Genomic DNA, 115,343 nt, shown 5'->3' with positions numbered 1-115,343 from the left:
CGGTACGGCGGTGTGGTTTGCAGGGATCTCGCCTGTATCGCGTGTCTACATCACCCCTGATGCCGCTGAACGTCTTCGTATGCTTGAGGCCGGCCAGCGTGGCTGGGTGATCGGCCAGCACCTCGCTGCTGCCGGAACAGTCGCGGTGCCGGTGGGATACGCAGCCTTTGCCCGTCGTCTTCCGCGCGGACAGGCGAAGCGTTGGGCTGTTGCAGCCGCGGCAGCTTTACTGGCAGGTGCTCCGCTCTTTGTCTCCAGTTTGTCCCGCCGGGCCGCGGATCTGGAACGCTTTGCCTACGGCCGTGGATCGAATGCGCCCTTCCTTGCCTATTCCGGGCTCCACGTTCTTGCCCTGGCTGCGCTCGGCGGAAGCCTTCTTTCCTTGCCCACCAAACGGTGGATCGGAGTCACGGCCGCAGCCAGCGCGCCCATATACGGCGCCATCCTTGTGGCGAAGAAGGACATCCCGCCGTTCGTGTTCTACCTCGTCGAGGGCTTGGCGGGGGCTTACTTGATGACGTGGGACGGGACTGACTCCGCAGTAGCCTAAGGCCTGCGGACCCTCGTCAGGATGGGCGCCGTCAGGTTGGGGGCCGGGTCCTTACGTGCATCTGCGGCAGCACCACGAATCGTCGCCTTCACCGCATGCCCAACCACCGCCCCCAAGGCCTCCCTGCTCGGCGGACTCCCTGGCGGATTCCGGGCGTCATGCTGCCGGTTGTTGAAACGCTCTGCTGCTTCGCGTTGCTCCCGGGCCCCGTTCCCGCGCTCAAGAACGTCCGCGATTCCGGCCTTCACCAACTCCAGTTCACCTTGGTCATCCAGGACCGGGCTCAGGTAATCCACCAAAGCCCAGACCACGTCCGCTGCCGGCTGGGGACGGAAGTCGCCAAAGTCCAGGAGGTCTCCCCGAAGTCCGGAATTGCTCGCTTGCCAACTCGCCATCCGGAGCAGGGCAGTCGGAACCGAGGCGGGCTCAACGCCGTCGAGCATTTCCAGGGAAGCAGTCTCAACCAATGCCCTCACAAGCACCGCAATCAAGGCTGCGTCCTCCGAACGGAGGCAGACGTCAGCCACCCTGACTTCCACAGTGGGATGGTTGCGGGAGATGCGCGCGTCGAAGTAGATCATGCCCTCATCAAGGAGAACCCCCGTGTCCAGGAGGCGCTGGACCATGCGCCGGTAGGCAGTCAACGAACCAAAAACGGCAGAAGGCCCGGACGTTGGCCACCGGTTCCAGGCCTGGATCCGATAGCTCTCGAAACCCGTGGGCAACCCACGCCAGTAGGGGGAATTGGCGCTGATGGCCGTCAAGACAGCAAGTTTGTCGCGGATGTGGTCGAGGACCACCACGCCCTCTTCAGGGGACTCCACAGCGGTATGCACATGGAAACCGCAGGTCAGTTGCTCGTGGGCCGTCAACCCGAAGCGCTCAAGCATCACGGCGAAGCGGGGATCCGGGGTGGTATGGGTGTTCTTGGCCAGTGGCGAGGTGGCAATCGCGGCCACCCGGGCGTTGTGCTTCCTGGCGGCGTCATCGGCCATGGCACGTCCACGCCGGATCTGCTGGAGGAGCTCGGTGTAGGTATGGCACGGCCGGGTCTGGGTTTCGATCTGCTCCAGTTTCAGTTCGTGGCTGAGCCCCATCCCGCTTTCAAGCGCCGCTTCCGGCCCTGCGAGCAGAGCATCCGCGAGGGCCAGGGGCTCGCCCGTCACAGGATCGACGATGAGTAGCTCTTCCTCCACCCCGAAAGTCCGCATGGCACCATTGTGCTTCATGCGGCATCCGGGTTACAGCAACGCGGGGTCACTTACGGCCCATGTCAGGGCCCTAAATGGGCTCTAAGTGACCCCGCGTTGCAGGAGGGCCTAGTCCTGGAAGTACTCCACCTTGGCGCCAATGGTGTTCAGTCGCTCGGCCAGGTCCTCGTAGCCGCGTTCAATCACGTAAATGTTGCGAAGCTCGGACGTTCCACGGGCAGCCAACATGGCCAGGAGCAGGCACGCTGCCGGACGCAGGGCCGGCGGGCAGCCGATCTCCGCAGCGCGCCACTTGGTGGGTCCGTTGACGTAGATCCGGTGCGGGTCCAGGAGCTGCACTTGGGCGCCCAGCTTGTTGAGCTCCGTCAGATAGATGGCGCGGTTCTCGTAGACCCAGTCGTGGATCATCGTCTGGCCCTCGGCATTGCCTGCAATCACTGCGAAGAAGGGCAGGTTGTCGATGTTGAGCCCCGGGAACGGCATGGGGTGGATCTTGTCCTGTGGCGCGTGGAGCTCAGAAGGCTTGGTGGTGACATCCACCAAACGCGTCCGGCCGTTGCGGGCCGTGTATTCACCTGAGATTTCCAGCTTCTGGCCCATTTGTTCCAGGGTGGCGAGCTCGATTTCCATGAACTCGATGGGAACCCGGCGGATGGTGACCTCGGAGTTCGTGACGATGCCCGCGGTGATGAGGCTCATGGCTTCGATGGGATCCTCGGACGGGAAGTATTCGATCTCCACGTCTATGGCTGACCGGCCAGTGATCTTCAAAGTCGTGGTCCCGACGCCCTCGATGGTCACGCCCAAGCCCTGCAGGTAGAAGCAAAGATCCTGGACCATGTAATTAGGGCTCGCGTTGCGGATCACGGTGGTGCCCTCGCGGTGCGCGGCAGCCATGATCGCGTTCTCGGTGACGGTGTCGCCACGTTCGGAGAGGACGAAGGAACGGTCGTGCCCATCGGCAGGGGGTGCCACCACGGAGTAGAAGCCGGACTTTGCCCCCACCGTCAGCCCGAACTGGCGCAATGCCTGCATGTGGGGTTCAACGGTGCGCGTGCCGAGGTCGCATCCACCGGCATAGGGAAGCAGGTACTCGGCGGTCTCATCCAGGAGGGGGCCGAGCAGCATGATGACGCTGCGTGTGCGTCGGGCTGCGTCCACATCCATCGATTCAAGGTCAAGCACTTCGGGCCTGCGGATACGGAGGTCGCTGCCGTTGAGCCAGGTGCATTCGACGCCGATGGACGTCAGCACCTCAACGATCCGGTTGACTTCCTCAATGCGGGCCAAGCGACGCAGCGTGGTGGTGCCGCGGTTGATCAGGCTTGCACAAAGCAGCGCCACCCCGGCATTCTTGCTGCTGTTGACATCCACTTCGCCGGACAGCGTGTGGCCGCCCTCCACCCGGAGGTGAGTCATCTGCGGCTTGCCTACTTTGACGATGGAACGGCCGAAGATGGCTTCCAGCCGTTCGATCATTCTGAGGCTGAGATTCTGTTTGCCCTGCTCCATTCGGGCGATAGCGCTCTGGCTGGTTCCCAGCTCGGAAGCCAACTGCCCCTGCGTCCAGCCCTTTTCGCTTCGCGCGTCGCGGAGCAGGAGGCCTACATTTTCGGCGGTAGGTTGCGTCATACTCAAGAAATATCACAAGTGAGTTAGAACTGCTGAACAAATCGCCGATTCAGCGGCAAACATCACACGGTACCCGCATAGTGCGATAACTAAGCCTCAAAATCAGCTTCTTCATGAAAAGCCCCACGATTTGAGAACCGGTCCAAATCAACCTATCTTGAACTTAAGTAAGCCTAACCTAAGCTGGAAAGCGGTCTGAGAGAATGACGCCCCCGACGCAAAACCCCGCCCCGCCGAACGGCTCCGGGGTTTACCGCGATCACTGGGGAATCCCCCATCTGTGGGCCGGGTCGGCGGACGAACTCGCCTTCCTGCAGGGCATGAACGCAGCAACGGATCGATCATGGCAGATTGAGCTGGAGCGCTGGCGCTCGGAGGGCCGTATGGCTGAAGTTCTGGGCCCCGATGTGGTGGTATGGGATCGTTTTGCCCGGCAGTCCCGGCTGAACGAGACTGCCCGCCGTTGTTTCAACGGGCTGGATCCCGCAACCCAACGATGGGTTGGCCAGTATGTTGCAGGCGTCAACCACGCGCTGGCCACCAATCTGCGCGGCGGGCCCGAATTTGACGGTTCCGGCAGCGCACCGGAACCGTGGAACCCTTGGACGCCGCTAGGGGTGTTCCTGGTGCATCACATTCTGTTCTCCACCTTCCCCAACAAACTTTTCCGCGCCCACGTGGCCAGGACGCTGGGCCACGATGCCATCAGCTTGTTCAGCATCGAAGCCCCGGTCTGGTCCGGCAGCAACGCGTGGGCGGTCCACGGCTCAATGACCGCGAGCGGACTCCCCCTGATCGCCGGCGACCCACACCGCCTCATGGAACTGCCCGGGGTGTACCAGCAGGTTCGGCTTGCGTGCCCGGAGTTCGACGCAGTCGGCTTCGCGTTTCCCGGCGTTCCCGGGCTGCCGCATTTTGGCCACACCGGAAAGACCGCCTGGGCCGTCACCAACGCCATGGCCGACTACCAGGACCTCTTCGAAGAGCGGTTGCGCCGCGTCCCCGCCCCGGAGGCGGGCGGCGAGCGCATCGAGGCGCACGGCCCGCGAGGCTGGGAACCCGCCGTCGTAAGTAGCGAAACCATCCATATCCGTCATGGCGACTCTGTAGGCACAGAGACAGTGGAGATCATCGAGACCGCCCGCGGTCCAGTGATCTCGGAAACGCCCGACGGCGCCGCGTTGAGTTTGCGTTTCCCGGCGCAGGTTGAGGGGCGGCTCGGTTTCGAGGCCCTCCTGCCACTGCTGAGAAGCGGGAGTGTGGGCGACGTCGAAGCAGCTTTCGATTCGTGGGTGGAACCGGTCAACAGCGTCGTGACTGCTGATGCTGCCGGAGCGGTACGGCATTTCGTAGCTGGATTGGTTCCCCAACGAAATCCGGCCAACCGACGGTTGCCTGCTCCGGCGTTGTCGGCACGGCATGGCTGGGACGGCGATTACATTGCCCTGCCGCGCACGGAGGTCCAACGGCTTGCAGTCAGCGCCAATGATCGTGCTGCAGGCGGCGGCGATGCCGTAGCGATGGAGTTCGCCCCCGCCCATAGGGCTCTGCGGATTCGGGAGCTTCTGGAGGAGGTGCATGGTGAACTGACCGTGGACCACATGCAATCCATCCATATGGATTCCTTGCTCGGTCCATGGCCCATGTTCCGGGAGGTGCTGGGCAACCTCGACCCGGCAGATATGTCCAGGGAGGCCAAGTCACTGCGAACGCTGCTGCTCGAGTGGGACGGGACAATGGCGGCCGGCAGCCACACTGCGGCCGTTTTCGCGTCATGGCGGGGCGCCTTGGTTCAGCGCATAGCACGTCATCCCGCGCTGGCGGCTCTGGCTGAACCTACCGGGTATTCCCCTCTGTTCGGGCCCTGGCTGTCGGTCGCTTCACGCATAGGTTTCGCCCTGGAAACGCTGTTGGTCAGAGCCTCGCAGCTTGGTATCGATATGGCTGTGGAGGCCGCGGCCGCACTCGAGGATGCAGCCTTGGAAGACTCCTTGCTGGACGATGCCGTATGGGGCGATCGGCATAAGCTCCTGGCGGTCCACGTTCTCCCAGGCGACCTCGCCGCTTCGGCACCAACCCCAGAACTAAGCGGAGATACCGGATGCGTACTCTGCACCGAAAGCCTCCCTGGTGTGGACGACCGCAGTTTCCGCGGACCCGTGGCCCGCTATGTCTGGGACCTGTCCGATCGCAGCAACAGCCGTTGGATTGTGCCATTCGGCGCTGCTGGACGGCCTGAGCATCCACATTTTACGGACCAGATGCCGCTCTGGGCCTCAGGAAAGATGATCCCTGTGGTCACGGACTGGAGCGAGCTCAGTCATGACCACTCCTAAGACGCCCCCTAATTCGCACGAACCAAGCCCAGCCCAGCCCAAAGGAAATCATGACCACAAGCACCCGGGACTTCGCTGTCCGGACCACGATCTACACCGAAGAACTTCACGGATGGGGCGTACTGCGGATCGTCCCGTTGGTTCCCGCCGAAGACCTTGACCTCATTCATGGTTGGGTCAGCCAGCCTCGTGCCAGGTTCTGGGGCATGCTGGAGCATTCGCGCGAGGACGTCCTGGAGATCTACGCTTTCCTTGACTCCTTGGACACTCACCATGCCTTTTTGGTGGTGGTCGATGGCGAGCCGCTGGCGCTCTTCCAGACTTATGAACCGTTACACGATCCGTTAGGCGAGGCATACCCGGCGCGGGAGGAGGACATCGGAATGCATTTGCTGCTGGCGCCTGCGAGGCGTCCGATTCCCAACTTCACACCACGTCTCGTCACGTCCCTCATCCGATACATGTTTTCCCTGCCCGGCAAGGACCGGATCATTGTTGAGCCGGACGCCCGCAACGCAAAGGCAGTTCGCCGCCTCGAGACCACGTGTTTCGAGCTTGGCCCCGTCATCCAGCTGGCTGAAAAGGAAGCCCAGTTGGGGTTCCTCACCCGGGCAAGGTTCGAGAAGATCCAACGGAAGAGCTAACGCCAGACGAAACTCCACGTTCCAGCGCCGACGGCCGCCAGTACAGCAGCGGCAGCGATGACGAGGCCGCCCAGGAGGACCCAGACATCCAGGAGGGAGTATGTGGATTCCCGGGCCCACGTTCTCTGCCCGCCACCGAAACCACGCGCCTCCATGGTGACGGCCAACCGGGAAGCCCGACGCACTGCCTGGACCAGCAGCCCGAAGCTCTGTCCAAGCGTTGCCTTGAGCCGTTGCAGCGGACTGCCCTGCGAACCCACTCCGCGGGCCCGCCTGGCCATGCCGATGGTCTGCCATTCCTCAGCCATCAATCCCACCAGGCGCATCGCGGCCAGCGATCCAAGGACAAAGCGGTGTGGCAGCCTTGCTTTCTGTGCCAGCGCATCAGCCAGGTCGGTTGGATCTGTGCAGGTCATCAAGAGGATTGCCGGCAGGGCTATCGCCAGGCCGCGCAGCATGAATCCCAGCCCCAGCTGAAGGGAACCTTCGCTGATGGACCAGAGTCCGACGTCGAGCAGTACAGCCCCGCTGTCAGCCGCCACAATTGCGGTGCTCCAACCACCTATCGCTGCAGCAATGATGAGCGGCCAGGCCCGCTGCCACAGAAGCCCCAGCGTGAGGCCAGCCAACGGGAACAGGGCCAGCTCGGCGACGAGGGCAGTCGAAGCGGACACCCAGTCGATCGACAATGCCAGCACCAGCGAAATGAGGAACACGGACACGAACTTAACCAAGGGGTTGGCGCGCGTAAGGAGGGCGTGGTTGCCGCGCAGGTTCAGGGCGTCCCTCATGCAGCACCGGCTTCCTGGCGGGCTGCTTGGCTGTGCGGGTCCGGAACTTGCGGTGTAGCTGGATCCAGCCGCAGCTCGGTGCCGCCCAGGACCGCGCTGAATTCTTCGTCGTGCGTCACGGACACAACGGCTGTTCCAGCATCGAGCAGTTCAGAGAGGAAGGATGCCAGTTCGGCCCAGGTGTTGGCGTCCTGGCCGAACGTGGGCTCGTCCAGGACCAGCACCTTAGGGTGGGCCGCAAGGACCGTGGCCACGGACAACCTGCGTTTCTCGCCGCCGGACAACGTGTAAGGATTCGCGTCCACCAAATGCGTGAGCCGCAAACGCTCCAGCAATTCATCCACGCGTTCTTCACCGTGGCCCAGATGCTTTGGTCCGAACATCAGCTCGTCCAGAACCTTGCCCGTCACAAACTGGTGCTCCGGTTCCTGGAACACGGTGCCAATGCGGGAAATCAGCTGATCCGCCTTCCACTTGAACGGGTCGATTCCAGCTCCCTCGGAAAGCTCGACGGCGGCACTCACCTTGCCATCAACCGGCGCCAGAAGGCCGGCCAAGGTGAGCGCAAAAGTAGATTTGCCGGCACCGTTCGGACCCGTGATGGTGAGTGCCTGGCCAGCCCGTACTTGTGCACTGATACCCGATTGCACGGGGACGGGTGGGATGGTTTTGAAGCGGCGACGGCGCGACTTCTCACGGGAGACAGCCAGATCCTGTGCCACCAGGAGGAGTTGGGCGGTGGATTCATGGCCGCCCAACTCCTGACTTGTGCTCCTGCGGGCGCGAGTAGCCGGAACGTACCCGGGCACCCACACTCCCGCTGCCATCAACATGGTGCGGGCCTCTGTGAGCACCTGATCCGGGGGGCCGTCCAGGAGCACACCGCCCCCGGCCGAGGGTGGCTGGAGGACCACGATCCTGTCCACCAGGTCCTTCCACACGGACACGCGGTGTTCCACCACGACCAAAGTGGCACCGGTCTTGTCCAGGCAGCGCTGCACGGCGTCCCGAACCTCAAGCACGCCCACCGGATCCAGGTTGGCCGTAGGTTCGTCCAGGAGGATCAGCCCGGGCCGCATCGCGAGGATGCCAGCCAACGCAAGGCGCTGCTTCTGCCCGCCGGAGAGGGCCGCCGTCGGGTGATCCAGTGCCAAGCCGCCGCCTGCAGCGGTGCGCAACCCGACGTCGTCGAGCGCTTCATGGACGCGCGCCCAAATTTCTTCCCGGGGAACGGCCAGGTTTTCGGCGCCAAACGCGACATCGTCACCCACCCGGGACAGCACTACCTGGGTTTCCGGATCTTGCTGCATCAGACCTGCGCGGCCGCGCTGTTCGCGGGGAGCAACGCCGTCGATCAACAGCGAGCCGGTCTCGTCGGAATCGTCTTCCTCGTCACCCAGCACACCGGCGAGGGCGTGGAGCAGTGTCGACTTCCCTGCGCCGGATGGACCCAGCAAGAGCACACGCTCGCCGGGCCCGATCCGGAGATCGAGGTCCTGGATGGCGGGTGTGGAACGCCCGGCATGCCGCCATCCCCACCCTTGGGCGGTAATGGCGGCAGGCCGCACCTGGCCGCTGCTTTGCGTGGCAGGCATTAGTTGAAGACGGGCTCCGAAGCAGCCTTCCGCGACGCGAAGGAGCTCAGTACACCGGTTTTGGCCAACCCGCGGGTGGCAACCCAGGACAGCGCGCCAGCGATGATCGCACCGGAGAGCGTGGTGAAGGCGATGTAAGCCAGCTTGTCGATTGCTTCGTAGGCGATGTTCCAGCCCCAAGGCAGGAAGGAATCGTTGAGACCGCAGAAGAGGCCCGAGCCGGCACCTGCGAGGAGTGCAGCGGAGAGGTCGAACTTCTTGTACCGGAACGCAGCGAAGACGAGTTCCGCGCCCAGTCCCTGGAGGACGCCGGAGATGAGGACGGTGGTGCCGTACTGGGAACCCATGATGAGTTCGCCGGTGGCGGCGACGGCTTCGCAGAACAGGGCTGCGCCCGGCTTGCGGATGATGAGCATGCCCAGGACGGCCGGGATCATCCAGCCACCGGCGATCAAACCGGTGAGCGGCGGATACGTGGCGTTCATGGGGATGGATACGATTGCGGCGCCCTGGGACCAGGCCCAGAAGATCACGCCGCCGGCGATGGCAATCAAAGCTGCCACCACGATGTCTACAACACGCCAGTTATAACTGGTTTTCTTCACGCTTGCCGTGGTCATTTTTTCTGCCTCCTGAGGTACAGGAGGGGAAAGTGCTCCCCGGAAACCCCCGGCCGGCCTGCGCCGCCCGGATCCGGACACTCTGAGAAGCTCGACTCCCTTGCGCCGGTACTAACCGGATCAGGTTCGAGGGTCTGCGGCTGTCCGCACTCTCAGCGCCCTCGCGTCACCTGCATCTCTGCAAGGTCCGACGGCGGCGCTCCCCTGTCGTTATTAATCTGCCCTTATGGGCGTGGTTCAGTTTACACCTGTGGGTGTTCGTGGGCTCCTCGGGCTAGTCACAAAGCGGTTGGCTCCCCTTCTCCTGCGTTGCGGGGCCGGCTCTGCGCCCCATTCTCCGGTCTGAGCACGCACACCGGGCCCCACAACAGGACCTGAGACAATGATCCAGCAGGAATCGACGCGGCAAAGGGGTATTTCATGACGGACCTTCCCATTACGGACATGCCAGTTCCCCAACCCCGCCTTGCCGCGAGCGTCATCCTGCTCCGTGACGCACCGGGCGGGCTTGAGGCCTTCGTCCAGCACAGGGTTGCCACCATGGACTTCGCCGCCGGCATGGTGGTCTTTCCGGGCGGCCGGGTTGATGCCGCTGACCAGGATGGATGGGATTACCCTGTCCGGCTGCTGGAACAGCACGCTGCAGACTGGCACCTGAGTTCCATCGCCGTCGATCCTGTACAGGCCCCGGCAAAGTCAGGCATGGTGCTCACCGCTGCCCTGCGGGAAGTTTGGGAGGAGGCCGGACTTCGCCTTGACGCCTCAGACCTTCGCCCCTGGGCAAACTGGGTCACGCCCACGGACATGCCCAAGCGCTTCGACACGTACTTCTATGTAGCCAAGCCTGCTCCGGAAGCAGCACCCCAGCACCAAACCACTGAAGCGTGGCAATCACTCTGGATGCCGGTGGACGGGATCCTGGCGGCTGAGGCGGCCGGTAAATTGCAGCTGATGCCACCCACGTATTACCTGCTCAAGGAAATTTCCGGTCTCGGAACCGTGGATGCCGTCTGGGAAGCCGATCACGATGTTGTTCCTGTCCTGGCACCACGCGGTTCCATGGCAGCTTTCCTCAAGGAACGCGAAAACCGCCGCTAGTCCCAACCCGCCTGTATGTGAGGCTAGGCTGGGGGCATGAACCTCTTTTTCAAGCTGCTGGGTGCCGGAGTAAGCCTTGCAGCCGGATTCGTCGGCACCAAGTTGGTCAACAAGGGCTGGGAAAAGGCCACCGGCAACAAGCCGCCCACGGGCCACGACGATATGGAAACGAGCCTCCGCTCAGCTTTGTCCTTCGCGCTGATTTCGGCCTTCGTCAGTACGCTCATCCAGGTTTTCGCGAGCCGTGGCACCCAGCGTGCCATCGCCCGCTTCGCAAAGACGCACGACATCGTCTAGGCCGGGCACAGCCATCCCGTTGTCTTAGGTCCGGGGTGGAACCCTAAGGATCCGGGGTGGAACCGTCGCCGGCTGCCCTTTGGACAACCGCTTCAAGCTCATCCTTGGTGAGCAGTTCGCGGTGCCCATGTTTGGTTCGGTAAGCGGAGCGGCCCACCATGTGTGCGGAGACCGGTGCGGTCAGCAGCTGGAATATCCAGGCCACCACGAGAACCGGCCAAACCCACCACGTGCGCATTTGCAGACCCATGGCTGCGAGCATCAGGAAAAGACCCAGGACTTGCGGCTTCGTTGCCGCATGCATGCGGCTCATGAGGTCGGGGAACCGCAAGAGGCCAATTGCTGCGCCAAGCGACATCAGGGCACCCACCACAAGAAACACGGCCGTCACCGCGTCGATTACGGCATCCACGCCAGTAGGTTCAGGAGTCATTGCTCTGATCCCTCCGATCCGCGACAAACCGGGCAAACGTTACGGAGCCTACAAAGCCGATCACGGCGAGAGCCACGAGCAACACCAAGTTGTTCAGGTGCCGGTTCATCGCCATATCGATCGCCAGCGCGGCTCCAAGAATGGCCAGCAGGACATCCGATGCCAAAACGCGGTCCAGCAAGGAGGGGCCAATGGCGATACGGATGATCGCTCCCACCGCAGCCAGGCTCAGGATGACAGCAGTCACCAACAGAACGAGTTCTTTCACAGGGCTGCCCCTTCCATGCCCGGGGTTGCTTCATCCTGGAGAGCGTCGAGTTCCTCACGCGTTCCCATGATCCGGATCAATGTGGCCTCGATCTTCTGGACTTCCTGACGGATCCTGGCGATTCCGGCTTCCTCATAAATATTGAGTGCATGTAGGTACAGGGTGGACGTCGAGCGGTCCACTTCCACCACCAGCGAGCCCGGGATCAGCGAAATAACATGCCCGGTTGCCGTCACAATGAGGTCCGAATGGCTGCGCAACGGAACAGCGACGACGGCGCTACGCACCTTTGGCCCCTTCACTACGGCCAGGTAGAGGACCAGGAAGCTCGCTGCCGCCACTTTGCCCAGGAATACCAGGGCGAACGAAAGGGCGCGAAGAACATGGAACCTGCCACTGAGCTCCACCGGCGGAAGGTAGAAGAACTTGGCCACGAGCACGGCGATGAGCGCACCGAACAGCAGGTTGCCCGGGCTGAAATCCCGCCACAGGGCGCCCCAGACGATGACCAGCCATACCAGCAGCGGCAGTTCAGTGCGGAAGGAGATTGGTTTTCGGCTCATTTGGCAGCCCCTGGCTGACCCACGGCTGGCACCTGTGCGGAGTCCCCCAGGACTGAATGGATGTAGGCAGTGCGGTCCAACATTATTTCCGCCGAGCCGTCGGCGAGGTGGAAGAGTGGGCCCGCAAAGACTGTGAGGGCAACACCGAAGGCCACAAGGCCCGCAGTGGACCCCACCATTGTCCGGGGAAGTACCCCTACCTTGCCTGGGGTCTGAAGCACGGGGTCCGGGTACTCGGCGTCCTCGGGCTTTCGCCAAAATGCCCTGTTCCAAACACGGGCAATTGCCAACAAGGTGAGGAGGCTGGTGACGACGCCGCCTACTACCAAAACGATGGCCAGCGGCGTACCCAGTTGCACGCCCGCTTGGAGGAGCCCGAGCTTGCCCAGGAAACCCGAGAATGGCGGGATGCCCGCAAGGTTCATTGCCGGGACGAAAAACAACAGGGCAAGGAGTGGCGAGAGCTTGGCCAGGCCGCCCAAGCGGTCAATGGACGACGATCCGCCCCGCCGCTCAATCAAGCCAGTGACCAGGAACAGGCTGGTCTGCACGGTGATGTGGTGCGCCACGTAGAACACGGCCGCGCCAAGGCCCGTGACGGAGGACATCGCCAGGCCGAACACCATGTAGCCGATATGGCTGACCAACGTGAAGGACAGGAGACGTTTGATGTCGCTCTGCGCCAAGGCGCCCAGGATGCCCACCACCATTGTCAGCAGCGCCACCACCATTAGGGGCACGTTGAGGGTATCGCCGGGGAAGAGGAGTGTCTCGGTGCGGACCATGGCATAAACACCCACCTTGGTCAGCAAACCGGCAAACACGGCTGTCACAGGGGCCGGAGCGGTTGGATAGGAGTCGGGAAGCCAGAACGACAGCGGGAACACGGCCGCCTTGATCCCGAACGCCACCAGCAGCATCACGTGCAGCAGGTTCTGGGTTCCTTGATCCAGCTCCGCCAGCTTGATGGCAAGGTCCGCCATGGTGATGGTCCCGGTAGCTCCGTAAATCATGGCGATGGCGATGAGGAACAGGACCGAGGAAACCACGGACACCACCACGTATGTGACGCCGGCACGGATTCGCGGCCCCGTCCCGCCAAGCGTCATGAGCACGTAGCTTGCCGTTAGCAGGATTTCGAAACCCACGTAGAGGTTGAAAAGGTCACCTGTCAGGAAGGCATTGGACACGCCCGCCACCAGGATCAGGTAGGTGGGGTGGAAGATCGAGACGGGCGCTTCCTGGTCGCCGTCGGCCATGCCCTGGCCGGTGGCGTAGATCAGGACGGCGAGGCTTACCACGGTGGAAACCACCAGCATGAGCGAGGAGAACTGATCCACCACCAACACCACGCCCCACGGCGGCAGCCAACCACCCAGCGTGACGGATGTGGTGCCTCCCTCCCACACGGATGCCAGGAGCAGGCATTCGAGCAGGAGTGTCGCGCTGAGGATCACAATGCTGACTACCCGCTGCGCAGCCGTGTGCCGGATCAGCACGAACGCGAGGGCAGCGCCGAGGATCGGAAGGAGGACAGCCAGTGGCGACAGGTTTGCGAGATTCACGCGCTGCCTCCTTCCCGGGTGGATGCCGTTTTGGGTGTTTCCGTCGCCTCTGGATGCAGCCGTTCCTCGGCCGTGGACGCTGTCACTACGAACTCTGATGTTTCCAACGGGACAATGGCGTCGTCTTCCGCGTCGAAGCTCGGAGTCCGGGCCACGCGGCGGTCTTCGATGTCATCCTGGATTTCGTCTTGCCGTGCCAGGGCCCACGTGCGGTAGATGATGCCAAGCATGAAGGCAGTAACGGCAAATGATATGACGATTGATGTGAGGATCAACGCCTGCGGCAGGGGGTCGTTGTACTCATTGGAGGCTGTTTCCTTATCGAACAAAGGAGCCAGGCCGGCGTACCCACCTGTACTGAGGATCAGCAGGTTGGTGGCGTTCGCAAGCAGCATCAAGCCAAGCAGGACGCGCGTCAGGCTCCGCTCCAAAATGAGGTAAATACCGCAGGCATACAGCACACCCATGACGATCAGGAGGGTCAGGTTGATGCTCATGGGTTGCCCTTCCCGGAAGCGGCAGTTTCAGCAGGCGCAGGCTCGGCGACCCGGGTCTTTCCGGCCTTCGCCCCCTTCTCTTCAAAATGTTCGTCGATCTCGGCGCCCAGGCTGCGCAGAACGTCGAGCGCCAAGCCCACCACCACGATGTAGACGCCGATGTCGAAGATCGTGGACGTGACGAACTTGACGTCTCCGAAGACGGGCAGCCAAAACTCGATGATCGCGCTCTGGAACACCTGTCCGCCGAGGAGGAGAGGCACGAAACCGGACGCTGCCGCCGTCGCAAGTCCCGTTCCCAACAGCGTGCCGGCACTCACTGTCGCAGCCTCGCTCAACTCGAAGCGTCCCCCGGCAAGGTAGCGGATGGTGAGGGCGAGGCCTGCGGTTAAGCCGCCTGCGAAGCCACCCCCGGGCAGGTTGTGGCCCGCAAGGAGAAGATAGATGGAGAAGACGATCATCGAGTGGAAAATCAGCCGGGTGACCACTTCGAAGATGATGGACCTCCGCTCAGGGGCAAGCGTCCTGCCTGCAACGAGCCAGGCATCCCGCGTCACGTCCGTGAACTTCCTCGCCACGGCCAGCCGGGCGCCGTCGCGGGAGTCACGGTCGACGCCGGTTCGCCGCCCCACGCTGCCTTCCGGCACTGCCTCCGAGGTTTTGATGCGATCGCCGCGGCTGCGCACGAAGATCAGGCTTGCAACGCCCGTAGCGGCCACGGCCAGGACCGAAATTTCGCCGAAGGTATCCCATGCGCGGATGTCCACCAGGGTTACGTTGACCACGTTCAGGCCACCGCCGCCTTCGTAGGCCAGGCGCGGGAATTCAAGGGAGACAGGCGTGGCAACACGGGCACCCATGGCGTAGATGGCAACGAAGATCATGGTGATGCCGAAGGCGGCACCTACGATCACGCGGATCACCCGGAGGCGGCCACCCGTCCGGTCCCGCAGTTCGGCGGGCAGGCTGCGCATTGCCAAAACGAAGGCCACTAACACGATGGTCTCCACCAGCATCTGGGTCAGCGCAAGATCAGGCGCACCTTGCAGGGCAAACATGAGCGCGATGCCGTAACCAGTAACCGAGACCATGAGCACTGCCAGGAAGCGCTTGTTGGCGCGGACAGCAGCCAGGGCGCCCACCACGATGCCCACTCCCGCGATCAACTGCAGCGGAGAGTTCGGATCGATGAGATAGACGCCGTCGGGCAACGGTTTGTTGTTCAGGAGCAGAGCCGCGAGTGGCACTGCGAAGGCAACCGTAAGGATGACCGTCAGATAGAAATACAGTGAACCACGCTGGGTGCGGCCCGTGACCCACACTGCGATGTCGTCCAAGGCGCCAATGGTGTGTTGGTAGGCGCGGTCGCCATCCACCCAATCGGGAACCAGGCTTTGCACCCGTGAAACGATGTTACGGCCATAGAACATTGCGGCACCGGCCACAAAGGTGATCGCGGTGAGGCCCAAAGCGGGAGTGAGCCCATGCCACAAAGCCAGATGTCCGGCGTCGACGGCTTCCTCTCCGCCGGCGAACAGCGCTGCGTAAGGCTGGATCCAACTATCGACCGGTGCGGGCCACAGGCCATACACAATCGTGAGGAAACTCAGCAGCGCCGGCGCGGCCAGGAAGGCGGGCTTGATGGCTTTAAAGGGCGTGCGCTCTATGCCCGGCTTGGTGGCAAAGGCACCCCACATGAAGCGGGCGCTGTAGGCGAAAGTGAGGATCGAACCGATCACGAGCCCAACGAGGATCCAGATGCCCCAGGCGGGCGCGTCCTGGCCATTTCCATAGTGCACGAAGGCTTCAAAGACGGACTCCTTGGCCACGAAACCCGCCAGCGGCGGCACCCCCGCCATGGAGGCGGCCGCGATCGCGGCAACAACCCCGAGGGCACGCGAGGAGCGGAAGACACCGGAGAGTTTCCGGATATCGCGTGTCCCGGACTGGTGGTCGATGATGCCGACCACCAGGAACAGCGCGGCCTTGAACAGGCCATGCGCCAGCAGAAGCCCAAGCCCGGCAAGGGCGGCGTCAGGTCTGCCCAGGCCCACCACCATGGTGAGGAAGCCCAGTTGGCTCACCGTGCCGTAGGCCAGGATGAGCTTGATATCGGTCTGGCGCAGGGCCCTGTAGCCGCCAATCAACATAGTGGCCAGCCCGAGGCCCAGGACCATCGGGAGCCAGAACTGCGATTCCGCGAAACCCGGCGCCAGTCTCGCCACGATGTAAATACCGGCCTTCACCATGGCTGCGGCATGCAGGTAGGCGCTCACTGGCGTTGGAGCCGCCATGGCACCGGGAAGCCAGAAGTGGAAGGGCACCAGCGCCGATTTGGTCACGGCACCCACGAGGATGAGAACGACGGCGGCCCCCACCATGCCATTTGTGGTGCCGTTAACGAGCGTCCCGGCCTGGCCAAGGATGGTGGAGATCCGGTAGGTTCCTGCGGCCTGGCCCAGAATGATGAGCCCCACCAGCATCGCCAGCCCGCCCGCCGTAGTAACCATCAGGGCCTGCAGGGCAGAACGCCGTGCAGCCAGGCGGGTGCGGGCATAACCGATGAGCAGGTAGGACAAGACAGTGGTGAGCTCCCAGAAGATGAACATCATCAGGAGGTCGTCGGACGTCACCAAGCCGAACATGGCACCGGCAAAAGCCAGGAGCTGGGCGCCGAACCCACCGAGCCCAGGGTCCTTGTTCTTGAAGTACCGGGCGCAATAGACCAGCACCAGGGAGCCAACACCGAGGATGAGCAGTGACATGACCCAGGCGAGCGCATCCATCCTGAACGCGAACTCGAGCTTGAGGTTGGGAATCCAAGGGAATACTTCTTCTATGCCCGCGCCGGAATATACGGGAGCGTGCTGGAGGACCAGCCAGATGAAGGCCACCCCGGGAACCGCTGCCAGGACATAGAAGGCGTTCCGACCAAGTTTACTGAAGATCAAGGGCGCCACAGTTGCCGCTACAAAGGTGATGGCGAGAACTGTGATCACTGTTTTCTCCGCAAAGTCAGAAACGAATTGTCAAAAGTTGGAGCAGGCGGTCATACGTTGGGTTCGGTTGGACCAGTTTATCAAGGGGCCCGGATAGTTTTTGGCCGGAGCCGATGGGCCCTGCGGATGAATTTTTCTGCGATATCCACATAGCGGTATCCACATAGCGGTCTGTCATCTGCCCGTCGCTGTCAGAGTCCCGATAGCATTCAGGCTATGAACGCGGCCGCAGTTCCCGAAGCCTCCCACCCAGCATCCGAGCTTGCCTCCGGACCTGCTTCCTCCAAGAAGGGCCAAATCCTTGCCTGGGCTTCCTGGGACTGGGGCTCCGCTGCCTTTAACGCCATCATGACCACGTTCGTCTTCACGGTGTACCTGACCTCGTCTGCCTTCGGCGGCGAGGACTCTGCCTCTGCCGCACTTGGTGCTGCTTTGGCCGTCGCGGGCCTGGCCATCGCGTTGCTGGCACCCGTGACGGGCCAACGTTCGGATGCCGGTGGCCGGCGCAAGCTCTGGCTCGGAGTCAACACTGCGGCCACAGCCGTCCTCACGGCCCTGTGCTTCTTTGTATTCCCGCAGCCAGGATTCCTCCTGCTGGGTGTGTGCCTGATTGCGCTTGCCAACATTTTCTTTGAGTTCGCCGGTGTGAACTACAACGCCATGCTGGCCCAGATCTCCACCCCCAAAAACATCGGCAAGGTCAGCGGCTTTGGTTGGGGCATGGGATACCTCGGTGGGATCGTCGCGTTGTTGCTGGTCCTGCAACTCTTCGTCCAGCCGTCTTTCGAATGGTTCGGCGCATCCACTGAAGAATCCCTGAACATCCGGCTTGTGGCCATTTTCTCGGCCCTGTGGTTCTTCATTTTCGCCCTGCCCGTGCTGTTTGCCGTTCCTGAAGTTTCCGTGAAGAAGGACACTGCGTCGTTGGGCTTCGTAGCGTCCTACAGGCTGCTGCTCCGGCGCATCGTGGCCATCTACCGCACCAGTCCCCACACCATCTATTTCCTGCTGTCCAGCGCCATCTTCCGCGACGGCCTTGCTGCAGTCTTCACGTTCGGCGGGGTGATCGCGGCCGGGACCTTTGGTTTCGAGCTTAAGGAAGTTATCTTCTTCGCGATTTTCGGCAACGTCGTGGCAGCGGTAGGCGCCATCATCGGCGGCTTCCTTGACGACAAGATCGGACCCAAGGCAGTCATCGTGCTTTCCCTGGTGGGTCTGCTGATCGCGGGCACGTTCATCCTGGTGCTTGGCAACGGAAACTACGTGTTCTTTGGAAACAGCTGGCCTGCCGCCAATACGTTCTGGATCTTCGGCCTGCTGCTGTGCCTTTTTGTTGGGCCAGCCCAGTCTTCGTCAAGGGCGTTCCTGGCCAGGCTTGCCCCCGATGGCGAGTCAGGAGAACTGTTCGGGCTCTACGCCACCACGGGCCGGGCTGTCAGCTTCCTGGCTCCCACCCTCTTCACCCTGTGCATCACAATTGCCGCTCCGATTGTTGAAGAAGGTGGAGCCCAGCGATGGGGCATCCTCGGCATTATGGTTGTCCTGCTTGCCGGCCTCCTGGTGATCCTGCCAGTGAAGCCGCCCGGCAAGACGCAAATCGCCGTGGTACCGGATCACTGACTTCACTGCAACAGCTGAGCGCGAACGCCGTACCAGTGCAGATCCAACAGAGTTAGGGTGGAGATATGAACGTGGATGAGACTGAACTCCCGGGCCTTGGGGTCCGTAAGGATTTCGTCACGGCCTCGGGCCGTCGCATCGGTGTCGTGGAGCTTCGAGAAGGCGAGACCGAGCTCTTCGTGTCCACATGGGATGACCCGGATACGTGCCAGGCTTCCATTCCCCTCACGGCCGATGAAGCCGCAACCCTGGGCAATCTCCTCGGCGGGCAGCACATTGCCATGCGCCTGGCAGAGGCCCACCGTGAGATACCTGGCATCGTGACCCGCCAGTTCTCCATCACGCCTGACTCCCCGTTCGTGAACCAGCCCATGGGCAAAGCCCAGATCCGAACCCGCAGTGGTGTTTCGATCGTCGCGATCATGCGTGAAGGGGAGGTCGTCCCCTCGCCTGCACCCGACGTCGTACTTCACACGGGTGATTTGCTCGTTGCGGTTGGCACCCAGGAAGGCCTCGACTCGGCGGCCGATATCCTCCGCAACGGCTGACCCGCCATGGATCCGCTCGCACTAGCCCTCGTTGAACTGGGGGCCGTCGTCTTCTGCCTCGGTCTCCTTGCTCGGCTAGCGGGCCGGATTGGCATGTCTCCCATTCCGCTTTACCTGGTGGGTGGCTTGGCCTTCGGTGCGGGCGGCTTCGTCAGATTGGATGGCATGCATGAATTCGCCCATCTTTCAGGCGAAATCGGGGTCATCCTGCTGCTGCTGATGCTCGGATTGGAATACACCGCATCTGAACTCGTCACCGGACTCAGACGTTCGTGGCAGGCCGGTGTACTGGACTTTGTCCTGAATTTCCTCCCCGGCGCCGGGATTGCCCTTCTTCTGGGCTGGGGTCTCGTGGGCGCCATCGTGATGGGTGGCGTTACCTATATATCGTCCTCAGGAATCGCGGCGAAGGTCATCACGGACCTCGGCCGGATCGGTAACCGCGAAACTCCCGTAGTGCTTTCCATCCTCGTTTTCGAGGACCTCGCGATGGCCATCTACCTACCCATTCTTACTGCCATCCTGGCCGGTGTCGGGTTCCTGGGTGGGCTGCAGACGGTGGGAATCGCGCTGGCTGTCGTCACGGTGGTCCTGATGATCGCGCTCAAACACGGGCACCGCGTCTCCCAAGCCGTTCACAGCGAGAATTCGGAAGTGTTCCTCCTGAACGTGCTCGGCCTGGCGCTCCTGGTGGCCGGTGTCGCCTCCGCCCTCCAGGTCTCAGCTGCCGTGGGTGCCTTCATGCTCGGCATCGCCATCTCCGGCGCCACGGCCCACAATGCGACCCGCATCCTTGAACCACTCCGGGACTTGTTTGCGGCAATCTTCTTCGTTGCCTTCGGCCTCAACACGGACCCTACATCCATCCCACCGGTCCTGGGCTGGGCGTTGCTGCTCGCCCTGCTGACAACGGCCACCAAAATGTTCACCGGATTCTGGGCCGCCAAACGGGCGGGCATTGCAATGCCGGGCCGCTTCCGTGCGGGAGCGGCCCTGATTGCGCGTGGTGAATTCTCCATCGTCATTGCTGGCCTGGCCGTGGCCTCGGGAGCCGTGCCGGACGAGGTGGCAGCCCTGGCCACGGCTTATGTCCTCATCATGGCTATCACGGGTCCGCTGGCCGCTCGCTTCGTGGAGCCTGTCGTCAAGGCACTGCGCAGGAGCCCCCGGACACCGCCGCGGGCTGCCGAGCGCGCCGCTGCCTGACCGTCAGGGCTTGACGGTCAGCGCCTGACGGTCAGCGCCTGACGCCCGTCCGGTTCCGGCTAGATGGCAGTCCGGTGGAAATTCTGGTGGCTGCGGCTGGCGGTGGGTCCGCGCTGGCCTTGGTAGCGGTTACCGTACTCACCGGAACCGTAGGGGTGTTCCGCTGAGGACGTCAGGCGGAAGAAGCACAACTGGCCGATCTTCATGCCGGGCCACAGCTTGATTGGCAGCGTCGCCACATTGGAAAGTTCCAGCGTCACGTGCCCGGAGAAGCCCGGATCGATGAAGCCTGCGGTGGAGTGCGTCAACAAACCGAGCCGGCCGAGGGACGACTTGCCCTCAAGGCGCGCAGCGATGTCGTCGGGCAGGCTCACTGTCTCGTACGTTGAGCCCAGTACGAATTCACCCGGGTGCAGGATGAAAGGCTCATTGCCTTCCACTTCCACCAACCGGGTCAGCTCGGGCTGCTCCTCGGCGGGGTCGATGTGGGCATATTTGTGGTTGTCGAAGAGCCGGAAAAACCGGTCAATCCGTACGTCCACGGAAGACGGCTGAACCATCGCGGGATCGTACGGTTCAAGGACAATCCGTTGGGAGTCTATTTCGGCACGAATATCGCGGTCAGAGATCAGCACAGCATCAAAAATACCCCATGCATTGTCCGGGCCGCCCCATGGGACTATAGTTCCCGGACATGTAAAGCCGCGCCCGTACTTGGGGGCAACGAGCATTCGCGGGGTAATTGTGGGGAAATTGTCAGCGCCTGCGGCTATCGTGCTGGCTGGCGCGCTAGCCATATTGGTAGCCGCGTCCAGCCAAATCCTGCCAGCTACAGAGGCCCTCCCAAGCGGCGGCACTACTTCTTCGGGCAGCGTGCCGTCCGGTCTCACGGCCCCTGAAACGAGTACGACGCCGGACCCCGCACCTTTGGGGGCGACCCCCGACGCCAGCGAAGCAGCTGGCGACCCTACGCCGGGCCCCGGTTCGGGGACGGATTCCGGTTCCGAAAGTGCAGCGCCGACCAGGCCGGTCGCAGTAGATCCGATGGTTGAGACACCTCCTCCGGTGCCGAACATCGGTCCCTCATGGGGTCCGGACGATCCTTCCTCTGAAGGCACTCCCTCCGGGAGTCCAGAAGCCAACGAGCCAGCGGTCCCCGGTCCTCCCGCCGCGTCGGCTTCCCCCACCTCCGTTCCAACGCCAACAGCGCCTGCCGCAGGGCCTGGTCCGTCGGAGTCGCCGTCGCCAACACCCTCACCGACTCAAACAACGACGCCAACACCCTCACCAACCCAAACATCTACGCCGTCACAAACGGCTTCCGCGCCGTCACCAACGCCAGCCACGCCCACGCCATCTTCACCCGCGTCCCCGCCCACACCCACACCCACACCCGCGCCCACGCCCTCCCCCTCACCCACTCCTTTCCCCGGCAAGACCCCCAGCAGCGATGCCGACCCGGACAACGGTGCCCTCGCGCTACTCCCGGACGACAACACCGCGGCCATCTTGACCGTGTTCAACGCCATCAACAGCTATCGCGCTTCTTTGGGCCTTGCCCCGGTGAAGTATCACGCAACGGTGGCGAGCATGGCGCAGGAATGGTCGGACAGCATCGCCAGCCGCGAAGTGATCCAGCACAGGCCAAACTTCTGGATGGACCCGCGTGCGCTCAACCCGAACAACGGTGCTGGTGAGGTCATTGCCGTCCGGTGGGATCGTGACGCTGCCCAATTGGTGGAGTGGTGGAAGGGGTCTCCCGGCCACGACGCCCTGCTGCGCGATCCGCGCTTCAATGTGATGGGCATCGGGATCACCTACACGGACGGCAACTGGCAGACCACCCCCAACCGCTACACACTGTGGGGCGTGGTGAACTTCTTCGGTTACACCACGCTGCCCGCCGGAACCACTACGCGCCCGGGTGGGACGGTCACGCCGCCGACGGATCCCGTGGGTGTGTGTGAACCCGGCGGCAAGTACCAGCCGCCTACAGTGAATCTCAGCGCGGCGGCCATCCGCAGCGCTGCAGACCTTGTATCCATCAGCCCGGACGGAACGGTTTATTCCTACCCCTCCCTAGGTGACGCCAAGTACGGCGCGGCCCGCAAGATTGGAATCGGTTTCACCGGTTTGAAGGAGCTATTCGTATCGGATTGGGACCGCGACGGCGTTTTTGACCTCATCGCCCAACGCCTGGATGGAGCGCTCCTTGTGTACCCGGGCAGGCAGTCTGGCGGCTTCGGATCGCCCGGAGTCCTGGGCCAGGGTTGGGAGTCCCTCAACATAGCCGTGGGTACTTGGTGTGCAAACAACCGCCTCCCGCAAATTGTGGCCATGGATGCCTCCGGCGGGCTCTGGTTCTACAAGAATTCCGGAATGACGTACATACGAACCCAGGCGGCGATCGGAACAGGCAACAAGGCCGTCCGGCTCAGCATGGTGGACTACAACGCCGATGGTTTCCAGGATCTCCTCGCGGTTGAGCCCAATGGGTACCTGAGGCTGTATCGCGGCAGCGGACTGGCCATTCCGAAGCAGGAGGCCAGGCCAGTGGTGGGTGCGGCATGGACCGACTACACCGGTTTGCGGTCACTTCAAGGAGTTACCGGCGCAAACACCACGGGCATCGCGGGCCTGGGCACCAACGGTGTATTGGAGTATTGGGACCTCACCTCGGGAGGACTGACGACGCCGGTCAGCGTCGGTGGCGGCTGGAGTGGTTTCAAGCTCGCCCAGTAGGGAACCGCCCGGTAATCAAACCGCCTGCGCGGACTCAATAACGGTCTTGAGCTGCTCCAACTGGGCAACTTCACTTTCCATGGTTTTCTGGATCATGCTGTTCATGAGTTTCTGCAGGCCCTTGGGGTGGTACTCCAGGGCGAACCTGAGCCGCGTCGTCTTGCCTTCGGTGCTGAGGTAGTAGCCGCCCGTGGGCCGGGCGGGTCCGGCCACCACGGCGAAGCGCACTTCTGCGCCCGGCCGGGCCTCCGTGATCTCGAAGTCTGCAGCGATCGGCCGTCCTCCCGGGCCAGTGAGCGTCTGCTGATAGACCGCGCCCTTCTGGCCACGGACACCGGATCGGAGCGAGATGCTGCGCACTCCCGAGCGCCAGAGGGAGTTGTTCATACCATCCATCAGGAATCCATAGACGGTCATGGCATCCCTGCTGATCACCACTTCATAGTCTGCAAATGCCACGGAAACCTCTTTCGGCGTACGGTTCGAATGTCGTAGCCCGGTTCCCCATACACTGCAGCTAACACCTTCAGAATAGTCAGCCGCGCTTGCCTGCGACACACGACAAACGAGCCTTCACCGAATGGTTACCTGCCGGCGTATCTGAGACACAGCTGACACATAGTCCCGGGCCGGGTAGAGTTCGTGCCGCTGGCAAAACCAAATTGGGGGCGTAATGCGAGTACTGAAACATCCGTTTGTCCGTGGGAACTTTGTCCGTGGGAACGCACGACGGCGGCTGGCTGCTTGCGCTGCATTCCTCGCCATGGCGGTGGCTGGTGGAGTCATGGCCGCTGCGCCTGCGTCGGCGGCATCAGCAACATCCCCTACGACAGTGGCATCCACAGTTGCGAATAAAGTGGCCGCGCCTACCACGGTGAATCCCCTGCCCAGCGTGGATCCCATCGGGAACCCTGCAAGCTTTTCTGTACTGGTCAATAAATCCAGGCCACTGAATCCCGTCAGCTACGCCCCCAGCGACCTCATCAATGCCCGCGGCTCCGGCCAGTACATGCGGGCCGAAGCCGCTGCCTGGCTCAATGGCCTCTTCCAGGGCGCGGCGGACGCTGGGACCGGCGGCCTGTCGATCGTGAGCGGCTACCGGTCCTATGCCCAGCAGCAGCAGGTTTACTCCTACTACGTCAGCATCTACGGCCAGGCCTATGCGGACACCATCTCGGCACGTCCCGGGTACAGCGAACACCAGACCGGCCTTGCCATGGACATCGGCAATGCTGCCGGTTCCTGTGGCCTGAGCACCTGCTTCGGCGACACAGCGGCCGGCAAATGGGTGGCAGCGAACGCCCACAAGTACGGCTTCATCGTCCGGTACCCCAACGGCTACACGGGCACCACCGGGTACAGCTACGAGCCCTGGCACTTGCGCTATGTTGGCGTCGCGTTGGCCACTGATATGAACCGGCGCGGATTCCCGACGCTGGAGCATTACTTCGCCGGAAATCCGGCGGCCGCCGCGAGCATCAAGTCCGGCGCCGACCTCGTAGCTGCCGACTCTTCCGGCCGGATGCTGCGTTACCCCGCGACGGCGGCAGGCGGGTATGGGGCGCCCGTCCAGATCGGTTCGGGCTGGACCGGCTTGAAGCAGGGCTTCGTAGTGGACTGGGACATTGATGGCATTTACGACATCCTTGCGCAGTGGAACAACGGCGTCCTGGGCGTTTACCTCGGCCTCCCGGGCGGCGGCTTCGCCGGTCAGGTTGTCGTGGGGAACGGCGGCTGGGATCGCATGACCATCACCGTGGGCAAGTGGACGCACGCGCACCCGCGGCCCGGCGTCGTCGGGTATTTTCCGGATGGTGTGCTGCGCTACTACCCCAACACCTTCGGCGGCGCCCTGAGCGCTCCGCAGGTCATCGGCAAGGGCTGGAACGGCATGGAACTGACCATGGCGGACTGGGAGGGCGACGGCGCGAACGACATCCTGGCAAGGACAGCTTCCGGATCCCTGATCAATTACCGGGGAGACGGCTGGGCTGGTTTCTTTGGCCCGGCCACCACTGTGGGCACAGGTTGGCAGTACATGCGCATGCTGCTTCCGGGCTTCGGGCTCACCGGCGCAGGCACGCGCGGCATCACTGCACAAACTGCGGATGGCAACCTGTACAACTACGGCCTCGGCAGGGGTTCCTGGACTACCTACGCGCAGGTTGGATCCGGATGGAACGGCCTGAAGCTCTTCAAGTAGACATGGTTGCGCGCCTGTCATGAGGACCCCCGCAACTGCGCTAAGCTAGGACTCGCTCCGGCGAATAACCGGAGCGACGCGGGCGTAGCTCAATGGTAGAGCGCTAGCTTCCCAAGCTCGATACGCGGGTTCGATTCCCGTCGCCCGCTCCATCATGACCCCTTGCCTCCGGGCAGGGGGTCATCTTGTTGGGAACCCTGTATGGTCCTGGCCCTCTTTGCGCGTGAAACCCGGCACTCGCCAGATAAGGCCCCGCACCCGTCGACCCCGACGGCCACCAAGCCTAAACTCGTAGATACATCCACCTATCCGGGAGGTCCTCCAATGACTCTCACCGACGATGCTGAGGCGGGTCCACTCGCCGTCATCCACCGCCTGCTGGAAGCCACGAACAAGCATGATCTGGAAGCCTTGGCCGAATGCTTCGCGCCTGGCTACGTCAATGAGACGCCTGCCCACCCCACCAGGGGCTTCACGGGCAGGGACGCTATCCGCATCAACTGGGAGCAGCTCTTCACAGGAGTGCCGAACATCAGAGTTCGCATGGTCTCCCATAGCGTGTCCGGCAACCAAGCTTGGACCGAGCTGCACATGCAGGGCTCGTGGCGGGATGGCACGCCGCATGAGCTCACCGGCGTCATCATTTTCGGCGTGGAAGAGGGCGTCATCAACAGTGCCCGGTTCTACATGGAGCCTGTGGAGCACTTCGTTCGGGTTGACGACACCGCGGATCGCGTCAGCCACCGCGTAACGCATGGCCGGCCCGCCGTCGAGCCTGCACAGTGAGTCAGCCCGATACCAAGCTGCTCAGGCGCGGGGTGTATCGTCAGGAGTCAGGAGCCATTTCGGCTCCGCTCTAGGGAGCCATCATGGGCGACAAATCACCGCGCCAAGCTGCATCGAAGAAATCCAGTAAATCAATCAAGGAAAAGCGCGCTGACAAACGGGCCGCCGAGACGCCCGACACTGCGGCCGCGAAACCCGCAACCGGCCATAAAAAGTGATTGGGGCGCAAGGTCCGCTAAGCATTGGCGTCCTGGGTTCTTCGCTGAAGCCCAACGAGCAACGGCTACCGATCCACCCTCAACATCTTGAGCGCATTGCTCCGGAACTGCGCCAACGGCTCCACCTTGAATATGGTTACGGCGAACGCTTTGGTGTTCCGGACAGCACACTCGCCGGGCTTGTGGGTGGGCTGGGGACCCGGCAGGAGCTCATCGCCGGGAACGACGTCATTCTGCTGCCCAAACCGCAGGTCGAGGATCTTGCGGAACTTCGGGACGGGCAGACCCTTTGGGGTTGGCCGCACTGCGTCCAGGACGAGGCCATCACCCAACTCGCGATAGATAAAAAGCTAACTCTCATCGCTTTCGAAGCCATGAACCACTGGGCTGCCGACGGCGGCTTCGGACTTCACGTCTTCCACAAAAACAACGAGCTTGCCGGATACTGCTCCGTGCTGCATGCCCTGGCTTTGACCGGCTCGACGGGTGATTACGGTCGTCGCCTGACAGCAGTGGTCATCGGTTTTGGCGCCACTGCCCGCGGAGCCGTGACAGCGTTGAATGCGCACGGCGTCCATGATGTCCAGGTCCTGACGAACAGGGGTGTCGCCGCGGTGGGATCTCCGATCCACTCAGTGAGGATCGTGCAGTTCGACCACGACAACAATGCACCGTTTCTGAGCGAAGTCATCACAGACGGGGGTCGCAAACCACTGGCCCCGTTCCTCGCTGCCGCGGACATTGTGGTCAACTGCACCTTGCAGGATCCGAATTCCCCGCTGACGTATCTGCGGACAGAGGACCTGGCCGATTTCCGGCCGGACAGCCTGATCGTGGATGTGTCCTGCGATCCCGGGATGGGATTCAGCTGGGCAAGGTCCACAACGTTCGATGAACCCATGTTCCGGGTGGGCGGGCACGTGAACTACTACGCCGTTGATCACAGTCCTTCCTACCTGTGGAACTCGGCCAGCTGGGAGATCAGCGAGGCTTTGTTGCCATTCCTGGAGACTGTGGCCGCAGGTCCGGAGGCGTGGGACGCCAATGAGACGATCTCCCGTGCGATCGAGATTCGCGACGGCGTCATCCGCAACCCGGATGTGCTCGAGTTCCAGGGACGCTCCGCGGAGTACCCACACTTGCCGGCTGCGGCGAAAGCGCCCGTAGCCTAAAGGCTCCACAGCAAGAAGGCAGTGCCTGCGGCTCCCCGCAGGCACTGCCTTTCTGTTTGCGTTCGGTTATTGCGCTATGCAGTCTGTGTCCGGTCCACGATCCGGAGCACTCGACGCCGGTCACGCAGGTCCACTTTGATGTGCAGGGAAGCCTTCCGGGCCAGCACGACGGCGACAACAGCCGCCGCCGCTGCCGGCACACCGCCTGCGACGAGGATGGCCAAGTGCGGCCCCAGGTGCTCGGCGAGCCACCCCATGACGGGGCCGCCAATTGCCTGGCCGCCGATGAGCACCACTAAGTACAGGCTCATCACCCGGCCTCGAATGCTCATGTTGGAACTGGTCTGCACCATCTGGTTTGCCGCCGTGAGGAACATGAGGCACCAGAATCCAGCCAGGACCATGGAGACGCTGAACCAGACCATCGACGGCATCACGGACGATAGGCAGAGCATCAAGCCGTACAAGCCCGCCGAGAGCACCACCGACCGCAACCGGAGCTGACGGCGCCGCGTGGACGTGACCGCGCCTATCAGTGCACCGAGCGCGACCATCGCGTTCAGCAGGCCGTAGCCTCCGGCCCCGGCGTCGTACACGTGGTCCGCGAAGGCGGCCAGCAGGACCGGGAGGCTCATTGCGAAAACAGCCACGAACCCGGCCATCAACCATGGCCAGTAGATAGTGGGTTTGCTGAGCGCGTACTGGAGGCCTTCGCGCAGCATGCCCTTCTTGCGGGGCGTCGGCCGGCTAAGATGCAGCTGGTCTTTGCGGAGGATCAAGAGCATAGCGACGGTCGAGCAGCATGCGACTGCATTGGCCGCGAATGCCCAGCCAGCGCCCACGGCGGTGAGCAGCCATCCCGCGAGTGCCGGGCCGATCAGGCCACCGAGCTGGAAGGTTGTTGAGTTGACGCTGATGGCGTTGCGCAGGTACTTGGGACCGACGAGTTCGTTGACGAATACCTGCCGCGCCGGCTGGTCCAGGACGGTCACAAAGCCCAGGACCAGGGCGATCGCGTAGACGTGCCAGACTTCTACGCGCTGGCTGAGGGAAAGCGCCGCCAACGTCGCAGCCAGAACGGCTGCCGCGGACTGGCAGATGATGAGGATCTTTCGCTTGGCGAAGCGGTCTGCCATCATGCCGCCCCACGGGCCAAGGAACAACGACGGCATGAATTGCAGCGCCACGGTAATTCCGACCGCGGTGACGGAACCAGAGAGCTGGAGCACCATCCAGTCCTGGGCAATGCGCTGCATCCAGATCGCAATCACGGCGATGAAGTGGCCAATTGCGAAGATCCTGAAGTTAGGTACTTTCAAGGAGATGAAGGTGTGCCGCCAGGGCAGCTTTTCGCTTACGACGGCGAGTGGCTGGGTGACGGTGTCCGGCGTCTGCGGCGCGGACAGGGAATCGATGACGGGCTGGCTGACGTTTGCCGCTGAAGGCGGTGGGGGTGCCAAAGGTAGTCCTCGGATCGAGAGTTTCGGTGGGATGCCTTTAACGCTATGGTTGCCAGCAGCAATTATGGAAGCGTATTACGCCTATAACTAGCATTGCGGATTGCAATGACGCTCCCGCGCTTTCGCAGTTTTTCCACCCTCCCGAGGAGTTCCGTGTGTTTGAACCTGTCCAGCTCCGCTCCTTCCTGGCCGTCGCAGAGACGCTGAGTTTCACCAAGGCGGCCGAGCGGTTGGGGTTGGCCCAGCCAACGGTGAGCCAGCACGTCCGCAAGCTTGAAGCCGCCGCCAAGCGGGTCCTGGTGGCCCGTGACACCCGGGAAGTCCGGCTGACGGACAACGGTGACGCCATGGCGGGTTTTGCCCGCAGCATCCTTGCCGCCCACGACTCCGCAGCACGATACTTTTCCGGTTCCGCAATGCGGGGCCGCCTCCGGTTTGGCACGGCGGATGACCTCGCCATCACAGGGCTCCCGCGGATCCTGCGCGAATTCCGACAACTGTATCCGCAGATCAACCTGGAACTGACCGTCAGCCAAAGCGACCAACTCTACAAACGCCTCAACGCCGGCCAGCTGGACCTCGTGTTCGTGAAGTGGGTGGCTGGCGCCAAGGAAGGCACCGTGGTCCGGCATGACAACTTCGCGTGGGTTGGCGTTGAGCAAACCGTCCTGGAGCCGGGCGCGCCCGTGCCGCTGATCGCATACCCCGCGCCAAGCCTGAGCCGGAAGTTGGCCATCGACGCCTTGGAAGCCGCCGGGCGCACGTGGCGCATCACATGCAGCACCAAGCAGATCAGCGGCGTACTGGCCGCAGTCCGGGCGGGTATTGGCGTGGCCGTGATGCCGGCGTCCCTGGTTCCCGAAGACCTCAAAGTCATCACCCAACGCTTTGACTTGCCTCCCGTGGGAGATGTCGACTTCACGCTTATCCGCAATCCCCTTGCCAACGCCGAAGTCATTGATGCGCTAACCCAGGCGATCATGGGCCGGGCGCTGAGCAAGTCGAACTAACGACTGGGCCGGCCCGCCTGGTGACGGCGGTGCCCGGCCCACCATTGTGCGATTCGTAGATCACTCAGACCGAATCGACCGTCAGGCAGCGCCGCCTGGATCCGATCGACATCGAACCTCAGAACTGGGCGAATTTCCTCCGGCAGCTCCGGCGCGAACGGGGAGGGTTCACTGACACCCTCAGCGAGCATCTGTGCTTGTGCTTTTGCAACAAGCGGGACCACCATTGTCCACTCCGTGAGCTGCGCAAGTAGGCGGATGGCCCACACCGGGACGGGTAAGTAGACAGGGCGCCTGCCTGCGACTTGTGCAATCCGACGAACAGCGGCGCCAAGTTCCAGCTCTTCGGCTCCAACAACGGCGACCGTCGGGCTTGGAATCCGCCCCTCAAGGGCAGCAATCAATACGTTGACGGCTTCCTCGACGGGTATCGGGCGGACTGTCCGCTCACGATAGCCGACAGTGGCGAAAACCGGCCATGTGCGCACGGCCCGAGTCACGTGGTCCACCATGTGATCACCAGGGCCGTAGATCATGCCCGCCTTAAGGATGGTGTGGTCGATCCCGGACCGCCGGACGAGTTCCTCGGCGGCCCACTTCGTCTCGTGGTAGGGCGATCCACAGTCAGGCCGGGCCCTGAGGAAGCTCAGCATAACTATTCGCTTCACACCCGTTCGTCGGGCGGCCTCAATCACAGCCCGGGTACCGTCGACGTGTACGCGATCGAAGGTCTGGTCTCCGTTCTCTCGATTGATGCCGGCACAGTGCACCACGACCTCACACCCGGAGAATGCCGCCGTCAGGGCATCCGCATCGTCGATCTGCACTCCTGTCCGCCGAGAGATCACCACTGTGTTCTCGCTGCCTAGACGTGCTGCCAAGTGACGGCCAACAAACCCGGTACCACCGGTAATAGCTACACGCATGACGTTGCTCCTTCGCTTATTAGCAATGAAGCTAAACTGTATATAGCAATCGTGCTATATTGCAAACATGGCAGATACGGCATCCGACATCTTCGCCGCACTCGCGCATCCTACGAGGCGGCAGATTCTTCAGGACCTCAAGGACGGCGAGTTGGCTGCGGGCGAGATCGCTGCGAGATTCAGCGCCACAGGCCCAACTATTTCCCGCCACCTGAGCGTGCTCCGCCAGGCAGGCCTGATCGCGGAACGGCGGGACGCCAACCGCATCCTGTACTCACTCGTCGGCGAGCGGCTCGCCCTCTCAGTCGGCGACTTCCTCTCGACCGTCTGCCCGGAGCAGATCGTGTTGCGTGAGGTCCGGAAGCGCAACACCTCACGCTCGTCGTCGATTTCATCTGAGGCCTGAAGTGATGTGTTCGACAGGCGATACAACCTTACTGGGTAAGCGCATTCCAGTTATCCTGAACAAATGATCGATCTCACGACGTTGGCGGACCTTACGCCCGGCATTTGTTCCGTCACCCTGCGGGAGTTGGGGATTGACGACATCGTGCGCATTTCTGCCGACGCGGGCTTGGCAGGCATCGAGTGGGGCACTGATGTCCATGTCAGTGACGCCGCATCCGCTGCCCATGCCAAGGAGGCCACCGAGGCCGCAGGCCTCAGCGTCATGTCGCTCGGTTCCTATTACCGATCCGGAGCTTTCGGCGATTTCGAGCCCGTCCTCAGCCTCGCGGCCGCGCTAGGCGCGCGTCGGATCCGGGTCTGGGCCGGGGAGCTTGGTTCAGCCGACGCCAGCCAGGAGCACTGGGACGCGGTGGTTAAGGACACGCAACGCATCGCCGATCTGGCCGCGGCCCAAGGGACCGCAATCGCCTTCGAGTACCACGGCAACACACTCACGGACTCCCCCGAAACAACACTTGAGCTCCTGCGGCGTGTGAACCACGCCAACGTCGGCACTTACTGGCAGCCCGCCGTCGGGCTTTCCGACCAGCAGGCGCTGGAGTCGTTACACGAAGTCCTCCCCCATCTGGCGGGCGTCCACTGCTTTTCCTGGGGACCTGAGGCTGAACGCCATCCACTGAGGTCGCGCAAGCTCCTATGGCAGACCGTCTCCGATGTCCTTCGCGGCAACGGCAAGGATATGGACATCATGTTGGAGTTCGTTGAGGATGACCTTCCGGACAACGTGCTCAACGACGCCGCTTTCCTGCACACTATTACGCTCGGGGAAGACTAGCGCCACTTCGATTCAAATGCTGTTAGGGAGCGTAATCGCTGACCGGCTAATCCCGCCGTCCGGTCGACACCTAGTTCAGCGAGATTCGCAGACGTTCCACGCCCTCGGCACCTTCCGACACTTGCTCCATGAGCTCCGGTTCATTGGAAAGGCGACCAAGCATGTTTGCCAGATGGTCCCGTTCCGCAACAGCCTGCCACGCTTCCTGCTGTTCGGTGAGCATTGCGGGAAGTTCAATGGGCATGGACGCTCCTGAGGATTTCGCGTGCGGCTTGTTGCTCACGGACACCGGGCCGTTCGGCCAAGTCCGCCGCCACCACTAGTGGGGGAAGTTCGTCGGGGACTTGCTCGGCGGCGCGGAGGATTACATTCGGCCTCTTGCCAGGGATTGACTCAACCAGGAACCAATCCCTGACGACGTCCTTGAGTTCGTCGCGTCGCACGTAGGCTTCAACCTCTGAGTTGGCCAGCAGTCGAGAGCGCGGGTGAGAGACTCCGGAGAGGTGGATTCGTTTGTCCTCCCGAAGCTCGGCGATGTCATCCGGGCTGGAAGAGAACTCGAATTTTTCGGCACGATTGGCCAACCATGCCGCCAGAAGCTTGAGTAAGTCCGGGGACTCCTCCAGTCGGTTGATCCGCTGTTTCAGGCGATGTTTCTCGACCGGCGAGGGTTCGAAGTAAGCGAGGAGCGAGCGCCCCGGGCTGTCTTCCCAGAAGCAGGACATGAGTTGCCAAGCACTGCGTTCTGAGAGCGGCCGGCCAGCAAGCTTACCAGGCCGGTACTGGACGGCGTCAGCTTCGTCAACGATCCACCGTCCGCCAACCCGTTGGCCACGAATACGTCCGGACTGGACGAGCTGCCGCGCTCGGCTCTCGTTGACGTTAAGTCGCTTCGCCAGTTCGGGGATACTCAGTGCCATTACACAAACCTAGCGGTAACGCTACAAATGTGTAATCCCAGCGCGACCCCGAGAAAACCAGATCCACGCTTGCGCCCGGGCCTGGCCGGCCAAGGGGCCACCGACCGCGACGCTCACGAAAACTGCAAGCAACTAGGCTGTTTGGTTCTCCACCGGCAGCTCGGTGCTTCGGCGGAGTTTGACGGAGCCAACCACAGAGCCGCCATCAGGGTCGCCGGCCGCAAGCCTTCCAATGTCCTCAAGCGGCAGGTACACCGTGGACAGGGCGGGACGGAAGTCCCGCAGCGTTTCAATGTCGTCAAAACCGGCGATGTTTGCGTCACGGGGAATCCACACGCCCTCTGACCGCAATGCGGCGGTCACACCGATGGCCATGACGTCGTTCACCGCGAAGATGCAGAGGCGTTCGCCGGAGGCCTTGATTCGTTCGGCCAGCGCCAGCCCGGCGTCGTATCCTCCCGCGCGGTTGAAGCCTGTACGGATAACCTCGGCGGGGTGCCGGCCGGTGTCGGCGAGTCCGCGCTGGAAGCCGCGGATCCGGTCATCGGAGGTAAGGAGCCCTTCAGGGCCGCCAACAACGACGAAGGCGCCCTCATGCACGGCAGCCAACTGGTCAGCGAGCTCCGCGGCGAGGTCCTCGTTGGGCACCTCGACCACGTGGTAGCCCTCGTCGGTAGTGGAGCCCACGATCGGGTGACCTACGACGCCGACATGCCCGCCATTACGGCAATAGCGATCCAACTCGGCAGCGAGCTCCAGATTGCCTTGCTCATCCTCGGGCCGTGCCGAGCGTGAACCTGCGATGACGATTGAATCTGCGCGACGGGCAGCGAAGGCTGCCACAGCTTCCCGCTCATCCGAAGGAGCGCCGGAGGTGCTGGCCAACAGGACCATGCGGTTCTGTTGGCGGGCCGCCTCCTGGACGCCGCGGGCAATGGCCGAAAAGTAGGGGTCGGCGATGTCGTGGACAATCAGTCCGATGAGTCCCGAGCTGGACTTTGCGAGCGCCTGGGCCTGGGCATTGGGGACGTAGCCGAGCTTTTCCGCGGCCTCACGGACGCGCTCCGCGATATCCTCTGCGGGCTTACGGGTGGAACCGTTGAGGACACGGGACGCCGTGGCAAGGGAGACCCCTGCCAAACGGGCAACTTCACTCAATGTGCTGGCGGCCACGAGGCCCTCCTTTTCTGCAAGCCTTCGAGACTGGCGCTAAAGAAATTATGGCAGTCTTCACCCATTTTTGGGAAAGCGCTTGCCAATCCGGCTGGGCATAGTGCATGATCGATGCAACGGGAATGCGCTTTCCCAACTTCTCGAATTGCAAACACCGGCAACGCACAGCGGCCGGCACACAAGGACCTGGAGAAAACATGGGCTACGAAACAAAGACGATCCGCATCGCCATGAACGGCATCACCGGCCGTATGGGTTACCGCCAGCACTTGCTGCGATCCATCCTCCCCATCCGCGACGCCGGTGGCTTCACGCTCGAAGACGGCAGCAAGGTTCAGGTGGAGCCGATCCTGGTTGGCCGCAACGAAGCCAAGATCCGTGAGCTCGCCGAACTCCACAAGGTCTCCGAATGGTCCACGGACCTGGACGCCGTCATCGCCGACCCCACGGTGGACATCGTCTTTGACGCCTCAATGACCAGCCTTCGCGCCGCCACCTTGAAGAAGGCCATGCGCGCCGGCAAGCACATCTTTACCGAGAAGCCCACGGCTGAGACCCTCGAGGAAGCAATCGAGCTGGCCCAAATCGGCAAGGAGTCCCGCGTCACCGCTGGCGTCGTGCACGACAAGCTGTACCTCCCCGGCCTGGTCAAGCTCCGCCGCCTCGTGGACGAGGGATTCTTCGGCCGCATCCTCTCCATCCGCGGCGAATTCGGCTACTGGGTCTTCGAAGGTGACGTCCAGGCAGCCCAGCGCCCGTCCTGGAACTACCGCAAGGAAGACGGCGGCGGAATGACCACGGACATGTTCTGCCACTGGAACTACGTGCTCGAAGGCATCATCGGCAAGGTCAAGAGCGTCAACGCCAAGACCGCCACCCACATCCCCGCGCGTTGGGATGAGGCCGGCAAGGAATACAAGGCCACGGCTGACGATGCTTCCTACGGCATCTTCGAACTCGAAACCCCGGCCGGCGACGAGGTCATCGGCCAGATCAACTCCTCCTGGGCCGTCCGCGTCTACCGCGACGAACTGGTCGAGTTCCAGATCGACGGTACGCACGGTTCCGCCGTCGCCGGTTTGAACAAGTGCGTTGCGCAGCAGCGCGCCCACACGCCCAAGCCCGTCTGGAACCCTGACCTGCCCGTCACCGAATCCTTCCGCAGCCAGTGGCAGGAAGTTCCGGCCAACGCTGAACTGGACAACGGCTTCAAGCTGCAGTGGGAAGAATTCCTGCGCGACGTGGTGGCCGGCCGTGAGCACCGCTTCGGCCTGCTCTCCGCAGCACGCGGTGTACAGCTTGCCGAGCTCGGCCTCCAGTCCTCGGCGGAGCGCCGCACCATCGACATCCCGGAGATCACCCTCTAATGACGTCACTCATTCTTCCCACCAACGACGGCGGCACCCGCGAGTACCGCCTCCAGCCCGCCACTGCGTGGGTCAAGCCGAGCGCCCCGCTGACGGCCCGCCGCGCGTACGCCGCAGCCCACGTCATCCCTGAGGTCGCTGCTGACAACACCCCCGGCGCTCCGGCGCAGCTTGATTGGGATGCCACGCTGGCATACCGCCATGAGCTTTGGTCCTACGGACTTGGGGTGGCTGATGCCATGGATACCGCGCAGCGCGGCATGGGCCTGGACTGGGCAGCTACCCAGCAGCTCATCAAGCGCACCGGTGCCGAGGCAGCTTCCGTTGTGGCAGCGGGCAACTCAGCAACGGCCGGCAAGTCCGTCCGGGACCTTGTCTCCTGCGGCGCAGGTACGGACCAGTTGGATATCAGTGCACTCCCTGAAGGCGCGGCCGGCATCCAGGCCGTCATCGATGCCTACCGCGAGCAGATCGCCGTCGTCAGCGAAGCAGGCCCCAAGGTTATCCTCATGGCCTCCCGCGCATTGGCCAAGGTGGCCAGCGGCGCCGACGACTACCTGCACGTCTACTCGACGCTCCTGCAGGAAGTTGACCAACCGGTCATCCTGCACTGGCTGGGCACCATGTTCGATCCCGCGCTGGCCGGATACTGGGGCTCGGACGATGTTTCCGTGGCCACTGAAACGTTCCTCAGCCTGATCCGCGAGCACGCGGACAAGGTGGATGGCGTGAAAGTCTCGCTTCTGGACGCTTCCCATGAAGTCGCCCTCCGCGCCAACCTTCCGGAAGGAGTCCGGCTCTACACGGGTGACGACTTCAACTATCCGGAGCTGATCGACGGCGACCAGACGCACCACTCCGATGCCCTGCTGGGCATCTTCGCTGCCATCTACCCCGCTGCTTCGGTTGCCTTGCAGAGGTACGACGCCGGCCAAAGTGCAGAGGGTCGGGCCATCCTGGACTCTACGCGTGAGCTCGGAAAGCACATCTTCAGTGCACCGACGTTCTACTACAAGACGGGCATCGCGTTCATGTCCTGGCTCAACGGCAAGCAGCCCGGGTTCCAGATGGTTGGAGGACTGCACTCGGGACGATCTGTGCTGCACTTGGCCAAGACCTTCGAACTTGCCGATCAGGCTGGCTTGTTGAAGGACCCGTCACTGGCAGCATTCCGGATGTCCGATTACCTCAGGATCAACGGAGTGGGCGCATGAGCGATTTTTCCAGACTCTCGCTGAACAGCGCGACTACCAAAAAGTGGACTCTTGCCGAAGCCGTTGACGGTTGTGCACGCGCCGGCATTCCCGCGATCGGACCGTGGCGTGACCGTGTTGCCGAGGCTGGGCTGGATAAAGCAGCGAAGCTCATCAAGGACGCCGACCTCCGGGTTTCGTCCCTGTGCCGGGGAGGCTTCCTCACGGCGGCTGATGCTGAAGGTCAGGCTGCGGCGCTGGCGGACAATTTCGAAGCCGTCCGCGAAGCAGTCGCGCTGGACACCCAGGAGCTGTTCCTGGTGGTTGGCGGGCTTGCTCCAGGCGAGAAGGACGTGGTTGCTGCCCGCCAGCGCGTTGCCGACCGCCTCGAAGAATTGGTCCCGTTCGCTTCGGAGAACGGCGTACGGCTGGTGCTGGAGCCCCTGCATCCGATGTATGCCGCCGACCGCGCGCTCATCTCCACCCTTGGCCAGGCCCTGGATCTCGCCGCGCCGTACGACGCCAGGACTGTGGGCGTCGCCGTCGATACGTTCCACGTCTGGTGGGATCCGGAACTGAAGGCGCAGATCGAACGTGCCGGGCGCGAAAAGCGCATTGCCTCCTACCAGGTATGTGATTTCAACCTGCCGATCGCTTCAGACGCGCTGCTATCCCGCGGCATGATGGGCGACGGCGTCATTGACTTCGCGACGATCGGCACCTGGGTCCGCGACGCCGGATACACGGGCGACATCGAGGTTGAGATCTTCAACCAGGAGATCTGGGACGCCGATGGAGATACCGTCCTGGAAACCATGAAGCAGCGTTACGCGGAGCTTGTCCTCCCGTACGCCTAAGAACCCCAGCAACCCCAAGAACCCCAAGAAACGTGGTCCTCCCGCGGATGCCCTAAGCTCCGCGGGAGGACCGCCCCCAAAGCAAGCGAGCCCCTGCCCGGTCACGGCAGGGGCTCGCTTTTTCGTACCGTTTTGTTTCAGCGGGGAGGCGCGGAATGCCCATGTTAGATAAGTGGTACATAGCTGAAACATTGCGTCGATGAGAGGAAACAATGGCCGCCTACGCTGGTTTCACCTGGACAAAGAGGTCCAAGAAACCACTGAAAGGACACCACCATGATGCTCTTGAAGACTCTCAACTTTTTCCTGGACGCCAGCAGCAGCCACAGCGGCTCCTCAGGCGATTCCCCTGAAGAAAACTCGCCTACTGCCACCTTCGCCTCGGAGCGCCTGTCGTCAAGCGCCTGGGAGGGCTGGTGGGACGACGCCGACCAGGGCTTCCCTGCAGGGGCGTAATCCGCGCGGAGCCCCAGCCCGGCTAAAGATTGGCGGGCACGTGGACCTGCGCGCGCGGAACACCGATCAAGGTGAGAGTGCCGCCGTCGTTGGCTTGTAACTCCACCCGGATATTCCGGGTTCCCTCTTCGGGCTGGACGGAGCTGACACGGAAAACCTCACCATGGATCTCCACCCTGTCGCCGTCGCGAACGGCCTTGAGCTTCCTCCGGGTGGTCCCGGACCCGTTGACGCGCTGCGCTTCACTTCTTGTCTTTGGCATCTGCGTTTCGTTCCCGGGCTTCGTTGGCGCGTGTTTCGTCTTCGTAGTTCTCACGAAGTTCCTGCCCGCGGCGGATAACTTCGTCTTCCTGCTTCTGCTGCTTATCGCTGCGCTTGGTATCCTTCGGCGGGAGTTGGATGCTTTCTTCAGCTTCAATACCTCCCTGCAATTGCCGCCCGCGTTCCATCTCGGCGTCAAATTCCGCGCCGAAAAGCAGCGACATGTTCAGGATCCACAGCCAGAGCAGCATGATGATGACGCCTGCCAGCGTTCCGTAGGTCTTGTTGTAATTGCTGAAATTCGCAACGTAGAAGCCAAAACCGAGCGATGCCAGGGCAAAAATAACCAGGGCAATGAGGGATCCCGGGCTCATCCAACGGAACTTGGGCTGCTTGACGTTGGGGGTGTAGTAGTAGAGCACCGCAATGACGATGACCACCAGCACGATCAGGACAGGCCACTTGGCGATATTCCACACCGTGAGGATCGTGTCCGACATTCCGATTGCCTTACCTATAGCCTCCGCCACTGGTCCGCTCAGGACGAGCATCGCGGCGGCCAGTGCCGCGCCCACAAGCGCGACGACGGTCACAGCGAGCATCGTCCCGCGCAGTTTGATGAAGCCGCGGCCTTCATCCACTTCGTACACGCGGTTCATCGCCCTGCTGAAGGCCGTGGTGTACCCGGAGGCCGACCACAACGCCACCAGGATGCCTAGGGCAAGTGCAAAGCCCGCCGCGTTGGAGCGCGTCAGTTCCTCAATTGGCTGCCGCATGGCGTCAACACCGGGCCCTGGAGCGAACTGCTGCACGATGTCCAGCAACGCGTTGGTGGTTTTCCCGGCGTCGCCAAAGATCCCGATGAGGGAAACCAACGCCAAAAGCGCGGGGAAAAGGGAGAGCACTGCATAGTAGGTGAGGCCGGCAGCGGCATCGGGACACTGATCCTTGTTGAACTCCCGCAGCGTCCTCTTGGCTATATACATCCAAGTGGGCTTCACCAGGTCGTTGAGACTATCCGGCTTGCGCTCGTCTTCAGGGGCGGGAGCACTGCCCGCCTTCGCCGTGCTGGTGTGTGCTGAATTTTGAGTACTCATGGGACACCTGTTCGTGGGTTGAGCATGCGCGAACAAACTGACCACTTAATAGTAAGCATGCTGATGAATTGCATGGAAGAACCAGGCGCAGAGATCCTGCGGATCCCGGAAACCGCCCCATGGAAAGGTGCCCTACGCGGGTTTGCCCAGCAGGAATTCGGACGGCGATTCAATGACAGCGCGGATCACTTGACCTGCCGCGCCCAGCAGCGTCCCACTGTGCTCCAAACGCGAAACTGTGAGGCTTTCCGGCTTCAGCAGCCCCGGTGCGTATCTTTCCAAACTCGACAGCACTGCCGGTTTCAACCAATCGGCGAGGACGGCAAAGTGCCCCCCGAGCACCACGGCTTCGACGTCCATCAGACGCGCAGAAGAGGCGAGCGCGATGCCCAGGTACCGTCCAGCGTCCCGAACTGCACGCTTGGCATGCGGCTCATCGGCGGCCAAGGCGGCGAGCAGAAGTTCGGTTCGCCCGCCAAGAGACCCCTCCGGGATGCGGGCAGCTTCGAAAATGGCTTCCTGGCCGGCGAATGTTTCCAAGCAGCCAACCCCTCCACAGGAACATGAAGGCCCCTCGGGATGCACCACGATGTGGCCCAGTTCTCCGGCGGAACCGCCAGGTCCCGTGTAGAGCTCAGAACCGATGATTACCCCACCGCCAACGCCGACTTCGCCGGAAACGTAGAGGAAGTCCGCGGGGCCGTCGCCATACCAAAGCTCACCAAGCGCAGCGCTGTTTGCCTCATTGGACAGCCTGACACCGAGTGGCGCGTCCTCCAGCAACGCCCGCGGATTCAATTGCTCGTGCTCCCAATGGAGGTTTGGAGCGGACAGGACGATGTCGTGCTGCTCATCAACCAGGCCGGGAACCGCAAGACCGCCTCCGAGGATCGTGATGCCGGCAGAGGCGGCTGCCGCTTTCGCCTGACCGGCCAGCACGCCCAGTTCGTCCATGACGGCACCCGGCTTGAGCCCGCGGTTGCGGGACTCCACCGTGGAACTGAAACGCAGGTTCCCGCCGAGGTCCACCAAGCCCACGGCCAGATAGTCGACGTTGATTTCCATTCCGACAACGCCCCGGCGGGAGCTGAGCTCAAGGCCCTGGCCTGGCCGCCCCCGCTCCCCATCGCGATACAGGCCCACCTCGGAGACGAGACCTGACTCCACGAGATCGGCGACCAAACTCGACACCGCTGCCTTGGTCAGCCCCGTTCCAGCCGCCACCTGGGCGCGACTGGGCTTAGCGTCGCCGTTGCGGGCGATCGAATCCAGGACAAGCGAAAGATTACGACGGCGGACGTCACCTACGCGCCCCGGGGCAGCTTGCTCATTCACTCTGGCAGCCTCCTCAAGGGCTTGAAAGATTTTTGCTGGCTTCCATTGACCATGATCCATCATCCACCATATAGTTCAGATTGAAAACTAATTGGAGTGCTTTTTATCCATGGCCTCCCCACCGCCTTGCAAAGGAGCAACAATGACCCCGCAGCCAACTCCCCAGGACCGCTTCACGTTTGGCCTTTGGACCGTGGGATGGACGGGCGCCGATCCCTTCGGCGTTGCAACCCGGGCAGCCCTGGACCCCATTGAAGCCGTTCATAAGCTCAGTGAACTCGGCGCTTACGGCATCACTTTCCACGACAACGACCTCGTCCCCTTTGACGCCAGCGCCTCCGAGCGCGACCTCATCCTGAAGAACTTCAAGGGCGCATTGGCCGAAACGGGCCTCAAGGTTCCGATGGTTACCACCAACCTGTTCAGCCACCCCGTCTTCAAGGACGGCGGATTTACCTCAAACGACCGCTCCGTCCGACGCTTTGCCCTCAGCAAGATCCTGCGCAACATCGACCTCGCCGCTGAACTGGGCGCCGAGACGTTCGTGATGTGGGGCGGCCGCGAAGGCAGCGAATACGACGGCTCCAAGGATCTCTCCGCCGCGTTGGATCGCATGAAGGAAGGCGTGGACACCGCCGCCGGCTACATCAAGGAGAAGGGCTACGGTCTTCGGATTGCCCTGGAACCCAAGCCCAACGAGCCCCGCGGCGATATCTTCCTGCCGACTGTTGGCCACGGCCTAGCGTTCATCGCCCAGCTGGAACACGGCGACATTGTGGGCCTCAACCCCGAGACCGGCCACGAGCAAATGGCGGGCCTGAACTTCACCCACGGTATTGCCCAAGCCCTCTGGGCCGGCAAGCTCTTCCACATCGACCTCAACGGCCAGCGCGGGATCAAGTACGACCAAGACCTCGTCTTCGGCCATGGCGACCTCACCAGCGCCTTCTTTACGGTGGACCTCCTGGAGAATGGCTTCCCCAACGGCGGGCCCAAGTACGACGGTCCCCGCCATTTCGACTACAAGCCCTCCCGCACGGACGGCTACGACGGCGTATGGGAATCGGCCAAGTCCAACATGTCCATGTACCTGCTCCTGAAGGAACGCGCCCTCGCTTTCCGCGCAGATCCGGAGGTTCAGGAAGCGCTGGCCACCTCGGGCGTCTTCGAACTCGGCGAGCCCACCTTGAACGCCGGCGAAACCACCGCCGACCTCCTGGCTGACGCCGGCGCCTTCGAAACGTTCGACGCCGACAAGGCCGCCCAGCGCTCGTTCGCGTTCGTCCGCCTCAACCAGCTCGCCATCGAGCACCTTCTGGGCGCGCGCTAAAGACCAGCCATTCGCAATTCCGTCGCCGGGGCCACAAGGTTCCTTGTTTTTCCGGGCTGCCAGTCCCGGCGACGGTCCCCCAAAAGAACAGTCCGCAAAGGAACAAACGCATGCCTCTCGTAGCCGGGATCGACAGCTCCACCCAGTCCTGCAAGGTGGTCATCAGGGACTCTGACACAGGAGCCCTGGTGCGGCAGGGGCGCGCGTCACATCCTGAGGGCACCGAGGTCCATCCAGATCATTGGTGGAGTGCCCTCCAGGAAGCCATCAGCCAGGCCGGCGGCTTGGACGACGTCGATGCTGTCTCGGTCGGGGGCCAGCAGCACGGCATGGTCTGCCTGGATGAATCAGGAAACGTGGTTCGCCCGGCGCTGCTGTGGAATGACACCCGGTCCGCGCTGGACGCCGAAGAGTTGATCCTTGAAGCCGGCCAAGGCGATGCCGCGGCCGGAGCTTCGTATTGGGCAGCCAGCACGGGGACGGTGCCCGTGGCATCCCTGACGGCCAGCAAACTTCGGTGGTTGGCTCGAAACGAATCGGAAAATGCCCGGCGCACTTCTGCCGTTTGCCTTCCGCATGACTGGTTGTCGTGGCGTTTGGCCGGTCATGGGCCTGGCACAGGACCGTCCTCTTTGGAGCTGCTCCGCACAGATCGCTCCGATGCTTCCGGCACGGGGTACTTCTCGTCCAGAACGGGCGAATACTTCCCGGAAGTCCTCAAAGGCACCCTCGGCCATGTCCCGGTGCTGCCGGCCGTCGTCGGGCCTTTGGAAGCATCCGGCAAGACGCCGGGCGGTGCCCTGATCGGACCCGGTGCAGGCGATAACGCCGCAGCAGGGCTGGGCGTCAGCGCCGCAGTGGGAGATGTTGTTATTTCGATCGGCACATCAGGGACCGTGTTCGCTGTGTCGGCGGTCCCGTCCCAGGATGCGAGCGGGCTGGTGGCAGGGTTCGCCGATGCCACAGAGAACTTCCTGCCTCTTGCCTGTACGCTCAACGCCACCCGGATCTTCGATGCCACCGCTGCGTTGCTTGGCGTGGACTTACAGGAATTCGGCAAGCTGGCGCTATCCGCCGCTGAAGGTGCAGGCGGCCTAACGCTTGTGCCGTATTTTGAAGGCGAACGGACGCCCAACCTTCCGGATGCCACAGGTTCCCTCCATGGGCTCACGGTTTCCAACTACACCCCCGCGAATCTGGCCAGGGCCGCCGTCGAAGGCGTCCTGTGCTCCTTGGCCGATGGCCTCGCCGCCCTGCAGGCGCAGGGCGTGGCGGCCAGCCGCATCATCCTGGTGGGCGGCGGCGCCCAGTCCGAGGCTGTGCAGCAGGTTGCCGCTGAAGTCTTCAGATTGCCGGTGTTCGTGCCCGCTCCCGGGGAATACGTGGCAAACGGTGCTGCACGGCAAGCGGCCGGCGTCCTCACGGGAAAGCTGCCCGATTGGCCGCTTGAAGGAATCGAGGTTGCTGCGTCAAAGACTTCCGGGACGCCGGCGTTCCTGACGAGGTACCGCCGTTACGCCGCCAAGGCCGCCTTGGGCTGATCGCCGCGTATGTGCTCTATCGTGACAGGGTGAGCACTGAACAATCCGCAGCAAACAGGCCTCCTGTCATGGAGGACGTCGCCCGCGTTGCCGGCGTTTCCCACCAAACTGTGTCCCGTGTTCTGAACAACCACCCCAACGTGAGCTCAAAGACCCGGGAGCGCGTTGAGCAGGCAATCACTGAACTTGGGTACCGCCGCAACACCGCTGCACGCAGCCTGGTGACCCGGCGCTCCCAGACCATCGGTGTGCTGGGAAGCGAGTTGGCGCAGTACGGCCCGTCCCACACCCTTCTCGGAGTGCAGCAGGCAGCCAGGGACGCAGGCTATTTTGTCAGCGTCGCGGGCTTGCGGGAAGTCACGCCTGAAACCATCAAGGACGCCATGGCCCACTTCATGGACCAAGGCGTGGACGGCATCGTCGTGACAGTGCCGCACCCCGGAACCTTTGACGTCCTCAAGGACATCACCGCTCAAGTGCCGCTGGTGGCAGTGGGCTCTGTCGGCGACGAGCACCTCAGCGGCGCCACCGTGGACCAGCGCGAGGGAGCGCGCCTGGCCGTACAGCACCTCCTCGGGTTGGGTCACAAGCACATCGGGCATCTTTCCGGGCCTGCTGACTGGATTGACGCGGTTGCCCGCACCGAGGGTTGGCGGGATGCCCTGCGGGAGGCCGGCCTGGAACCAGCCGCCCTGATCGAAGGCGACTGGAGCGCTGAATGCGGCTACCTCGAGGGCCTGAAAATCGCCGCTGAGCGTTCCATGACGGCCCTGTTCGTCGCCAACGACCAAATGGCCCTCGGGGTGCTCCGGGCGTTCCATGAAGCGGGCGTCCGGGTCCCCGCGGATATCAGTGTTGTGGGCTTCGACGACCAACCCGAAGCCGCCTACTTCATCCCGCCGCTGACCACCGTGGCCCAGGACTTTGAGGAGCTTGGGCAACGCTGCATCGGCCTGCTGCTTGATCGCCTGGAGACCGGCACTACGGGTACTCCGGTGACCGTGAAGCCCCGGCTCGTTGTCCGGTCCACCACGGCGCCCCTCTCGAACTAACCGAAGCACGCAGTTCTCCGGCCCTCTCTTGACATCAAAGTTGTGAGCGCTAACAATTGCATCAGACCTTCTTCATTTCTTCCACCCCGACCCCCGGCAATGAGGCCTTGGCCAGCCGGATGGAGACCCCATGAATACCACTGAAAATCTCCCGCTCGACGAACAGTTCGTCATCGGCGTGGACTACGGCACCCTGTCTGGCCGCGCCGTCGTCGTGCGCGTCTCGGACGGTGCCGAACTCGGCAGCGGCGTGTTCGAATACCCGCACGCCGTTGTGTCCGACCGGCTGCCCACAACCGGCCAGCGGCTGCCCGCCGACTGGGCGCTCCAAGTGCCCAATGACTACCGCGACGTCCTGCGCAACGCGGTACCGGCCGCCGTCGCCGATGCCGGGATCAACCCGGCCAACGTGGTGGGTATCGCTACAGACTTCACCGCCTGCACCATGGTCCCGACGACGGCGGACGGCACTCCGCTGAACGAACTGGAACGCTTCGCGGACCGTCCCCACGCTTACGTCAAGCTGTGGCGTCACCACGCTGCGCAGCCGCAGGCCGACCGCATTAACAAGCTCGCCGAGGAACGCGGGGAGTCATGGCTTCCCCGGTATGGGGGCCTGATCTCCTCGGAATGGGAGTTTGCCAAGGGCTTGCAGCTGCTTGAGGAAGATCCCGAAGTTTACGGCGCCATGGATCACTGGGTTGAGGCGGCCGACTGGATCGTCTGGCAGCTGTGCGGCAGCTACGTACGCAACGCTTGCACTGCCGGCTACAAGGGCATCTACCAGGACGGCAAGTACCCGTCCGAGGACTTCCTGGCGGCGCTGAACCCTGCGTTCAAGGACTTCGTGGCAGAAAAACTGGAGCACACCATCGGCCGCTTGGGCGACGCCGCCGGGTACCTCACGGAAGAGGCTGCGGCCTGGACCGGCTTGCCCGCGGGAATTGCCGTAGCCGTGGGCAACGTGGACGCCCACGTTACCGCACCCGCTGCCAATGCTGTCGAGCCGGGGCAGCTCGTGGCCATCATGGGCACCAGCACCTGCCACGTCATGAACGGTGACGTCCTGCGTGAAGTGCCGGGCATGTGCGGCGTTGTGGACGGTGGCATCGTGGACGGATTGTGGGGCTATGAAGCCGGACAGTCCGGAGTTGGAGACATCTTCGGCTGGTTCACCAAGAACGGCGTCCCCCCTCACTACCACCAAGCCGCGGCGGCCAAAGGCCTGGGCATCCACGAATACCTCACCGAACTCGCAGAGAAGCAGGCAATCGGCGAGCACGGCCTCATTGCCCTGGACTGGCACTCAGGCAACCGCTCAGTGCTGGTGGACCACGAACTCTCCGGCGTCGTAGTCGGCCAGACACTTGCTACGAAGCCAGAGGACACTTACCGCGCGCTGCTGGAGGCCACGGCCTTCGGCACCCGGACCATTGTGGATGCATTCCGTGATTCCGGAGTACCGGTCAAGGAGTTCATCGTGGCTGGCGGACTCCTGAAGAACAAGTTCCTGATGCAGGTCTACGCAGATATCACCGGCCTCCAGCTCTCCACCATCGGCTCCGAGCAGGGACCCGCACTCGGCTCGGCAATCCACGCCGCTGTAGCCGCCGGGAAGTACAAGGACATCCGCGAAGCGGCAGCATCCATGGCAGCTGCCCCGGGCGCGGTCTACACGCCCATCCCTGAAAATGTCAGGGCCTACGAGGCACTTTTCCAGGAATACCGCACCCTGCACGACTACTTCGGCCGCGGCACCAACAGCGTCATGCACCGCCTGAAGGCAATTCAGCGCGCTGCCCACACCGCCATCACAGAAGGGGTGAACGCATGAGCACGCTCCTTGAAACCATTGCGAAAGTCCGGCGCGAAGTCTGCGACCTCCACGCCGAGCTCACCCGCTACAAGCTGGTTGTCTGGACGGCGGGCAACGTCTCCGGCCGGATCCCTGGCTACGACCTCATGGTCATCAAGCCCTCCGGTGTCTCCTATGACGAGCTGACGCCCGAGCAAATGGTGGTCACGGACCTCTATGGGACTCCCGTCCGGGGCATCAATATCGGAAGCGGCGGAACCGTTGACTGGGGCAACCCGGACCTCTCGCCGTCCTCTGACACTGCAGCGCATGCGTACGTCTACCGGCACATGCCCGAAGTCGGCGGCGTGGTGCACACCCACTCCACTTATGCCACGGCCTGGGCCGCCCGCGGCGAGGAGATCCCCTGCGTGCTGACGATGATGGGCGATGAATTCGGCGGCCCGATCCCGGTGGGCCCGTTCGCGCTGATCGGAGACGATTCGATCGGACAGGGAATCGTGGAGACCCTCAAGAACTCCCACTCCCCCGCCGTGCTCATGCAGAACCACGGACCTTTCACCATCGGCAAGGATGCCAGGTCCGCGGTGAAAGCAGCCGTGATGTGCGAGGAAGTGGCAAAGACGGTCCACGTCTCCCGGCAACTCGGCGAACCCCTCCCCATTGACCAGGCCAAGATCGACTCGCTCTACAACCGCTACCAAAACGTCTACGGCCGCTAAAGCGGACGTCCACCACACTTTCAGGAGCAATGAAAATGCCCAGCGCCAACAACACGTCCCTTGATCAGTACGAGGTCTGGTTCCTCACCGGAAGCCAGCACCTCTACGGCGAGGATGTCCTCAAGCAGGTCGCCTCGCAATCGCAGGAGATTGCCAACGCCCTCAACGATTCCTCGGACGTGCCGGTCAAACTCGTGTGGAAGCCCGTCCTCACTGATTCCGACGCCATCCGTCGCACTGCGCTGGAAGCAAACTCGAACGACTCCGTGATCGGCGTGACCGCCTGGATGCACACGTTCAGCCCTGCCAAGATGTGGATCCAGGGCCTGGACGCCCTGCGCAAACCGCTCCTGCACCTGCACACGCAGGCCAACCGGGACCTCCCCTGGGCGGACATTGACTTCGACTTCATGAACCTGAACCAGGCAGCCCACGGCGACCGCGAATTCGGGTACATCCAGTCCCGTCTCGGCGTGCCGCGGAAGACCGTCGTCGGGCATGTCAGCAATCCTGAGATCGCCCGCCAAGTGGGCGCGTGGCAGCGGGCTTCGGCCGGTTGGGCCGCCGTCCGCACACTGAAACTGACACGCTTTGGCGACAACATGCGCAACGTCGCAGTCACCGAAGGCGACAAGACCGAAGCCGAACTGCGCTTCGGCGTCTCGGTCAACACCTGGTCCGTCAACGAGCTCGCCGACGCCGTACACGGCGCCGCGGAGTCCGACGTCGATGCCCTGGTTGCGGAGTATGAGCGCCTTTACGAGGTGGTTCCGGAACTGCAGGCGGGCGGCGCCCGCCACGAGTCGCTGCGGTACAGCGCGAGGATCGAACTCGGTCTCCGCAGCTTCCTGGAGGCGAACGGCTCGGCCGCGTTTACGACGTCGTTCGAGGACCTGGGCGAACTCCGCCAGCTTCCCGGCATGGCAGTCCAGCGCCTCATGGCCGACGGCTACGGCTTTGGCGCCGAGGGCGACTGGAAGACCGCCATCCTGGTCCGCGCTGCCAAGGTCATGGGCGCGGGGCTGCCCGGCGGCGCCTCGCTCATGGAGGACTACACGTACCACCTTGAGCCCGGCTCGGAGAAGATCCTGGGCGCGCACATGCTTGAGGTTTGCCCGTCGTTGACCGCTAAGAAGCCGCGTGTGGAGATCCACCCGCTCGGCATCGGAGGCAAGGAAGATCCCGTCCGCATGGTCTTCGATACGGACGCCGGCCCCGGCATTGTGGTCGCACTGTCCGATATGCGCGATCGGTTCCGCTTGGTAGCCAACGTGGTGGACGTCGTCGATCTCGACCAGCCCCTGCCCAACCTCCCGGTGGCCCGCGCGCTCTGGGAGCCAAAGCCCAATTTCGCTACGTCGGCCGCAGCCTGGCTGACTGCCGGCGCCGCCCACCACACCGTGCTGTCCACGCAGGTGGGCCTGGACGTGTTCGAGGACTTCGCCGAAATCGCCAAGACTGAACTCCTGACCATCGACGAAGACACCACCATCAAGCAGTTCAAGAAGGAACTGAACTGGAACGCCGCCTACTACAAGCTGGCCGGCGGCCTGTGAGCACCGAATTCACGCTGCAGTCCGGCGGCTACCGGGCTGTCATCACAGCCCGGGCCGCGGCACTGCGTTCTTTGCAGTTCCAGGGCCGCGACCTCGTGGTTCCCTTTGCGGCCGGCGAACCCATCCCGGATTACCGGGGAATCATCGCGGCGCCGTGGCCCAACCGCATTGCGGATGGCACCTACCGTTTCGATGGCAAGGTGCATCACTTGCCCGTCAACGAACCGGACCGGCGCACATCCTTGCACGGCCTCGCCTTCCCGCTGGATTGGGTACTGAAAGAGTCCGACGCCGGTTCACTCACGTTGACCTGCACCGTTGGGCCCACGCCCGGATATCCGTTCGTGCTGGAGCTTGACGCCCGGTACGTGCTGGACGACGCCGGGCTGCACACGCAGCTAACTGCCCGTAACGCAGGTGACACTCCAGCGCCCTACGGAGTGTGCCCGCACCCTTATCTTGTGGCCGGTTCCTCGCCGTTGGATCAATGGGTCCTCGATTTTGTTGCGGATAGCTTCCTTGAGGTCACCCCTGACAGGCTGCTGCCCGTTGGTGTTGTGGGAGTTGAGGGCCACGCTTTCGATTTCCGGACCCCGCGCGCCATCGGCACCACTGAGATCGACCATGCGTTCACAGGAATAGCGTTCGACGGCGGCTTGGCGCGGCTTTCGCTGCGCGACCCGGCGGGCACCGGCGTCGGGATGTCCTGGGACGAAAGCTGCGCGTGGCTGCAGATCCATACGGCAGACAAGCCTATGCCGCTGCCCAACCGGCTCGGATTGGCGGTGGAGCCCATGACGTGCCCGCCTGATGCTTTTAACAGCGGCACTGACCTGATCCGGCTGGAACCCGGCGCGTCGCATAGCGCGTCCTGGACCATCTACGCCCTGTAATTACCCAACTGAGTCGCAGTAGTGCGCGTTATGAGCCCTCTAAACGCGCACTACTGCGACTTACTTGGGTGCGCCGCGCGCTAACTGTCGGCGCCGGCTGTGCTTTGGCGCACCACGAGCTCGGGCGTGAACACGACCGCCCGGTGCTTGGTGCCGCCGCTCTCCTGTTCCTCCGCAAGCAGCTCGATCGCCGTGCGGCCAAGCGCCTCAGTGGGCTGGCGGATGGAGGACAAAGGCACGACGGCGGAAATCGCGAAGTCGATGTCGTCGTACCCGATGAGTGCAATATCCTCGGGGATTTTCACAGTGCGCAACATGGTCAACGACTGCATGACGCCCAGGGCCAGAAGATCGTTGGAGCAGAAGACGGCTTCCGGTCTTTCGGCTGGCGCCCGCTCCACCAAACCATTGCCCACTTGGCGCCCGGCAAGGACGGTCTGCCCGGCGGAATCGAGGATCTCGATCGTTGCCCCGGCTACTTCTGCGACAGCACGCTGCGCACCGGTGAGACGGTTGGCTACCTGACGGATGGATGGGCTTCCGACAAAAGCCAGACGACGGCGGCCCGTGTCCAGCAGGTGCCGGGCCGCAAGATATCCGCCCTCTACGTCATCCACGGAGACTGAGCTGCAGCGGTCGGTGTCAGCAAGTTGGTCCACCAGGACAGTTGGCACGCCACGTTCGCGTAGCGTATCGATCCGGTCGCCAACATCCCCAACGGGCGAAATGAGCAGGCCTTGGACCCGCTGTTCCTGGAACAGGTCCATGTAATGCGCTTCGCGGGAAGCATCCTGGCCGCTGTCCCCTACCAACACCACGCTGCCCAGAGCTGTGGCTGCGTCCTCGGCCGCTCGGGCCACGGAGGAGAAGAACGGGTTGCCCACATCCAGCACGATCAGCCCGATGGTGCGGCTCTGTCCTGCCCGCAGTTGACGGGCGGCGTCGTTGCGGACGAAACCGAGTTCGGCGATGGATTTGAGGACGCGCTCCTTGGTCCTTTGCGATACGCGGTCCGGATAATTCAGCACGTTGGAAACAGTTCCCACGGCTACTTGGGCGTGGGTGGCAACGTCTTTGATGCTCGCTGTTTGGGACATGCTTTCCAATCTCCGCTGGTTGTCATCGATTTGCAGGAAACGCCTTGACACCCCCGTTCTTGCGAGGGTAATTTGAATCGTAACAAATGAAACGATTCAAAGACGAGTGACCTGGAGAACCGCACATGAGGGTCTGTTTCCGATCTTCCGTCCAGCCGGAGCTGATGGACGAATACAAGCGCCGGCATGCAGCCGTTTGGCCGGAAATGCTGCACGCCCTCAAGCACGCCGGATGGAACAACTACTCACTCTTCCTGGCTTCCGATGGCCAATTGATCGGATACCTGGAATGCGATGACTACCAAGCCGTCCAAGCCCGCATGGCCGTAACGGACGTCAACGCCCGCTGGCAGGCCGAGATGGCCTCCCTGTTCGCGAACAGCGAGCTGCCTCCGGACCAGGGATTCGAAATCGTCGAAGAAGTTTTCAATCTTGAGGATCAGCTGGCCAAGGCCAGCACCGTCGCAACCCAGCAGAAGGAACAAGCATGAACACCACAGAGTCGGCCGCCACAGAGTCGGCACTTGGCCGCTTGGGAGAACTGGCCATTGAAGTGCCATCCTGGGCCTACGGAAATTCGGGCACCCGGTTCAAGGTCTTCGGCACCCCGGGAACTCCGCGCACCGTCCAGGAAAAGATCGCCGACGCCGCCAAGGTCCACGAGCTCACCGGCCTGGCACCCACTGTGGCCCTGCACATTCCGTGGGACAAGGTAGATGACTACTCGGAGCTGCGCGAGTACGCCGCGGGCTTGGGTGTTGGACTGGGCACCATCAACTCCAACACTTTCCAGGATGACGAGTACAAATTCGGTTCCCTGACTTCGTCCAACGAGTCCGTGCGCCGCCGCGCGATCGACCACCACCTTGAGTGCATCCAGATCATGAACGCCACCGGATCCAAGGACCTGAAGATCTGGTTGGCCGATGGCACCAACTACCCCGGCCAGGACGATATGCGCGGCCGGCAGGACCGTCTCGCGGAAAGCCTCCAGGAGATCTACGCGGCCCTCGGCGACGAGCACCGGCTGGTCCTGGAATACAAGTTCTTTGAGCCCGCTTTCTACCACACCGATGTTCCGGACTGGGGCACCTCCTACGCCCAGACCCTGGCCCTCGGCGAGAAGGCGTTCGTCTGCCTGGACACCGGCCACCATGCCCCGGGAACCAACATCGAGTTCATCGTCATGCAGCTGCTGCGCCTGGGCAAGCTGGGTTCCTTCGACTTCAACTCCCGCTTCTACGCGGACGACGATCTCATTGTGGGCGCGGCTGATCCGTTCCAGCTGTTCCGCATCATGCACGAGGTCATCCGCGGTGGAGGCTTTGGGAAGGATTCCGGCGTCGCCCTGATGCTGGACCAGTGCCACAACCTGGAAGAGAAGATTCCGGGCCAGATCCGCTCGGTCCTGAACGTGCAGGAAATGACTGCCCGGGCCCTGCTCGTGGACACCGCAGCCTTGGCTGAAGCGCAGCGTGCCGGGGATGTCCTGGCCGCCAACGGCATTTTCAATGATGCCTTCTACACCGACGTCCGCCCGGTCCTGGCCGAGTGGCGTGATTCCCGCGGCCTGCCCGCCGACCCGATCGCTGCCTACAAGGCCAGCGGCTACCAAAAGAAGATCAACGAGGACCGCGCAGGCGGCCAGCAAGCCGGATGGGGCGCATAAAGCATGAACCTGCAAGACACCAACAAGACTGTTGAAGACCTGATTTCCCGTTCCAACCGCCTCGGCGCGGACAAGCGGAACACCAACTTCGCCGGCGGCAACACCTCCGCCAAGGGCACCGAGAAGGACCCTGTTACTGGCCAGGACGTCGAGCTCCTCTGGGTCAAGGGCTCCGGCGGCGACCTCGGCACGCTGAAGGCAGAGAACCTTGCTGTACTCCGCCTGGACCGGCTGCAGGCACTCAAGGATGTTTACCCCGGCGTCGAGCGTGAAGACGAAATGGTGGCCGCGTTCGATTACTGCCTGCATGGCAAGGGCGGCGCTGCGCCGTCGATCGATACCGCCATGCACGGCCTGGTGGATGCTGCGCATGTTGACCACCTCCACCCCGACTCGGGCATCGCAATCGCTACCGCCGTGGATGGCGAAGCACTGACCTCCAAGGTCTTCGGCGACAAGGTGGTGTGGGTTCCGTGGCGTCGTCCCGGATTCCAGCTTGGCTTGGACATCGCCGCGATCAAGGAAGCCAACCCGCAGGCCATCGGCACCATCCTTGGCGGCCACGGCATCACCGCTTGGGGCGCCACCAGCGAAGAGGCCGAGGCCAACTCTCTCTGGATCATTGACCAGGCAGAGAAGTTCATCGCGGAGAACGGCAAGGCCGAGCCCTTCGGTGCCAAACTCCCGGGCTACGGCGCCCTCCCGGAAGCTGAGCGCAAAGCCAAGGCAGCCGCCCTCGCACCCGTGATCCGCGGCTTGGCCTCCACGGACAAGCCGCAGCTGGGGCACTTCAGTGATGACGCCGTCGTTCTTGAATTCCTCGAGTCCGCGGAACACCCGCGCCTCGGCGCGCTGGGCACCTCCTGCCCGGACCACTTCCTGCGCACCAAGGTCAAGCCCCTGGTCCTGGACCTGCCTGCCGATGCCCCTCTGGAACAAGCAGTGGACCGCCTGAAGGAGTTGCACGCGGACTACCGCGAGGATTACCAGGCCTACTACGACCGGCACGCCGACGCCGATTCACCAGCTTTGCGCGGCGCCGATCCGGCGATCGTGCTGGTCCCGGGCGTCGGGATGTTCTCCTTTGGCAAGGACAAGCAAACCGCCCGCGTGGCCGGCGAGTTCTATATCAACGCCATCAATGTGATGCGTGGCGCTGAGGCAATCTCCACCTACGCCCCCATCGAGGAATCCGAGAAGTTCCGCATCGAGTACTGGGCCTTGGAAGAAGCCAAGCTCGCCCGCATGCCAAAGCCCAAGTCCCACGCCACCCGCATCGCGCTGGTGACCGGTGCGGCGTCGGGCATCGGCAAGGCGATCGCCACCCGCTTGGCGTCCGACGGCGCGTGCGTCGTGATTGCCGACCTGAACCTTGAGAACGCGCAGAAGGTCGCCGAGGAACTGGGCGGATCCGACGTCGCGATCGGCGTCCAGGCCGACGTGACCGACGAAGCCCAGATCGCCGCCGCAATCCAGGAAGCCGTGCTCGCATTCGGCGGCCTGGACCTGGTGGTCAACAACGCCGGCCTGTCCATCTCCAAGCCGCTGCTGGAAACCACGGAGAAGGACTGGGACCTGCAGCACAACGTCATGGCCAAGGGCTCGTTCCTGGTGTCCAAGGCCGCGGCCAAGGTCATGATCGAGCAGGGCATGGGCGGGGATGTCATCTACATCTCCTCCAAGAACTCCGTGTTCGCCGGCCCGAACAACATCGCCTATTCCGCCACGAAGGCAGACCAAGCACACCAGGTCCGCCTGCTCGCGGCTGAACTCGGCGAGTTCGGCGTGCGCGTCAACGGCATCAACCCCGACGGCGTGGTCCGCGGCTCCGGCATTTTCGCTGGCGGCTGGGGCGCCAAGCGTGCAGCTGTCTATGGCGTGGACGAGCAGGAACTGGGCAAGTACTACGCCCAGCGCACGCTCCTCAAGCGCGAAGTCCTGCCGGAACACGTTGCCAACGCAGTCTCCGTGCTCACCAGCAACGAACTGTCCCACACCACCGGCCTGCACATCCCCGTGGACGCGGGCGTTGCTGCTGCCTTCCTGCGATAAGGCCGTCATGAGCAACAGTTCAACCGCAGACACCGCCCCGGCACGCGCCGGGGCGGTGTCCTCTCACAGCGTGTTCGCAGCCATAGACATTGGCGCCTCTTCCGGTCGCGTCATGCTGGGCCGCGTCTCGCCCACTTCGGGTGTGGCCCTGGAGACCATCCACCGCTTCCCCAACGGAGTTGTAGAGCTCGACGGCGGCCTCCGCTGGGATTTCGACGCCCTGTTCGCTGAGGTGCTCAAGGGGCTTGCCGCGGCCGCTGCGGTGGCGCAGGAAAACGGCGAGCGCATCGCGAGCATCGGCATCGACACGTGGGCCGTCGATTACGGCCTGGTGAACGAGGCCGGGGAACTCGTCTCTGTGCCTTACAGCTATCGAGACGAACGCAGCCGCGGCACCGTGCAACGAGTGCATTCTGTCATTGACCCTGCCAGGCTCTACGCCACCACGGGCTTGCAGTACCTGCAGTTCAACACGCTGTACCAGCTGGCGGCGGAACCAAAGCTGGACGGGCTGCAGGCACTGCTCATTCCGGACTTGATCGCCTTCCTGCTCACGGGAGAGCGTCGCACCGAGGCCACCAATGCTTCCACCACAGGCCTCTTTGACGCTGTTGCGGGAGAGTGGGCCACAGAGTTCCTGGACGCACTGGGCCTGCCCGGAGACATCTTCCCTCCGCTCATCCAGCCCGGCCAAACGGTGGGTACGCTGCTGCCGGCGATCCTGGAACGGACCGGACTGCCCGCGGACACCACTGTGGTTGCCGTGGGTTCGCACGATACCGCTTCGGCCGTCGCGGCTGTCCCGGCCCAAGCCGAGAAGTTTGCTTACATCTCCTCCGGGACATGGTCCCTGGTGGGCGTTGAGTTGCACAGCCCGGTGTTGAGCGAGGCAAGCCGCAAGGCCAACTTCACCAACGAACGCGGCGTGGACGGCACTATCCGGTATCTGCGGAATGTCGGCGGGCTCTGGCTGCTCAGCGAGTGCCAACGCTCGTGGGCGGCCCAAGGTTTCAGCCAATCGCTGACTTCGTTGCTCGACGCCGCGGCAGCACTCCCCGTCGGCGGCCCGCAGATCAACGCCGACGATCCCGTCTTCACCGCACCGGACAACATGCCGGATCGTATCCGCTCAGCCGTGCGTAACACCGGTGCGCTGCTCCCGGACCGGCCCGCCGCCGTCGTGCGTTGCATCATGGACAGCCTCGCGGCGGGTTATGCCCGTACGCTCGCGGACGCTGAACGGCTCGCGGGCCGGGGCGTGGACGTGGTGCACATTGTGGGCGGTGGTTCGCAGAACCGTCTCTTGTGCCAGCTCACGGCAGACGCGACAGGCAAACCCGTAGTCGCCGGCCCCGTTGAGGCGACTGCACTGGGCAACGTACTGGTTCAGGCGCGGGCTGCGGGCGTCGTGACCGGGGGGCTGGCGGAAATACGGGCCCTCGTTGCTGCCGGCACCCAGTTGGAGCGGTACGAACCGGCAGGGGCGCTGGTGTAACGAACGGTCAAGCGATGACCGTCATGACGTTCCAGCCAACCCCCACCAGCACTCGGGCCATGTATCCGCCCGATGGCCTCCCGGGATACAGCCAGAGGTTTCCGGTGCCGTCGCGGGCCAGGAGGTCTGGCTGGTCGTCGCTGTCGAAGTCCCCTGGGGTCACCATGGCGGTCATCCCGTTCCACTCGATCCCCACCAGCATCCTGCTGCGCCATTCCCCGGCTGTGGTCCGTTGGTAAAGCCAAAGGGTGCCCGCGCGATCCCGGGCGAGGATGTCATTGCCGGCTTCATTGGTATTGCCCGGACCGAGGATCGCCGTCATCTCGTTCCACCCCGTGCCGATCCTGGTACGGGGCAGCCAGCCGCCGGTGCCGTCGCCGGGATAAAGCCACAGATCACCGGCACCGTCACGGGCGACTATGTCCGTCCTGCCATCGAAGTTGAAATCTCCGGGGGTGACGACGGCGGTCATCGAGTTCCAGCCCGTACCCACCTTGGACCGGGGCATCCAGTCCGAGGCCCCGTTTCCGGGGTACAGCCAGAGGTCGCCGACACCGTCGCGCGCCAGGATGTCCGGCCGGTGGTCGCCGTTGAAGTCCCCCGGGGTGGCAATGAGGTTCATGACGTTCCAGCCAGAGCCCACCTGCTTGCGTGGGAGCCAGCCTGCGTTGGCGTTGCCAGGGTAGAGCCACAACGCACCGTTCCCGTCCCTGGCCAGGACGTCCGTGGCGCCGTCCGAGTTGTAGTCCTTGCGGATATGTTCAATGACCGGGGCGCGGAGAACTAAGATCCTGTTTCCGTCGATGAACGTCCCGTAGCCTTTGCTTCCGCCCGGCTCGAGGGTGAAATTCTCGGGATTCTCACCCATGAACTCCGTTCCCAGGAATTTCTGCGAAGGCAAGGCCCTGACCACGGCAAAGGTTCCCACTATGTAGAGCCGGGTGCCATCCGTACTGACCCGCGCTACGGGCTTGTCCCGCCCTGCGTACCCGTTCTCGAGTGCCGTGGAGGTGTTGTTCACGAGGTCCAGCGTGACCACGAAATAGGCACCGGCTTCGAAGCGGCCGTTGACGTATCTGCCGGGTTCCTGGTCCACCGCGTAACCGGTTTTGCCGTCGGGAGTCAGTGCGGGAAGGGACGGCTCACTCGTCGTTCTAATGGTCCCGATCAACGCGTCGGTAGCAACGGACACCACGGAAAGACCGCTTTCCTGGGTACTGCTGAAGGTGAAGTAGACCCGGGATCCATCCACCGACAAGGCTCCGCCGTAAACCCCCACGGGGACAGGGACAGTTTTGCTGACCGTGTTCGTTGCAGCGTTGATGACGGTGACGGTGTCATCAAACAAGTTCGGGACATAGACTTTCGCGCCACCGGCTACGAAGACTGGCCTGCCGGGGCCCGACCCTACCGGCAACACCGTTTTGATTTTCCTGGCAGCGACGTCAATGACAACCACGGAGCCGGCCGCTATGGATTCGTCCGACACGTACACGGTGGCGCCGTCCGGCGAAACAGCCAGTTTCCCGGCCTTTTCCATGGATACCGCACCAGTGACCCGCATCGAAGCCACGTCAATGATCGTCACGTTCGGAATACCGATGCCGGCAGCTACGAAAGCGGTCGTTTCGTCCCGTGAGAGGACCATGTCACCTGCGCCGGGAACGTCCACACTCGCAACGACGGTGTCGCTGGCAACGTCGATCGCGTGGAACTTATCGCCGCCCGCCGCGAAGGCACGCGAACCGTCACGGTTGAACGCAATGGAACGGGCAGGCACGGCAATGCTGGACGGCGGCTCGAGGGTCGCCGTCGGAACGGCGTTGCCTGGGGCCAGGGCTTGCGGGAAGACCGTGGGCGCCGCGTTGGCTGCGGGTATGAGTCCTGTCACCATCACAAATGCCATGACCACGGCGGCTACGCCCACACGGACGTTCGGCGCGCGGAAAATCCCTTTACTTGAACCCATGAATCCCCCCGGCTTCCGGCGTCGCGGATCTGAGCATCCGACGCCGATCGTCAAACAGTATCGATGGGCGGCGCCAAAAACCAGAGGCGTCTGGTACGTCACAGCGCCGGATGAGGGTGCCACGCTAAACTGATCGCATTATGATCCGCACAATGTTCAAGTCCAAGATCCACCGCGCAACGGTGACCCATGCCGATCTTCACTACGTCGGTTCGGTCACTGTCGACCTTGACCTCCTGGACGCGGCTGACATCCTTCCGGGCGAACTCGTCTCGATCGTTGACGTGACCAATGGCGCCCGGCTGGAGACCTACACCATCGCCGGCGAGCGCGGTTCCGGCGTCATCGGGATCAACGGAGCGGCTGCCCACCAAGTCCATGTGGGCGACCTCGTCATCCTCATCACGTATGCCGAGATGACGACGGAAGAAGCCCGCGCTTACGAGCCCAGGGTTGTCCATGTCGGCAAGGACAACAAGATCCTGCAGCTCGGCAACGACCCCGCGGAGGGCCACACACCCGGGCTCATGCGCCCGCCCCACGCGCTGAGCAACGCGGCCCACCTCAGCAACTGAACCAGCCAAAGCTAAAGGCCCGACGTCGGCACTCAAGAAGTGAGTGCCGACGTCGGGCGCGTTTCGGGTCGGTTTAGCCGCTGACGGCGGCAGGGTCCTGACACTCGAGCGCGAGCGCCCCCGATACTTCCCGTGCGGCGTCGAGGCCGCTTTCGATGGCCCCATCGATGAAACCTCCCCAACCGTTGGCAAAGTCTGATCCCGCGAGACGGATTCTGCCCTCGGGCCGCTGAAGTTCCGCCAAGTACTGGGTGAGATAGCCCGTGTAGTGCATGGGCCAGGTGGACCTTGCGTGCTCATCGGCAACCCAGTCATGCCCGGCGACGTCGAGCACTTTCAGCCCCGGAACTATGCTGTCCAGGTGTCGTTGCGCGGCGGCGATGTCGTCCACATCCACGGCGCCGGCGTCGGGTCCGAAGCAGACAAGCGTGGTGCTGTCGTGGTCGATGTACTCCGCCTGGACGAAGTTCAGTGCACCTGCCTCAGGGCCAAGAGCGACGAACCGTTCCTGCCGGCCTTGGACCTTGACCCACAGTTTCGCGCCGCGGCCGGCCTGCCCCTTGGCCGCCGCCTCCCTTTTTCCGGGCGAAAGAGCAGGCCGGATTTCGAGGTCGTTCAGCACGCTGAGCGGGAGGGCGAGAATGAGCTGCCGGGCTGTGTATTGCTTGCCTCCTTCGGTTGTCACGACCACCCCGGCTTCGTCCTGCTCGATGGACGCCACATGTTGGTTCAGGCGCAACTGCGCTGCTGCATCGGCCAGGATCGCCTCAGCGAGACGACGTGTTCCGCCGTCGATCTTGAAGCTCGCGCATGCCTCGAACATGAGCTGCCAGTCACCGCTGGCCACGGCGCACCATCGGAGTGCCTGTGTGTAGGCGGCTTGATCGAGCCTGCCGTTAAAGTTCAATGTCCAGAATGATCTCAGGAGCTGGCGCTGGTCCTCGGGCAGTTCCAAGCGATCGATGGCTTCCGAGAGCGTGAGCCCGTCAATGTCCGCCACGTCCGGGTTGCCCAAAGGAGACCACGGCATGGGGAAGTAGCGCCGTGAGTCGGCCAGGAGCCGGCGATTTGGCGCGTCCAGCAATTCCAGCAAACTCACGGCGTCGCCCTCGTGTTGGTGGCCGCCCGCCGTCCAATAGGCCTTGGTGAATTCCGGACCGGGAACGGCCTTGATCCCGTAACGCCCCATCTCTGCCCAAACGTACGGCTGCGTCCAGTGCACCCAAGTGCCGCCGAGTTCCAGGTTTCGTCCAAGGCGCTCGTCGAGATGCGTCCGTCCAGCAATCCGGTCCCTCGCCTCCAGCAGGATAGTGGTGTGGCCGCCCTTGGACAGCTCGCGGGCGGCCGTGAGCCCGGCAAAGCCAGCCCCAATAATGATGACGTCGGAGGTTTCCACTTGGCTCCCCACTCAGCTGTAAACGAAGAATTCGATGGTCGGCTTGAGGACAGTCCAGCGGGTCATCGCCCCCTTGGAGAGGGAAGCCATGGAACCTTCCGTGAGCTCAAGACGCTCTCCTCCCTTAACCTCGATGAGCAGGTGGCCGGAAACGACATAAATGGTTTCATCCTGGTCAATCGGTAGGTCGAATGGTTCCGGTGCCTCCTCCGGGGTGACTTTCCAGATGCCTCCGCTCAACGACTCATTCCCGTTGTCGCCCGGGCGGCGAAGCCATTGGACGCTGCCGAGCGCAAAGGGTTCAAACGCTGTGGGGTCAATATGGGCATGGAAGATCCGGGACATGGTGTTGCTCCTGATTCGTAGGTTGTTCTGCGTTGTTGCGCGACTAGTGCTTGTGGGTGTCCTGCGGGTAACCCGTGGTGTTCAGGACGCTGAGCCGTGAGTTGAACGGCAGGATCACCGGTTCCGCGGCGGGATCATCCCAACCGAACATCCGGCCTATGGAGCGCTGTTCTCGAAGGTCAATCAGGAGTACGGCGTCAACCGTCATGACTTTTTCCGTCCAGAAGAAGAGATAAAGGTCCTCTGCAACGGCCCAGGTCATGCAACGGTCAGTATCAGCCAGTCCTGCTTCCCCTCCGCGCACGCAATGCCACGTGAAGGTTCCTTGGTTTAGATAGATGTGCTCGTAGGTTTCGACGTCGCTGTAACGGTAGAAGATGCGTTTTCCGATAAGTCCGGGGGAACGTTGGTGGATTGCGTCCGCGGGACCGTTGACGTTGGAGTGCACGAATTCGGTGGTGCAGCGGACTTTGCTATCCCGGGTAACGAATCCGGACACGGCGGTGGTGACGGCACCGATGTTCCTGTCGAAGACTATGGTGACGTTTTCGGCGTCGGATTTTTCTTCCTTGTGCTGTCCGCGGACGAAATCGATGATGAAGATGCCGGGACGGGCCTCGATGGCCTTGTAGGTGGCGCTCCCCCTTGAAGTGGGCTCGGACCATTCCAGGGTCGTGGCGTCCTGGAAGCGGTACTCGCTGACTTCAGAGTGGTTCGTCGCGAGCCGGAGGGTGGTGCCGGACAACGCGTCCGAGGCCGGCAGGGTCTGGTCCCCAAAGCCGTCGAGCATTGTTGATACCGGCGGCCATTCTTCTTCTGGAATGTAGTCCTGGAGTTCGGTTGTAATCACGTAAGTGGCCCTTTCCTGGGTTTCAGACGATTGAGATGTTCAGACGATTTCGGCGGCATAGTTGATGGTGGGCTTTTGCGTTCCACGAACCAGGCCGGCCACAAAGAAAAGCGGTATGCCAAGGAGGAGCCAGCGTGCTACGTCTCCCGCGCCTCCGAGCAGGACGTCATAGTTGTCCAAGGTCAGGTAGGCGACCACGATGAACGCCAGGAGGGATAGCGCTGGGGCGATGACGGTAACCCAGAGGTTGTCCCGAATCCGGTTTTTGGCGAAGTAGGCGAGGATGGCGGCGGAAGTCAGCAGCAGGATGGAGATGAAGCCCGCCGTTCCCAGGGCCACGAACCACGCGAAGACAGTGGCCAGGGGATCAGCACCGGCCAGCAGGAACGCACTGATCACGGCCAGGACAACCAGGGAGTTGACCAGACCCGCGAGGGATGGTGCCCCGGAATTCGAAACAGAGGACAGTTTGGCCGGGAGCGCGCCGGATCGACCGAGCGCAAACAGGTATCGGGAAAACATGTTGGATAGGCCAAGAAGCATCGCTATGAAGCTGGTGACAACCAGCACCTGCATGGCGACACTCAGCCAGGCACCGGCGCTGGCTTCGGCGAGGTCGAAGATCATGCCGGAGGGATTTTCCGTGGCCACCGCCTGGATGCCGTCGATCCCGATGGCACCTCCAATGGCCCACGTGGAAACAGCGTAGAAAACGCCAACAAAGGCGATGACAAGGTAGGCAGCCCGCGGGATGGTGCGCCGTGGATTCTTTGCCTCCTCGGCGAAGACTACGGTCGCCTCGAAGCTGGTGAAGCAGGCAAAGGCGAACAACAGGGAGATCCCAAGGCCCGGCCCAAAAATGTTCTCTCCCGTGAACCCTGCGAAGGTGAAGATTCCAAGCCCTTTCTGGGCTATCAGGGACCCGACCAGCACGGCAACCACCAGCGTTTCGCCGAGGATGAGCACTCCGAGCACCCTCAGGCTGGCGTCCACGCCTTTCATGGTCAGCCCAGTGGTGAGCGCCAGCACCGCGACAACCCAGAAGTAGACCGGCAACCCAATGCCAGTGAGGCTCTCCACCAGTTGCCCGGCAAAGACGCCGAACTGCGACCACAGGCCGATTTGGAGGCTGAGATAGGTGAGAATTGCGATTCCAGCGCCGCCTGTAGCCCACTTGGTGCCCAGCCCCTTGGCTATGTACGCAACGAAGCCTCCGGCATTGGTGATGTGTTGGCTCATTCTGAGGTAGCCCACTGAAAAGAGCGCTACCAACAGGGCCGCAATGACATAGATGACCGGGGTTGCCGGCCCGCTGGCAGAGAAGATCACGGGACTGGCTCCGACCACGGCTGCCATCGGCGCTGCCGCCGCAATGGCGAAGAAGGCGACGGCTACGACGCCAAGCTTGTCCGCCCTGAGCCGGACGGGGCCCGCGGCTGGAGCGGAATGTTTGACGCCGTCTACGGCGGCGATCTGGCTGGGTTTGTTCATGAGGCTGTTCTTTCCTAGTGCATTGGCGCCATCGCCACTGCGGAGGGATAGGGAGCCCTGCGGCTGGGGACGAATGCCCGGGCGGCGAGGCTGAAGCTGCTCTTGGTGCGGGAGGTGACTCCCGCCACACTCAGAACTATACGTTTGTATAGTTCTGAGTGTCAATGGGTTCCCCTCACTGATTTCCACACCGCTAAACTCGCTGTATGAGTCAGGAAGCACGCAAGTTGCCCTACGGAGACGGCAGGGACGCCTTGCTTTCTGCCGTCGTGGACGTTGTTGGGGAGAAAGGCCTGCGCGGCGTTACCTACCGATCAGTTGCTGCCCGCGCCGGCGTCAACCACGCCTTGGTCACCCACCACTTCGGCTCCATTGAGGGACTCCTCGCCGCCACCATGGAGTGGTCAGTTCAACGGTCCATCGAGGAAACCGGGCTGGCAGGGATCGCGGACTTTGATGAGGCTTTTGCCGACTCACTCATAGCCACGGTCTCCGCGGAACCGGAGCTGCAGCTGTTCCAGTTCGAAATGATCCTTGAGTCCAGGCGCAATCCACAGATTCGCGCCATGGTTGAACGGCTGTACGCGAATTATGTGGGCACGGTGGAAGAAGCACTGAGCCAACGGGGGCTCGATACCAGCGGCGAAGCGTCGCTTGCCATCTTCGCCGCCCTGGACGGCCTCATGCTTCAATTCCTCACCATCAGCGATGCCACCAAAATCCGCTCGGCTGTTACCCAGGTCGGTCGGCTGATATCCGCACTCGAGGCCACGAACGGGCCGGCGGCCAGCAAATAGCGCGCGACGTCGGCGCTCAGGTGAGTGCCGACGTCGCGCGTTGAGTGTCCGTATGACGGAACTCTCGCCAGAAAACGCTTACTCACCGCGGAGATGTGGCTAGGCTGTTGTTCGTGACCCAACGCTTCCCCGCCCGCACGCCCTCATGATCGGCGTCCTGTCCGGGTTCTTCGTGGTGTGGGCCATCATCCTGGTGGGCATGTTCGTCGGGCGGCGCGGGATCCTGGGGGAGAATGCCCGCTCCGTGTTGAGCTCGTTGACGTTCTTCGTCGCAAGCCCGGCCCTGCTGTTTGAAACCCTGAGCAAGGCGAAGCTGCACGAGGTGTTTGCCGCTCCCCTGCTGGTCACCGCGGTGGGGGCCATCATCACGGGGCTGCTGTTTTTCCTGATCGTAAAGTTCTGGCTGAAGCGCTCTATGCCCGAGGCCCTGATGTCGTCTATGAGTTCTTCTTTGGCGAACTCCGCGAACCTTGGCATCCCCATTGCGGTGTTTGTCCTGGGTGATGCGAGCTACGTTGCGCCGCTGCTGATCTTCCAGCTCGCGTTCTTCACTCCCCTGTACTTGATGGCCCTGGACGCGAGCACGAGTTCCCACCGCACCACTCCCCTGCGTTTCCTGCTCATGATCGTGAAAAACCCGATGATCGTGGGCTCGGGGCTTGGGCTTCTGGTGGCAGGAACGGGTTTCCAGGTACCGACGCTCATTCTGGAGCCGATCCACCTGATTGGGGGCGCCGCGATTCCGGCCATGTTGATGGCGTTTGGCATGAGCCTGAATGGGTCAAGGCCCTTGCAGAAGGATGCCGGCCGCCGCCTGGACACTTTGCTGGCCAGCGGGTTCAAGCTGTTCGTGCACCCTTTAATCGCTTACGTTTTTGCCCGTTTTGCCTTGGGGATGGACGGCCACGCGCTGTTCGCCGTGGTGGTGACGGCAGCACTCCCTACGGCCCAGAACGTGTTCGTCGCCGCCACCCGCTACCGTGCGGGCGTCACCGTTGCTAAGGACACCGTGCTCATCACGACAATCGTCGCCGTGCCCGCGATGATCGCCGTGGCCTTGCTGCTCACCTGATTGCCCCGCCTCCCCAACTAGGTCGCAATTGAGCGCGTTTTGGGCGCTCAAAACGCGCTCAACTGCGACTCAGTTGGGCTACTCCACGTCTGCGCTGGCCAGGTAATGGTCCAGGAGCTGTGCACACCGGATGAAGCCCAGGTGCGAGTACGCCTGCGGGTGGTTCCCCAGGTGCGTTTCCGAGGCAGGATCGTACTCCTCCGGCAGCAGGCCAGTAGGACCGAACAAAGCCACCAGCTGGTTGAACAGCTCCAGGGCATCGTCCAAGCGGCCAACAGCAAGGTACGCCTCGATCAGCCAGGTAGTACAGATGTGGAAGCCGCCCTCCAAACCCGGCAGGCCGTCGTCGTACCTGTACCTAAAGACGGTGGGACCCACCCGCAATTCGCGCTCAACAGCCGTTACGGTATCCAGGAACCGCTGGTCCTGGACATCCAGCAGGCCGGACAAGCCGATATGCAGCACTGCGGCATCCAGGTCGGGGCTATCGTATGCGACGGTGTAGGACCGCGCGGACTCGTCCCAGCCCTTCCGCAGGACTTCCTTCCGGATCCTGGCGGCTGTCGGCGCCCAGTCCTCGTGTGGCACACGACCATGCAAAGCAGCAGCCCGCAAGGCCCTGTCCAGCGTCACCCAGCACATGACCTTGGTGTAAACGTGGTGCCGTGGCGGTCGGCGCGCTTCCCAGATTCCGTGATCCGGCTCGTGCCAGCGGGCAATGACGGCGTGGGCCATCTGCTCCATCAGGAACCAATGCTCATCCGGCAGGTACCCGCGCCGCTCGCCAAGATCATGAATCAGCTCGGCAATCGGCCCGAAGACGTCCAGCTGCACCTGGTGGTCGGCAGCGTTCCCGATCCTCACCGGACGCGAACCGGCGTAGCCTGGAAGGCTCTCGACGATCGCTTCCGTGGACAGCGGGGCACCGGTCACCGAGTACAGCGGGTGGAGCCACTCCGGCCCGGGCGCAGTTTCCAGGATGCGGCCAAGCCAACGAAGGAACCCGTCGGCCTCCTCTGTGGAGCCCAAGCTCACCAAGGAATTTACGGTCATGGACCCGTCGCGAAGCCAGCAATACCGGTAGTCCCAGTTGCGCGTCCCGCCAATTCCCTCCGGCAAGGAGGTAGTTGGCGCCGCAAGGACAGCACCCGTGGGCTCATGCACCAGCGACCTCAGAACCAGCGCCGAGCGCCGCACCAGCGCGGTCTTGATGGTGGGCAGCTGCAGCGTCCTGACCCACTCCCGGGCGGACTGCCCGACGGCGGCACGCCGCGCCGGCTCTCCAACCGGGTCCGCGGGTGGCGGCTCTGTGTCTCCGCAGCGCAGGTTCAGCACAACGGGACCATATTGCAGCGGCACTTCCGCGGTGGCAGTGGCGTACCTGCCGTCGCTGGTGATCTGGAAGGCAACCCCCGGCGCCGAGAGGATGATGGGATCCGAGGTGCCCATGATGTGGACTTCCTCGCCACGGATCTCCATGCTGAACGGGGCGGTGGCATAGTCCGGCCGGGGCGCGAAGACTATCCGGGCCGTGCCCGTGCCGGACAGAACACGGACCAGGCTGGTGATGCCTTCAGGCGCGGGCTCAAGATAGTCCGTCACCGTGACGTCGGCCCAACGGGTCTCCACGATCATGGTGTTGTCCACATAGCGCTGGGCGAGTACCTGCGAAGGTTTGACTGGCTCGATGCTGAAGTGGCCTGCCGGCTCTCCGCCCAGGATATGGGCAAACAGGGACCCGGAATCCGGCAGGGGGTGGGTCATCCAGCAAACCTTGGCGTCAGGGGTGAGCAACGCCGTCGACGTGCCATTCCCGATCATCGAATGCCGCTCGAGCCCCACGGCGTCCTCGCCGAACAGCCACGCCCGCCGCAGTTCAAACAACAAAGCCAACACACGTGCAAAGGCTTCCGGGTCCGGAATGGTGTGTGCCGCCGTCGTACTCCCGGGCCCGACGTGAAGGCCGAGGTCAGGGCCGCGCAAAGTGGCGAGCGCCTTTTCGTCGCTTTCGGCGTCGCCCGCGTAAAGTGCAGCGCTCACACCCAGGCGCGAGCGAAGCTGCTCCAGGGCCTGGCCCTTGGCCGGTTCCTCAACGGTAAGGTCCAGTACGGAGCCGTCGATGATGAAGTAGAGCCCGTACTCAATGGCAATCTGCTGGGAACGGAAGATGACGCGTTCCACCACTTCCGGCGTCGCGGGCCGGGTGTGGACAGCAACGCCCACCGGCTTGCGGACGATGCTGATGCCCTTCTCGAAGGCGACCGCTTCAGTCAATGCCGTGGCCACCTGCTGGAGCAGGGTTTCCGTGGCCAAGGACAGGGTGTACGCATAGCCCATGTCGAACTCCACGCCGTGGGAGCCCACCAAATGAACCTCTGCCGGCAACCTGGACACCGCAGCAAGGTCGCGCAATGACCGGCCGGAAATGATGGCCGTATGCGTATTGGGAAGTGCTGCGAGGGCACGGAGAGCCACAGCGGCACTGTCCAGGGGCAGGGTCTCGGTGGAGGTCCCTTCAGCTGAACAAAGAGTGCCGCCATAGTTGCACGCCACCAGCAGGCCCGGGACACGCGCAATGGCCCTAAGCTCCGCCATCAACTGCGGCGTGATGCCCTGCTGCGCGTCCGTCCGGAGCAAGGTGCGGAGCAGGCCAAGCGGCAGCGAGTTCATCAGCAGCGCGGAGTCTGCGGCTGACTGGTTTAAGGGCGTAGGCATAGCGGATCCTTCCACTGCAGATAGCTATAGTCTCCGCCTGTGGAGTTTCCGCGTCATGCCTGAATCATTGCAAATGCGTAAAGCTTTCGAATTTATTTTCGACGCCCGCCCTTACGCGCTGACAAGCCCCGCAACCTCGGCAACCAGTTCCACCGACCGCAGGCGTTCCTGCGTGCCAATGCTCTGGTGGGCAACGATGAGTTCGTCCGCATCGGCGTGCTTCGCGAACTCGTCAAGGTAGTCGCGCACAACGTCCGGCGTGCCGACTGCGGAGTACTTCATCATTTGGGAAATGTGCTGGCCTTGCGGGGAATCCAGAACCATATCCGCTTCGTCATCCGTGAACTGCCGGCCGCCGCCAAAGAACAACGAGACACGGGCACGCTTCACGGCGAGGTGGATCGCCTGGGCCTCGGCATTGCTGTCCGCTGCAGTGACGTTAAGCCCTGCGATCACGTGCGGTTCGGACAACTGTTCCGAGGGCTTGAAGTCCCTGCGGTAAATGGCCACGGCATCCTGCAAGGCGGCGGGCGCGAAGTGCGAAGCGAAGGCGTAGGGCAGCCCAAGCTGCGCAGCCAGCTGTGCTCCAAAGAGCGAGGAACCCAGGATGTACAGCGGCACGTTGGTGCCCTTGCCCGGCGTCGCTTCGACTCCCTGGATGCGGGTGGGTCCGGTGAGGTAGCCCTGCAGTTCCAGGACATCCTGCGGGAAAGCATCCGAGGACGTATGGTCGCGGCGAAGCGCACGCATGGTGTTCTGGTCACTACCCGGGGCGCGGCCAAGGCCCAGATCGATGCGTCCCGGGTGCAGCGTCTCCAAGGTGCCGAACTGCTCGGCAATGGTCAGAGGCGAGTGGTTCGGAAGCATGACGCCACCTGCACCAAGCCGGATGGTGTTGGTGTGGGCTGCGACGTGAGCGATCAGCACGCTCGTAGCCGAGGAAGCGATGGCTGACATGTTGTGGTGCTCGGCGTACCAGACCCGGCGGTAGCCCAGCTCTTCGGCCTTCTGCGCCATGGCCACGCTGCCGGCGAGGCTTTCCGCCACGGTCTGGCCCTTTCCGATGGTTGCCAGGTCCAGGATGGAAAGAGGAACAGTCACGGGGATGCCTTTCGGTACGTTTCGCGGCACCCGCACTGTTGGTTGGCGGGCACTCTAGCGACAACGACGGCGGTCCCCGGCTTATTTCTGTGAGTTGCGTCGCGCAGGGGCTTCTTCCGGTTTCCCCGGAAGCGTTTGTGACCTCGTTCGACTCCCGATTAACCGCAATTACCCCCTGTATCCCAGCGTTTCAGACTGCTTTGACCGCGTTCCCGCCCTGCTGGATAGTTGCAGCCACAAGTACGCATCTGACGTCCCAGTGAGGGATAAATAAGGGGAAACCATGGCACGTTTTGCAGCCAAGACCGGCCTGGCCGCGGCGCTGGCCGCTACGGCTCTACTGGGGCTCGCCGCCTGCTCGGATCCGGGCGCGACGGCGGCGACAGCACCGTCGTCGGGCTCTTCTTCAAGCGCCGCCGCCAAAGACTTCAACCTGTCACCCGAACAGGACCGCATCAAGGTGACCGTTGACTCCGCAGCCGCGGCCCTGGTTCCGGAGGCCATCAAGGCCGATGGCAAACTGACGGTGGCCTCAACCGGTGGAACCCCGCCGCTGAGCCTGTTCGCTACGGACAACAAGACGCTGATCGGCAGCGAGGTTGACCTCGCGTACGCCATCGGCGAGAGCCTTGGCCTGCAGGTTGAAGTGCTGCCGGTGGCATGGGCCGACTGGCCCCTCGGCGTCGAGTCGGGCAAGTATGAGGCCGTCCTCTCCAACGTCACGGTCACCGAAGCACGCAAGGAAAAGTTCGATTTCGCGACCTACCGCAATGACCTCCTGGGTTTCTATGCCAAAGCCGATTCGGATATTTCAGAGGTCAAGGAAGCCAAGGACGTCGCCGGCAAGCGCGTGATCGTCGGTTCAGGCACCAACCAGGAAGCCATCCTGGTGCGCTGGGACGAGGAGAACAAGAAGAACGGCTTGAAGCCGGTTGAGTTCCAGTATTACGACGACGACTCCGCCTCCCAGCTCGCCCTCCAGTCGGGCCGCGCGGACCTGACGTTCGGGCCCAACGCCTCCGCAGCCTATAAGGCAGCGAAAGATGGCAAGACCAAGGAAGTGGGCACGCTCAACGGCGGCTGGCCACTGAAGGCTGAGATTGCGTTCACCACCAAGAAGGACAACGGCCTTGCTGCTGCTGCGCAGGCTGCCATCAACCACCTCATCAAGGACGGCAGCTACGCCAAGATCCTGGACCGTTGGGGCCTGTCCTCCGAGGCCATCCCTGCGTCCGAACTGAACCCGGCAGGCCTGCCCAAAAAGTAGGAACCGCTGTGGCAGGGCAGACCTGCCGACGTCGAATCCCCGCCGGACACCAACCGGCGGGGATTCTTGCGCCGGACGCCCTGTACTGTCCTAGAAGTGCGCGGGATCCGTATTGGCCCCGCAGAGAATGACGGCGACAGTCTCGCCGTCCTTGGGAACGTACGCTCCCGAGAGCAGGGCGGCGTAGGCTGCAGCCGCTCCATGTTCCACCACCATTCGGTACTCCTCCCACAGCTTGCGGCGGGCCTGGACAATGTCTTCGTCGCTGACCAGCACGCTCTGCACGCCCGTGCGACGGGCAACGCCGAATCCGATCTCGCCAATTCGCCGTGCGCCCAGGGAGTCCGCGGCGATCCCGGAGACCGCCACATCCACAGGCTCTCCCTTGGCCAAGGCGGTGTGCAGCGTGGGAACCGTCTCAGGCTCGACGCCCACCACATGGGCCCGGCCTTCAACCGCGGCGGCAATGCCGCCCATCAACCCACCGCCGCCTACGGCAACCAGGATGGTATCGACGTCGGGCAGTTCGTCCAGCAGTTCCAGGCCAACGCCACCTGCGCCGGCCACGATCTCGGGCTGGTCATAGGCATGGCAATAGATCGCCCCGGATTCCTCGGCGAACTTCACGGCTGCAGCGTAGGCCTCGGCGTACTCAGAACCTCCTTGGACCACCCGGGCCCCGCTGGCGAACAACTTGTGGACCTTGGCGGCGGGCGCGGCCTCGGGGACGAACACGGTGGCAGGAACTCCGAGCTTGGACGCCGCGTAGGCGTTGGCCAAGCCCGCATTGCCGCCGGACGCCACCACAATGCCAACCTCCGGGTTCAGTTCGCCGTTCTCCCCCGCCGTGAGCAAGCGGTTGAAGGCGCCCCGGGCTTTGAACGTTCCCGTGTGCTGCATGTACTCGCACTTGAACCACAGGTGATACGGCTCCTGGTTGCCGCTCTCAACCACCGGTGTGTGCCGTACCCAGCCTGCCGTCCGTGAGTATGCTGCTTCTACTTCTTCACGTGTGACCATCGTGTGCTGCACCTTTCGTCCGTCTCATCCTATGGTCCGGGCGGATCATCCTATGGTCCGGGCGGACGCCTGCCCTGCGACCCCGCAGAATGGTCAGCACTGTTGACGGGTTCATTTCTTCTCGTTAACTGCCGCTTCCGTAGTTTCGCGTTGGGTCGCTACCCAGCTGGCGAGGACTTTCAGGGCGTCCTCTGAGGTGGTGTTGGGGTCGGCGGTATAGACGTTGATCCTCAGCCCCGGGTCTGCGGGCAGCTCAAGGGCTTCAAAGGTGAGATCCAGGTCCCCAACCACCGGGTGGTGAAGCCGTTTGCGCCCAGTGCGGTGATACTTCACATCGTGCCGGGCCCAGCGGATGCGGAATTCTTCGCTGCGGGTGGAGAGTTCACCAATCAGGTCCGTGAGGTCCTTGTCGTAGGGATTTTTCCCTGCTGTGGAGCGCAGAACCGCGACTATGTCATCAGCTGCCCGTTCCCAGTCGGCGAAGAACTCCCGGGCTTTGGCATTCAGGAACGTGAAGCGCGCACTGTTGGGCGGTTTGGTTTCTTCGGCCATCAAATCCATGTACAGGGCGTTGCCCAGCTCATTGGCGGCCAGGACGTCCCCGCGGTCGTTGCGTACCCAGGCCGGGGCAGCGGTGGCGTCAATGACGCGCTGGACACTGGGCCTCACTGTTTGTGGGCTGCGCTTGCGCCTCACCCGGGGAGCTGCTGTGGCTGCGCGGGCCAAGTCGTAAAGGTGGGCGGTCTCCGCGTCGTCGAGCTTCAATGCCCGACCAAGTGCTTCAAGGACACTGTCCGAGGCGCCGGAAAGGTTTCCCCGCTCAAGGCGGATGTAGTAGTCGATACTCATGCCGGCGAGCATCGCGACCTCCTCGCGGCGCAGCCCCGCTACCCGCCGGTTGCCACCGTACGCGGGAAGCCCGGCCTCCTCAGGGGTGATCCTTGCGCGGCGGGAGGTCAGGAACTTCCGCACATCATCGCTGTGTGTCATGCCCTCCACGCTACGCCGCGGCTCCCAGGCGAGGGAGGCTCTGGCGTTACCCGGAACCCACCAGGCCCCACTTCAAGGGGGTAATGGCATGCACTCCCACGGAATCTCCGCCCGGTGTTGACTGGAAATACGCCCACACGGTGAAGCACAGAAAGTGCCCGCCCACACCTAACAAACCCGTCCACACGCAACGACCCGTCCACACGCAACGACAGGAACAGGCAACATGAACATCACACTCAATAACGGCGTCGCTATGCCCGCACTTGGCCTGGGCGTCTTCCAAAGCGCCCCCAAAGAAACGACGGCGGCAGTGGAGGTCGCGCTTGCCACCGGCTACCGGCACATCGACACTGCCGCAGCCTACGGTAATGAGCGCGAGGTAGGCGAAGGCATCCGCAAGTCCGGCCTGGACAGGTCGGAGGTCTTCATCGAGACAAAGGTCTGGGTCAGCGACTACGGCTACGAGCAGACCCTGCACGCATGGGACAAAGCTGTGGGAAAGCTCGGCGTCGAGTCCTTGGACCTGCTCATTCTGCACCAGCCGGCTCCAGACAGGTTCGAGAAAACCATCGCTGCCTACAAAGCCTTGGAGACGTTGCTTTCTGATGGCCGCGTCCGGGCGATCGGTGTCAGCAACTTCATGCCGCACCACCTGAAGGAGCTCCTCGCGGCCACCGACGTTGTTCCTGCGGTGAACCAGATTGAACTGCACCCGTACTTCACCCAGCCGGACGTTCAGGCTGCGGATGCCGAACATGGCATCCTGACCCAGGCGTGGTCACCGATCGGCGGGATCACGTTCTACCCGGGGTGGGGCGAGGAACGCAGGAACGTCATGGACGATCCCACGCTTGCCGGCATTGCGCAGGCACACAGCAAGAGCCCGGCTCAGGTCATGCTGCGCTGGCACCTGCAACAGGGCCGCTCCGCCATTCCGAAGTCGACCAACCCGTCACGCATCGCCGGGAACTTCGATGTGTTCAACTTTGAACTCAGCGTTGAAGAACTCGCAGCCATCGACGCCCTCGACACGGGCAACCGCAACGGCCCGGACCCGGACATAGCCCGGGAAGAGCGCTTTGCCATGGTCATCCCCGAAGCCTGATCGCCCCATAGGCTTGTTCGCATGGCTGACTTCGTCCTCCGTCCCTGTGTAGCTTCCGACGCCGCGTGGATCGCCGAGCTCCGCGCGGTGGTGATGCGTCCGGATTTGGAACGGCTCGGGCGATTCGATCCTGTCCGTGTCCGCGAGCGCTTCCTCAACAGCTTCCAGCCGGAGCACACGTACGTGATCCATACGGGCGGTGTGGATGCCGGGGTTATTGCGGTTCGCCCGGAGCCAGATGCGCGGTGGATTGAACACTTCTACGTGGCCCCGGCACATCAGGGTAAAGGACTCGGGGGTGCCGTGCTCCGGCATGTCATGGCAGCGTCCGTGGACGAGAGGCCTTTCCGCCTGGACGTTCTGCAAGGAAGCCCCGCCCGGCGACTTTATGAACGCCATGGCTTCGTGCTGGAATCCGAGGATCCCGTCGACGTCTTCATGATGGCCACAGCCAGCCCCTGACTGAACCCACGCAATGCGGTAGCCTCAGCACAAACCTATGCACGATTGCTGCTGTCTTCTGGGGGAACAATGGGGATAAATCTAGCGCGGGCTTGGACGCTTGCAAGCGCTGCTGCGATAGCTCTGACAGCCACGGTGGCCGGGACAGGGCCCGCTACGGCGGACTACCAGCCAACACCCATCATCGACGGCGTCCCTTACGTAGGTGCGGAGCTCCGCCGACAGTACGACTACAGCTATTGGGGTTGCCGGAATCCGGACGGAACGTCTGATGCCATTACTTTGGAATGGCTCCGCGACGGCGAGCCACTCCCGGAGGAACGGCAAGGAGACACTCTGCGGATCCTGCCGGAAGACCTGGGCAGCCGTATCTCCATGCGTGTTCATCCCCTCACGCCAGGGAACCAGGGTTGCCCGACAGGGACGCAGCTGAGCAGCGAAACGCAGCCCATCAAGGCTTCCAGCAGGGCCATGGGGTGGACCGGGCGCGGCAACTTTGAACCCCTTGCCCGCACCTACGACGGCAGGCTCATCCTTTACCCGCGGACGTACACCTATTACAAGGGCGCCTGCGAGGGGCCGTGCCCGTCGTACTGGGGTTCCTGGGATGAACCCCGCCAGGTAGGCCAAGGGTGGAACGTCTTTGACATTGTCTTCTCCCCCGGCGACTTTGACGGCGATGGGTACAACGACCTCCTGGGCAGGGACTCCGCCGGAAAGCTCTTCCTTTACCCCGGCGACGGTGAAGGTGGCTGGCTTGCCCGGGAACAGGTTGGCCAAGGATGGGGCATCTTCGACGCCATCGTAGGCCCGGGCGACTTCAATGGCGACGGCACCAACGATGTGCTGGCACGCGATGCCGCAGGCGGTCTGTTCCTCTACCCGGGGGACGGCGACGGCGGCTGGCTTCCCCGGGAACAGGTCGGGTGGGGCTGGCAGGTCATGAACAAGATCGTCACCGGCGGCGATATGAACGCCGACGGGGGCGTAGATATATTCGGACGCGACCAATATGGCTATCTGCGCCAATACCCCACTGACGGCGAAGGCAGCTGGGAGGAACCTGTCTGGCTTGGCACTGGTTGGCAGACGTTCTCCGAGGTGGCCGGGCTTGGAAGCTCCGGCCACACGAAGTACAACGAACTCGTCGCCGTTGACGCGAATGGCGACCTCATCACCTATGCCACTGGCGCCTCAACCACAGGCATGTATGGCCCCTACGGCCCCATCGGCACGGGGTGGGATGTGTTCAAGGCGCTTCTCTGAACACAAGTGGCGGCTAGAGCGGCTGCCCCCACACAGCCAACTGCAGACTGACGTTCCCGCGCGAGACGTCGACGACGGCGGCACCCGCCTCGCCGCCGTCGGGCGCTGTTTCACGGTGGCCCGGCTCGAACCAGAGCCACCGCACCAGCTTCCTCATCGGCAATCCTGCCATCATCAGACCTGGACCGACTCGTCCGAACGTACCGGCGTCTCCAGCCCCAGGTTTTCGCGAAGCGTGGTGCCGCGGTATTCCGTGGGGTAAACGCCGCGTTCCTGGAGTTCGGGCACCAGGTGGTTCACGATGTCGTCCAAGCCGGTGGGGATGAGCCACGGCGAGATGTTGAACCCGTCCACCGCGCCGACGCGGGCGAACTGGGCGAGGTGATCGGCTACGGCGGTGTAGGAACCGGTGAAGGTAGCGTCCACCCGTGCCGTGCGGGAGGTGACGAACTGGCGGATTGAGAGGCCCTTGTCCTTGGCCTCGGCACGCCATTGGTCTGCAAGCTGCCGGGCCTTCGCACCGTGGAAGCCACTGCCGCGGGTCTCCGAGGTCTCCTCGACTACAGGATCAATCTCCGGGAGGGGACCATCGGGATCGTACTCAGTGAGCTCGCGGCCCCAGAACTGCTCCAGGTAGGCGATCGCTTGCTGCGGACCAATCTGGAGGCTGCGAACCCAGGCCTTTTTCTCCTGCGCTTCCCGGTCAGTGGCGGCCAGGATGAACTCGCTGGCCGGCATGATCTGCACGGCGTTGGCCCCACGGCCCGCATCGACCGAGCGCGCCACGATGTCGCGCCGGAATTCCACGGCGTCGTCGAATTTGGGGTGGGCCGAGAAAATCACATCTGCCTGGCGGGCTGCAAAGTTCCGGCCTTCCGGGGAGTCTCCGGCTTGGAACAGCACGGGCCGGTACTGGGCGCTCCGCGGCAATCGTGGGCTGACGTCCACCGTGTAGTGCCGGCCTTCGTGAAGCACCCGGCGAGCCGGTCCGGCAGAAGTCTCCCACGAGTCCCAAATACGCTTGGCCGTTTCAACGAACGCTTCGGCATGCTTGTAGCGGTCGGCGTGGTCGAGGTATCCCCCTCGACGGAAATTGGCTCCGGTCCACGCGTTGTCCGTGGTGACCACGTTCCACGCGGCACGGCCGCCGGAGATCAGGTCCAGCGAGGACAATCGATGCGCGAGGTCCGCGGGATCGTTGTACGTGGTGTTTTGCGTGGCAACCAGCCCGATGTTCGTGGTCACCGCGGCCAGGGCGGCGAGCATGGTTTGAGCATCAGGACGGCCCACTACGTCCAGGGCGTGCGGCCGTCCGAGGTGTTCGCGCAGGCGCAGACCTTCGCCGAGGAAGAACGCCGCGAACTTTCCGCGCTCGGCGGTCTGGACGATGCGGCGGAAGGATTCGAAGTCGGTTTGCGAACCCGATTCGGGGGCCTTCCAGATAGTGCCGGAGTTGACGCCCTGGAAGAAGATCCCGAACTGGATCTGCCCACTCGGCTGGAAAATAGCACGGTTGTGCTGTGTCATGGTGGTCCCTTACTTTCCGGCGGCAGCAGCGGCCGCGGCAGACGTCGAGTAGCGGTTCTCTGCGCGTCCAAGGCCCAGCAGCCCACGGAACGTTCCGTCCTGGATCGGCGCACGCAAAGACCCCCGGCGCCTCAGTTCGGGCAGGACCAGTCGCGCGAGTTCGTCCAACTCGACGGCGAGCGACGCCGGGTGGAGACGGACGCCGTCGGCCTCCTTCAGGAGCGAATCGAGGTAGTCGGTGAGACCGGCCGCCGAGCCGACGAAACGCGCCCTGCCGTCGTCCTGCGAGGTGTCCGACCGCGACGCCGCAGCCTGCCCCTGCGAGTCGAGGACGACGTCGAGCTCCGCGACAATCGCGACGGAAGCACCAAGCCGGGCCCGCACATGGCGAACCTCGGCGGCGAGCAGTTCGGGCGTCGGAGCAGACACCAGCACAGCGTCCACGGCATCCACCGGAACCTGACCGTCGCCCACCAGGGACGCAGCGGCAAGCACCGGCAACTGACCCTGCAGCGGCCTGGGGATGATGGACGGGCCCTTTACGGAATAGCCGGGACCAGCGAAATCGGCGGGCGTTTCGAAGTCCACGTAGTGAAGCTTGTCGACGTCGATGTATCGTCCGGTGGCGACGTCGCGGATGACGGCGTCGTCCTCCCAGGAATCCCACAAACGGCGGCCAACCTCAATGGACGCGGCAGCTTCCTGCGCGAGCGCATCACCTTCAACGAAGGAACGCCCGACGGCGGCAGCAGCCTCGGGTGCCTCCGCTGCGGTGGCGATCCAGCCGGCCCGGCCCCCGGACACGTAGTCCAGGCTCGCGAGCTGCGTGGAAATGTGGAAGGGCTCCGTATAGACGGTGTCCACTTCCGGAACCAGGGCGATATTCCTGGTGACGGGCCCGGCGTAGGCTGCACGCTGGAGAGCATTGACCCTCCCCGGGACCGGCGCATCCGCGAAGGTGGCAACGTGGAAGCCAGCTGATTCTGCGGCCAGGACAGCCCGGGCGAGGTCCTCATACCCGGCGCCGTCGAGTTCGATGGCCAGGAACCCGGCCGGGTGTTCTTCGAAGGTACTCACTTCTGGTCCTGCCGTTCGTAAGGGGTCTTCTCGCCGGCTTCGATGGCTACGGGCAGTCGGTTTTCCGCGGGCGGAAGCGGGCACGTGGCGAGATCGGTGTAAGCGCACGGCAGGTTGACGGCGCGGTTGAAGTCGAGCTGCACGGTACCATCGGCTGCAGGAACCACGGACAGCGAGCGGTTGGCCGCATACGTGGTTTTGCCCGAAGTCTGGTCTGTGAACAGCACGGACAGCGAGCCCGGCGCGTGGCCGTTGAATGCCGTCAGAGCCAATTCCTGTCCGGCGAGTTTGAACCGGATCTCACCCGGTGCCTCGTAAACGTGCTGGATACCCTCGACGGCGGCACCCACGGTTGTGGGGCGCGGGGCCTCGAACGGCACGAACGTACCGGCCACGGCGAACGCCGCATCAGGTGCATAAGCGGGTGTACCTTGGTACTCCCGCAAGAGGGCATTCGACGGGTTTCGCGGGCGCACGATGTACTCGCCGCCCCTCTTGGCTACCTCGATCACGGTATCGCCGGAAACCAGGTTGATGCCGCCGCGTTCCTCGATCGGGCCGAACTCCAGCGAATTACGTGCGTCGGGCTTCAGTTCAAAACTGTTCAGTTCAACACCGTTAAGTTCAACACCGTCCTGCTGCAGGCTTTCGCCGGGCTCCAGGACAACCCGTACGACGTCGGCTTCCGCGCTCCACGTGCCGGGGACGCCTTCCAACCGGGTCGGGTTGCTGTCCAGCCAGTGCAGGTGGGTCACGGCGAGAAAGCCGTGCGGGTGGGCACGGTGGCGTTCATGGGCGGAATGCCACTCCTGCCACTCCTCGGCAAAGGCCTCGAGTGCTGTTTCAGTGTGCGTAGGCATGTTGGAGTCGCTCCTGTTCAAGGCGTGGTCGGCGGTGATGGTTGCTGATATCCAGGACCTGGAATGTCACTTGCCGGTCCCAAAGGTTGTTTCAGTGACGGTCTTGGATTCCGGCAAGGCTTCTTCAGAAAGGCCCCAACGTTCCAGGACCTTGGCGTAGGAGCCGTCCTTGATGGTGGAGTTGAGAGCGTCCGTGATGGCCGGGGCCAGCCCGTTGCCCTTGAGCGTGGTGGCAGCTACCAGGGTCTCGGAAGGCCAGCCGGCGTTGACCTTGCCCACCACCTTGAGGTCGTCGCGGGTGTTCTCCCGGTAGGTCACGGACGGGTAGGGCGCCAGGTTCAGGTCCGTGCGGCCGGAGGACAACGCCAGGATGGTGTCGGCGTCGGACGAGTAGTACTGCAGCGTGGCAGGCGCCTTGCCTTTGGCTTCCAGCTCCTTGTTCCAGGCGAGCAGGATTTTCTCCTGGTTGGTGCCCGAGCCCACGGAGATTTTCAGCCCGGAAATATCGTCCGAGCCCTTGATGTCGTAGCTGGAGCTCTTCTTTGCTTCAAAGCCCATGTAGGCGGCCCGGTAGGTGGAGAAGTCGAACAGCTTCACGCGGGCGGCGTTGATGCCCACGTTGGAGAACACGGCCTCGAAATCGCCGGACTGGGTCTTGAGCGGCCAGTTCTCCCACGATGTCACCTGCAGGTCCAGGTCCAGGCCCAGTTTGTCTGCCACGAGTTGGGCGATGTCCACTTCCACGCCGATCGGCGTCTTGTCATCCGTGGCGTGGAAGGACAGCGGTATTGAACCCGCCGTAGTGGCCACCGTCAGCTTGCCGTCCTTGGCGATGGACGCCGGAACATTTGCGGCAGCGGCAGCATCTTTCTGCGCGCGGATACGGTTCTGGTCCACAGAAGTGTTGTAAACGATGCCGTTCTTTGCGGCTTCAGATTCCGGTTTGGCTGCCGACGCCCCAGGATCGGAGCACCCTGCAAGCGCGGGAAGTACGACGGCGGGAAGTACAGCGAGCGCCAGGAGCTTGATTTTGTTGGTGGCGAGGGTCGTGCGAAGCATGGGGTGTCCTAGATGTTGAAAGCTGGTTCGATGACCTTGGAGAAGAAGCTGCGCGTGCGCTCTTCGCGGGGGTTGCCGAAGATTTCCTGCGGCGTGCCGGACTCGACGATCTGCCCCTGGTCCATGAAGACCACGGTGTCTGCGACATCCCGTGCAAAGCCCATCTCATGGGTCACGATGATCAGCGTGGTCCCGGACTTGGCCAGCTCACGGATCACGTCCAGGACTTCGTTGACGAGTTCGGGGTCCAACGCCGACGTTGGCTCGTCGAAGAGGAGGATCCTGGGGTCGAGCGCGAGTGCCCGGGCAATGGCAACGCGCTGCTGCTGGCCACCCGAGAGCTGCCTGGGATAAGCGTCGGCGCGGTCTTTCAGACCCACCCGGTCCAACAGCTCCAACGCGCGCTTCCTGGCTTCCACCTTGGAACGCTTTTGGGCCACCACGGGTGCTTCGGCGACGTTCTCCAGCGCGGTGAGATGCGGGAACAGGTTGAAGTTCTGGAACACCATGCCGATGTTGGTGCGCTGCTTCAGGATGTCCTTCTCGCGTAGTTCGTGGAGCTTGTTGCCACGGACCTGGTAACCCACCAGCTCGCCGTCGATGGTGATGTAGCCGCCGTCCACCTTTTCCAGGTGGTTGATGGTTCGCAGCAGGGTGGACTTGCCGGAACCCGACGGGCCAACGATCACGGCTACGCCTCCGGGCGGAACGGACAATGAAACACCTTTGAGGACCTCGGTGGCACCGAATGACTTACGGACGTTGGTGATGTGCACCTGGCCGCGGGTGGCCTTCTTGTCCGCCGAGGCGGGCCGGGCCGCCGTCGTGCTTGCAGGAGCGCCGGCGGGAGCTGCCTTTCCCGTCGTTGTCGTGGATTCTTTGCGTGCGGCGATGATGCTCATCGGGCGTCCTTTGTGGGTGAAACAGCTACGTGGGTGGCGAAGAACTTCCGGGCCTTCTGCAACGGGGTGAGCGGGAGGTTGCGTACCGCGCCCTTGGAGAAGTGGCGTTCGATGTAGTACTGGAAGACGCTCAGCACAGAGGTGATCACCACGTACCAGAGTGTGGCGACAAGGAGCAGTGGCAGCACCTGCTGGGTCCGGTTGTAGATGACCTGGACCGTGTAGAAGAGCTCGGAGTAGGCCAGTACGTAGACAATCGAGGTGCCCTTGACCAAGCCGATGATCTCGTTGAAGGCGTTGGGCAGGATGGCCCGCATGGCTTGGGGCAGAACGATCCGGGTGTTGCGCTGCCACGCCGGTATGCCCAGGGCCGCCGCGGCCTCGAGCTGGCCCTGGTCCACTGACAGGATGCCGCCTCGAATGATCTCCGCGGAGTACGCCGCCTGGTTCAGGGTGAGGCCCAGGACCGCGGCTGCGAACTGGCTGATGAGCGTGGTGGTCTGGGCCTCGAAGAAGCGGACGTCCGTGAAGGGGACGCCCAGGCTGATCTTCTCGTAGAGGTAGCCGAGGTTGTACCAAAGCAGGAGCTGGACCAGCAGCGGTGTGGAGCGGAAGATCCATGAGAACGTCCAGGACACCGAGACCAGCAGCGGCGACGCGGACAGGCGCATGAGGGCAAGGATGAAACCCAGGACGAAACCCAATACCCCTGAGATCGCCGTGAGCTTCAAGGTCTCCAGCAGCCCGTTGACCACGGACCGTGCGGTGAACCATTCGGCCACCACTCCCCATTCCCAGCGCGGGTTGGTAACCAGGGACCAAATAATGGCGGCGACGCCGGCGGCCACCAGGACAGTGCCCACCCATCGCCATGGATGCCGGGCCGGGACGAGCCTGTAGTGGGAGTAGTCCGCGGTGGGCGGTGCGGTTTCCGCCGTGGCAGGCGGTGCGGTTGCACTCATGCGCCACCTCGTTTCAGATCGGTTGTTGACTATCGGATGGCTGCCAATCTAGGGGCGCCCGGGAGGTCCGGCAAGGCAGAAATTTGTACTTCTTCACTGGACTTAGTGCAGGTTCACGGGACTTCACGCAGCGCCATATGAGACCGGACTTTGCGCTGCTTAACGTCCGATGACGCGGGGTGAACGGCCGTTACCCGCTCCTCGACCGCGGCGGCATCGCCTCCCTAGATTGGGCTGCACCACCCGATGTTCTTCAGGAGATCCCATGCCGTCACGAGTTCCCGCCATCGCCTTCATCGGCGGCGGCCCGCGCACGGCCGGCGTCCTGGAAAGACTGGCCGCGAGCCGGCCAAGGTTATTCCAAGGCCCCTTGCACATCCACGTCGTGGAGCCGTATGAACCAGGATCCGGGAGGATCTGGCGCTATGACCAGAGCCCGGGCCTGCTGCTGAACTCCACCGCGGCGGACGTCACCATGTTCACCGACGCATCCGTGGCGTGCGATGGTCCTCCCGTCGATGGCCCCGGCCTCGCCACGTGGGCGGCAGGTGTGCTGGACGGCAGCATCCGCGACGTCCCTACACTGGAGCCCCACTTGCTGGCACAACTCCGTTCGCTCACACCTTCTTCATTTCCGACGCGGCAGCTCCAAAGCAAGTACCTTGAGTGGTTCTTCCGTCGGTCAGTCACCGCTCTGGGACCCGAGGTATCGGTAACGGTCCACCGGGACACGGCTACCGCCGTCGAGCGTTCTTCCGACGCCGGCGGTGGGACCGACGCCGGTGCGCACCACGTGCGGTTGGCTTCCGGCGCCGAGGTGCTGGCCGACGTCGTGGTTTACGCCCTGGGCCATACGGACTCGTTGCCGGATGACGAGTCCGCCCGCCTCACCGATTTCGCTGCCCGCCACGGTGGGTTCCATGCGCCGCCGTCGTACACAACGGACGTGGACTACTCAGGGATTGAAGCCGGGCAGGACGTGATCGTGTCCGGAATGGGGCTCGCGTTCGTCGACCTGTTGGTGCTGTTGTTCGAAGGCCGCGGCGGCCGCTTCGAACAAAAGCCCGACGGCGAACTCGAGTATGTGCCATCCGGTGCCGAACCACGGCTCTGGGTAGGTTCACGACGCGGCGTGCCGTACCACTCCAAGATTTCCTCCGTTGTGCGTGGCGAGCCGATCGCACGACCGCGGTACTTCACTGCCGAGGCTGTTGATGCGTTGTTGGCTGGCCATCAGGAACTCGACTTCCGCTCACAACTGTGGCCCTTGATCGCGAAGGATGCCGGTTATGCCTACTATCGCGAGCTCTTCACGGGCTACCCGTCGCGGGTTTTGGGGACGTGGGCCAGCTTCGAGAAGAGGTTCGATGCCTTGGACTGGTACAGCGCTGCCCGGGAAGAGCTGGTTGCCTTCTCCGTCCCTGATCCCGTGCTGCGGCTGGACCTGGAGGCGTTGGACCACCCACTGAGCGGTTGCGCGTTTGCGGACCATGAGGCCGTGCAGCGCTCGGTGGCCGCGTACATCCAACACGATCTTGACCTCCGAACCAGCCCCGACCATTCCGAAACACTCGCACTCTTCACCGCGTTGTTGTTCGTCTACATGGACCTTGGCCGGTTGGTCCCGCAGGATCGGCTCAATGCACGCTCCCAACAGGCCATCCACGGCTGGTGGCACGGCTTCTTCAGCTTCGTGGATTCCGGGCCGCCGTCACACCGTCTCCGTGAAATGCTCGCGCTGCACCGGGCCGGGTTCCTGAAGTTCCTGGGGCCGGGCATGTGGGTGCGCACCGACGAATCAACGGGCCGGTTTGTTGCCGGCTCATTCCAGTCACCCGTGGTGGTGGATGCTTCGGCGTACATCGAGGCACGGTTGCCGTCAGCCTCCGTGGAACGTTCGGCGAATCCCGCCCTGGCAGACCTGCACGACGCCGTATGGGGCACCGAGCAGAGGTTGCTTACCTCCGAAGGTGCGCACTCCACGGGCAAACTTCTGGTTTCCGGGAATCACCAGGTCCTGTCACCTGTTGGTACAGCACAGGACACTTTGTTTGCGGTGGGACCGTGGACGTCGGGTTGGGGCGCGGGAGCATTTGCCCGCCCCAACACCAACGCGGCACCCTTCCGGGAAAACGACGCGTTGGCCCGAAGGATCCTGGGCGCCCTCGCGGCGACTACCCACCCAACTGAGTCGCAGTTAAGCGCGTTTTGACCGCCCAAAACGAGCTCAGCTGCTACCTACTTGGGGTGAACCTACGAAAGGCATGACATGACCACAACGCCAACCCTTTCCGTCCTCAGCCTGCCCATGCGCGATCCCCGCGTCCGTCCCCTCCTGGACGAACTCGCCGCCGAATATGACACGCGCTACGGGACACTCTTCGGCACCGGGGGCGCTGCAGAGGAACTGAACAGGTACCCGGCCGAGGAATTCGCCGCACCCCACGGAGCACTGATCATCATCCAGGAGAACGGCGAATCCGTGGCTGGCGGCGCATTCAGGCGCTTCGACGAGCACACCGCAGAACTCAAGAGAATCTGGACCCACTCTGCGCATCGTCGGCGCGGGCTGGCACGGCGGGTGCTCACGGAGTTGGAAAATGAAGCACGACGCCGGGGCTACAGGAAGCTCTACCTCACCACCGGCCCACGCCAGCCGGAGGCCAGGAATCTGTACCTCGCCACGGGCTATAAAGCGCTCTTCGATCTCGCCGCAGACCCTGAAGACATCAAGCATCTGGCCTTCAGCAAGGATCTTGTGCTGCCCAGCTAAGCTATGCGCATGGCCAACGAACCCATTGCAACAACTGCTGAAAAACTTGCCACCATCCAGCAGGGGTACGCCCTGGAAGGTGCCACCATCGAGCTGGGCGCGGCGATCGTCGATGGTGAAATCCACAAAGAAGCCCAAGTCCGGCTACCCTTGGCCATGATGAACCGCCACGGCCTCGTGGCCGGCGCCACCGGTACCGGCAAAACGGTCACGCTGCACATGATTGCCGAACAGCTCTCGACGGCGGGTGTTCCGGTTTTCCTCGCGGACATCAAGGGTGATCTGTCGGGATTGGCAACGGCAGCAACTGCCAGCGAGAAACTCACGGCACGCACCGAGGCCCTCGGCCAGCAGTGGCAGGGAAAGAACTTCCCCGTTGAATTCCTGAGCCTCGGCGGGGACGGCAACGGAATCCCGATCCGCGCCACCATCACCTCATTTGGGCCCATCCTGCTCTCGCGCATCATGGACCTCAATGACACGCAGGAGTCCAGCCTCCAACTGATCTTCCACTTCGCGGACAAGAACAAGCTCGAACTGATCGACCTCAAAGACCTCCGGGCCGTGATCCAGTTCCTCACGTCGGACGAGGGCAAGGAACAGCTGGAGGATCTTGGCGGTCTTTCCAAAGCCACTGCCGGAGTCATCCTGCGGGAACTCGTCACCCTTGAGGCGCAGGGCATGGAAAGGTTCTTCGGCGAACCGGAGTTCGATACGGCAGAGCTACTCCGCACGGCGCCCGATGGCCGGGGCGTGATCAGCTGCCTTGAACTCCCCACGCTGCAGACCAAGCCCCTGCTGTTCTCCACCTTCCTCATGTGGCTACTGGCCGACCTTTTCGAAGACCTCCCCGAAGCCGGCGACCTCGACAAGCCCAAACTGGTGTTCTTCCTGGACGAAGCACACCTGCTCTTCAGCGACGCCTCCAAAGCCTTCCTCGAAGCCATCACCACCACGGTCCGGCTCATCCGTTCCAAGGGCGTCGGCATCTTCTTCGTCACCCAAACACCAAAGGACGTCCCCGCCGATGTCCTGGGCCAGCTCGCCAACCGGGTACAGCACGCCCTTCGCGCGTTCACCCCGGAAGATGCCAAGGCCCTCAAGGCCACGGTCTCCACATTCCCCGTCAGCGATTACGACCTCGAAGAGACACTCACCTCCGCAGGCATTGGTGAGGCCGTCATCACCGTGATGAACGAAAAAGGCGCGCCCACACCTGTTGCGCTCACCCGGCTGCGTGCCCCCGAATCCGTGATGGGCCCCAGCGCCGACGACCTCATCCGCAGCACCGTGGCCTCGTCCTCCCTTCTGGTCAAGTACGGGACGGCCGTAGACAACGTGTCCGCCTACGAGAAGCTCACCAGCAACGCCGTACCCTCCACCGGCGACGCCGCACCGGGATTGCCGCCGGTCCCGGCCGGCTCTTCTGGTCCGGGGGCTTCTGGTCCGGGCGCTTCCGGTTCCGGCGCTTCCGGTTCCGGCGCTTCCGGGGGTACGCCCTACGACATCGACGCCGAAGCGCGGCGCATTGAGGAAGAGATCCTCGGCCGCCCGAGTTCCCGTCCGGCCCCTGCGCCCTCCTCCTTTCCTGCACCCTCCTCGCCGCCCGCGCCGACCCCTGCACCGCAGCGGGCGTCCCAGCAGGACGGCGGCATGTTGGGCGACCTTGCCGGGGCACTCGGCGGAGCCCTGGGCGGCGGCCTGAAGAGCATGGTCCGTTCCATGGGGACACAGCTTGGCCGCGACCTCATGCGCGGCGTTTTCGGTACCTCCTCGCGGCGCCGCCGCTAGCCCTTTTTGGCTGTCAAAAGCCCGACGGCGGGTGGCGGCTCGGGGTGCTGCCACCCGCCGTCGGGCATTTTACGAGCAGTCTTCGCAGGTCACGCTGACGCCCTCATGCACAGCTATGGCTGCCACGGCAGGTAACGTAAAGGGCGTGCAGTTGAGTCAAGCGATAGTCAGGACCGCAGCCGGATGGCTGCTCGGTCTGATGCTTGCTGTCGCCGGAGCCATCGTCTGCATCAACCTGGTGAGTTCCTCCGTGGCCAGTCCGCAACAGCCTGTCCGGGAGTATTTGGAGGCCTTGCAGAAGGGCGAAGGCGAGCAAGCCCTGGGACTGTTGCGAGCCAAAGTTCCCAATGCGAATGCCGCCATGCTCGACGGCACGGCCCTGCAAACTGCTGCGTCCAAACTGTCGGACATCAAACTCGGAAATGCAGAGTCCAGGGGCAGCAACCGTGTAGCCGTTCCCATGGACTACACCTTGGACGGCAACCGGCTCCACACCGAATTCCTGATGGAGCGCACCGGCACGCAGTGGTTGTTCTTCGGCAAATGGGCTTTCGTTCCCACCACGCTGCCTACCATCGAAGTGACGGTGGTCAACTCCAGTGAAGCAGCGCTCAACGGCGTCCCCGTGAACATGCCCAACGGCCGCAACACCTTTGCCGTGTTCTACCCCGGCAAATACGAGGCCAGCCTGAATGGCACCTACTTCGAGGCTCCTCCCGCCTCAGCCCTCATTTCAAGCCGCGACGGCGGCCAGGCCCCCTTGAACCTGCAGACCAGGTCAACCAAGGCCATGAACGAAGCCGTTGCCGGTAAAGTGCGGGAATTCCTGGATACCTGTGCCGCCCAGGCCACCGAACAGCAGCGCCTTCAACCTGATTGCCCGTTCTACCACGCCAGCAACGCGCGCGTCGTAGACGGAACCATCAAGTGGGAAATTACCGAGTACCCCAAGATCACCATCGAGCCCTTCGGCGGCAAATGGGTTGTAGCCCCGCTCAACGGCAAGGCAAGGGTTTCCGCCCAAGAAATCAATTTGTTCACCGGCTTGGTCAACGACCTCAACGTGGAGCACGATTTCAGCTTCACTACCCAGCTGGACACCAACAACAACACCGTGACTGTCACCCCGATGCTGACTTTCTAGGCCCCGCACTGGCCCACCTTTCATCACCTGAGGCGCCCGGTTGAGCTCGCGCCGGCTCCGAGGGGCCCAAATCCGGGCTGGTTACACCAAGCGGCCCCGCCGAAGGACCTCACGAACGTGCCGCAGCATCGCATCCGGCGTGTGAACCACATCGCCGTAGAAGAACGTCAGGACCAGCAAGCCCCTGACGGATCGCCTCGTTGTCCCTCCTACGATCCTTCTTGAACTGGCGCGGATTCAGATGAAATGCCAGCCCGTCGATTTCGACAATGACTGGCCCTGAAGTGGCCGGAGGCATGAAAAAGGCCCGGGTCCTCCCTCTCAAGGGTCAAACCCGGGCCAGTTCAGCAGGCTTAGTCCATGCCGCGGAGATCCAACACCAGCTCGGATTCGCCGTCGGCCTGCAGGATGACTGGAATGCCCCAATCCTGCTGGTACAGGTGGCAGGCTGCGTGGTCCGGAATCTCGCCGTCCTCGGTTTCAGGTCCGTCACAGGCGGCCGCACGGGCAGTGATGTGAAGGATGCCCTCGGGCACGTCGGACGACAATTCGATGGTTCGCAACAAGCCCACCGATGTCCCGCCCCCGGAGACCAACAGTTCCGGCGGGGTGGAAGAGACCTTCATTTGCGTGGGGTCGCCCCAGCGGTCATCGAGTTTCTGCCCGGTGGGGGCCTTGAAGCGAACGGCCAGCTCCAGGATTCCGGGTGTCACAGGGCTCTTGGGACGGTGCGTCTGGGATGCCCCCTCATCCACCTGCTGGGCTTCCTTGGGAATCGGCACCAAAACCAGCTGATGCTTGTTTGACTCGACCACCACCAGTAGCGGCTCACTGTTGCTGTGGTTAACCACGACGACGTCACTCGGCTCAGCCAGGCCACGCGCCAATGTTGACACTGTCTTCGAGGCGGGATCGTACCGGCGAACGGCACCGTTGTATGTATCGGCGATCGCTACGGAACCATCCGGGAGTACCGTGACCCCCAAGGGGTGCTGCAGGCGTGCCTCGCTGGCGTCACCGTCACGGAACCCGAAGTCGAACAGTCCTTGGCCGACGGCTGTCTCCACCGTCACGCCGGTTTCGTCAAGCACCAAACGCCGCAATGAGGAAGTCTCCGAGTCGGCCACCCAGATGTTGTCATCGGCATCAATGGCCAAGCCGGACGACTGGGCGAACCAGGCGTCCTCCGCCACGCCGTCCAACAGCCCCTCCAGGCCCGAGCCCGCCAGGATGGAAACCTGGTTGGTCACGGGATCGAACGCAAAGATCTGGTGCGTCCCGGCCATAGCGATCACAACACGCTGCAGTTTCGCACTCCACACAACGTCCCAAGGCGAGGACAGAGAAACCCCGGGACCAAGGCCAAGCACCCCGACGTCGATTGCGTCGGCAGCAAAGTCAGCCGGACCGCCGTCGTGGTGTTCGGACCAGGCGCCCGCGCCCGTCTCGGTGACACGGGCAGGACCGGCATCGAGCAAGCGCTGCACACCGTTGCCGGCAACAGTCCGGACATGCCCTGAACTCAACGTCACCCCGCGAAGGCGGTGGTTCACGGTGTCTGCGACCACGGCGTCGTAACCGAGCGTAGAAGCGAGCTCCGCCGGAAGAACAGCTATACCTTGCGGCTCGTTGAACTGGGCCGTGTCCGTGTCGCCGTCCGCGTACCCCTTAATGCCGGAGCCTATAACCCGCTCAACGGTTTTCAGGTCCGGGTGGAGCTCTACCAGGCGGTGATGCCCGGAGTCGACGACGAGGTAATTGCCATTGGCCAACTGTGTCGTTTTGCCCGGGAAGCGCAAAGTGCCCGACGTCGGAACGGGAGCGACGTACGGACCGTTGCCCCGGTGGAGGGTCCCCTTTGCTTCGTGCTCAGCAACAAGTTCCTCAAGCAGCACGGCGAGACCATCTGCGTGTCCTTCACCGGAAAGATGCGCCACGATGTAACCCTCCGGATCCACGACCACCAGCGTGGGCCAAGCACGGGCTGTGTACGCCTTCCACGTGGCCAGCTCAGGGTCGTCCAGAACCGGATGATGGATCTCGTAACGCTCCACGGCAGCAGCAAGGGCAACGGGATCGGCTTCGTGCTCGAACTTGGGCGAATGCACGCCGACTGTCACCAGGACATCAGAGTACTTTTCCTCGAGGGGCCGGAGTTCGTCGAGAACATGCAGGCAGTTGATGCAGCAGAACGTCCAGAAGTCCAACAGCACGATTTTGCCGCGAAGGGATTCCAAGTCAAGGGACTTGCCGCCCGTATTGAGCCAGCCGCGGCCCTCCAGTTCGGAGGCCCGGACCCGGAGTTGGGTGCGTACGGTTTCGCTCATCAGCGTCCTTCCAGCTTCGTGTTTCGTTCGGTCTTGCTGCTTGCTTGGTCAACGCTTCCCCTGGCGTGGCCTGTTGAAGCGTTGTCCCCAGGGGCTGCGCCGTCAGTTGGAACGGTGCTGTCGGTTGGGACGGTGCTGTCGCTTCGGATGGTGCTGTCCTCTGGTGTGCTACCCGGTATGGCTTCGGTCGGTCGGGTCGCTTCAGTCGTTTCAGTAGTCAGGGCCGTCTGCCTGGTTGAGGCCGGGCGGCCGGCCAATTTGGCATCGCGGTCAGCGAGCCGGGCAAACATATCGTTATAAGCACTGAGATCGGCGTCGTTATTCCTGTCGGCCGCACGGTCCACGCGTCGGGTCTCCCGCTCGTCCGAGCGTGACCACATGACCGCTACGCCGATTGCCACGAGCAGGGTGGGAACTTCGCCAATGCCCCAGGCCACAGCACCGCCCATTTGCTGGTCTGCGATGGCCGAGGCACCCCAGGTCCTGCCCAGGTTGCCGAAGTAGTCAGCAGCCAGCAGGCCTGTACCGCCCATGATGGCCACGCCAAAGAATGCGTGGAATCCCATGGTTGCGAGCAGGAGCAGCAGGCGCATGGGGTACGGCGCACGTCGCGGCAGTGGATCACTGCCGATCATGCTGAGTACAAAAATGTAGCCCGTCAGCAGGAAGTGCAGATTCATCAGCTCATGGCCTACGTGCTCCCGCATGGCAAGGCCGAAAAGGTCCGAGTAGTAGAACAGCACGATGGAGCCTGCGAAGTTCGCAGCGGCGAACAGGGGATGAGTCACCACCTGCGAGAACCGGGAGTGGACGAACAAGAGCAACCACTCCCGAAGACCCCGCGAACCGTGGGCGCCTTCACCCCGGGAAGGTAGTGCACGCAGCGCAAGGGTCACGGGTGAACCCAACACCAGGAAGATCGGTGCCACCATGGTCAGGGCCATATGATCCACCATGTGGGCAGAAAACAGTACACGGCCATAGACAGCTGGCGGACCCGACGTGATGTACGTGAGAATCACCAGTCCAATCATCCAGTTCGCGGTCTTGAACCAGGACCAGCTATCCCCACGCTTGCGGACCTTGATGATCCCGAGGATGTAGGACACGGCGCCGAATAAGGCGACTCCAACCCACAGCCAGTCAAAACGCCATTCCGTAAGCCAGCGCTCTGGCGTAAGTTCAGGCGGAACCTCATAGCCGGACAGGATGAAGGCCGGCGAGGCGTCCGGTGCGTACGTCGTGGGCTGCGGCGGGGCCGAGCGCCCGAGCGCCACGGCGAGGCCCGACGTCGCGCCCATCACCAGCAGCTCAACCAGAACCAGCTGCGACAGCACCCGCCGGGCAGACATCGAACCGCTCTTCCCCAGCTGGGGTATGACCCACTGACGATGCATGAAACCAATGCCACCCAGCACCAGGGTGGCAAGTGCCTTGGCAAGGATGAGCTGGCCATAGGCAGAGCCAAACAGATCGCCCGGGTTCGTCACGCGGATGGCTGCGTTTATCACACCGGACGCAAACACCAAGACGAAAGCAAAGCCAGCCAGGGCCGAGAACCTTCGGAGGGTCGGTTCCGTAATGTCGCTTGTCCCGGACCTCCTGGAGCCAGCGAGCAATCCGGAAAGGACCGCGAGCATGATGATGCCTCCCACCCACACAGAGACACCAACCAAGTGAAGGCCAAGCGAGTTGATGGCGCCTTCATGATCACTGGAGCTTGAGGAGTGACCGATCAGCGCGGTCGGAATCAGCCCGATCAAGGCAAGCAGCAGCGTAAAAGCGAGGCCGGTCAACGATCGGACGCCGAAGAGCGCGGTGGTGACTACCGCAGCAATGATAGTGATGGCCAGCCAGGCCTTGCCCGTTTCTATGTCCGTCATGAAGTAGACAAGTGAGCGGGTGAATTCTGCGTCGCCGGAGAGCCCCTGACCCGCCACGTCCGCGTAGGTCAATACCAGGACCGCTACGGCAGACAGTGTCCAGGCGGCACCTGCCGCGGCGGCAACGGCAAGGGCGCGTGCAAAGGCTGGATGCTCCAGAGCCTCCAGATCCTTTTCACGGGATCGCGACGCCCTAAGGTTCTTGGGCAGGATTCCGACCGCGAAGATCAGTCCACCAATAACTGTGGCTATGGAAACGTTGTGGACGGCTTTCGCTACCGGCAGGCCCCACCGAACCAGCGCACCAGGGTCCGAGACCTGTCGGGCAGCAGAAGCACCGGAAAAGATGAGGGCTGCAGCCAAAGTCAGGAAGAGCACCGCGAGTCCAGCAAGCTGCCACGTGAGGGAAATGCCCGTGACGGCATCGCCTCCCCGCGCTCCCGGCTTGGGAACAGGCGATGGGGCGGTTGCGGAGCTTCTTGCTGATGGCACCTATCCATTGTCCGTTACCTATGGCTGGGCTGCGAATCGGGAACCATTTGGGGAGGAGTAGTGGGCGGGGCTTAACAGCAAAAAGGGCGGCAACCACTTGGTTGCCGCCCCTTTTAGGCGTTCGCCGAAGTTGGAATTACTTCTTCTTGGCGACAGCAGCCTTCAGCTTGGAGCCTGCGGTCAGCTTAACGCTGTGGCCAGCGGCGATCTGGATGGTTTCGCCCGTCTGCGGGTTACGGCCGGTGCGTGCTGCACGGTCGGTGCGCTCAACTGCGAGCCAGCCCGGGATGGTGATCTTCTCGCCAGCGGCAACAGAAGTCTCGAAAACTTCGAACAGTGCATCGAGCACGGAGTTGACGGCTGCCTGGCTGGTGCCAGCCTTGCCTGCTACCTCTGCAACGAGTTCACTACGGTTCTTAGCCATTTACGTCCTCCTGGACTAATACGTTTTTTGAGCTTTCAAGCGGAATGCGAGCAAGCCACTGCTCGAAAACTTACCAGCTTGCACCGGCTTGGCCAGCAAATTCCGCGTGTTTCCGCGCTTTTTTGACCAAAATCACCGGTTTTTCAAGGTTTTTGGGGGTGTGGACCGCACATGGCGTACCCTACGGCGTTGAAGCGGCCCCCAACCAGCGCAGGAAACCACGACGCCGGCAGCGCGTCCAACCGCCGTGGATCAGAAGAGAATGCGCTGATACAGGACGTGGTCCTGCCATTCGCCTGCTATGTGGAGATAGGAGGGCGCCAACCCGATCCGCTCGAAGCCGCATCGTTTGAGGGCCGCCTGCGAGGCTACGTTATGCATTAAGGTTGCGGCTTGGACACGGTGGAGTCCCAAATCGTCACTCGCGATGGAGAGAACCGCCTCCACCGAAGAAGAGGCAATGCCCTTGCCGGTGAACGCTTGGTCGACCCAATAGCCCAGGTTGGCGTTCATGAAGGGTCCACGGACTATGCCCGTCAACGTAATCTGGCCGATGATATCCCCGTCATGGAGAACTACAAACGGCACCTCCGTGCCTGCGGCATATTGGTTCAGTTTGCCCCGAACAACGGCGTCCTGCCCTGCCCTGGTATAGAACGCTTCGCTGCGCCGCGGTTCCCAAGGGGCAAGGTACTCTGCGTTCCGGGTGTAGGCGGCCGCCAAGGGCCCGACGTCGGACAAGGACAAAGTGCGAAGGTGGACTTTTCCCTTCACGGCATTCCCGGATGACACATCCAAAGTTCGGTTAAGGGGCATCCTGTGACTCTAGCGTCCTTGGTTGTGTGGTTAAAGTGGGGAAGCCCCGACCGTGGTGGTCGGGGCTTCCCGTTAATGTTTGTCCGGCGGTGTCCTACTCTCCCACACCCTCCCGGGTGCAGTACCATCGGCGCTGTGGGTCTTAGCTTCCGGGTTCGGAATGGGACCGGGCGTTTCCCCCACGCTATGACCGCCGTAACCTTGTTACCCGTCCCGCGCACCGTTTGTGGTGTGGGGTGGGAAGACTGTGTGTGGTTACAACTGTGGTGTTGTGTATTTAGTTGTTGGTTCCTGGAACGGTTGTTGTTCGGGAACCACATAGTGGACGCGTGCAGTGTGTTGTGTGTGGTGTAAGTTGTTGGCCTATTAGTACCGGTCAGCTTCACGAGTCTTTGGTCCTCGCTTCCACATCCGGCCTATCAACCCAGTGGTCTGGCTGGGGGCCTCTCACACGTATTGTGTATGGAAATCTCATCTTGAAGCGAGCTTCCCGCTTAGATGCTTTCAGCGGTTATCCCATCCGAACGTAGCTAATCAGCGGTGCACTTGGCAGTACAACTGACACACCAGAGGTTCGTCCGTCCCGGTCCTCTCGTACTAAGGACAGCCCTTCTCAAATTTCCTGCGCGCGCAGCGGATAGGGACCGAACTGTCTCACGACGTTCTAAACCCAGCTCGCGTACCGCTTTAATGGGCGAACAGCCCAACCCTTGGGACCTACTCCAGCCCCAGGATGCGACGAGCCGACATCGAGGTGCCAAACCATGCCGTCGATATGGACTCTTGGGCAAGATCAGCCTGTTATCCCCGAGGTACCTTTTATCCGTTGAGCGACGGCCATTCCACAATGTACCGCCGGATCACTAGTCCCGACTTTCGTCCCTGCTTGAGATGTCTCTCTCACAGTCAAGCTCCCTTGTGCACTTACACTCGACACCTGATTGCCAACCAGGCTGAGGGAACCTTTGGGCGCCTCCGTTACTTTTTAGGAGGCAACCGCCCCAGTTAAACTACCCATCAGGCACTGTCCCTGACCCGGATCACGGGCCGAAGTTAGATGTCCAAAGTGACCAGAGTGGTATTTCAACGATGACTCCACCCGAACTGGCGTCCGGGCTTCAACGTCTCCCACCTATCCTACACAAGCCACTCCGAACACCAATACCAAACTATAGTAAAGGTCTCGGGGTCTTTCCGTCCTGCTGCGCGTAACGAGCATCTTTACTCGTACTGCAATTTCGCCGAGTTTATGGTTGAGACAGCGGGGAAGTCGTTACTCCATTCGTGCAGGTCGGAACTTACCCGACAAGGAATTTCGCTACCTTAGGATGGTTATAGTTACCACCGCCGTTTACTGGGGCTTAAATTCTCAGCTTCGCCCACAAGGGGCTAACCGGTCCTCTTAACCTTCCAGCACCGGGCAGGAGTCAGTCCGTATACATCGTCTTGCGACTTCGCACGGACCTGTGTTTTTAGTAAACAGTCGCTTCCCCCTGGTCTCTGCGGCCCACACCCGCTCCACAGAGCAAGTCTGTATCACGGGGCAGGCCCCCCTTCTCCCGAAGTTACGGGGGCATTTTGCCGAGTTCCTTAACCATAATTCTCTCGATCGCCTTGGTATTCTCTACCTGATCACCTGTGTCGGTTTGGGGTACGGGCGGCTAAAACCTCGCGTCGATGCTTTTCTAGGCAGCATAGGATCACCGGATCCCCCCGAACGGGAGTCCCATCAGATCTCAGGATCGTGCTCGAAACACACAGGAACGGATTTGCCTATCCCTGACCCTACATCCTTGGACCGGGGCAACCATCGCCCGGCCCGGCTACCTTCCTGCGTCACACCTGTTAATACGCTTACCTCCCGGGATCAGGTCCCGCGCTCGGCCAAAACCCACACACCACAAGGGTGGGCGGGCAGGCTCCGGGCGGTTAGTATCCCCCGCTTGGCATGGGCGGTTTTTCGCCGGTACGGGAATATCAACCCGTTGTCCATCGACTACGCCTGTCGGCCTCGCCTTAGGTCCCGACTTACCCAGGGCAGATTAGCTTGACCCTGGAACCCTTGATCATTCGGCGGACGGGTTTCTCACCCGTCTTTCGCTACTCATGCCTGCATTCTCACTCGTGTAGGCTCCACCGCTGGTTTCCACCGCGACTTCACTGCCCACACGACGCTCCCCTACCACTCCACACCCCTGAACCACGAAGGCTAGGGTACCGTGTGAAATCCACAACTTCGGCGGTGTACTTGAGCCCCGCTACATTGTCGGCGCGGAATCACTTGACCAGTGAGCTATTACGCACTCTTTCAAGGATGGCTGCTTCTAAGCCAACCTCCTGGTTGTCTTCGCAACTCCACATCCTTTCCCACTTAGCACACGCTTAGGGGCCTTAGTTGGTGGTCTGGGCTGTTTCCCTCTCGACTATGAAGCTTATCCCCCACAGTCTCACTGCTGCGCTCTCACTTACCGGCATTCGGAGTTTGGCTGACGTCAGTAACCTTGTAGGGCCCATCGGCCATCCAGTAGCTCTACCTCCGGCAAGAAACACGCAACGCTGCACCTAAATGCATTTCGGGGAGAACCAGCTATCACGGAGTTTGATTGGCCTTTCACCCCTACCCACAGCTCATCCCCTCCATTTTCAACTGAAGTGGGTTCGGTCCTCCACGACGTCTTACCGTCGCTTCAACCTGGCCATGGGTAGATCACTCCGCTTCGGGTCTAGATCACGCCACTACACTCGCCCTGTTCAGACTCGCTTTCGCTACGGCTACCCCACACGGGTTAACCTCGCGACGTAACACTAACTCGCAGGCTCATTCTTCAAAAGGCACGCCGTCACAGTTACTAGTGATTACTCACGACTGCTCCGACGGATTGTAAGCACACGGTTTCAGGTACTGTTTCACTCCCCTCCCGGGGTACTTTTCACCTTTCCCTCACGGTACTGGTCCGCTATCGGTCATTAGGAAGTATTTAGGCTTATCAGGTGGTCCTGACAGATTCGCACGGGATTTCTCGGGCCCCGTGCTACTTGGGATCCTCTCCAGGCGGTACACAACATTACGGTTACGGGGCTCACACCCTCTCTGGCCGGCCTTTCAAGACCGTTCACCTATGCCTGCACTACACACCCCACCGGTCCGGCAGAACCAGTACGGAAAGTCCCACAACCCCGCCCATGCAACGCCCGCCGGCTATCACACATGGAAACGGTTTAGCCTGATCCGCGTTCGCTCGCCACTACTAACGGAATCACTCTTGTTTTCTCTTCCTGCGGGTACTGAGATGTTTCACTTCCCCGCGTTCCCCCCACGCACCCTATGTGTTCAGATGCGGGTCACACAATCACCCAAAAGCGTTGTGCGGGGTTTCCCCATTCGGACATCCTGGGATCAACGCTCGGTTATCAACTCCCCCAGGCTTATCGCAGATTCCTACGTCCTTCTTCGGCTCCTAATGCCAAGGCATCCACCGTGTGCCCTTAAAAACTTGACCACACACAAACCAGCAAACCCACAACAAAGGGGCCCACCGGTTCACGATGCATCATCTATTCGAGAGAACCACGACCACAAAGGGCCAGGTTCATTCATAAGAAATTGCTGTAAGAACACACACCCACCAACCCCGAAGAGCCGGCACCATGCATGTCCTAGATGCTCGCGTCCACTATGTAGTTCTCAAACAACAACCCCGTCAACCAGACCCCCAACACCCACACAGGGTGCCGGTACGAACCGGAAGCAGGAACAAAAGAAACACCAGAACTGTGTCCCCCTGCATTGCTGCAAAAAGGTCCTGTTGCCTCAGGACCCAACAGTGCGCCAAACACAACCCACACAAACCACGCCCCGGCACGTTCCCAACACCACACACCCCCAAAAGGGGCACGCACTGCCGTACTAACACCAGGACACAACCGGTCAGGCCATGCCAAACAAACGTTTGATTCGTTGATATTCCACCCATGAGCACCCACCGCAGAACATACGCCTGCGCAATGGGCAACACTGACAACCACCAGCCCCCGCATGCACGGGAACCGACACGGTTGTTAGCAGCTCCTTAGAAAGGAGGTGATCCAGCCGCACCTTCCGGTACGGCTACCTTGTTACGACTTAGTCCCAATCGCCGGTCCCACCTTCGACGGCTCCCCCCACAAGGGTTAGGCCACCGGCTTCGGGTGTTACCAACTTTCGTGACTTGACGGGCGGTGTGTACAAGGCCCGGGAACGTATTCACCGCAGCGTTGCTGATCTGCGATTACTAGCGACTCCGACTTCATGGGGTCGAGTTGCAGACCCCAATCCGAACTGAGACCGGCTTTTTGGGATTAGCTCCACCTCACAGTATCGCAACCCTTTGTACCGGCCATTGTAGCATGCGTGAAGCCCAAGACATAAGGGGCATGATGATTTGACGTCGTCCCCACCTTCCTCCGAGTTGACCCCGGCAGTCTCCTATGAGTCCCCGCCATAACGCGCTGGCAACATAGAACGAGGGTTGCGCTCGTTGCGGGACTTAACCCAACATCTCACGACACGAGCTGACGACAACCATGCACCACCTGTAAACCGACCGCAAGCGGGGCACCTGTTTCCAGGTCTTTCCGGTTCATGTCAAGCCTTGGTAAGGTTCTTCGCGTTGCATCGAATTAATCCGCATGCTCCGCCGCTTGTGCGGGCCCCCGTCAATTCCTTTGAGTTTTAGCCTTGCGGCCGTACTCCCCAGGCGGGGCACTTAATGCGTTAGCTACGGCGCGGAAAACGTGGAATGTCCCCCACACCTAGTGCCCAACGTTTACGGCATGGACTACCAGGGTATCTAATCCTGTTCGCTCCCCATGCTTTCGCTCCTCAGCGTCAGTTACAGCCCAGAGACCTGCCTTCGCCATCGGTGTTCCTCCTGATATCTGCGCATTTCACCGCTACACCAGGAATTCCAGTCTCCCCTACTGCACTCTAGTCTGCCCGTACCCACTGCAGAACCGGAGTTGAGCCCCGGTCTTTCACAGCAGACGCGACAAACCGCCTACGAGCTCTTTACGCCCAATAATTCCGGATAACGCTTGCGCCCTACGTATTACCGCGGCTGCTGGCACGTAGTTAGCCGGCGCTTCTTCTGCAGGTACCGTCACTTTCGCTTCTTCCCTACTGAAAGAGGTTTACAACCCGAAGGCCGTCATCCCTCACGCGGCGTCGCTGCATCAGGCTTTCGCCCATTGTGCAATATTCCCCACTGCTGCCTCCCGTAGGAGTCTGGGCCGTGTCTCAGTCCCAGTGTGGCCGGTCACCCTCTCAGGCCGGCTACCCGTCGTCGCCTTGGTAGGCCATTACCCCACCAACAAGCTGATAGGCCGCGAGTCCATCCAAAACCACAAAAGCTTTCCACCACCATGACATGCGCCAGATGGTCATATCCGGTATTAGACCCAGTTTCCCAGGCTTATCCCAGAGTCAAGGGCAGGTTACTCACGTGTTACTCACCCGTTCGCCACTAATCCCCCCAGCAAGCTGAGGATCATCGTTCGACTTGCATGTGTTAAGCACGCCGCCAGCGTTCATCCTGAGCCAGGATCAAACTCTCCGTTGAAAACAAAAAATCAAACAGACACAACCACACCCACCGGAAATAACGGCGAACACGGCTGCACAAAATTCGAAACCAGCTGAAAACCAAACCACCACACACGGGGGTGCGCAGCAGCCTGGCCATAATTTCAACCAATCAAAAAACAATCGGCATCAACAAACTTGGCACACTATTGAGTTCTCAAACAACAGACCCTCCAAAACATCACCCCGGACAGCGCACCACAAAAGCAGCACACCCAACAGGGCCATTGGAAAAGAAGAGTTATTTTTGGCCGCCTACCGAACCGTACACACCTTCCGGCTTTCCGTTTCGCACCCGGCGACTCAGAAAACAATACACGCCCCACACCCCCAACGCAAATCCACCCCAACACACCCAAACACACCCCCAAAAACCCGCGCGAGCACCGCCGTCGAGCACTACTCCGGACGCGTCAATGAGCCAGTTGCGCTTCGACTTCAGGCAAGAAGGTCAGGCATTCCGAAGTGCCGATGCAGACCATCGTCGAGGAATCGCATGATCGATGCGATCCTGTCGCCAGACTGGGTTGGCTCGATCACCAACAGTCCGCGGGCCCGGCCTTGCAGATAGCAAACGAACGCCGGCCTGCCACCGGCAGTGACAGCGGTCAGCGCGTAGTTGCCGCCAGGCCGGCCAGCCGCACTGGCACGGAGGAAAGCCCCGACGGCGTGCCGGCCCACGTAAAGTTCGCTGGCCGGGGGCATGGCTAGCCAGCATTGATCTGTGAGGAGCTCAAGGACGGAATCGACGTCGTCCCGCGAGAAGGCATCCGCAAACTTACGGGCTAATTCGTGGTGGCGTTGTCCGGTGGTGATTGACCTTGAAGAAGGCCCGGCGGAGCGGGCGCGCTGAAGAAGGCCCTTAGCCGCCGTCGGGCCTATCGCGAGCAGCTCAGCAGCTTCGGTAACGGTGAAGTCCAACACATCACAGAGAATCAACGTTGCAGCCTGGCGCGGCGGCATCCGTTGAAGCGCAACAACAAACGCGAGCTCGACACTTTCGCGGGCAACCGCCTGCGCAGCAGGATCAAGCGCGTCGACCAAGGCATCGGGGTAAGGCTGCAAATGCGGTAGATCGAATCGGTCGTTCGGGTTTGGTGGCTCGAAGGGTGGTACAGGGGCTGGGCGAGGTCTTCGACGTTGTTCCCTCAGAGCATTAAGCGAACGAGTAGTGGCAATCCGATAGAGCCACGTACGCAAGGACGATCGGCCGGCAAATCCAGGCAGCCCTTTCCATGCCGCAAGCAAAACCTCCTGCAGCAGATCATCTGCATCATCAACAGATCCTGTAATTCTGTAGCAATGCAGATGAAGCTCCCGGCGAAAGGGGGCTACGAGCGAGGCAAAAGCCTCCTCATCGCCGGACCGGGCAGCCTCCAACTCGGCTGAAGTCACGGTTCAATATTGGCACGAACCCACCAGGGCGTTCCGATCTGCTGCGAGGTGGTGTCTAAACAGGAGTATCCGCCTACGAAAGGAATCCCACCATGTCTGAAAAACAGGCCAGAGCCGTTGACATCGCAATCGCGTACCACCGGGCATGGACGTCCGGGAACCTGGACTCAGCAATCAAGCACTTAGTCGAGGATGTCATCTGCCATGCACCGTCCGGCACCATGAGCGGTAGTGCCGCTGTCCGGGCATTCATGGAGCCCTTCGCTGCTACCCTCACAAAATCCGCGCTTCTTGCGGCTTACGGGTCCGACGACCAAGCAATGCTCATGTACGACACAGCCAATCGGGCAGTTCCAAGCGCTCCAGGCGCAGAACTGTATCGCATTCACAAGGATCAGATCGCCGAGATCCACATCATCTTCGATCGTCTGCCTTTCGCCTTGGCACGTGGCGACGTCGTTAGGACCTGAGCGCCTGGTTCGGTTGTTTGGTGTGGTTAAAGTGGGGAAGCCCCGACCGTGGTGGTCGGGGCTTCCCGTTAATGTGTGTCCGGCGGTGTCCTACTCTCCCACACCCTCCCGGGTGCAGTACCATCGGCGCTGTGGGTCTTAGCTTCCGGGTTCGGAATGGGACCGGGCGTTTCCCCCACGCTATGACCGCCGTAACCTTGTTACCCGTCCCGCGCACCGTTTGTGGTGTGGGGTGGGAAGACTGTGTGTGGTTACAACTGTGGTGTTGTGTATTTAGTTGTTGGTTCCTGGAACGGTTGTTGTTCGGGAACCACATAGTGGACGCGTGCAGTGTGTTGTGTGTGGTGTAAGTTGTTGGCCTATTAGTACCGGTCAGCTTCACGAGTCTTTGGTCCTCGCTTCCACATCCGGCCTATCAACCCAGTGGTCTGGCTGGGGGCCTCTCACACGTATTGTGTATGGAAATCTCATCTTGAAGCGAGCTTCCCGCTTAGATGCTTTCAGCGGTTATCCCATCCGAACGTAGCTAATCAGCGGTGCACTTGGCAGTACAACTGACACACCAGAGGTTCGTCCGTCCCGGTCCTCTCGTACTAAGGACAGCCCTTCTCAAATTTCCTGCGCGCGCAGCGGATAGGGACCGAACTGTCTCACGACGTTCTAAACCCAGCTCGCGTACCGCTTTAATGGGCGAACAGCCCAACCCTTGGGACCTACTCCAGCCCCAGGATGCGACGAGCCGACATCGAGGTGCCAAACCATGCCGTCGATATGGACTCTTGGGCAAGATCAGCCTGTTATCCCCGAGGTACCTTTTATCCGTTGAGCGACGGCCATTCCACAATGTACCGCCGGATCACTAGTCCCGACTTTCGTCCCTGCTTGAGATGTCTCTCTCACAGTCAAGCTCCCTTGTGCACTTACACTCGACACCTGATTGCCAACCAGGCTGAGGGAACCTTTGGGCGCCTCCGTTACTTTTTAGGAGGCAACCGCCCCAGTTAAACTACCCATCAGGCACTGTCCCTGACCCGGATCACGGGCCGAAGTTAGATGTCCAAAGTGACCAGAGTGGTATTTCAACGATGACTCCACCCGAACTGGCGTCCGGGCTTCAACGTCTCCCACCTATCCTACACAAGCCACTCCGAACACCAATACCAAACTATAGTAAAGGTCTCGGGGTCTTTCCGTCCTGCTGCGCGTAACGAGCATCTTTACTCGTACTGCAATTTCGCCGAGTTTATGGTTGAGACAGCGGGGAAGTCGTTACTCCATTCGTGCAGGTCGGAACTTACCCGACAAGGAATTTCGCTACCTTAGGATGGTTATAGTTACCACCGCCGTTTACTGGGGCTTAAATTCTCAGCTTCGCCCACAAGGGGCTAACCGGTCCTCTTAACCTTCCAGCACCGGGCAGGAGTCAGTCCGTATACATCGTCTTGCGACTTCGCACGGACCTGTGTTTTTAGTAAACAGTCGCTTCCCCCTGGTCTCTGCGGCCCACACCCGCTCCACAGAGCAAGTCTGTATCACGGGGCAGGCCCCCCTTCTCCCGAAGTTACGGGGGCATTTTGCCGAGTTCCTTAACCATAATTCTCTCGATCGCCTTGGTATTCTCTACCTGATCACCTGTGTCGGTTTGGGGTACGGGCGGCTAAAACCTCGCGTCGATGCTTTTCTAGGCAGCATAGGATCACCGGATCCCCCCGAACGGGAGTCCCATCAGATCTCAGGATCGTGCTCGAAACACACAGGAACGGATTTGCCTATCCCTGACCCTACATCCTTGGACCGGGGCAACCATCGCCCGGCCCGGCTACCTTCCTGCGTCACACCTGTTAATACGCTTACCTCCCGGGATCAGGTCCCGCGCTCGGCCAAAACCCACACACCACAAGGGTGGGCGGGCAGGCTCCGGGCGGTTAGTATCCCCCGCTTGGCATGGGCGGTTTTTCGCCGGTACGGGAATATCAACCCGTTGTCCATCGACTACGCCTGTCGGCCTCGCCTTAGGTCCCGACTTACCCAGGGCAGATTAGCTTGACCCTGGAACCCTTGATCATTCGGCGGACGGGTTTCTCACCCGTCTTTCGCTACTCATGCCTGCATTCTCACTCGTGTAGGCTCCACCGCTGGTTTCCACCGCGACTTCACTGCCCACACGACGCTCCCCTACCACTCCACACCCCTGAACCACGAAGGCTAGGGTACCGTGTGAAATCCACAACTTCGGCGGTGTACTTGAGCCCCGCTACATTGTCGGCGCGGAATCACTTGACCAGTGAGCTATTACGCACTCTTTCAAGGATGGCTGCTTCTAAGCCAACCTCCTGGTTGTCTTCGCAACTCCACATCCTTTCCCACTTAGCACACGCTTAGGGGCCTTAGTTGGTGGTCTGGGCTGTTTCCCTCTCGACTATGAAGCTTATCCCCCACAGTCTCACTGCTGCGCTCTCACTTACCGGCATTCGGAGTTTGGCTGACGTCAGTAACCTTGTAGGGCCCATCGGCCATCCAGTAGCTCTACCTCCGGCAAGAAACACGCAACGCTGCACCTAAATGCATTTCGGGGAGAACCAGCTATCACGGAGTTTGATTGGCCTTTCACCCCTACCCACAGCTCATCCCCTCCATTTTCAACTGAAGTGGGTTCGGTCCTCCACGACGTCTTACCGTCGCTTCAACCTGGCCATGGGTAGATCACTCCGCTTCGGGTCTAGATCACGCCACTACACTCGCCCTGTTCAGACTCGCTTTCGCTACGGCTACCCCACACGGGTTAACCTCGCGACGTAACACTAACTCGCAGGCTCATTCTTCAAAAGGCACGCCGTCACAGTTACTAGTGATTACTCACGACTGCTCCGACGGATTGTAAGCACACGGTTTCAGGTACTGTTTCACTCCCCTCCCGGGGTACTTTTCACCTTTCCCTCACGGTACTGGTCCGCTATCGGTCATTAGGAAGTATTTAGGCTTATCAGGTGGTCCTGACAGATTCGCACGGGATTTCTCGGGCCCCGTGCTACTTGGGATCCTCTCCAGGCGGTACACAACATTACGGTTACGGGGCTCACACCCTCTCTGGCCGGCCTTTCAAGACCGTTCACCTATGCCTGCACTACACACCCCACCGGTCCGGCAGAACCAGTACGGAAAGTCCCACAACCCCGCCCATGCAACGCCCGCCGGCTATCACACATGGAAACGGTTTAGCCTGATCCGCGTTCGCTCGCCACTACTAACGGAATCACTCTTGTTTTCTCTTCCTGCGGGTACTGAGATGTTTCACTTCCCCGCGTTCCCCCCACGCACCCTATGTGTTCAGATGCGGGTCACACAATCACCCAAAAGCGTTGTGCGGGGTTTCCCCATTCGGACATCCTGGGATCAACGCTCGGTTATCAACTCCCCCAGGCTTATCGCAGATTCCTACGTCCTTCTTCGGCTCCTAATGCCAAGGCATCCACCGTGTGCCCTTAAAAACTTGACCACACACAAACCAGCAAACCCACAACAAAGGGGCCCACCGGTTCACGATGCATCATCTATTCGAGAGAACCACGACCACAAAGGGCCAGGTTCATTCATAAGAAATTGCTGTAAGAACACACACCCACCAACCCCGAAGAGCCGGCACCATGCATGTCCTAGATGCTCGCGTCCACTATGTAGTTCTCAAACAACAACCCCGTCAACCAGACCCCCAACACCCACACAGGGTGCCGGTACGAACCGGAAGCAGGAACAAAAGAAACACCAGAACTGTGTCCCCCTGCATTGCTGCAAAAAGGTCCTGTTGCCTCAGGACCCAACAGTGCGCCAAACACAACCCACACAAACCACGCCCCGGCACGTTCCCAACACCACACACCCCCAAAAAAGGGGCACGCACTGCCGTACTAACACCAGGACACAACCGGTCAGGCCATGCCAAACAAACGTTTGATTCGTTGATATTCCACCCATGAGCACCCACCGCAGAACATACGCCTGCGCAATGGGCAACACTGACAACCACCAGCCCCCGCATGCACGGGAACCGACACGGTTGTTAGCAGCTCCTTAGAAAGGAGGTGATCCAGCCGCACCTTCCGGTACGGCTACCTTGTTACGACTTAGTCCCAATCGCCGGTCCCACCTTCGACGGCTCCCCCCACAAGGGTTAGGCCACCGGCTTCGGGTGTTACCAACTTTCGTGACTTGACGGGCGGTGTGTACAAGGCCCGGGAACGTATTCACCGCAGCGTTGCTGATCTGCGATTACTAGCGACTCCGACTTCATGGGGTCGAGTTGCAGACCCCAATCCGAACTGAGACCGGCTTTTTGGGATTAGCTCCACCTCACAGTATCGCAACCCTTTGTACCGGCCATTGTAGCATGCGTGAAGCCCAAGACATAAGGGGCATGATGATTTGACGTCGTCCCCACCTTCCTCCGAGTTGACCCCGGCAGTCTCCTATGAGTCCCCGCCATAACGCGCTGGCAACATAGAACGAGGGTTGCGCTCGTTGCGGGACTTAACCCAACATCTCACGACACGAGCTGACGACAACCATGCACCACCTGTAAACCGACCGCAAGCGGGGCACCTGTTTCCAGGTCTTTCCGGTTCATGTCAAGCCTTGGTAAGGTTCTTCGCGTTGCATCGAATTAATCCGCATGCTCCGCCGCTTGTGCGGGCCCCCGTCAATTCCTTTGAGTTTTAGCCTTGCGGCCGTACTCCCCAGGCGGGGCACTTAATGCGTTAGCTACGGCGCGGAAAACGTGGAATGTCCCCCACACCTAGTGCCCAACGTTTACGGCATGGACTACCAGGGTATCTAATCCTGTTCGCTCCCCATGCTTTCGCTCCTCAGCGTCAGTTACAGCCCAGAGACCTGCCTTCGCCATCGGTGTTCCTCCTGATATCTGCGCATTTCACCGCTACACCAGGAATTCCAGTCTCCCCTACTGCACTCTAGTCTGCCCGTACCCACTGCAGAACCGGAGTTGAGCCCCGGTCTTTCACAGCAGACGCGACAAACCGCCTACGAGCTCTTTACGCCCAATAATTCCGGATAACGCTTGCGCCCTACGTATTACCGCGGCTGCTGGCACGTAGTTAGCCGGCGCTTCTTCTGCAGGTACCGTCACTTTCGCTTCTTCCCTACTGAAAGAGGTTTACAACCCGAAGGCCGTCATCCCTCACGCGGCGTCGCTGCATCAGGCTTTCGCCCATTGTGCAATATTCCCCACTGCTGCCTCCCGTAGGAGTCTGGGCCGTGTCTCAGTCCCAGTGTGGCCGGTCACCCTCTCAGGCCGGCTACCCGTCGTCGCCTTGGTAGGCCATTACCCCACCAACAAGCTGATAGGCCGCGAGTCCATCCAAAACCACAAAAGCTTTCCACCACCATGACATGCGCCAGATGGTCATATCCGGTATTAGACCCAGTTTCCCAGGCTTATCCCAGAGTCAAGGGCAGGTTACTCACGTGTTACTCACCCGTTCGCCACTAATCCCCCCAGCAAGCCAGGGATCATCGTTCGACTTGCATGTGTTAAGCACGCCGCCAGCGTTCATCCTGAGCCAGGATCAAACTCTCCGTTGAAAACAAAAAAAATCAAACAGACACAACCACACCCACCGGAAATAACGGCGAACACGGCTGCACAAAATTCGAAACCAGCTGAAAACCAAACCACCACACACGGGGGTGCATGACGATCCGGCATATAATTTCAACCAATCAAAAAAACAATCGGCATCAACAAACTTGGCACACTATTGAGTTCTCAAACAACAGACACTTACCGGCACCACCCACAACCCCAACAGGGCCACAGGATCGCTCCGGAGCAACTTTTCAAACTTACCCGATCAACCCGCTCTTGGCAAATCAACGTTTCCGCGATTCCCGATCCAGGCCCCGGCCCCACCCGGCAACCAGCACGCCCAAAAGCGCACCATATTCCAGGCTGTTATCAAAGGGGGTCGGCCCCCGCGGTTCCCAGCACCAGGCTGTCTCACTCGCGGCGACTCAGAAGACATTACACGCCCACCAGCCCCCACACAAATCCACCCCAACACCACCCAGAAACCGGCCAAAACCGCCCAAACACAGGCCAAACAACGCCACAGACCCGCCAAAACCACCCCAAAACCCCAAAAACCAACCCCAGTGAAGCCCGTCACACCAACCACACCCCACAATCCCGCCGCCAAACACCCAAGCCAACCACCGCCGTCGAACATTTCCACCCCACCCACCAAAACCCCGCACGATCTGAGAGAACGATCCCCCAAACCCCGCACGATCTGAGAGAACATCCGAAGAAGGCGGCGGCCATCCGGCAGCGCGCGTCCAAGGGAGGAACGACCGAGCGCGCAGAGGAAGACCACCACATTCGCGCCGCGCCAACCACCCAGCCACCCAGCCACCCAGCCACCCACGCGCCAACCTCCCAACCGCCTTCGCGCCAACCACGCACAAACACGCTTAAACGCAGAAAAGGCCGGCAACCATAACGGTTGCCGGCCCTTTCAGAGCTTCGTGATTACCAGGAAGACTTGGTGATACCCGGGAGCTCACCGCGGTGAGCCATGTCGCGGAAGCGAACACGGGAGATACCGAACTTCTGGAAGGTGCCGCGGGGACGGCCGTCGATCTGGTCGCGGTTACGCAGACGGATCGGGGAGGCGTTGCGGGGCAGCTTCTGCAGGCCGAGGCGTGCAGCTTCGCGTGCTTCGTCAGTCGCGTTGGGGTCAACCAGGGTCTTTTTCAGTTCGAGACGCTTGGCAGCGTAACGCTCAACAATGACCTTGCGCTGCTCGTTGCGAGCAATCTTTGACTTCTTTGCCATGTGTTTAGCGCTCCTCTCGGAATTCGACGTGCTGGCGGATCTTGGGGTCGTACTTCTTCAGGACCAGACGGTCAGGATCGTTACGACGGTTCTTGCGCGTTACGTAGGTGTAACCCGTGCCCGCAGTGGACTTCAGCTTGATGATCGGACGTACGTCCTTGTCCTTTGCCATTAGAGCTTTACTCCTCGTGCCAGGATGTCGGCGACGACAGAGTCGATGCCGCGTACGTCGATTGTCTTGATGCCACGGGCTGACAGGGTCAGCGTGACGTTACGGCGCAGGGACGGAACCCAGTAGCGCTTCTTCTGAATGTTCGGGTCGAACCGACGCTTGTTGCGGCGGTGCGAGTGCGAAATGCTGTGTCCAAAGCCCGGCTCGGCCCCGGTCACTTGGCAGTGTGCTGCCATGACTCTCCTCCAAAGATTGAATGTAACGGTGTGCAGATGTTCCTGCGTTACCGTGCGACAGGCAGCGTTCGCGTCCGATCCATACCATTTCGGTAGTTTCCGCATCAAGTACGGCGAAGAAGGTTGGGCCTCAGAACCGGTCAGTGATAAACACTGGAACAGATCCTGGGATACCGGGCGAATACAGGAATGCACGCAACTTGAGCCCCTAACTACCGGCCATCGGGATGTCAGTCAGACTGACCTCACCGCCAACCGGAGCAATTGCACACGATCCGCACTACCTAGCGCCTAACCATTCTACGGGCCAGGCCAAATTAAGACCAATCAGGAATCATAAGCCCTCGCAAGCCCTTTCACAGCAGAACGAAAGGATGCCTGGCGAGTCTTGGATCATGACATCGCTTCTTTCACGTGTTTCGGGTGCTGAACAGTCCGCGGCGCCGGGCCCACGGACACCGCCGGCCGCCGTCGAACCCTTCCGGGCGCAAGCCCGACGGCGGCTGGCCCGGGCTGACATTCTGGGTTTCCTTGCGTGGGTGTCCCCGGTGGCCGCGGTCGCCTTGTGGCTCGCAGACGGCGGCGCAGTAAGGTTCTCCTCCTTTGCCGGTGGCGCGACAGGCCTGGGAATCGTTGCTGGTTTGGTTGGTATGGACGTGGTCCTCCTCATGCTGCTCCTGGCGGCCCGGATCCCGTTGATCGATAACACAATCGGGCATGACCGCGCTCTTGAGATCCATAAATCACTGGGTAAGCCGGCGCTTTACCTGCTGCTGGCACATGGGATCCTCCTGGCGGTCGGCTATGGAGCCGCAGAAGGCCTCGACCCCATCAGCGAATCGGTGTCCCTATGGGTCAACGTCCCGGATATGTGGCTCGCGTTCGTCGCGATGGCGCTGTTCCTCGCCGTGGTCGTGACCTCGTTAGTGGCGGTGCGACGCAAGTTCCCGTACGAATTCTGGTACGTAATCCATCTCCTGACTTACGCAGCGGTGGCAACGGCAATCCCCCACCAGTTCAGTGTTGGCGGACTCTTTGCCGAAGGAACCTGGCAGCGCTGGTATTGGCTGGCTTTCTGCATCGGAACGGGCGCGGCGCTCCTGATCTTCAGGATTTACCTGCCACTCGCCTCGACAGTCCGGCATCAGCTCACGGTCAGTCGTGTAGTCCGTGTTGCACCTGATGTCTTCAGCATCGAAATGACCGGACTGCATCTGGAGAAACTGGCAGGCAGCGGCGGGAGATTCTTCATCTGGAGGTTCCTGGCTCCCGGGTTCTGGTGGCAGGCCCATCCCTTCAGCCTGTCTGCGGAACCGCTTCCGGCCACAGGCACTGCAGCGGGCAAACTCCGCATCACCGTCCGAAATCTGGGCGACGGATCCGCCCGACTGGCCCGTCTCAGACCCGGCACCAGGGTCGCCCTTGAGGGCCCTTATGGGATGTTCAGCACCGCCGCCCGGTCACGCAACAGAGTGGTGATGATCGGCGCCGGCATCGGCATTGCTCCTCTGCGGTCGCTGTTGGAATCCACGCCTTTTGAGCCTGGCAATGCAACGGTCCTGCTGCGCGGACACGACGAATCCGAGCTCTTCCTTGGTCAGGAAATCATGGCCCTTTGCCAAGCCCGCGGCGCGACCCTCTTCCACCTGACCGGCCCGCGCTCCGCACGCCCCAACGCATGGCTCTCCGAATCAGCCGTCCAAGCCGGTTTTACGCTCCGCTCCTATATCCCGGACGTGGCCAACGCCGACGTCTACGTCTGCGGCCCTGCTGGCTGGGCCGGCAACGTGGTCCAGGACGCGGAGGCCGCAGGGGTACCTGCAGAACAACTCCACTACGAAAGGTTCGACTGGTGAGAATCCGCGCAGCAATGGCAACGGCCCTGGCGTCCGCGGGCATACTGCTCGCAGGCTGGCAATCAGGAGCTCATGTTGCCGAAACAACCACGTCCACAACAACAAGCCTGAGCAGCAGCATGTCGGCCGGCAGTTCAGCGGCGAGCGGCAGCACCGGCACCACCGGAACCAGCGGCAGCACCGCGGAAAGCACGACGGCGGCAACGTACGACGGCGCGTCGGTCCAGACCCGCTTCGGCACAGTCCAGGTCCAGGTGACTATCCAGAATGGCAAGATCACCGAGGTCACACCCCTGCAACTCACCGATGCGGAACGGAAGTCTGCCCAGATCAGCAGCCGGGCAGCACCTGTCCTGCGATCCGAAGTCCTGCGGTCCCAGTCAGCCAACGTCCAAACTGTCAGTGGCGCAACAGTCACCAGTGAGGCCTATCTGACCTCCCTCCAGGCGGCCCTCGATGCAGCCAACTTTTAACGGCGAACAGCTCCGTGCGCGGACGTTCCGCAGCATGGGCACTGTGGTGAGCCTGACCGTGGCGAGCGGAACCTCCGCCCAAACCGGCGTCGATGAGCTGCAGTCCGCCGTCGACGTCGTAGGGGAAATATTTACGCAGCTGGACCTGACGTTCAGCCTTTACCGGGAAGGATCTGAGGCAAGCCGGCTGGCCCGTGGCGAACTGACGTTGGCTTATGCCTCGGAGCCAATGCAGGAGCTCTATGCCGTGGCCTCGGAATGGCGCGTGGAGACCGAAGGTGCGTTCACGGCCGAGCGACCGGACGGTGCGTTGGATCTTTCCGGAATCGTCAAAGCCCACGCCATGCGCGAAGCTGCACTGTCCCTTGGTGCCCTCGGCCTGCACAATTGGTGCCTCAACGCCGGCGGGGACGTGCTGGTAAGCGGATCACCGGAGCCGGTGGACTCCGGGTTTGACGAACCCAATCCGTGGCAGGCCGGCATCGTTGATCCGTTTGACCGCCGGAAGCTGCTCAGTACATACCGCCTCAGTGCCTCGGCGGAACGCGGAGTGAGGGCCCTTGCAACGTCAGGCTCGGCGGAACGCGGGGAACACATTTGGACCGTCGGTGCAGTGCGGCCGGAGTTCGTTCAGGTTTCCGTCGCGGCACAGGACATTGTCACGGCCGACGTCCTGGCAACAGCCATCGTCGCAGGCGGACCGCAAACCCTGGATCACGCTGTGGAGAAATGGGGCGTCGACGTGCTCGCGGTTGGCAGGACCGGAGCGCTGCTCGCCACACCCGGTTTTCGTAGCGCGGGCTGAGCGAGTTCTGCTCGCCCGGCTTAACTACACCGGGCGGATCAGAGCCGGATACTTCGGGCTAAGCCCATCGCCCGAGGACGTACCCCGTACACGGCGCACTACCCACGGGCCGGCGAATTCCCGGACCCATCGTGCGTTTGCCCGGATAGCTTCGGACCGGTTCAGCGTGGGAAGCGGTGCGAGCTCCGGGACTTCGAGCACATGCTCATGCTCGAGGACGTCCAGCACGCGCTTGGCCATATTGACGTGGCCCGCCGTCGACATGTGCATCCGGTCCTGCGCCCACATCCGGACGTCGTAGTACTCATCGAACCGCCAGTAATCCACCAGCAGGGCACCATGGTTCTCGGCGATTTCGCGGAGCAGTTCGTTGTAGATCGCGGTCCGACCACGCATCGTGCTGAAAACCTTCGAACCGCGGGCGTCAAAGCCCGTGAAGAGCACAACGGTGGCGCCGGTCGCGCTTAACTTGGCGATACCGGCGTCGTAATCCTCCAAAAGCGAGTCAATATCGATCTTGGGCCGCAGGATGTCGTTGGCGCCGGCATACATCGTCACCAAAGTGGGCTTCAGCGCGACGGCCGCGTCCACTTGTTCCGCCATGATTTGGCGGAGCTTCCTGCCGCGGATGGCGAGGTTGGCGTAGCCGAAGTCCTCGTTGCTGTGGGCCAGCTGCCGGGCAACGACGTCGGCCCACCCGCGGACGCCGTTGGGTCGCGTTGGGTCGTCGTCGCCAACGCCCTCAGTGAAGGAATCCCCCAAGGCAACATAACGGGCAGAAAAATCCATGCCGTCAGTCTGCCATTAGGCGACCGCTACCTACAAAGCACGGAAAAGGCTACGATTCGCGCAGGATCCAATGGTTATTGTCCAGCCTGGAGACAATCTTCTCGCCGATGCGCGCGAGGTCCGCGACGTCGTCGGGCGAGAGTGAATCGAGCATCAGCGCCCGCACGGACTCAACGTGACCGGGGGCCAGGGCCACAATGGTGGACATGCCGGCCTCGGTCAGGTGGGCGACGGTGACGCGCGCGTCGCCGGGGTGTGCCTGACGTTCCACCCAGCCGCGCTTCTGGAGTTTGGTGACCACGTGCGACAGGCGCGACAGCGAGGCACTGGTCCGGGCGGCAAGCTCGCTCATGGGCAGGTACCTGCCCTCGGTTTCCGAGAGCATCGCCAGCACGTTGTAGTCGAACAGCGACAATTTTCCAGCAGACTGAAGCTGCGTATCCAGCGCCGAGGGGAGCAACGTATTGATGCTCAAGAGGGCCAACCAGGCACGGCGTTCGTCGGCATTAAGCCAGCGGGGTTCAGTCATGGATCCATCTTAGGAGAATTAGCCGGTTGCCCCGGCCTTGCTGCAGCCGCAAACGGTAGGCTGGCGGAATGTTTGTTGTCGCCTTGACCTACAAAGTTCCCGACGAAATCGTCGATTTCCACCGTCCAGCCCACATGGCCTGGCTTAAAGACGCGTTCGACGCCGGCGTGTTCCTTGCGTCGGGACGTCGCGTTCCAGCCACGGGCGGCGTGCTGCTGTCAAAGGTTGACCGGGCAACCCTGGATGACTCACTGGCCAAAGACCCGTTCTTCAGCAACGGCGTGGCCGAGTTCGAGATCATCGAATTCACGGCGACCACTGTGGCCGACGGCTACGAGAACCTGCTCGAGAACTAAGGCTTGCTGGCTGCCTTCACTGCGTGGCCTGCTGGTTTTCGACCAGTTTCTTCAGTCCGCCCTTCCGGGGGACTTTCACGGGCTGGGGCCAACGGGGATTCAGGGAGTCCCCCAGGGTGATGCCGCGGAGTTTACGTCCAAAGAGAGGCAGGACCCAGTCGTTCACCCAGCGCCGCTGCCTGCGTTCCCATTCGCGCATTGTCATTCTTTGGGGTGGGTCCCATTGCTTCGGAGAAATCTTGTGCGGGACGTTCAGATGGTCAAGGACCTGGGCGGCAAGATATTTGTGGCCGGCCTTGGACATGTGAAGCCGGTCGGGAGCCCACATCCGCGAATCTTTGTAGGCGTCGAAGCACCAGTAATCCACCAGGATCGCCCCGTACTCTGCGGCCACATCACGGACCTTTTGGTTGTACATCGTGTTGCGCTTCTTGAACGGTTCCAGGACGGCTGAGACCTTCACGTCAAAACCGGTAAAAAGGACCACCGTCGCCCCGGTGCCAGCAAGCCGGGCGACCAGCAGTTCATAGTCGTTGAGGAGCGCGTCCATGTCCGTGCCAAAGTCCAGGATGTCATTGCCACCGGCATAAAGCGTGATGAGTGTTGGTTCCATGGCGAGGGCAGGCTCGAGTTGTTCATCGATGATGTGCCGGAGCCGTTTGCTGCGCACGGCGAGATTTGCGTACTCCCAGCCCGGCTGCGCTTTGGCCAATTTCTCGGCGACACGATCTGCCCAGCCGCGTACCCCGTTGGGCAAAACCTTGCTCGGATCCCCCACGCCCTCGGTGAAGGAATCCCCAAGGGCGACGTACCGCCGTCGTCCGCTGTCCCCAGCCGCGCAACCATCCCGCATCCAGACAACGCTACCCACCCCCGGTTACTCCCCGACCAACCCAAAGTGAACAGGTCGGGCGGGAAGTGCGCGAGCATCCCCAAAAAACCAGCGGGAAGTGAGAGAACAAACCGAATAAACGGGCGGGAAGTGAGCGAGCATCGGAAGGGTGAGGGACGCACGGGGCCGGTTGGCGGTCATCCGGCAGCGTGCGTCAAAGCGACGAAGGAGCAGCACGCAGAGGATGGCCGCCAACCGGCCGGACCCAACCGGTTGGACCCGGGCCGCGACGCGCCCTCACGCTTAGCCCTCTGCCTTGCCGCGTCGCCAGTAGCCCATGAAAGCAACCTGCTTCCGATCGATTCCGACGTCCCGCACCAGGTACCGCCGCATTTCCTTGATGACGAACGCTTCCCCGGCGATCCAGGCGTAGAAGGGCAGCGCACCGGCAGGCGAAGTGGGGTTCTTGGTGGCTTCGATGGCAGCAGTGTCCATGCGTTGCGGGGTTTCCCAGAGGATGTCCTGGTCCACGTTGACGTCTTCGGGCTCGGGACCGGCAGCTTCGGATCCCTTGATTCCTACCCAACCCGGGACGGGAACAGCCTTGGCGACGGCTTCTTTGAGGAGTTCGCCATGTGGGCGGGAGCGGCCAATCGCTGCGCCGCGGGCGAGCCAGGTGATTTCGACGTCGGCAGGTGTGCTGATGTCCTGGAAGTCCCCGGCTTCGGGTACTTCGAGGAATGCGTGGCCGGTTATGTCCGCGGGCAGGCTCTCGAGGATGGCGCTGATTGCCGGCACTGCTGTCTCGTCTCCGGCGAGCAGGACCCTCTGGGCCAGCCCGGGCCGCCATTCGATGCCGCCGTAGGCACCGGCGGTGGTGCATTGGGCTGCACGGTTGTTGGGGCCGATGATGGTGAGGGCGTCACCGGGCTTCGCCGCGACAGCCCAGTTGGCCGCGGGTCCGCCATGGCCTGCGTCGTCAAAGTGCATGACAAAGTCGATGTCGATTTCGGGGTACACGGCGTCGAGTCGCTCAGCCCTGACCGTGTAGGTGCGCATGGCTCCCCGGACGGAAGTATCCATGGCCAACCATTCCTGGTACCACCCGGCTTCTTCCATCTTGAATTCGGGTAGGGGGATCTGCTGTCCTTGGGCGTCGAATGAAGGAATCATCAGCTTCACGCGCAGGTCCAAGGTATCCCCTGCAACGCCGAAGCCCCGCAGCGAGTAGCCACCGAACGTGATCCGCCGGAAATTCGGGCTCAGGTCCTGCACGGCCGAGACCGTGACGTCGAAGGCAAGGGTCATGGGTTCCACGCTGGCGCTCGCTTGGGTCCGTGTTGGTTGTGCACTCATGAGGCGATCTCCAGTTCGTTGGTTGAAACGGGCTGTGCGTGGTGGCGTCCGATGGGGACAATGAGCGGTGTTCCTGAGATGGGGTCGGGAACCACGCGGGATTCCAGGCCAAAGACGTCGTAGACCAGTTGCTCGGTCACCACAACGGGTGCGGGTCCTTCGGCCACAATGCATCCGCCCTTCATGGCGATGACGTGGTCGGCGTAGCGCGCGGCGAGGTTGAGGTCGTGGAGCACGATCGCCACGGTGGTGCCCCGGCTGCGGTTGAGGTCCGTAACGAGGTCCAACACTTCCACCTGGTGCGCAAGGTCCAGGTATGTGGTTGGCTCGTCAAGCAGCAGCACGTCAGTTTCCTGCGCAAGGGCCATGGCAATCCAGACGCGCTGGCGCTGTCCGCCCGACAATTCGTCGACGCTTCGCTCTGCGAGCTCCAGCGTTGCGGTGGCTTCGAGCGCCCGCTGCACCGCGGCGTCGTCGGAATCGCTCCAACTCCGGAAGAAGCCCTGGTGCGGATACCGGCCCCGTCCCACGAGGTCGCGCACGCTGATACCGTCCGGAGCGGTGGGGTGCTGCGGAAGCAGGCCCAACGTCCGGGCGAGCTCACGGGCTGGCCGGGAGTGGATGTCCTTGCCGGCGAGCGTCACGGCCCCGCTGGCGGGCTTGAGCAGCCGCGACAATCCACGGAGAAGCGTGGATTTACCGCAGGCGTTTGCGCCCACAATCATCGTGACTTTACCCTCGGGGATTTCCGTGGTGAGACCCTCAACCACCTTGCGCTGCTCGTATTGGAGTGTCAGGTCCTTGGCCTTAAGCATTGCCATGTCAGGCTTCCTTTCGATTAGAGGTGACCAGGAGCCACAGCAGGAAGGGTGCACCGAGGGCGCCCGTGATGACGCCGACCGGGAGGACGGTTCCGTCGAGGATGGCGGGTGCGATGTTGGAGGCGAAGAAGTCTGCGGCCAGCACGATCAGCGCGCCGGTAAAGGCCGACGCCGGGAGGCTGGGTTTGCGGACGATGCGTCGGGCAATTG

General features: G+C 62.2%; 99 protein-coding genes, 1 tRNA gene, 6 rRNA genes and 1 riboswitch (2 of these 107 cut by a window edge). Of the genes, 48 read left to right on the top strand and 58 right to left on the bottom strand.

From position 1 onward, the window contains the following. Positions 1–550: the 3' portion of a hypothetical protein gene (locus AC6I97_RS05135; protein ID WP_497944259.1), read on the top strand. The gene continues 47 nt to the left of window position 1, outside the view; 550 of the gene's 597 nt are visible here — the last part of the coding sequence; the start codon falls outside the window, past its left edge; the stop codon is at positions 548–550. Here the strand turns inward: AC6I97_RS05135 and AC6I97_RS05130 are convergent. Together AC6I97_RS05130 and AC6I97_RS05125 are read right to left on the bottom strand one after the other, a co-directional pair. Continuing rightward, a complete protein-coding gene (locus AC6I97_RS05130; RefSeq protein WP_497944258.1) occupies positions 547–1,761 on the bottom strand; it encodes a glutamate--cysteine ligase 2 in 1,215 nt (404 codons plus the stop codon). The genes AC6I97_RS05135 and AC6I97_RS05130 overlap by 4 nt on opposite strands. A gap of 108 nt (positions 1,762–1,869) precedes the next feature. After that, entirely contained in the window at positions 1,870–3,393 is a 1,524-nt protein-coding gene (locus AC6I97_RS05125; RefSeq protein ID WP_497944257.1) for a UDP-N-acetylglucosamine 1-carboxyvinyltransferase, read from the bottom strand. Between the two features lie 203 nt (positions 3,394–3,596). On the opposite strand from AC6I97_RS05125, the gene AC6I97_RS05120 reads away from it, so the two are divergent. Both AC6I97_RS05120 and AC6I97_RS05115 read left to right on the top strand, forming a co-directional pair. Further along, complete coding sequence (locus AC6I97_RS05120; protein ID WP_497944256.1) at positions 3,597–5,729, top strand: penicillin acylase family protein; 2,133 nt, start codon at positions 3,597–3,599, stop codon at positions 5,727–5,729. Positions 5,730–5,779: 50 nt separating this feature from the next. Further along, positions 5,780–6,373: a GNAT family N-acetyltransferase gene (locus AC6I97_RS05115; protein ID WP_497944255.1), complete on the top strand. Its 594-nt coding sequence runs from the start codon at positions 5,780–5,782 to the stop codon at positions 6,371–6,373. On the opposite strand, the gene AC6I97_RS05110 is transcribed toward AC6I97_RS05115, so the two are convergent. From AC6I97_RS05110 to AC6I97_RS05100, 3 genes are read right to left on the bottom strand one after another with little or no spacing between them, the layout of a single operon-like run. Further along, entirely contained in the window at positions 6,370–7,164 is a 795-nt protein-coding gene (locus AC6I97_RS05110; RefSeq protein WP_497944254.1) for an energy-coupling factor transporter transmembrane component T family protein, read from the bottom strand. The two genes, AC6I97_RS05115 and AC6I97_RS05110, sit on opposite strands and share 4 nt — an antisense overlap. After that, the gene (locus AC6I97_RS05105) at positions 7,161–8,759 is read right to left on the bottom strand and encodes an ABC transporter ATP-binding protein (RefSeq protein ID WP_497944253.1); all 1,599 of its coding nucleotides are present in this window, start codon (positions 8,757–8,759) and stop codon (positions 7,161–7,163) included. The genes AC6I97_RS05110 and AC6I97_RS05105 overlap by 4 nt, the downstream gene beginning before the upstream one ends. After that, positions 8,759–9,379: an ECF transporter S component gene (locus AC6I97_RS05100; RefSeq protein ID WP_224089324.1), complete on the bottom strand. Its 621-nt coding sequence runs from the start codon at positions 9,377–9,379 to the stop codon at positions 8,759–8,761. Before AC6I97_RS05100 ends, AC6I97_RS05105 begins: the two co-directional genes overlap by 1 nt. A gap of 79 nt (positions 9,380–9,458) precedes the next feature. Next, a riboswitch (TPP riboswitch) is annotated at positions 9,459–9,595 on the bottom strand. A gap of 204 nt (positions 9,596–9,799) precedes the next feature. Between AC6I97_RS05100 and AC6I97_RS05095 the strand changes: the two genes are divergently transcribed. Both AC6I97_RS05095 and AC6I97_RS05090 read left to right on the top strand, forming a co-directional pair. Continuing rightward, a complete protein-coding gene (locus AC6I97_RS05095) occupies positions 9,800–10,477 on the top strand; it encodes an NUDIX hydrolase (protein WP_224165538.1) in 678 nt (225 codons plus the stop codon). A gap of 36 nt (positions 10,478–10,513) precedes the next feature. Continuing rightward, positions 10,514–10,774, top strand: a complete 261-nt coding sequence (locus AC6I97_RS05090) for a DUF4235 domain-containing protein (RefSeq protein WP_224089327.1) — start codon at positions 10,514–10,516, stop codon at positions 10,772–10,774. A 43-nt stretch (positions 10,775–10,817) separates the two neighbouring features. Here the strand turns inward: AC6I97_RS05090 and mnhG are convergent, their stop codons facing one another. Genes mnhG through AC6I97_RS05060 form a run of 6 tightly spaced genes read right to left on the bottom strand, consistent with a single transcriptional unit; the run spans position 10,818 to position 17,099 of the window. Beyond that, positions 10,818–11,207 (bottom strand): monovalent cation/H(+) antiporter subunit G, encoded by a 390-nt coding sequence (gene mnhG, locus AC6I97_RS05085; RefSeq protein WP_497944252.1) that lies wholly within the window; start codon positions 11,205–11,207, stop codon positions 10,818–10,820. Continuing rightward, entirely contained in the window at positions 11,197–11,475 is a 279-nt protein-coding gene (locus AC6I97_RS05080; RefSeq protein ID WP_224089332.1) for an MrpF/PhaF family protein, read from the bottom strand. The genes mnhG and AC6I97_RS05080 overlap by 11 nt, the downstream gene beginning before the upstream one ends. Continuing rightward, positions 11,472–12,038, bottom strand: coding sequence for a Na+/H+ antiporter subunit E (locus tag AC6I97_RS05075; RefSeq protein ID WP_497944251.1), 567 nt, complete (start codon positions 12,036–12,038; stop codon positions 11,472–11,474). Before AC6I97_RS05075 ends, AC6I97_RS05080 begins: the two co-directional genes overlap by 4 nt. Next, complete coding sequence (locus AC6I97_RS05070) at positions 12,035–13,603, bottom strand: Na+/H+ antiporter subunit D (RefSeq protein ID WP_224089335.1); 1,569 nt, start codon at positions 13,601–13,603, stop codon at positions 12,035–12,037. Before AC6I97_RS05070 ends, AC6I97_RS05075 begins: the two co-directional genes overlap by 4 nt. Beyond that, positions 13,600–14,100 carry a Na(+)/H(+) antiporter subunit C gene (locus AC6I97_RS05065; RefSeq protein WP_224165542.1) on the bottom strand — a complete coding sequence of 167 codons (501 nt, stop codon included), beginning with the start codon at positions 14,098–14,100 and terminating at the stop codon, positions 13,600–13,602. Before AC6I97_RS05065 ends, AC6I97_RS05070 begins: the two co-directional genes overlap by 4 nt. After that, on the bottom strand, positions 14,097–17,099 hold the full coding sequence (locus AC6I97_RS05060) for a Na+/H+ antiporter subunit A (RefSeq protein WP_497944250.1): 3,003 nt from the start codon (positions 17,097–17,099) through the stop codon (positions 14,097–14,099). Before AC6I97_RS05060 ends, AC6I97_RS05065 begins: the two co-directional genes overlap by 4 nt. 216 nt (positions 17,100–17,315) lie before the next feature. On the opposite strand from AC6I97_RS05060, the gene AC6I97_RS05055 reads away from it, so the two are divergent. The 3 genes from AC6I97_RS05055 to AC6I97_RS05045 all read left to right on the top strand — a co-directional run bounded on the left by AC6I97_RS05055 (position 17,316) and on the right by AC6I97_RS05045 (position 20,473). Beyond that, positions 17,316–18,719: an MFS transporter gene (locus AC6I97_RS05055; protein WP_497944249.1), complete on the top strand. Its 1,404-nt coding sequence runs from the start codon at positions 17,316–17,318 to the stop codon at positions 18,717–18,719. 65 nt (positions 18,720–18,784) lie between these two features. Next, positions 18,785–19,267, top strand: coding sequence for a cation:proton antiporter regulatory subunit (locus AC6I97_RS05050; RefSeq protein WP_309928594.1), 483 nt, complete (start codon positions 18,785–18,787; stop codon positions 19,265–19,267). Between the two features lie 6 nt (positions 19,268–19,273). Then, positions 19,274–20,473: a cation:proton antiporter gene (locus tag AC6I97_RS05045; RefSeq protein ID WP_224165545.1), complete on the top strand. Its 1,200-nt coding sequence runs from the start codon at positions 19,274–19,276 to the stop codon at positions 20,471–20,473. A 59-nt stretch (positions 20,474–20,532) separates the two neighbouring features. Here the strand turns inward: AC6I97_RS05045 and dcd are convergent, their stop codons facing one another. Continuing rightward, positions 20,533–21,108: a dCTP deaminase gene (gene dcd / locus AC6I97_RS05040; RefSeq protein ID WP_216927188.1), complete on the bottom strand. Its 576-nt coding sequence runs from the start codon at positions 21,106–21,108 to the stop codon at positions 20,533–20,535. Positions 21,109–21,226: 118 nt separating this feature from the next. Here dcd and AC6I97_RS05035 point away from each other — a divergent pair, with 118 nt between their 5' ends. Next, a complete protein-coding gene (locus AC6I97_RS05035) occupies positions 21,227–23,215 on the top strand; it encodes a CAP domain-containing protein (protein WP_497944248.1) in 1,989 nt (662 codons plus the stop codon). A gap of 15 nt (positions 23,216–23,230) precedes the next feature. Here the strand turns inward: AC6I97_RS05035 and AC6I97_RS05030 are convergent, their stop codons facing one another. Beyond that, positions 23,231–23,674: an SRPBCC family protein gene (locus tag AC6I97_RS05030; protein ID WP_224089345.1), complete on the bottom strand. Its 444-nt coding sequence runs from the start codon at positions 23,672–23,674 to the stop codon at positions 23,231–23,233. 373 nt (positions 23,675–24,047) lie between these two features. On the opposite strand from AC6I97_RS05030, the gene AC6I97_RS05025 reads away from it, so the two are divergent. The 5 genes from AC6I97_RS05025 (at position 24,048) to AC6I97_RS05005 (ending at position 27,594) form a co-directional block, all read left to right on the top strand. Beyond that, positions 24,048–25,418, top strand: coding sequence for a M15 family metallopeptidase (locus AC6I97_RS05025; protein ID WP_497944247.1), 1,371 nt, complete (start codon positions 24,048–24,050; stop codon positions 25,416–25,418). 78 nt (positions 25,419–25,496) lie between these two features. After that, positions 25,497–25,570 (top strand) — tRNA-Gly (locus tag AC6I97_RS05020). A gap of 172 nt (positions 25,571–25,742) precedes the next feature. Then, positions 25,743–26,204 (top strand): nuclear transport factor 2 family protein, encoded by a 462-nt coding sequence (locus tag AC6I97_RS05015; protein ID WP_309928597.1) that lies wholly within the window; start codon positions 25,743–25,745, stop codon positions 26,202–26,204. Positions 26,205–26,287: 83 nt separating this feature from the next. Beyond that, entirely contained in the window at positions 26,288–26,422 is a 135-nt protein-coding gene (locus AC6I97_RS05010; protein ID WP_263422272.1) for a hypothetical protein, read from the top strand. Beyond that, entirely contained in the window at positions 26,419–27,594 is a 1,176-nt protein-coding gene (locus tag AC6I97_RS05005; protein ID WP_497944246.1) for a N(5)-(carboxyethyl)ornithine synthase, read from the top strand. Before AC6I97_RS05010 ends, AC6I97_RS05005 begins: the two co-directional genes overlap by 4 nt. Before the next feature lie 74 nt (positions 27,595–27,668). Here the strand turns inward: AC6I97_RS05005 and AC6I97_RS05000 are convergent, their stop codons facing one another. After that, the gene (locus AC6I97_RS05000; RefSeq protein WP_224089353.1) at positions 27,669–29,054 is read right to left on the bottom strand and encodes an MFS transporter; all 1,386 of its coding nucleotides are present in this window, start codon (positions 29,052–29,054) and stop codon (positions 27,669–27,671) included. 155 nt (positions 29,055–29,209) lie between these two features. On the opposite strand from AC6I97_RS05000, the gene AC6I97_RS04995 reads away from it, so the two are divergent. Beyond that, positions 29,210–30,064, top strand: coding sequence for a LysR substrate-binding domain-containing protein (locus AC6I97_RS04995; RefSeq protein ID WP_223934726.1), 855 nt, complete (start codon positions 29,210–29,212; stop codon positions 30,062–30,064). On the opposite strand, the gene AC6I97_RS04990 is transcribed toward AC6I97_RS04995, so the two are convergent. Continuing rightward, the gene (locus tag AC6I97_RS04990) at positions 30,061–30,990 is read right to left on the bottom strand and encodes an NAD-dependent epimerase/dehydratase family protein (protein ID WP_497944245.1); all 930 of its coding nucleotides are present in this window, start codon (positions 30,988–30,990) and stop codon (positions 30,061–30,063) included. The genes AC6I97_RS04995 and AC6I97_RS04990 overlap by 4 nt on opposite strands. A 67-nt stretch (positions 30,991–31,057) precedes the next feature. On the opposite strand from AC6I97_RS04990, the gene AC6I97_RS04985 reads away from it, so the two are divergent. Then, positions 31,058–31,396 carry a metalloregulator ArsR/SmtB family transcription factor gene (locus tag AC6I97_RS04985; protein WP_224165551.1) on the top strand — a complete coding sequence of 113 codons (339 nt, stop codon included), beginning with the start codon at positions 31,058–31,060 and terminating at the stop codon, positions 31,394–31,396. A 63-nt stretch (positions 31,397–31,459) separates the two neighbouring features. Continuing rightward, the gene (locus AC6I97_RS04980) at positions 31,460–32,233 is read left to right on the top strand and encodes a sugar phosphate isomerase/epimerase family protein (RefSeq protein WP_497944244.1); all 774 of its coding nucleotides are present in this window, start codon (positions 31,460–31,462) and stop codon (positions 32,231–32,233) included. A 70-nt stretch (positions 32,234–32,303) separates the two neighbouring features. Here AC6I97_RS04980 and AC6I97_RS04975 read toward each other — a convergent pair whose 3' ends face one another. The 3 genes from AC6I97_RS04975 to AC6I97_RS04965 all read right to left on the bottom strand — a co-directional run bounded on the left by AC6I97_RS04975 (position 32,304) and on the right by AC6I97_RS04965 (position 34,326). After that, positions 32,304–32,477: a hypothetical protein gene (locus AC6I97_RS04975; protein ID WP_309928602.1), complete on the bottom strand. Its 174-nt coding sequence runs from the start codon at positions 32,475–32,477 to the stop codon at positions 32,304–32,306. Next, positions 32,467–33,153 (bottom strand): helix-turn-helix domain-containing protein, encoded by a 687-nt coding sequence (locus tag AC6I97_RS04970; protein WP_497944243.1) that lies wholly within the window; start codon positions 33,151–33,153, stop codon positions 32,467–32,469. Before AC6I97_RS04970 ends, AC6I97_RS04975 begins: the two co-directional genes overlap by 11 nt. A 132-nt stretch (positions 33,154–33,285) precedes the next feature. Beyond that, complete coding sequence (locus AC6I97_RS04965) at positions 33,286–34,326, bottom strand: LacI family DNA-binding transcriptional regulator (protein ID WP_497944242.1); 1,041 nt, start codon at positions 34,324–34,326, stop codon at positions 33,286–33,288. Positions 34,327–34,523: 197 nt separating this feature from the next. Between AC6I97_RS04965 and AC6I97_RS04960 the strand changes: the two genes are divergently transcribed. The 4 genes from AC6I97_RS04960 to AC6I97_RS04945 all read left to right on the top strand — a co-directional run bounded on the left by AC6I97_RS04960 (position 34,524) and on the right by AC6I97_RS04945 (position 38,199). Then, the gene (locus tag AC6I97_RS04960; protein ID WP_497944241.1) at positions 34,524–35,693 is read left to right on the top strand and encodes a Gfo/Idh/MocA family protein; all 1,170 of its coding nucleotides are present in this window, start codon (positions 34,524–34,526) and stop codon (positions 35,691–35,693) included. Further along, the gene (locus AC6I97_RS04955) at positions 35,693–36,907 is read left to right on the top strand and encodes a dihydrodipicolinate synthase family protein (RefSeq protein ID WP_497944240.1); all 1,215 of its coding nucleotides are present in this window, start codon (positions 35,693–35,695) and stop codon (positions 36,905–36,907) included. Before AC6I97_RS04960 ends, AC6I97_RS04955 begins: the two co-directional genes overlap by 1 nt. Next, complete coding sequence (locus AC6I97_RS04950; RefSeq protein ID WP_497944239.1) at positions 36,904–37,743, top strand: sugar phosphate isomerase/epimerase family protein; 840 nt, start codon at positions 36,904–36,906, stop codon at positions 37,741–37,743. Before AC6I97_RS04955 ends, AC6I97_RS04950 begins: the two co-directional genes overlap by 4 nt. 276 nt (positions 37,744–38,019) lie before the next feature. Continuing rightward, on the top strand, positions 38,020–38,199 hold the full coding sequence (locus AC6I97_RS04945; RefSeq protein ID WP_497944238.1) for a hypothetical protein: 180 nt from the start codon (positions 38,020–38,022) through the stop codon (positions 38,197–38,199). Between the two features lie 22 nt (positions 38,200–38,221). Here AC6I97_RS04945 and AC6I97_RS04940 read toward each other — a convergent pair whose 3' ends face one another. From AC6I97_RS04940 to AC6I97_RS04930, 3 genes are all read right to left on the bottom strand, one after another. Beyond that, entirely contained in the window at positions 38,222–38,461 is a 240-nt protein-coding gene (locus AC6I97_RS04940; protein WP_497944237.1) for an Hsp15 family protein, read from the bottom strand. Beyond that, complete coding sequence (locus AC6I97_RS04935) at positions 38,442–39,557, bottom strand: YihY/virulence factor BrkB family protein (protein ID WP_497944236.1); 1,116 nt, start codon at positions 39,555–39,557, stop codon at positions 38,442–38,444. The genes AC6I97_RS04940 and AC6I97_RS04935 overlap by 20 nt, the downstream gene beginning before the upstream one ends. Before the next feature lie 132 nt (positions 39,558–39,689). After that, positions 39,690–40,952, bottom strand: coding sequence for an ROK family transcriptional regulator (locus tag AC6I97_RS04930; protein ID WP_497946932.1), 1,263 nt, complete (start codon positions 40,950–40,952; stop codon positions 39,690–39,692). A gap of 82 nt (positions 40,953–41,034) precedes the next feature. Here AC6I97_RS04930 and xylA point away from each other — a divergent pair, with 82 nt between their 5' ends. The 7 genes from xylA to AC6I97_RS04895 all read left to right on the top strand — a co-directional run bounded on the left by xylA (position 41,035) and on the right by AC6I97_RS04895 (position 49,802). Beyond that, positions 41,035–42,222 carry a xylose isomerase gene (gene xylA / locus AC6I97_RS04925; protein ID WP_497944235.1) on the top strand — a complete coding sequence of 396 codons (1,188 nt, stop codon included), beginning with the start codon at positions 41,035–41,037 and terminating at the stop codon, positions 42,220–42,222. 110 nt (positions 42,223–42,332) lie between these two features. Beyond that, complete coding sequence (locus tag AC6I97_RS04920; protein WP_224089375.1) at positions 42,333–43,763, top strand: xylulokinase; 1,431 nt, start codon at positions 42,333–42,335, stop codon at positions 43,761–43,763. Between the two features lie 68 nt (positions 43,764–43,831). Further along, on the top strand, positions 43,832–44,815 hold the full coding sequence (locus tag AC6I97_RS04915; protein WP_224091174.1) for a LacI family DNA-binding transcriptional regulator: 984 nt from the start codon (positions 43,832–43,834) through the stop codon (positions 44,813–44,815). Positions 44,816–44,945: 130 nt separating this feature from the next. After that, positions 44,946–46,649, top strand: a complete 1,704-nt coding sequence (gene araB / locus AC6I97_RS04910) for a ribulokinase (RefSeq protein WP_497944234.1) — start codon at positions 44,946–44,948, stop codon at positions 46,647–46,649. Further along, a complete protein-coding gene (locus tag AC6I97_RS04905; protein WP_224089380.1) occupies positions 46,646–47,353 on the top strand; it encodes an L-ribulose-5-phosphate 4-epimerase in 708 nt (235 codons plus the stop codon). Before araB ends, AC6I97_RS04905 begins: the two co-directional genes overlap by 4 nt. 35 nt (positions 47,354–47,388) lie before the next feature. Further along, on the top strand, positions 47,389–48,909 hold the full coding sequence (gene araA / locus AC6I97_RS04900; protein ID WP_224167585.1) for an L-arabinose isomerase: 1,521 nt from the start codon (positions 47,389–47,391) through the stop codon (positions 48,907–48,909). Further along, positions 48,906–49,802, top strand: coding sequence for an aldose 1-epimerase family protein (locus tag AC6I97_RS04895; protein WP_497944233.1), 897 nt, complete (start codon positions 48,906–48,908; stop codon positions 49,800–49,802). Before araA ends, AC6I97_RS04895 begins: the two co-directional genes overlap by 4 nt. An 80-nt stretch (positions 49,803–49,882) precedes the next feature. Here the strand turns inward: AC6I97_RS04895 and AC6I97_RS04890 are convergent, their stop codons facing one another. Next, positions 49,883–50,899, bottom strand: coding sequence for a LacI family DNA-binding transcriptional regulator (locus tag AC6I97_RS04890; protein WP_224165564.1), 1,017 nt, complete (start codon positions 50,897–50,899; stop codon positions 49,883–49,885). 125 nt (positions 50,900–51,024) lie between these two features. On the opposite strand from AC6I97_RS04890, the gene AC6I97_RS04885 reads away from it, so the two are divergent. The 4 genes from AC6I97_RS04885 to AC6I97_RS04870 are packed head-to-tail and all read left to right on the top strand — an operon-like array spanning position 51,025 to position 56,115. Continuing rightward, positions 51,025–51,390, top strand: a complete 366-nt coding sequence (locus AC6I97_RS04885; RefSeq protein ID WP_224165565.1) for an L-rhamnose mutarotase — start codon at positions 51,025–51,027, stop codon at positions 51,388–51,390. Next, complete coding sequence (gene rhaI / locus AC6I97_RS04880; protein ID WP_309928622.1) at positions 51,387–52,568, top strand: L-rhamnose isomerase; 1,182 nt, start codon at positions 51,387–51,389, stop codon at positions 52,566–52,568. Before AC6I97_RS04885 ends, rhaI begins: the two co-directional genes overlap by 4 nt. Before the next feature lie 3 nt (positions 52,569–52,571). Next, complete coding sequence (locus AC6I97_RS04875) at positions 52,572–54,620, top strand: bifunctional aldolase/short-chain dehydrogenase (RefSeq protein ID WP_497944232.1); 2,049 nt, start codon at positions 52,572–52,574, stop codon at positions 54,618–54,620. A gap of 7 nt (positions 54,621–54,627) precedes the next feature. Next, a complete protein-coding gene (locus AC6I97_RS04870) occupies positions 54,628–56,115 on the top strand; it encodes a rhamnulokinase (RefSeq protein WP_497944231.1) in 1,488 nt (495 codons plus the stop codon). Between the two features lie 7 nt (positions 56,116–56,122). Here the strand turns inward: AC6I97_RS04870 and AC6I97_RS04865 are convergent, their stop codons facing one another. Then, complete coding sequence (locus AC6I97_RS04865; protein ID WP_497944230.1) at positions 56,123–58,084, bottom strand: FG-GAP-like repeat-containing protein; 1,962 nt, start codon at positions 58,082–58,084, stop codon at positions 56,123–56,125. A 140-nt stretch (positions 58,085–58,224) separates the two neighbouring features. Between AC6I97_RS04865 and panD the strand changes: the two genes are divergently transcribed. Next, positions 58,225–58,659 carry an aspartate 1-decarboxylase gene (panD, locus tag AC6I97_RS04860; protein ID WP_224165570.1) on the top strand — a complete coding sequence of 145 codons (435 nt, stop codon included), beginning with the start codon at positions 58,225–58,227 and terminating at the stop codon, positions 58,657–58,659. A gap of 73 nt (positions 58,660–58,732) precedes the next feature. Here panD and AC6I97_RS04855 read toward each other — a convergent pair whose 3' ends face one another. From AC6I97_RS04855 to AC6I97_RS04840, 4 genes are read right to left on the bottom strand one after another with little or no spacing between them, the layout of a single operon-like run. Continuing rightward, positions 58,733–60,055, bottom strand: coding sequence for a flavin monoamine oxidase family protein (locus tag AC6I97_RS04855; protein WP_497944229.1), 1,323 nt, complete (start codon positions 60,053–60,055; stop codon positions 58,733–58,735). A gap of 12 nt (positions 60,056–60,067) precedes the next feature. Next, positions 60,068–60,400, bottom strand: coding sequence for a cupin domain-containing protein (locus AC6I97_RS04850; RefSeq protein WP_497944228.1), 333 nt, complete (start codon positions 60,398–60,400; stop codon positions 60,068–60,070). Positions 60,401–60,443: 43 nt separating this feature from the next. Further along, positions 60,444–61,250 (bottom strand): MoaF C-terminal domain-containing protein, encoded by an 807-nt coding sequence (locus AC6I97_RS04845; protein WP_224089403.1) that lies wholly within the window; start codon positions 61,248–61,250, stop codon positions 60,444–60,446. A gap of 39 nt (positions 61,251–61,289) precedes the next feature. Next, positions 61,290–62,741, bottom strand: a complete 1,452-nt coding sequence (locus AC6I97_RS04840) for an APC family permease (protein ID WP_224089406.1) — start codon at positions 62,739–62,741, stop codon at positions 61,290–61,292. Between the two features lie 206 nt (positions 62,742–62,947). Between AC6I97_RS04840 and AC6I97_RS04835 the strand changes: the two genes are divergently transcribed. Both AC6I97_RS04835 and AC6I97_RS04830 read left to right on the top strand, forming a co-directional pair. After that, positions 62,948–63,538 carry a TetR/AcrR family transcriptional regulator gene (locus tag AC6I97_RS04835; protein WP_224165575.1) on the top strand — a complete coding sequence of 197 codons (591 nt, stop codon included), beginning with the start codon at positions 62,948–62,950 and terminating at the stop codon, positions 63,536–63,538. Between the two features lie 145 nt (positions 63,539–63,683). After that, positions 63,684–64,610 (top strand): AEC family transporter, encoded by a 927-nt coding sequence (locus AC6I97_RS04830; RefSeq protein ID WP_497944227.1) that lies wholly within the window; start codon positions 63,684–63,686, stop codon positions 64,608–64,610. Positions 64,611–64,688: 78 nt separating this feature from the next. Here AC6I97_RS04830 and AC6I97_RS04825 read toward each other — a convergent pair whose 3' ends face one another. Together AC6I97_RS04825 and AC6I97_RS04820 are read right to left on the bottom strand one after the other, a co-directional pair. Beyond that, entirely contained in the window at positions 64,689–67,325 is a 2,637-nt protein-coding gene (locus AC6I97_RS04825) for a trehalase-like domain-containing protein (protein ID WP_497944226.1), read from the bottom strand. A 111-nt stretch (positions 67,326–67,436) separates the two neighbouring features. Further along, the gene (locus tag AC6I97_RS04820; RefSeq protein WP_497944225.1) at positions 67,437–68,426 is read right to left on the bottom strand and encodes an LLM class flavin-dependent oxidoreductase; all 990 of its coding nucleotides are present in this window, start codon (positions 68,424–68,426) and stop codon (positions 67,437–67,439) included. 283 nt (positions 68,427–68,709) lie between these two features. Here AC6I97_RS04820 and AC6I97_RS04815 point away from each other — a divergent pair, with 283 nt between their 5' ends. Beyond that, complete coding sequence (locus AC6I97_RS04815) at positions 68,710–69,693, top strand: ABC transporter substrate-binding protein (protein ID WP_497944224.1); 984 nt, start codon at positions 68,710–68,712, stop codon at positions 69,691–69,693. Between the two features lie 90 nt (positions 69,694–69,783). On the opposite strand, the gene AC6I97_RS04810 is transcribed toward AC6I97_RS04815, so the two are convergent. Then, positions 69,784–70,713, bottom strand: coding sequence for a threonine/serine dehydratase (locus AC6I97_RS04810; protein WP_309928639.1), 930 nt, complete (start codon positions 70,711–70,713; stop codon positions 69,784–69,786). A 111-nt stretch (positions 70,714–70,824) separates the two neighbouring features. Next, entirely contained in the window at positions 70,825–71,703 is an 879-nt protein-coding gene (locus AC6I97_RS04805) for a helix-turn-helix transcriptional regulator (protein WP_497944223.1), read from the bottom strand. A 226-nt stretch (positions 71,704–71,929) separates the two neighbouring features. On the opposite strand from AC6I97_RS04805, the gene AC6I97_RS04800 reads away from it, so the two are divergent. From AC6I97_RS04800 to AC6I97_RS04790, 3 genes are all read left to right on the top strand, one after another. After that, on the top strand, positions 71,930–72,811 hold the full coding sequence (locus AC6I97_RS04800) for an aldo/keto reductase (protein ID WP_497944222.1): 882 nt from the start codon (positions 71,930–71,932) through the stop codon (positions 72,809–72,811). 21 nt (positions 72,812–72,832) lie between these two features. Then, positions 72,833–73,273, top strand: coding sequence for a GNAT family N-acetyltransferase (locus AC6I97_RS04795; RefSeq protein ID WP_224089423.1), 441 nt, complete (start codon positions 72,833–72,835; stop codon positions 73,271–73,273). A 69-nt stretch (positions 73,274–73,342) separates the two neighbouring features. Next, positions 73,343–74,539, top strand: coding sequence for an FG-GAP repeat domain-containing protein (locus AC6I97_RS04790; RefSeq protein WP_497944221.1), 1,197 nt, complete (start codon positions 73,343–73,345; stop codon positions 74,537–74,539). A gap of 13 nt (positions 74,540–74,552) precedes the next feature. On the opposite strand, the gene AC6I97_RS04785 is transcribed toward AC6I97_RS04790, so the two are convergent. From AC6I97_RS04785 to AC6I97_RS04755, 7 genes are all read right to left on the bottom strand, one after another. After that, positions 74,553–74,696, bottom strand: coding sequence for a hypothetical protein (locus tag AC6I97_RS04785; protein WP_497944220.1), 144 nt, complete (start codon positions 74,694–74,696; stop codon positions 74,553–74,555). A 17-nt stretch (positions 74,697–74,713) separates the two neighbouring features. Further along, a complete protein-coding gene (locus AC6I97_RS04780; RefSeq protein ID WP_497944219.1) occupies positions 74,714–76,066 on the bottom strand; it encodes an NtaA/DmoA family FMN-dependent monooxygenase in 1,353 nt (450 codons plus the stop codon). Positions 76,067–76,075: 9 nt separating this feature from the next. Beyond that, entirely contained in the window at positions 76,076–77,143 is a 1,068-nt protein-coding gene (locus AC6I97_RS04775; protein ID WP_224089431.1) for an LLM class flavin-dependent oxidoreductase, read from the bottom strand. Beyond that, the gene (locus tag AC6I97_RS04770; protein ID WP_497944218.1) at positions 77,140–78,003 is read right to left on the bottom strand and encodes a DUF1684 domain-containing protein; all 864 of its coding nucleotides are present in this window, start codon (positions 78,001–78,003) and stop codon (positions 77,140–77,142) included. Before AC6I97_RS04770 ends, AC6I97_RS04775 begins: the two co-directional genes overlap by 4 nt. 66 nt (positions 78,004–78,069) lie before the next feature. Beyond that, positions 78,070–79,062, bottom strand: a complete 993-nt coding sequence (locus tag AC6I97_RS04765; RefSeq protein ID WP_497944217.1) for an ABC transporter substrate-binding protein — start codon at positions 79,060–79,062, stop codon at positions 78,070–78,072. An 8-nt stretch (positions 79,063–79,070) separates the two neighbouring features. Beyond that, positions 79,071–79,964: an amino acid ABC transporter ATP-binding protein gene (locus tag AC6I97_RS04760; protein WP_497944216.1), complete on the bottom strand. Its 894-nt coding sequence runs from the start codon at positions 79,962–79,964 to the stop codon at positions 79,071–79,073. Beyond that, entirely contained in the window at positions 79,961–80,926 is a 966-nt protein-coding gene (locus AC6I97_RS04755) for an amino acid ABC transporter permease (RefSeq protein ID WP_497944215.1), read from the bottom strand. Before AC6I97_RS04755 ends, AC6I97_RS04760 begins: the two co-directional genes overlap by 4 nt. A 265-nt stretch (positions 80,927–81,191) precedes the next feature. Here AC6I97_RS04755 and AC6I97_RS04750 point away from each other — a divergent pair, with 265 nt between their 5' ends. The 4 genes from AC6I97_RS04750 (at position 81,192) to AC6I97_RS04735 (ending at position 86,634) form a co-directional block, all read left to right on the top strand. Beyond that, complete coding sequence (locus AC6I97_RS04750; RefSeq protein ID WP_497944214.1) at positions 81,192–83,138, top strand: FAD/NAD(P)-binding protein; 1,947 nt, start codon at positions 81,192–81,194, stop codon at positions 83,136–83,138. 57 nt (positions 83,139–83,195) lie between these two features. Next, positions 83,196–83,699 (top strand): GNAT family N-acetyltransferase, encoded by a 504-nt coding sequence (locus AC6I97_RS04745; RefSeq protein WP_497944213.1) that lies wholly within the window; start codon positions 83,196–83,198, stop codon positions 83,697–83,699. Between the two features lie 3 nt (positions 83,700–83,702). Beyond that, entirely contained in the window at positions 83,703–85,490 is a 1,788-nt protein-coding gene (locus AC6I97_RS04740) for a helicase HerA-like domain-containing protein (RefSeq protein WP_497944212.1), read from the top strand. A 115-nt stretch (positions 85,491–85,605) separates the two neighbouring features. After that, complete coding sequence (locus tag AC6I97_RS04735; RefSeq protein ID WP_497944211.1) at positions 85,606–86,634, top strand: hypothetical protein; 1,029 nt, start codon at positions 85,606–85,608, stop codon at positions 86,632–86,634. Positions 86,635–86,987: 353 nt separating this feature from the next. Here AC6I97_RS04735 and AC6I97_RS04730 read toward each other — a convergent pair whose 3' ends face one another. From AC6I97_RS04730 to AC6I97_RS04695, 8 genes are all read right to left on the bottom strand, one after another. Continuing rightward, a complete protein-coding gene (locus AC6I97_RS04730; RefSeq protein WP_497944210.1) occupies positions 86,988–88,961 on the bottom strand; it encodes an NHL domain-containing thioredoxin family protein in 1,974 nt (657 codons plus the stop codon). Beyond that, positions 88,961–91,336, bottom strand: a complete 2,376-nt coding sequence (locus AC6I97_RS04725) for a bifunctional copper resistance protein CopD/cytochrome c oxidase assembly protein (RefSeq protein WP_497944209.1) — start codon at positions 91,334–91,336, stop codon at positions 88,961–88,963. The genes AC6I97_RS04730 and AC6I97_RS04725 overlap by 1 nt, the downstream gene beginning before the upstream one ends. 136 nt (positions 91,337–91,472) lie before the next feature. Next, positions 91,473–91,760 (bottom strand): HU family DNA-binding protein, encoded by a 288-nt coding sequence (locus AC6I97_RS04720; protein ID WP_011776355.1) that lies wholly within the window; start codon positions 91,758–91,760, stop codon positions 91,473–91,475. A 252-nt stretch (positions 91,761–92,012) separates the two neighbouring features. Beyond that, entirely contained in the window at positions 92,013–92,576 is a 564-nt protein-coding gene (locus AC6I97_RS04715; protein WP_497944208.1) for a GNAT family N-acetyltransferase, read from the bottom strand. A gap of 81 nt (positions 92,577–92,657) precedes the next feature. After that, a 5S ribosomal RNA gene (gene rrf / locus AC6I97_RS04710) occupies positions 92,658–92,774 on the bottom strand. A gap of 147 nt (positions 92,775–92,921) precedes the next feature. Continuing rightward, positions 92,922–96,076 (bottom strand): 23S ribosomal RNA (locus AC6I97_RS04705). 574 nt (positions 96,077–96,650) lie between these two features. Beyond that, positions 96,651–98,173 (bottom strand): 16S ribosomal RNA (locus AC6I97_RS04700). Positions 98,174–98,634: 461 nt separating this feature from the next. Next, the gene (locus AC6I97_RS04695; protein WP_497944207.1) at positions 98,635–99,591 is read right to left on the bottom strand and encodes an RNA polymerase subunit sigma-70; all 957 of its coding nucleotides are present in this window, start codon (positions 99,589–99,591) and stop codon (positions 98,635–98,637) included. 92 nt (positions 99,592–99,683) lie between these two features. Between AC6I97_RS04695 and AC6I97_RS04690 the strand changes: the two genes are divergently transcribed. Continuing rightward, entirely contained in the window at positions 99,684–100,061 is a 378-nt protein-coding gene (locus tag AC6I97_RS04690; RefSeq protein WP_497944206.1) for a nuclear transport factor 2 family protein, read from the top strand. 77 nt (positions 100,062–100,138) lie between these two features. Here AC6I97_RS04690 and rrf (AC6I97_RS04685) read toward each other — a convergent pair. The 6 genes from rrf (AC6I97_RS04685) to rpmB all read right to left on the bottom strand — a co-directional run bounded on the left by rrf (AC6I97_RS04685) (position 100,139) and on the right by rpmB (position 107,316). After that, a 5S ribosomal RNA gene (gene rrf, locus AC6I97_RS04685) occupies positions 100,139–100,255 on the bottom strand. A gap of 147 nt (positions 100,256–100,402) precedes the next feature. Next, a 23S ribosomal RNA gene (locus AC6I97_RS04680) occupies positions 100,403–103,557 on the bottom strand. A gap of 576 nt (positions 103,558–104,133) precedes the next feature. Then, positions 104,134–105,656: ribosomal RNA gene (locus AC6I97_RS04675) — 16S ribosomal RNA — on the bottom strand. Together the 16S, 23S and 5S rRNA genes form the textbook arrangement of a ribosomal RNA operon. Before the next feature lie 946 nt (positions 105,657–106,602). Further along, positions 106,603–106,908: a 30S ribosomal protein S14 gene (gene rpsN, locus AC6I97_RS04670; RefSeq protein ID WP_216927432.1), complete on the bottom strand. Its 306-nt coding sequence runs from the start codon at positions 106,906–106,908 to the stop codon at positions 106,603–106,605. A gap of 4 nt (positions 106,909–106,912) precedes the next feature. Beyond that, positions 106,913–107,080: a 50S ribosomal protein L33 gene (gene rpmG / locus AC6I97_RS04665; RefSeq protein ID WP_003798558.1), complete on the bottom strand. Its 168-nt coding sequence runs from the start codon at positions 107,078–107,080 to the stop codon at positions 106,913–106,915. Then, positions 107,080–107,316 carry a 50S ribosomal protein L28 gene (gene rpmB / locus AC6I97_RS04660; protein ID WP_011776361.1) on the bottom strand — a complete coding sequence of 79 codons (237 nt, stop codon included), beginning with the start codon at positions 107,314–107,316 and terminating at the stop codon, positions 107,080–107,082. The genes rpmG and rpmB overlap by 1 nt, the downstream gene beginning before the upstream one ends. Before the next feature lie 395 nt (positions 107,317–107,711). On the opposite strand from rpmB, the gene AC6I97_RS04655 reads away from it, so the two are divergent. From AC6I97_RS04655 to AC6I97_RS04645, 3 genes are read left to right on the top strand one after another with little or no spacing between them, the layout of a single operon-like run. Beyond that, on the top strand, positions 107,712–109,172 hold the full coding sequence (locus tag AC6I97_RS04655) for a ferredoxin reductase family protein (RefSeq protein WP_497944205.1): 1,461 nt from the start codon (positions 107,712–107,714) through the stop codon (positions 109,170–109,172). Further along, positions 109,169–109,645 (top strand): FMN-binding protein, encoded by a 477-nt coding sequence (locus AC6I97_RS04650; RefSeq protein ID WP_497944204.1) that lies wholly within the window; start codon positions 109,169–109,171, stop codon positions 109,643–109,645. Before AC6I97_RS04655 ends, AC6I97_RS04650 begins: the two co-directional genes overlap by 4 nt. After that, entirely contained in the window at positions 109,629–110,450 is an 822-nt protein-coding gene (locus tag AC6I97_RS04645) for an FAD:protein FMN transferase (RefSeq protein WP_497944203.1), read from the top strand. The genes AC6I97_RS04650 and AC6I97_RS04645 overlap by 17 nt, the downstream gene beginning before the upstream one ends. Before the next feature lie 24 nt (positions 110,451–110,474). Here the strand turns inward: AC6I97_RS04645 and AC6I97_RS04640 are convergent, their stop codons facing one another. Together AC6I97_RS04640 and AC6I97_RS04635 are read right to left on the bottom strand one after the other, a co-directional pair. Further along, complete coding sequence (locus AC6I97_RS04640; RefSeq protein WP_224165598.1) at positions 110,475–111,239, bottom strand: SGNH/GDSL hydrolase family protein; 765 nt, start codon at positions 111,237–111,239, stop codon at positions 110,475–110,477. 49 nt (positions 111,240–111,288) lie between these two features. Next, the gene (locus AC6I97_RS04635; RefSeq protein ID WP_216927438.1) at positions 111,289–111,768 is read right to left on the bottom strand and encodes a MarR family winged helix-turn-helix transcriptional regulator; all 480 of its coding nucleotides are present in this window, start codon (positions 111,766–111,768) and stop codon (positions 111,289–111,291) included. A 68-nt stretch (positions 111,769–111,836) separates the two neighbouring features. On the opposite strand from AC6I97_RS04635, the gene AC6I97_RS04630 reads away from it, so the two are divergent. After that, positions 111,837–112,124 (top strand): YciI family protein, encoded by a 288-nt coding sequence (locus AC6I97_RS04630; protein ID WP_309931908.1) that lies wholly within the window; start codon positions 111,837–111,839, stop codon positions 112,122–112,124. Between the two features lie 16 nt (positions 112,125–112,140). On the opposite strand, the gene AC6I97_RS04625 is transcribed toward AC6I97_RS04630, so the two are convergent. The 4 genes from AC6I97_RS04625 to AC6I97_RS04610 all read right to left on the bottom strand — a co-directional run. Further along, positions 112,141–112,977: an SGNH/GDSL hydrolase family protein gene (locus tag AC6I97_RS04625; protein ID WP_497944202.1), complete on the bottom strand. Its 837-nt coding sequence runs from the start codon at positions 112,975–112,977 to the stop codon at positions 112,141–112,143. A 282-nt stretch (positions 112,978–113,259) separates the two neighbouring features. Then, positions 113,260–114,312 carry a siderophore-interacting protein gene (locus AC6I97_RS04620; protein ID WP_497944201.1) on the bottom strand — a complete coding sequence of 351 codons (1,053 nt, stop codon included), beginning with the start codon at positions 114,310–114,312 and terminating at the stop codon, positions 113,260–113,262. Beyond that, positions 114,309–115,133 carry an ABC transporter ATP-binding protein gene (locus AC6I97_RS04615; RefSeq protein ID WP_497944200.1) on the bottom strand — a complete coding sequence of 275 codons (825 nt, stop codon included), beginning with the start codon at positions 115,131–115,133 and terminating at the stop codon, positions 114,309–114,311. Before AC6I97_RS04615 ends, AC6I97_RS04620 begins: the two co-directional genes overlap by 4 nt. A 1-nt stretch (position 115,134) precedes the next feature. Next, positions 115,135–115,343 carry the 3' end of a FecCD family ABC transporter permease gene (locus AC6I97_RS04610; protein WP_497944199.1) on the bottom strand. It continues 904 nt past the right edge of the window, so 209 of the gene's 1,113 nt are visible here — the last part of the coding sequence; its start codon lies off the right edge, out of view; the stop codon is at positions 115,135–115,137.

It is taken from the genome of Arthrobacter sp. TmtSoilC48 (assembly GCF_059739425.1).
Note: the sequence above shows the minus strand (reverse complement) of the source record. Positions and strands in the feature narration are given on the sequence as shown.

Excerpts from the sequence above, each read along its gene's own strand:
- AC6I97_RS04780 (WP_497944219.1), bottom strand. The coding sequence starts at position 76,066 with ATGACACAGCACAACCGTGCTATTTTCCAGCCGAGTGGGCAGATCCAG.
- AC6I97_RS05065 (WP_224165542.1), bottom strand. The coding sequence starts at position 14,100 with ATGAGCATCAACCTGACCCTCCTGATCGTCATGGGTGTGCTGTATGCC.
- AC6I97_RS04960 (WP_497944241.1), top strand. The coding sequence starts at position 34,524 with ATGGGCTACGAAACAAAGACGATCCGCATCGCCATGAACGGCATCACC.
- AC6I97_RS05125 (WP_497944257.1), bottom strand. The coding sequence starts at position 3,393 with ATGACGCAACCTACCGCCGAAAATGTAGGCCTCCTGCTCCGCGACGCG.
- AC6I97_RS04915 (WP_224091174.1), top strand. The coding sequence starts at position 43,832 with ATGGAGGACGTCGCCCGCGTTGCCGGCGTTTCCCACCAAACTGTGTCC.
- mnhG (WP_497944252.1), bottom strand. The coding sequence starts at position 11,207 with ATGACTCCTGAACCTACTGGCGTGGATGCCGTAATCGACGCGGTGACG.
- AC6I97_RS04955 (WP_497944240.1), top strand. The coding sequence starts at position 35,693 with ATGACGTCACTCATTCTTCCCACCAACGACGGCGGCACCCGCGAGTAC.
- araA (WP_224167585.1), top strand. The coding sequence starts at position 47,389 with ATGCCCAGCGCCAACAACACGTCCCTTGATCAGTACGAGGTCTGGTTC.
- AC6I97_RS04905 (WP_224089380.1), top strand. The coding sequence starts at position 46,646 with ATGAGCACGCTCCTTGAAACCATTGCGAAAGTCCGGCGCGAAGTCTGC.
- xylA (WP_497944235.1), top strand. The coding sequence starts at position 41,035 with ATGACCCCGCAGCCAACTCCCCAGGACCGCTTCACGTTTGGCCTTTGG.
- AC6I97_RS04715 (WP_497944208.1), bottom strand. The coding sequence starts at position 92,576 with ATGCCCCTTAACCGAACTTTGGATGTGTCATCCGGGAATGCCGTGAAG.
- AC6I97_RS04835 (WP_224165575.1), top strand. The coding sequence starts at position 62,948 with ATGAGTCAGGAAGCACGCAAGTTGCCCTACGGAGACGGCAGGGACGCC.
- AC6I97_RS04975 (WP_309928602.1), bottom strand. The coding sequence starts at position 32,477 with ATGCCCATTGAACTTCCCGCAATGCTCACCGAACAGCAGGAAGCGTGG.
- AC6I97_RS05110 (WP_497944254.1), bottom strand. The coding sequence starts at position 7,164 with ATGAGGGACGCCCTGAACCTGCGCGGCAACCACGCCCTCCTTACGCGC.
- AC6I97_RS05090 (WP_224089327.1), top strand. The coding sequence starts at position 10,514 with ATGAACCTCTTTTTCAAGCTGCTGGGTGCCGGAGTAAGCCTTGCAGCC.
- AC6I97_RS04980 (WP_497944244.1), top strand. The coding sequence starts at position 31,460 with ATGATCGATCTCACGACGTTGGCGGACCTTACGCCCGGCATTTGTTCC.
- AC6I97_RS04800 (WP_497944222.1), top strand. The coding sequence starts at position 71,930 with ATGAACATCACACTCAATAACGGCGTCGCTATGCCCGCACTTGGCCTG.
- AC6I97_RS04765 (WP_497944217.1), bottom strand. The coding sequence starts at position 79,062 with ATGCTTCGCACGACCCTCGCCACCAACAAAATCAAGCTCCTGGCGCTC.
- AC6I97_RS04640 (WP_224165598.1), bottom strand. The coding sequence starts at position 111,239 with ATGGATTTTTCTGCCCGTTATGTTGCCTTGGGGGATTCCTTCACTGAG.
- AC6I97_RS04690 (WP_497944206.1), top strand. The coding sequence starts at position 99,684 with ATGTCTGAAAAACAGGCCAGAGCCGTTGACATCGCAATCGCGTACCAC.
- AC6I97_RS04755 (WP_497944215.1), bottom strand. The coding sequence starts at position 80,926 with ATGAGTGCAACCGCACCGCCTGCCACGGCGGAAACCGCACCGCCCACC.
- AC6I97_RS04930 (WP_497946932.1), bottom strand. The coding sequence starts at position 40,952 with ATGGATCATGGTCAATGGAAGCCAGCAAAAATCTTTCAAGCCCTTGAG.
- AC6I97_RS05045 (WP_224165545.1), top strand. The coding sequence starts at position 19,274 with ATGGATCCGCTCGCACTAGCCCTCGTTGAACTGGGGGCCGTCGTCTTC.
- AC6I97_RS04875 (WP_497944232.1), top strand. The coding sequence starts at position 52,572 with ATGAACCTGCAAGACACCAACAAGACTGTTGAAGACCTGATTTCCCGT.
- AC6I97_RS05100 (WP_224089324.1), bottom strand. The coding sequence starts at position 9,379 with ATGACCACGGCAAGCGTGAAGAAAACCAGTTATAACTGGCGTGTTGTA.
- AC6I97_RS05130 (WP_497944258.1), bottom strand. The coding sequence starts at position 1,761 with ATGCGGACTTTCGGGGTGGAGGAAGAGCTACTCATCGTCGATCCTGTG.
- AC6I97_RS05095 (WP_224165538.1), top strand. The coding sequence starts at position 9,800 with ATGACGGACCTTCCCATTACGGACATGCCAGTTCCCCAACCCCGCCTT.
- AC6I97_RS04805 (WP_497944223.1), bottom strand. The coding sequence starts at position 71,703 with ATGACACACAGCGATGATGTGCGGAAGTTCCTGACCTCCCGCCGCGCA.
- AC6I97_RS04720 (WP_011776355.1), bottom strand. The coding sequence starts at position 91,760 with ATGGCTAAGAACCGTAGTGAACTCGTTGCAGAGGTAGCAGGCAAGGCT.
- AC6I97_RS04970 (WP_497944243.1), bottom strand. The coding sequence starts at position 33,153 with ATGGCACTGAGTATCCCCGAACTGGCGAAGCGACTTAACGTCAACGAG.
- AC6I97_RS04990 (WP_497944245.1), bottom strand. The coding sequence starts at position 30,990 with ATGCGTGTAGCTATTACCGGTGGTACCGGGTTTGTTGGCCGTCACTTG.
- AC6I97_RS04735 (WP_497944211.1), top strand. The coding sequence starts at position 85,606 with ATGGCTGCCACGGCAGGTAACGTAAAGGGCGTGCAGTTGAGTCAAGCG.
- AC6I97_RS05075 (WP_497944251.1), bottom strand. The coding sequence starts at position 12,038 with ATGAGCCGAAAACCAATCTCCTTCCGCACTGAACTGCCGCTGCTGGTA.
- AC6I97_RS04655 (WP_497944205.1), top strand. The coding sequence starts at position 107,712 with ATGACATCGCTTCTTTCACGTGTTTCGGGTGCTGAACAGTCCGCGGCG.
- AC6I97_RS04745 (WP_497944213.1), top strand. The coding sequence starts at position 83,196 with ATGACCACAACGCCAACCCTTTCCGTCCTCAGCCTGCCCATGCGCGAT.
- AC6I97_RS04950 (WP_497944239.1), top strand. The coding sequence starts at position 36,904 with ATGAGCGATTTTTCCAGACTCTCGCTGAACAGCGCGACTACCAAAAAG.
- AC6I97_RS04795 (WP_224089423.1), top strand. The coding sequence starts at position 72,833 with ATGGCTGACTTCGTCCTCCGTCCCTGTGTAGCTTCCGACGCCGCGTGG.
- AC6I97_RS04785 (WP_497944220.1), bottom strand. The coding sequence starts at position 74,696 with ATGAGGAAGCTGGTGCGGTGGCTCTGGTTCGAGCCGGGCCACCGTGAA.
- AC6I97_RS04840 (WP_224089406.1), bottom strand. The coding sequence starts at position 62,741 with ATGAACAAACCCAGCCAGATCGCCGCCGTAGACGGCGTCAAACATTCC.
- panD (WP_224165570.1), top strand. The coding sequence starts at position 58,225 with ATGATCCGCACAATGTTCAAGTCCAAGATCCACCGCGCAACGGTGACC.
- rhaI (WP_309928622.1), top strand. The coding sequence starts at position 51,387 with ATGAACACCACAGAGTCGGCCGCCACAGAGTCGGCACTTGGCCGCTTG.
- AC6I97_RS04920 (WP_224089375.1), top strand. The coding sequence starts at position 42,333 with ATGCCTCTCGTAGCCGGGATCGACAGCTCCACCCAGTCCTGCAAGGTG.
- AC6I97_RS05010 (WP_263422272.1), top strand. The coding sequence starts at position 26,288 with ATGGGCGACAAATCACCGCGCCAAGCTGCATCGAAGAAATCCAGTAAA.
- AC6I97_RS05055 (WP_497944249.1), top strand. The coding sequence starts at position 17,316 with ATGAACGCGGCCGCAGTTCCCGAAGCCTCCCACCCAGCATCCGAGCTT.
- rpmG (WP_003798558.1), bottom strand. The coding sequence starts at position 107,080 with ATGGCAAAGGACAAGGACGTACGTCCGATCATCAAGCTGAAGTCCACT.
- AC6I97_RS04730 (WP_497944210.1), bottom strand. The coding sequence starts at position 88,961 with ATGAGCGAAACCGTACGCACCCAACTCCGGGTCCGGGCCTCCGAACTG.
- AC6I97_RS04870 (WP_497944231.1), top strand. The coding sequence starts at position 54,628 with ATGAGCAACAGTTCAACCGCAGACACCGCCCCGGCACGCGCCGGGGCG.
- AC6I97_RS04890 (WP_224165564.1), bottom strand. The coding sequence starts at position 50,899 with ATGTCCCAAACAGCGAGCATCAAAGACGTTGCCACCCACGCCCAAGTA.
- AC6I97_RS04625 (WP_497944202.1), bottom strand. The coding sequence starts at position 112,977 with ATGCGGGATGGTTGCGCGGCTGGGGACAGCGGACGACGGCGGTACGTC.
- AC6I97_RS05120 (WP_497944256.1), top strand. The coding sequence starts at position 3,597 with ATGACGCCCCCGACGCAAAACCCCGCCCCGCCGAACGGCTCCGGGGTT.
- AC6I97_RS04615 (WP_497944200.1), bottom strand. The coding sequence starts at position 115,133 with ATGGCAATGCTTAAGGCCAAGGACCTGACACTCCAATACGAGCAGCGC.
- AC6I97_RS05015 (WP_309928597.1), top strand. The coding sequence starts at position 25,743 with ATGACTCTCACCGACGATGCTGAGGCGGGTCCACTCGCCGTCATCCAC.
- AC6I97_RS04945 (WP_497944238.1), top strand. The coding sequence starts at position 38,020 with ATGATGCTCTTGAAGACTCTCAACTTTTTCCTGGACGCCAGCAGCAGC.
- AC6I97_RS04645 (WP_497944203.1), top strand. The coding sequence starts at position 109,629 with ATGCAGCCAACTTTTAACGGCGAACAGCTCCGTGCGCGGACGTTCCGC.
- AC6I97_RS04940 (WP_497944237.1), bottom strand. The coding sequence starts at position 38,461 with ATGCCAAAGACAAGAAGTGAAGCGCAGCGCGTCAACGGGTCCGGGACC.
- AC6I97_RS04810 (WP_309928639.1), bottom strand. The coding sequence starts at position 70,713 with ATGGTCACACGTGAAGAAGTAGAAGCAGCATACTCACGGACGGCAGGC.
- AC6I97_RS04865 (WP_497944230.1), bottom strand. The coding sequence starts at position 58,084 with ATGGGTTCAAGTAAAGGGATTTTCCGCGCGCCGAACGTCCGTGTGGGC.
- AC6I97_RS04770 (WP_497944218.1), bottom strand. The coding sequence starts at position 78,003 with ATGCCTACGCACACTGAAACAGCACTCGAGGCCTTTGCCGAGGAGTGG.
- AC6I97_RS04740 (WP_497944212.1), top strand. The coding sequence starts at position 83,703 with ATGCGCATGGCCAACGAACCCATTGCAACAACTGCTGAAAAACTTGCC.
- AC6I97_RS05050 (WP_309928594.1), top strand. The coding sequence starts at position 18,785 with ATGAACGTGGATGAGACTGAACTCCCGGGCCTTGGGGTCCGTAAGGAT.
- AC6I97_RS04815 (WP_497944224.1), top strand. The coding sequence starts at position 68,710 with ATGGCACGTTTTGCAGCCAAGACCGGCCTGGCCGCGGCGCTGGCCGCT.
- AC6I97_RS04620 (WP_497944201.1), bottom strand. The coding sequence starts at position 114,312 with ATGAGTGCACAACCAACACGGACCCAAGCGAGCGCCAGCGTGGAACCC.
- AC6I97_RS04935 (WP_497944236.1), bottom strand. The coding sequence starts at position 39,557 with ATGAGTACTCAAAATTCAGCACACACCAGCACGGCGAAGGCGGGCAGT.
- AC6I97_RS04885 (WP_224165565.1), top strand. The coding sequence starts at position 51,025 with ATGAGGGTCTGTTTCCGATCTTCCGTCCAGCCGGAGCTGATGGACGAA.
- rpsN (WP_216927432.1), bottom strand. The coding sequence starts at position 106,908 with ATGGCAAAGAAGTCAAAGATTGCTCGCAACGAGCAGCGCAAGGTCATT.
- AC6I97_RS04750 (WP_497944214.1), top strand. The coding sequence starts at position 81,192 with ATGCCGTCACGAGTTCCCGCCATCGCCTTCATCGGCGGCGGCCCGCGC.
- AC6I97_RS05105 (WP_497944253.1), bottom strand. The coding sequence starts at position 8,759 with ATGCCTGCCACGCAAAGCAGCGGCCAGGTGCGGCCTGCCGCCATTACC.
- rpmB (WP_011776361.1), bottom strand. The coding sequence starts at position 107,316 with ATGGCAGCACACTGCCAAGTGACCGGGGCCGAGCCGGGCTTTGGACAC.
- AC6I97_RS04830 (WP_497944227.1), top strand. The coding sequence starts at position 63,684 with ATGATCGGCGTCCTGTCCGGGTTCTTCGTGGTGTGGGCCATCATCCTG.
- AC6I97_RS04630 (WP_309931908.1), top strand. The coding sequence starts at position 111,837 with ATGTTTGTTGTCGCCTTGACCTACAAAGTTCCCGACGAAATCGTCGAT.
- AC6I97_RS04985 (WP_224165551.1), top strand. The coding sequence starts at position 31,058 with ATGGCAGATACGGCATCCGACATCTTCGCCGCACTCGCGCATCCTACG.
- AC6I97_RS04850 (WP_497944228.1), bottom strand. The coding sequence starts at position 60,400 with ATGTCCCGGATCTTCCATGCCCATATTGACCCCACAGCGTTTGAACCC.
- AC6I97_RS04790 (WP_497944221.1), top strand. The coding sequence starts at position 73,343 with ATGGGGATAAATCTAGCGCGGGCTTGGACGCTTGCAAGCGCTGCTGCG.
- AC6I97_RS04760 (WP_497944216.1), bottom strand. The coding sequence starts at position 79,964 with ATGAGCATCATCGCCGCACGCAAAGAATCCACGACAACGACGGGAAAG.
- AC6I97_RS05115 (WP_497944255.1), top strand. The coding sequence starts at position 5,780 with ATGACCACAAGCACCCGGGACTTCGCTGTCCGGACCACGATCTACACC.
- araB (WP_497944234.1), top strand. The coding sequence starts at position 44,946 with ATGAATACCACTGAAAATCTCCCGCTCGACGAACAGTTCGTCATCGGC.
- AC6I97_RS04825 (WP_497944226.1), bottom strand. The coding sequence starts at position 67,325 with ATGCCTACGCCCTTAAACCAGTCAGCCGCAGACTCCGCGCTGCTGATG.
- AC6I97_RS04635 (WP_216927438.1), bottom strand. The coding sequence starts at position 111,768 with ATGACTGAACCCCGCTGGCTTAATGCCGACGAACGCCGTGCCTGGTTG.